80 protein-coding genes and 4 pseudogenes (1 of these 84 running past the window's edge) are annotated in these 101,857 nt (G+C 56.4%); 31 read left to right on the top strand and 53 right to left on the bottom strand.

Going from position 1 to position 101,857, the window contains the following annotated elements:
• Positions 1-229: 229 nt before the first annotated feature.
• The 8 genes and pseudogenes from DPA2511_RS22335 to DPA2511_RS03670 form a co-directional block, all read right to left on the bottom strand.
• Complete coding sequence (locus DPA2511_RS22335; protein WP_155961683.1) at positions 230-649, bottom strand: hypothetical protein; 420 nt, start codon at positions 647-649, stop codon at positions 230-232.
• A 116-nt stretch (positions 650-765) separates the two neighbouring features.
• Positions 766-2,304, bottom strand: coding sequence for a hypothetical protein (locus DPA2511_RS03700; protein ID WP_012764348.1), 1,539 nt, complete (start codon positions 2,302-2,304; stop codon positions 766-768).
• Positions 2,305-2,490: 186 nt separating this feature from the next.
• The gene (locus DPA2511_RS03695) at positions 2,491-3,522 is read right to left on the bottom strand and encodes a LacI family DNA-binding transcriptional regulator (RefSeq protein ID WP_023638148.1); all 1,032 of its coding nucleotides are present in this window, start codon (positions 3,520-3,522) and stop codon (positions 2,491-2,493) included.
• Positions 3,522-4,574: a carbohydrate ABC transporter permease gene (locus DPA2511_RS24140; RefSeq protein ID WP_012764346.1), complete on the bottom strand. Its 1,053-nt coding sequence runs from the start codon at positions 4,572-4,574 to the stop codon at positions 3,522-3,524. The genes DPA2511_RS03695 and DPA2511_RS24140 overlap by 1 nt, the downstream gene beginning before the upstream one ends.
• A gap of 168 nt (positions 4,575-4,742) precedes the next feature.
• A pseudogene (locus DPA2511_RS24135) lies at positions 4,743-5,408 on the bottom strand (carbohydrate ABC transporter permease); the annotation flags it as partial.
• Between the two features lie 200 nt (positions 5,409-5,608).
• Positions 5,609-6,700 carry an ABC transporter ATP-binding protein gene (locus tag DPA2511_RS03680; protein ID WP_012764344.1) on the bottom strand — a complete coding sequence of 364 codons (1,092 nt, stop codon included), beginning with the start codon at positions 6,698-6,700 and terminating at the stop codon, positions 5,609-5,611.
• 11 nt (positions 6,701-6,711) lie between these two features.
• Positions 6,712-7,800 (bottom strand): beta-galactosidase BglB, encoded by a 1,089-nt coding sequence (bglB, locus tag DPA2511_RS03675; protein ID WP_012764343.1) that lies wholly within the window; start codon positions 7,798-7,800, stop codon positions 6,712-6,714.
• Between the two features lies 1 nt (position 7,801).
• Entirely contained in the window at positions 7,802-10,267 is a 2,466-nt protein-coding gene (locus DPA2511_RS03670; RefSeq protein WP_012764342.1) for a hypothetical protein, read from the bottom strand.
• A 429-nt stretch (positions 10,268-10,696) separates the two neighbouring features.
• On the opposite strand from DPA2511_RS03670, the gene DPA2511_RS03665 reads away from it, so the two are divergent.
• The 3 genes from DPA2511_RS03665 to DPA2511_RS03655 are packed head-to-tail and all read left to right on the top strand — an operon-like array spanning position 10,697 to position 13,448.
• Complete coding sequence (locus tag DPA2511_RS03665) at positions 10,697-12,007, top strand: ABC transporter substrate-binding protein (protein WP_012764341.1); 1,311 nt, start codon at positions 10,697-10,699, stop codon at positions 12,005-12,007.
• A gap of 2 nt (positions 12,008-12,009) precedes the next feature.
• Positions 12,010-12,558 carry a glucosamine kinase gene (locus tag DPA2511_RS03660; RefSeq protein ID WP_012764340.1) on the top strand — a complete coding sequence of 183 codons (549 nt, stop codon included), beginning with the start codon at positions 12,010-12,012 and terminating at the stop codon, positions 12,556-12,558.
• Entirely contained in the window at positions 12,555-13,448 is an 894-nt protein-coding gene (locus DPA2511_RS03655; RefSeq protein ID WP_012764339.1) for a BadF/BadG/BcrA/BcrD ATPase family protein, read from the top strand. Before DPA2511_RS03660 ends, DPA2511_RS03655 begins: the two co-directional genes overlap by 4 nt.
• Before the next feature lie 12 nt (positions 13,449-13,460).
• Here DPA2511_RS03655 and DPA2511_RS03650 read toward each other — a convergent pair whose 3' ends face one another.
• Both DPA2511_RS03650 and DPA2511_RS03645 read right to left on the bottom strand, forming a co-directional pair.
• Positions 13,461-14,216: an ABC transporter permease subunit gene (locus DPA2511_RS03650; protein ID WP_012764338.1), complete on the bottom strand. Its 756-nt coding sequence runs from the start codon at positions 14,214-14,216 to the stop codon at positions 13,461-13,463.
• An 8-nt stretch (positions 14,217-14,224) separates the two neighbouring features.
• Positions 14,225-15,160 carry an extracellular solute-binding protein gene (locus DPA2511_RS03645; protein WP_012764337.1) on the bottom strand — a complete coding sequence of 312 codons (936 nt, stop codon included), beginning with the start codon at positions 15,158-15,160 and terminating at the stop codon, positions 14,225-14,227.
• A 393-nt stretch (positions 15,161-15,553) separates the two neighbouring features.
• On the opposite strand from DPA2511_RS03645, the gene DPA2511_RS03635 reads away from it, so the two are divergent.
• Genes DPA2511_RS03635 through DPA2511_RS03625 form a run of 3 tightly spaced genes read left to right on the top strand, consistent with a single transcriptional unit; the run spans position 15,554 to position 18,023 of the window.
• Positions 15,554-16,252, top strand: a complete 699-nt coding sequence (locus tag DPA2511_RS03635) for a metal ABC transporter ATP-binding protein (protein ID WP_012764335.1) — start codon at positions 15,554-15,556, stop codon at positions 16,250-16,252.
• Positions 16,249-17,109 (top strand): metal ABC transporter permease, encoded by an 861-nt coding sequence (locus tag DPA2511_RS03630; RefSeq protein ID WP_012764334.1) that lies wholly within the window; start codon positions 16,249-16,251, stop codon positions 17,107-17,109. Before DPA2511_RS03635 ends, DPA2511_RS03630 begins: the two co-directional genes overlap by 4 nt.
• A gap of 35 nt (positions 17,110-17,144) precedes the next feature.
• The gene (locus DPA2511_RS03625) at positions 17,145-18,023 is read left to right on the top strand and encodes a metal ABC transporter substrate-binding protein (RefSeq protein ID WP_012764333.1); all 879 of its coding nucleotides are present in this window, start codon (positions 17,145-17,147) and stop codon (positions 18,021-18,023) included.
• A gap of 40 nt (positions 18,024-18,063) precedes the next feature.
• Here the strand turns inward: DPA2511_RS03625 and DPA2511_RS03620 are convergent, their stop codons facing one another.
• On the bottom strand, positions 18,064-18,270 hold the full coding sequence (locus DPA2511_RS03620) for a hypothetical protein (RefSeq protein ID WP_023638147.1): 207 nt from the start codon (positions 18,268-18,270) through the stop codon (positions 18,064-18,066).
• Positions 18,271-18,646: 376 nt separating this feature from the next.
• Here DPA2511_RS03620 and DPA2511_RS03610 point away from each other — a divergent pair, with 376 nt between their 5' ends.
• Entirely contained in the window at positions 18,647-19,213 is a 567-nt protein-coding gene (locus DPA2511_RS03610) for an LOG family protein (protein WP_012764332.1), read from the top strand.
• A gap of 297 nt (positions 19,214-19,510) precedes the next feature.
• Here the strand turns inward: DPA2511_RS03610 and DPA2511_RS03605 are convergent, their stop codons facing one another.
• The 5 genes from DPA2511_RS03605 to DPA2511_RS03585 form a co-directional block, all read right to left on the bottom strand.
• A complete protein-coding gene (locus DPA2511_RS03605; protein ID WP_012764331.1) occupies positions 19,511-20,599 on the bottom strand; it encodes an ABC transporter ATP-binding protein in 1,089 nt (362 codons plus the stop codon).
• 78 nt (positions 20,600-20,677) lie between these two features.
• On the bottom strand, positions 20,678-21,517 hold the full coding sequence (locus DPA2511_RS03600) for a carbohydrate ABC transporter permease (protein ID WP_012764330.1): 840 nt from the start codon (positions 21,515-21,517) through the stop codon (positions 20,678-20,680).
• Between the two features lie 36 nt (positions 21,518-21,553).
• A complete protein-coding gene (locus tag DPA2511_RS03595) occupies positions 21,554-22,429 on the bottom strand; it encodes a carbohydrate ABC transporter permease (protein WP_012764329.1) in 876 nt (291 codons plus the stop codon).
• Between the two features lie 107 nt (positions 22,430-22,536).
• A complete protein-coding gene (locus tag DPA2511_RS03590) occupies positions 22,537-23,823 on the bottom strand; it encodes an ABC transporter substrate-binding protein (protein WP_012764328.1) in 1,287 nt (428 codons plus the stop codon).
• Between the two features lie 206 nt (positions 23,824-24,029).
• Entirely contained in the window at positions 24,030-27,143 is a 3,114-nt protein-coding gene (locus DPA2511_RS03585) for an alpha-mannosidase (protein WP_023638144.1), read from the bottom strand.
• 334 nt (positions 27,144-27,477) lie between these two features.
• Between DPA2511_RS03585 and DPA2511_RS03580 the strand changes: the two genes are divergently transcribed.
• The 3 genes from DPA2511_RS03580 to DPA2511_RS22330 all read left to right on the top strand — a co-directional run bounded on the left by DPA2511_RS03580 (position 27,478) and on the right by DPA2511_RS22330 (position 30,525).
• Positions 27,478-28,398 carry an ROK family protein gene (locus DPA2511_RS03580; protein ID WP_012764326.1) on the top strand — a complete coding sequence of 307 codons (921 nt, stop codon included), beginning with the start codon at positions 27,478-27,480 and terminating at the stop codon, positions 28,396-28,398.
• A gap of 67 nt (positions 28,399-28,465) precedes the next feature.
• Positions 28,466-29,458, top strand: a complete 993-nt coding sequence (locus DPA2511_RS03575) for a LacI family DNA-binding transcriptional regulator (protein ID WP_012764325.1) — start codon at positions 28,466-28,468, stop codon at positions 29,456-29,458.
• Positions 29,459-29,541: 83 nt separating this feature from the next.
• Positions 29,542-30,525 (top strand): aldose epimerase family protein, encoded by a 984-nt coding sequence (locus tag DPA2511_RS22330; protein ID WP_012764324.1) that lies wholly within the window; start codon positions 29,542-29,544, stop codon positions 30,523-30,525.
• 95 nt (positions 30,526-30,620) lie between these two features.
• Here DPA2511_RS22330 and DPA2511_RS03565 read toward each other — a convergent pair whose 3' ends face one another.
• From DPA2511_RS03565 to dtnK, 3 genes are read right to left on the bottom strand one after another with little or no spacing between them, the layout of a single operon-like run.
• The gene (locus tag DPA2511_RS03565) at positions 30,621-31,430 is read right to left on the bottom strand and encodes a DeoR/GlpR family DNA-binding transcription regulator (protein ID WP_012764323.1); all 810 of its coding nucleotides are present in this window, start codon (positions 31,428-31,430) and stop codon (positions 30,621-30,623) included.
• A 36-nt stretch (positions 31,431-31,466) separates the two neighbouring features.
• Positions 31,467-32,447, bottom strand: coding sequence for a D-threonate 4-phosphate dehydrogenase (locus DPA2511_RS03560; RefSeq protein ID WP_012764322.1), 981 nt, complete (start codon positions 32,445-32,447; stop codon positions 31,467-31,469).
• On the bottom strand, positions 32,440-33,735 hold the full coding sequence (dtnK, locus tag DPA2511_RS03555) for a D-threonate kinase (RefSeq protein ID WP_023638142.1): 1,296 nt from the start codon (positions 33,733-33,735) through the stop codon (positions 32,440-32,442). Before dtnK ends, DPA2511_RS03560 begins: the two co-directional genes overlap by 8 nt.
• 217 nt (positions 33,736-33,952) lie before the next feature.
• On the opposite strand from dtnK, the gene DPA2511_RS03550 reads away from it, so the two are divergent.
• From DPA2511_RS03550 to DPA2511_RS03520, 6 genes are all read left to right on the top strand, one after another.
• Positions 33,953-35,089: an iron-containing alcohol dehydrogenase gene (locus DPA2511_RS03550; protein ID WP_012764320.1), complete on the top strand. Its 1,137-nt coding sequence runs from the start codon at positions 33,953-33,955 to the stop codon at positions 35,087-35,089.
• Between the two features lie 37 nt (positions 35,090-35,126).
• A complete protein-coding gene (locus DPA2511_RS03545; protein WP_012764319.1) occupies positions 35,127-36,011 on the top strand; it encodes a dihydrodipicolinate synthase family protein in 885 nt (294 codons plus the stop codon).
• A 56-nt stretch (positions 36,012-36,067) separates the two neighbouring features.
• Positions 36,068-37,483: a sodium:solute symporter family protein gene (locus DPA2511_RS03540; RefSeq protein ID WP_012764318.1), complete on the top strand. Its 1,416-nt coding sequence runs from the start codon at positions 36,068-36,070 to the stop codon at positions 37,481-37,483.
• A 6-nt stretch (positions 37,484-37,489) separates the two neighbouring features.
• Entirely contained in the window at positions 37,490-38,671 is a 1,182-nt protein-coding gene (locus tag DPA2511_RS03535; protein WP_012764317.1) for a sialidase family protein, read from the top strand.
• 348 nt (positions 38,672-39,019) lie between these two features.
• Complete coding sequence (locus DPA2511_RS03525) at positions 39,020-39,505, top strand: YhcH/YjgK/YiaL family protein (protein ID WP_012764315.1); 486 nt, start codon at positions 39,020-39,022, stop codon at positions 39,503-39,505.
• The gene (locus tag DPA2511_RS03520; protein WP_012764314.1) at positions 39,502-40,185 is read left to right on the top strand and encodes an SDR family NAD(P)-dependent oxidoreductase; all 684 of its coding nucleotides are present in this window, start codon (positions 39,502-39,504) and stop codon (positions 40,183-40,185) included. Before DPA2511_RS03525 ends, DPA2511_RS03520 begins: the two co-directional genes overlap by 4 nt.
• Positions 40,186-40,275: 90 nt before the next feature.
• Here the strand turns inward: DPA2511_RS03520 and yacL are convergent, their stop codons facing one another.
• From yacL to DPA2511_RS03500, 4 genes and pseudogenes are all read right to left on the bottom strand, one after another.
• Positions 40,276-40,638 carry a protein YacL gene (gene yacL / locus DPA2511_RS03515; RefSeq protein WP_012764313.1) on the bottom strand — a complete coding sequence of 121 codons (363 nt, stop codon included), beginning with the start codon at positions 40,636-40,638 and terminating at the stop codon, positions 40,276-40,278.
• Positions 40,639-40,749: 111 nt separating this feature from the next.
• Positions 40,750-43,348: pseudogene (acnB, locus tag DPA2511_RS20960) on the bottom strand (bifunctional aconitate hydratase 2/2-methylisocitrate dehydratase).
• A 421-nt stretch (positions 43,349-43,769) separates the two neighbouring features.
• Complete coding sequence (locus DPA2511_RS03505; protein ID WP_012764311.1) at positions 43,770-44,624, bottom strand: alpha/beta hydrolase; 855 nt, start codon at positions 44,622-44,624, stop codon at positions 43,770-43,772.
• A gap of 73 nt (positions 44,625-44,697) precedes the next feature.
• Positions 44,698-47,049, bottom strand: coding sequence for a TonB-dependent siderophore receptor (locus DPA2511_RS03500; RefSeq protein WP_012764310.1), 2,352 nt, complete (start codon positions 47,047-47,049; stop codon positions 44,698-44,700).
• A gap of 168 nt (positions 47,050-47,217) precedes the next feature.
• Here DPA2511_RS03500 and DPA2511_RS03495 point away from each other — a divergent pair, with 168 nt between their 5' ends.
• Both DPA2511_RS03495 and DPA2511_RS03490 read left to right on the top strand, forming a co-directional pair.
• Positions 47,218-48,234: a helix-turn-helix transcriptional regulator gene (locus DPA2511_RS03495; RefSeq protein ID WP_404821611.1), complete on the top strand. Its 1,017-nt coding sequence runs from the start codon at positions 47,218-47,220 to the stop codon at positions 48,232-48,234.
• Between the two features lie 253 nt (positions 48,235-48,487).
• The gene (locus DPA2511_RS03490) at positions 48,488-49,822 is read left to right on the top strand and encodes an MmgE/PrpD family protein (protein WP_012764308.1); all 1,335 of its coding nucleotides are present in this window, start codon (positions 48,488-48,490) and stop codon (positions 49,820-49,822) included.
• A gap of 40 nt (positions 49,823-49,862) precedes the next feature.
• Here DPA2511_RS03490 and DPA2511_RS03485 read toward each other — a convergent pair whose 3' ends face one another.
• The 5 genes from DPA2511_RS03485 to pdhR form a co-directional block, all read right to left on the bottom strand.
• Entirely contained in the window at positions 49,863-51,044 is a 1,182-nt protein-coding gene (locus tag DPA2511_RS03485; protein ID WP_023638141.1) for a dienelactone hydrolase family protein, read from the bottom strand.
• A 159-nt stretch (positions 51,045-51,203) separates the two neighbouring features.
• A complete protein-coding gene (gene lpdA, locus DPA2511_RS03480; protein WP_012764306.1) occupies positions 51,204-52,628 on the bottom strand; it encodes a dihydrolipoyl dehydrogenase in 1,425 nt (474 codons plus the stop codon).
• A gap of 213 nt (positions 52,629-52,841) precedes the next feature.
• Positions 52,842-54,692, bottom strand: a complete 1,851-nt coding sequence (gene aceF / locus DPA2511_RS03475) for a pyruvate dehydrogenase complex dihydrolipoyllysine-residue acetyltransferase (protein ID WP_012764305.1) — start codon at positions 54,690-54,692, stop codon at positions 52,842-52,844.
• Between the two features lie 13 nt (positions 54,693-54,705).
• Positions 54,706-57,369, bottom strand: coding sequence for a pyruvate dehydrogenase (acetyl-transferring), homodimeric type (aceE, locus tag DPA2511_RS03470; protein WP_012764304.1), 2,664 nt, complete (start codon positions 57,367-57,369; stop codon positions 54,706-54,708).
• A 129-nt stretch (positions 57,370-57,498) separates the two neighbouring features.
• Positions 57,499-58,263 (bottom strand): pyruvate dehydrogenase complex transcriptional repressor PdhR, encoded by a 765-nt coding sequence (gene pdhR, locus DPA2511_RS03465; RefSeq protein ID WP_012764303.1) that lies wholly within the window; start codon positions 58,261-58,263, stop codon positions 57,499-57,501.
• A 649-nt stretch (positions 58,264-58,912) separates the two neighbouring features.
• Here pdhR and DPA2511_RS20955 point away from each other — a divergent pair.
• Positions 58,913-60,273, top strand: a pseudogene (locus DPA2511_RS20955) (amino acid permease).
• A 201-nt stretch (positions 60,274-60,474) separates the two neighbouring features.
• Here DPA2511_RS20955 and ampE read toward each other — a convergent pair.
• Together ampE and ampD are read right to left on the bottom strand one after the other, a co-directional pair.
• Positions 60,475-61,329 carry a beta-lactamase regulator AmpE gene (gene ampE / locus DPA2511_RS03450; protein WP_012764300.1) on the bottom strand — a complete coding sequence of 285 codons (855 nt, stop codon included), beginning with the start codon at positions 61,327-61,329 and terminating at the stop codon, positions 60,475-60,477.
• A 6-nt stretch (positions 61,330-61,335) separates the two neighbouring features.
• Positions 61,336-61,902: a 1,6-anhydro-N-acetylmuramyl-L-alanine amidase AmpD gene (ampD, locus tag DPA2511_RS03445; protein ID WP_012764299.1), complete on the bottom strand. Its 567-nt coding sequence runs from the start codon at positions 61,900-61,902 to the stop codon at positions 61,336-61,338.
• Positions 61,903-62,323: 421 nt separating this feature from the next.
• On the opposite strand from ampD, the gene DPA2511_RS03440 reads away from it, so the two are divergent.
• The 5 genes from DPA2511_RS03440 to hofC all read left to right on the top strand — a co-directional run bounded on the left by DPA2511_RS03440 (position 62,324) and on the right by hofC (position 67,564).
• On the top strand, positions 62,324-63,187 hold the full coding sequence (locus DPA2511_RS03440) for a nucleoside-specific channel-forming protein Tsx (protein WP_012764298.1): 864 nt from the start codon (positions 62,324-62,326) through the stop codon (positions 63,185-63,187).
• 138 nt (positions 63,188-63,325) lie between these two features.
• Positions 63,326-64,216, top strand: a complete 891-nt coding sequence (nadC, locus tag DPA2511_RS03435) for a carboxylating nicotinate-nucleotide diphosphorylase (RefSeq protein ID WP_012764297.1) — start codon at positions 63,326-63,328, stop codon at positions 64,214-64,216.
• A 263-nt stretch (positions 64,217-64,479) separates the two neighbouring features.
• A complete protein-coding gene (gene ppdD / locus DPA2511_RS03430) occupies positions 64,480-64,923 on the top strand; it encodes a prepilin peptidase-dependent pilin (protein WP_012764296.1) in 444 nt (147 codons plus the stop codon).
• Positions 64,924-64,928: 5 nt separating this feature from the next.
• Positions 64,929-66,350 (top strand): type II secretion system protein GspE, encoded by a 1,422-nt coding sequence (gspE, locus tag DPA2511_RS03425; protein WP_012764295.1) that lies wholly within the window; start codon positions 64,929-64,931, stop codon positions 66,348-66,350.
• Between the two features lie 11 nt (positions 66,351-66,361).
• Positions 66,362-67,564 (top strand): protein transport protein HofC, encoded by a 1,203-nt coding sequence (gene hofC / locus DPA2511_RS03420; RefSeq protein ID WP_012764294.1) that lies wholly within the window; start codon positions 66,362-66,364, stop codon positions 67,562-67,564.
• A gap of 27 nt (positions 67,565-67,591) precedes the next feature.
• Here hofC and DPA2511_RS03415 read toward each other — a convergent pair whose 3' ends face one another.
• Positions 67,592-68,632 (bottom strand): GMP reductase, encoded by a 1,041-nt coding sequence (locus DPA2511_RS03415; protein ID WP_012764293.1) that lies wholly within the window; start codon positions 68,630-68,632, stop codon positions 67,592-67,594.
• Positions 68,633-68,781: 149 nt separating this feature from the next.
• Here DPA2511_RS03415 and coaE point away from each other — a divergent pair, with 149 nt between their 5' ends.
• From coaE to yacG, 3 genes are read left to right on the top strand one after another with little or no spacing between them, the layout of a single operon-like run.
• Positions 68,782-69,408 (top strand): dephospho-CoA kinase, encoded by a 627-nt coding sequence (coaE, locus tag DPA2511_RS03410; RefSeq protein ID WP_012764292.1) that lies wholly within the window; start codon positions 68,782-68,784, stop codon positions 69,406-69,408.
• A complete protein-coding gene (zapD, locus tag DPA2511_RS03405) occupies positions 69,401-70,153 on the top strand; it encodes a cell division protein ZapD (protein WP_012764291.1) in 753 nt (250 codons plus the stop codon). The genes coaE and zapD overlap by 8 nt, the downstream gene beginning before the upstream one ends.
• Positions 70,154-70,192: 39 nt before the next feature.
• Positions 70,193-70,378, top strand: a complete 186-nt coding sequence (gene yacG, locus DPA2511_RS22580; protein WP_071597697.1) for a DNA gyrase inhibitor YacG — start codon at positions 70,193-70,195, stop codon at positions 70,376-70,378.
• A 9-nt stretch (positions 70,379-70,387) separates the two neighbouring features.
• On the opposite strand, the gene mutT is transcribed toward yacG, so the two are convergent.
• The 3 genes from mutT to secM all read right to left on the bottom strand — a co-directional run bounded on the left by mutT (position 70,388) and on the right by secM (position 74,270).
• On the bottom strand, positions 70,388-70,792 hold the full coding sequence (gene mutT, locus DPA2511_RS03400) for an 8-oxo-dGTP diphosphatase MutT (protein WP_012764289.1): 405 nt from the start codon (positions 70,790-70,792) through the stop codon (positions 70,388-70,390).
• A 182-nt stretch (positions 70,793-70,974) separates the two neighbouring features.
• On the bottom strand, positions 70,975-73,668 hold the full coding sequence (secA, locus tag DPA2511_RS03390; RefSeq protein ID WP_012764287.1) for a preprotein translocase subunit SecA: 2,694 nt from the start codon (positions 73,666-73,668) through the stop codon (positions 70,975-70,977).
• 98 nt (positions 73,669-73,766) lie between these two features.
• Entirely contained in the window at positions 73,767-74,270 is a 504-nt protein-coding gene (secM, locus tag DPA2511_RS03385; protein WP_023638139.1) for a secA translation cis-regulator SecM, read from the bottom strand.
• A 26-nt stretch (positions 74,271-74,296) separates the two neighbouring features.
• On the opposite strand from secM, the gene DPA2511_RS22575 reads away from it, so the two are divergent.
• Positions 74,297-74,821 carry a DUF721 domain-containing protein gene (locus tag DPA2511_RS22575; protein ID WP_012764285.1) on the top strand — a complete coding sequence of 175 codons (525 nt, stop codon included), beginning with the start codon at positions 74,297-74,299 and terminating at the stop codon, positions 74,819-74,821.
• Between the two features lie 14 nt (positions 74,822-74,835).
• On the opposite strand, the gene lpxC is transcribed toward DPA2511_RS22575, so the two are convergent.
• The 15 genes and pseudogenes from lpxC to mraZ form a co-directional block, all read right to left on the bottom strand.
• Positions 74,836-75,753, bottom strand: a complete 918-nt coding sequence (gene lpxC / locus DPA2511_RS03380) for a UDP-3-O-acyl-N-acetylglucosamine deacetylase (protein ID WP_023638138.1) — start codon at positions 75,751-75,753, stop codon at positions 74,836-74,838.
• Between the two features lie 94 nt (positions 75,754-75,847).
• Positions 75,848-76,999: a cell division protein FtsZ gene (gene ftsZ / locus DPA2511_RS03375; protein WP_012764283.1), complete on the bottom strand. Its 1,152-nt coding sequence runs from the start codon at positions 76,997-76,999 to the stop codon at positions 75,848-75,850.
• 74 nt (positions 77,000-77,073) lie between these two features.
• Positions 77,074-78,330 carry a cell division protein FtsA gene (gene ftsA, locus DPA2511_RS03370; protein WP_012764282.1) on the bottom strand — a complete coding sequence of 419 codons (1,257 nt, stop codon included), beginning with the start codon at positions 78,328-78,330 and terminating at the stop codon, positions 77,074-77,076.
• Positions 78,327-79,180, bottom strand: a pseudogene (gene ftsQ, locus DPA2511_RS20950) (cell division protein FtsQ). Before ftsQ ends, ftsA begins: the two are co-directional and overlap by 4 nt.
• Before the next feature lie 124 nt (positions 79,181-79,304).
• Positions 79,305-80,765 (bottom strand): UDP-N-acetylmuramate--L-alanine ligase, encoded by a 1,461-nt coding sequence (gene murC, locus DPA2511_RS03360; RefSeq protein WP_012764279.1) that lies wholly within the window; start codon positions 80,763-80,765, stop codon positions 79,305-79,307.
• Between the two features lie 52 nt (positions 80,766-80,817).
• The gene (gene murG / locus DPA2511_RS03355) at positions 80,818-81,909 is read right to left on the bottom strand and encodes an undecaprenyldiphospho-muramoylpentapeptide beta-N-acetylglucosaminyltransferase (RefSeq protein ID WP_012764278.1); all 1,092 of its coding nucleotides are present in this window, start codon (positions 81,907-81,909) and stop codon (positions 80,818-80,820) included.
• Positions 81,906-83,108 (bottom strand): cell division protein FtsW, encoded by a 1,203-nt coding sequence (gene ftsW / locus DPA2511_RS03350; protein WP_012764277.1) that lies wholly within the window; start codon positions 83,106-83,108, stop codon positions 81,906-81,908. Before ftsW ends, murG begins: the two co-directional genes overlap by 4 nt.
• Positions 83,108-84,421 carry a UDP-N-acetylmuramoyl-L-alanine--D-glutamate ligase gene (murD, locus tag DPA2511_RS03345; protein ID WP_012764276.1) on the bottom strand — a complete coding sequence of 438 codons (1,314 nt, stop codon included), beginning with the start codon at positions 84,419-84,421 and terminating at the stop codon, positions 83,108-83,110. The genes ftsW and murD overlap by 1 nt, the downstream gene beginning before the upstream one ends.
• A 2-nt stretch (positions 84,422-84,423) precedes the next feature.
• Complete coding sequence (mraY, locus tag DPA2511_RS03340) at positions 84,424-85,506, bottom strand: phospho-N-acetylmuramoyl-pentapeptide-transferase (protein ID WP_012764275.1); 1,083 nt, start codon at positions 85,504-85,506, stop codon at positions 84,424-84,426.
• Complete coding sequence (gene murF / locus DPA2511_RS03335; RefSeq protein WP_012764274.1) at positions 85,500-86,861, bottom strand: UDP-N-acetylmuramoyl-tripeptide--D-alanyl-D-alanine ligase; 1,362 nt, start codon at positions 86,859-86,861, stop codon at positions 85,500-85,502. The genes mraY and murF overlap by 7 nt, the downstream gene beginning before the upstream one ends.
• Complete coding sequence (gene murE, locus DPA2511_RS03330; protein ID WP_012764273.1) at positions 86,858-88,342, bottom strand: UDP-N-acetylmuramoyl-L-alanyl-D-glutamate--2,6-diaminopimelate ligase; 1,485 nt, start codon at positions 88,340-88,342, stop codon at positions 86,858-86,860. Before murE ends, murF begins: the two co-directional genes overlap by 4 nt.
• The gene (locus DPA2511_RS03325; protein ID WP_012764272.1) at positions 88,329-90,092 is read right to left on the bottom strand and encodes a peptidoglycan glycosyltransferase FtsI; all 1,764 of its coding nucleotides are present in this window, start codon (positions 90,090-90,092) and stop codon (positions 88,329-88,331) included. The genes murE and DPA2511_RS03325 overlap by 14 nt, the downstream gene beginning before the upstream one ends.
• A 21-nt stretch (positions 90,093-90,113) precedes the next feature.
• The gene (ftsL, locus tag DPA2511_RS03320) at positions 90,114-90,437 is read right to left on the bottom strand and encodes a cell division protein FtsL (protein WP_012764271.1); all 324 of its coding nucleotides are present in this window, start codon (positions 90,435-90,437) and stop codon (positions 90,114-90,116) included.
• On the bottom strand, positions 90,434-91,375 hold the full coding sequence (rsmH, locus tag DPA2511_RS03315) for a 16S rRNA (cytosine(1402)-N(4))-methyltransferase RsmH (protein ID WP_012764270.1): 942 nt from the start codon (positions 91,373-91,375) through the stop codon (positions 90,434-90,436). Before rsmH ends, ftsL begins: the two co-directional genes overlap by 4 nt.
• A 2-nt stretch (positions 91,376-91,377) precedes the next feature.
• Positions 91,378-91,836 carry a division/cell wall cluster transcriptional repressor MraZ gene (mraZ, locus tag DPA2511_RS03310; RefSeq protein WP_012764269.1) on the bottom strand — a complete coding sequence of 153 codons (459 nt, stop codon included), beginning with the start codon at positions 91,834-91,836 and terminating at the stop codon, positions 91,378-91,380.
• Positions 91,837-92,701: 865 nt separating this feature from the next.
• Here mraZ and DPA2511_RS03290 point away from each other — a divergent pair.
• A complete protein-coding gene (locus tag DPA2511_RS03290; protein ID WP_012764267.1) occupies positions 92,702-93,163 on the top strand; it encodes an L-alanine exporter AlaE in 462 nt (153 codons plus the stop codon).
• Positions 93,164-93,263: 100 nt separating this feature from the next.
• On the opposite strand, the gene cra is transcribed toward DPA2511_RS03290, so the two are convergent.
• The 4 genes from cra to DPA2511_RS03270 form a co-directional block, all read right to left on the bottom strand.
• The gene (gene cra / locus DPA2511_RS03285) at positions 93,264-94,268 is read right to left on the bottom strand and encodes a catabolite repressor/activator (protein WP_012764266.1); all 1,005 of its coding nucleotides are present in this window, start codon (positions 94,266-94,268) and stop codon (positions 93,264-93,266) included.
• A gap of 226 nt (positions 94,269-94,494) precedes the next feature.
• The gene (gene ilvN / locus DPA2511_RS03280) at positions 94,495-94,986 is read right to left on the bottom strand and encodes an acetolactate synthase small subunit (RefSeq protein WP_012764265.1); all 492 of its coding nucleotides are present in this window, start codon (positions 94,984-94,986) and stop codon (positions 94,495-94,497) included.
• 2 nt (positions 94,987-94,988) lie between these two features.
• Positions 94,989-96,710, bottom strand: a complete 1,722-nt coding sequence (gene ilvI / locus DPA2511_RS03275; RefSeq protein WP_012764264.1) for an acetolactate synthase 3 large subunit — start codon at positions 96,708-96,710, stop codon at positions 94,989-94,991.
• A 285-nt stretch (positions 96,711-96,995) separates the two neighbouring features.
• Positions 96,996-98,801, bottom strand: coding sequence for an AMP-dependent synthetase/ligase (locus DPA2511_RS03270; RefSeq protein WP_012764263.1), 1,806 nt, complete (start codon positions 98,799-98,801; stop codon positions 96,996-96,998).
• A gap of 403 nt (positions 98,802-99,204) precedes the next feature.
• Between DPA2511_RS03270 and leuA the strand changes: the two genes are divergently transcribed.
• Together leuA and leuB are read left to right on the top strand one after the other, a co-directional pair.
• A complete protein-coding gene (leuA, locus tag DPA2511_RS03265) occupies positions 99,205-100,782 on the top strand; it encodes a 2-isopropylmalate synthase (RefSeq protein ID WP_012764262.1) in 1,578 nt (525 codons plus the stop codon).
• Positions 100,782-101,857 carry the 5' portion of a 3-isopropylmalate dehydrogenase gene (gene leuB, locus DPA2511_RS03260; protein ID WP_012764261.1) on the top strand. Its footprint extends 16 nt past the window's final position, so only the first 1,076 of its 1,092 coding nucleotides appear in the window; the start codon lies at positions 100,782-100,784; its stop codon lies off the right edge, out of view. The genes leuA and leuB overlap by 1 nt, the downstream gene beginning before the upstream one ends.

Below are 101,857 nucleotides of genomic sequence, written 5' to 3'. Positions count from 1 at the left end.
TATAACGATCCATAGATTATCCCGCTATTTTACAGTCATTACCGTCGTGCCTCTCGATTCAGGCAGCAACAGAGGAAAATACCGATGGATAATTATAGGCCGAGCGGTCGACTTACCGTATCTTTATTCGGCCGATATTTCGCATTGCCGCGCGTTATAAAACAGCAGGCCGTCATAATGTAACGACCTGCCGGAACAAACTGATATGGCATAGCGGAACGACTACTTATTATCGGCGATCAAAAACGTCACCAGCTCGCATTTTTTTGCTCGACGGGTTGATATCGAAAATAACGCTATAGCTTTTTACTTCGATCTTATTAATCATCCAGCGATCGGTCTGCCCTCCTTTAATGACGCTACCGGAACGAACAAAACTCTCTAAATCGCTCGGCGTATAAATCCCCGCCGCCCCGCCGCGCGCGCTTTCTTTTATCCGCGATAGAAAATGGCCACCGTTATCCACCCAAATGGCAGGCAAATACTGACTATTCCAGTTATTGGGCGTGACATCCTTGAAGTTGACATCCGTATTTCCACCCAGCCTGAACGCCTGCTGGCATTGTTGTGGCGTTGGCCCGGCAGCCAACGTCATCGACGAGAATACAAACAGCACCATACCAATCGATATATTTTTTACTGACATCATTAACCTCTTCACATTTGTTGTTACGACTATTCTGAAGAGTATGAAACCGTAATAAATAGTCTCAGCACAGACAATGAATTATCAGAGCGACACTCTCCATACAGATATAAAAATACTTAGAGTTTTTTCAGAATACCCTGTTGACTACTCGCTCTGCATAATAGCCAAAACGACATCAACACCTGATTACTGATATAGTCAGGGTAAGATTTTTTAAATTTACCCACGACCTTAACATATTGCATCCATTCATCAGAACCGAGATAATTAGTAATAATCTGGGCAGCATTAATCATGCTAGCGCTATACTCTCCCTTTTTATCACAACACTCATAGGATAATTCCGCAATAGAACGCCCTGCAAACAGAAATGTTTTTTTGATATTGATCAGTTCATTAAGTACAACATCGCTCGAATAGGTTATTTCAGCTTGTTTAATAATTTCGACACCCACGCTTTCATTAACCAGATTGTACCATTTATTGCTGGCATCGATTTCAGTCTTAATATTGACGACTTGCTGCTCCACGGCCCCAATCGTGAAAAAGGTTTTCCCTTTACCATACAACTGGCCGATAGTATTGGCGCCTTCGGACACTGTCGGCAACGTCGTCATATCCAACAGTCGGCTGAATTCATCAGGTGTAACGCTCACATCATCCGTTTTGCGCAAAACGATCAACTGAGGCGCTTTGGCTTTAATAATCTCCGTCACCAACTCACTCATTGACACGCAATTCATCGGAATACAGTGAATCGTCCCAGGAGAGGTATCTATCGCAGGCTGTCTTCCTCTGCTGACGTAAATCACGATCTTACGCCCTGTCACGCCGATATATTTTTCATCAAACTGATTTTTGGGGTGCAGCGCGAGCAGAACGGCATGTTTTTTACTCTTTACTGCATAATCTGCAACACCAAGCGCCAATGCCGCAAAGGCCCGTGCAATCCAAAAACAGTGGGCTTCGTCCACAATGTCGCTGCCATCTTCCGAGTCATATAACGCGTGCAACCCATATATCAGCATGACATCGCATACTTGCTTATCTAATTTACCAAGCAGGGAAAGAATGGATGAACCGACCGCCGAACTACCCGTTGACGTTGATATTGTCAGATCGGGGTAATCCGCCAGTTTGGGCAGATTAAGTGAATACGTTTTGCCGGCGAACCGAATAAACCGGCACTCGCTATGCCAGGCAAAAGGCTCCAGATTGATAAAACCAAGATATTTCCCTTGCTCCAGGGAAGCACCTTTTATTTTCTCCAGAAACTTTTCGACAGTAATGGCACTATTTTCATTGCCGTCTGCTGAACAGGAGACAATAAAATCTCGATTACTGGAAAGATCGCCCAATTTTTTTATCACCTTACCCTCATCCACACCGAGCGCTTTCAATTTCACCAGTGTAGTTTTATTAACATCCAGTACAATTCCTTTCAGTTCTTCTTTGTTCTTAATCGTATTTAGCGCCAAAGACTCTGGTAATAAACCAATCAGATAACGAACCTCTACATTTGTAAAAACACTTTCCAGATAACGCCCCATTCTAAATGCAGCGGCTTCATTGCCGGTTCCGCCACCCTCGATAACCTGAATATAAATGCGTTTACCATTCAGCGAAGTATCCAGTTCCTTTTTAATATCGACCATAGCTCATCACTCCACGGTTACAATGGGCCGGCCTTCTGCCGGTTTATTTACCGATGATGGTATGGATACAGGAATAATACGCGGATGAATTAACGGGAAAATACGCGCGACGGCGTTAATGAATTGAGGGCGCATTGCCGCAGTAACACGCCCTCGTAAAAAGAAAGGAGTAACGAAAAAAATACACTACGCCATTTTCACCGATCCCCTCACCACCAGCCTGCCGGCCAGTTCAATACGCTGGGTGATACCGAGCGACTGGGTGGGCGTCATTTGTTGAGTCAACAGTTGTAACGAGGCCCGCGCCATCTCCTCAAACGGCAGGTGCACCGTAGTCAGCGACAACGGCAACATATCGAGCGGCAGAATGTCGTCCATGCCCATCACCGAGATATCCTCCGGTACGCGCAGCTTGTGGCGAGACAACGCGTCCACCACGCCCAGCGCCTGATTATCCGCCGCGCAGAAAATCGCGCTGACGCCCTGACGATCCGGATAACGCGCCAGCCATTCCAGCAGCGCATCCCGCGCGGTGCGGGGATGGAAATCCGGCAACGTCAGAATCAGCGCCTCATCGACATCAATCCCCGCCTGTTGCAGCGCATCGCGATAACCGCGCTCCCGCTCACGGATGGTCAGACGGGAACGCCAGGTTAAATGCAGAATTCGACGGTGCCCCTGCGCGATCAGGTAACGGGTCGCCAGCGCCGCCGAATAACAGTTGGCAGGCATCACGCTGTTTAAGCGCATTTCCGGATCCTCACCGTTAATCAGCACCGCAGGCACGCCGCTTTCCGCCACGACGTTCAGCAACGTGGGATGGTCGTCGTTAACGATCAGGATGCCGCTTTCCCGCCCGCCTTGCAGCGTCTGCAACAGTTGCTGCTCATTGATGGTATCGTGCTCCCCCACAAACGGGCTGAGTTGGATATTGCGTTGTTGGCACAGGGTTTTCAGGCGATTGATCAGCGTCAGCGACACCAGATTGTACTCACTCTCCAGCATCAGATTGCGTGGCGTCGCCAGAATCACATGCCGCAGCGGCTCCGGCGCCGGGCCGGATCGATCCATCTTGTGCAACGGGTAGCCCTGCTCGGTAGCGATCGCCATGATCTGCTGACGCACTCTGGCGCTAATAGGCGCACTGCCATTCAGCGCCCGCGATACCGTACTGATTGAAACCCCCGCGCGTTCAGCGATGTCCTTAAGCGTAGCCATCATTTCATTCCTGTATTAGCGATGCCGGTGGTGATGTATTTCTGCAGGAACACGAATACCGCCGTCACCGGCAACAGCGACAGCATGGTCATGGCCAGGATGTAATGCCACTGCACCGAGAACTGCCCCTGAAATGCATTCAGGCCGATCTGCAGCGTGAAATTATCCTGGCTGGAAAGCACAATCAGCGGCCACAGAAAATCATTCCAGCGCCAGATCACCGAGAAAATCGCCAGCACCGCCAACGCCGGCGCGGTGAGCGGCAGGATGATTTTCCAGTAAATGCGAAACTCGCTGGCGGCGTCGATGCGCGCGGCCTCGATCAACTCATCGGGGATAGTCAGCATGTATTGCCGCAGCAAAAATACGCCCGTGGGCGTCGCCACAGTGGGAATGATCACTCCCCACAGGTTGTCCCCCATATGCAGACCGATCACCACCAGAAACGTGGGCACCATCACCACCGACAGCGGGATCATCATGGTAGACAGAAACAGCGTCAGCACCGTACCGCGTCCGCGAAACTCATATTTAGCCAGCGCAAAGGCCGCCATCGAACTGAGCAACAGCGTCAGCAGCGTCGCCACCACCGTGACGAACACGGTGTTTTTCAGGTAGGTGGCGAAATGAAACTTCGACATCGGCGTGGTGTAGTTGTCGGTTTCCAGATGCAGCGATTTTATCGCCGACAGGTTCTTCACCGGTACGCGGATAACCTCCTGCGGCGCGTTCGGATCCACCATTTGCGCCATCAGGCCGATACGCCGCACCATCGCCAGCGTTTTATCGCTGCCGTCTTCCTGCTTCATCTGCCACAACTCCAGCGGCTTCGGGTAGTCCGGCAGCGTGACGGTACTGGCGGCCTGCGGCAGGAAACTGGGCGGAAAACGGTTGATCTCCGCAGGCGTCTTCAAAGACGACATCGCCGCCCACATCACCGGGATCAGCACCAGCAACGTTCCGACCACCAGCCACACCCAGCTCAGAATATCGGTGATATGGATCCGCCCCGGATAACGGGTGCGGGTAAGAAAAGTGATGATCTTCATCATGCGGGCTCCGGTTATTTTTTCCCTTCCAGACGGCGGGTCAGCAGGAACTGCAACGCCGTCAGCAGCATCAATACGCCGCCCATCAGCATCGACGCCGCCGAGGCCAGCCCATACAACGACGCATTGGACGAAAAACGCCGTCTGGTAGATGTACTGCACGATAAAATTGTTGGCGGTGCCCGGCCCGCCGCCGTTGGTCAACACCCAGGCCTCATCAAAAATTTGCACGCTTTGGATGGTCAGCAGAATCACCACCACCAGGATATTCGGCGCCAACAGCGGCAGCGTCAGCTGGTAAAAACAGCGCCAGCGCGAGGTGCCATCCACTGCGGCCGCTTCATAGATATCACGCGGAATGGCTTGCAACCCGGCCAGCAGGATCAGGGTATAAAAGCCGACGTGAAACCATACCGACACAAACACCACCCAGAAACGCGCCAGCGACGGCTCCAGCAAAAAAGTGATCGGCTGCCCGCCCAGCGACGACAGCGCCAGATTCAGCAAACCGTTACGGTTGAGAAACCACTGCCACACCAGCCCGACCACCACCGGCGAAAGCAACACCGGGTAGAAGAAGATGGCGCGGAAAAAACCGCGGGCGATGATCTTGCGGTTGAGGATCAGCGCCGTCACCAACGCGACGCCAAGCGTGAACGTCACATTAAAGACGCTGAACGAAACCGTGTTATAAACGCCAGTCCAAAACAGATCCTGTTCGCAACTGGCAGGAACGGCATAATTATCGCAGCGCAGCAGGGTGGCGAAGTTTTGCAGGCCGACATAGGGCCGATCCCACAGCAGAATATTGGTGCCGCCGGTAAAGGCGTAGCACATCGCCAGCAGAATCGGAATAAACACGAACACCGCAAATAGCAGCATATTCGGCGCAATAAAAAACCACGGCATCACCCGGCGGCCGCCCACTTTCTGCAGCAGGTTGACCGACTTCTCCACCGGGGTCACTAGGGTTTCCATCAACGACGAACCGGCGTTGATCAGAGGTTTTCTCGTCATGGCAGAGCTCCGTCGCAAACTCAGTGGTCAGACAGGCGCGGCAAGGCTTCACCGCTGTCGGCATCAAACAGATGACAAAACGCTGCCGGGAACCGCACAAACACCTGTTCGCCGGCGCTGAACTCACGGTGCCCCGATAAATGCACGATCAGCTCGTCGTCAATCCCGGCGCAACGGCCATAGATAAAGGTTTCATGCCCCATCATTTCACAGCGGTCGATACACATCGCCAACCCTTCGCCCTCCGCCACCAGTTCACAGTGAGAGGGACGAATCCCCAGATCCGCCTCCCGTCCCTCTTCGCCGCGAAACGGCAAGTGCAACGCATTGCCGGACGGGCAACGTACCACGACCTCTTGCGCCGACGCAGTGCTGATGCTGACGCGGAACATATTCATACGCGGCGAACCGATAAACCCGGCGACAAACCGGTTCTTCGGCCGATTGAACAATTCCAGCGGCGTACCTACCTGCTCGATGCGCCCGGCATTGAGCACCACGATACGCTGGGCCATGGTCATCGCCTCCACCTGATCGTGGGTGACGTAGATCATGGTGGTGCGCAACTTCTGGTGCAGACGGGTCAATTCACCGCGGGTCTGCACCCGTAACTTGGCGTCAAGGTTGGACAAGGGTTCGTCGAACAGAAAGATATCCGGATCGCGCACGATGGCGCGGCCGATGGCGACACGCTGCTGCTGGCCGCCGGACAACGCCCGCGGTTTACGATCCAGATAGGGCTCCAGCCCCAACATGCGCGCCGCTTCGGCGATCCGGCGTTCGATTTCGTCTTTGGGAAAATGCAGGTTCTCCAGGCCAAACGCCAGATTCTTACGTACCGACAGGTGCGGATACAGCGCGTAAGACTGGAACACCATAGCGATTTTACGCTCCGCCGGCGTCAGTTCGTTGACCCGTTGCCCATTCATCAGCATGTCGCCCGCCGAGATATCCTCCAGGCCGGCAATCATCCGCAGCAAGGTGGATTTACCGCAGCCCGAAGGGCCGACAAACACCATGAATTCCCCATCGCGGACCGCCAGATCCACGCCTTTAATAATGTTCACCGCCCCATAATTTTTATGGACGTTGTTCAGTTCCAGTGTCGCCATTACCCGCTACCTCAAACAGAATGTCGCTGCGCCAGCAGCATCAGCATCGCCAAAGCCTGGCCGTATGGCACGGCGACATTGGGAATGTCATGGTAAAACTGCAGGTCGTGCCCCATCGCCGTGCCGTCCGACACGCCTTGCACGACACCCTGCTCGTCAATCTGCGCCACCACCGCCGCCAGGCCTTTCTCCAATACGTCCTGCGGAAAATCGTTCAGCATGCCCATCTGGCGCGCGGTCAGAATACCGGCGACGAAACCCGCGCTGGCGGAGGTTTCCAGCGGAGAATCCGGGTCGTTAAGCAGCGTATGCCACAACCCGGATGCGTGCTGACAACGCGCCAGCGTGCGGGTCTGCTGTTCCAGAATCGCCTCCAGCGTGCGGCGCACCGGCGTCGATAACAGCATATCCGCCAGGCCGCACATCTCCGGCAACACCAGCGTAATCCAGGCGTTGCCGCGCCCCCAGAACGCCCCGGCATAATGATGACGGCCGATAAACGTCCAGCCGTGATACCACAGCCCGGTGGCGGCATCCGCCAGATAGCGGGCATGGGTCAGCACCTGGTACTCCGCCTCGTCCTGCAAATCGCGGCGTTTGAGTACGCCGGCGGCCACCACCAGAAACAGCCCGGCCATGAACAGCGTGTCGTCCCACAGTTGCCCGGTGTTGGGGCGCTCCTTCACCGTATGCTGAAAGCCGCCGTCCTCGGTCTTCGGCAGCGACGTCAGCAGCCAGTCCGCCCATTCCGTCACCGCCGCCAGCCAGTGTGGACGCGGGTTATCGCGACACAACAGCGCCAGCACCAACATCGGCGCGGTGGAATTGATCTGCCGCGGCGGCAGCCCTGCCTGCAGTTTCTGTTCGTACCACTGTTCCAGCGCCGCCAGCATGGCGTCGTCTTGACGCAGCCGCGCCAGTTTCCAGAAACCGTACAGTCCGACGCCGACTTCCCAATCCCACTCTTCAAACTGGATAGTCAAGCCATCGCTCTGCGATGCGTCCGTCGTGACGCTGTCGATGGCCTTCAGTCGGCAGAACGCCAGCGCGACCTTATCCAGTAAGGCGTCGGTCTGCTGCCTGCTGAGTTGTACTGTCATGTTACCTGCTCTCCTCGCTACGTCTGGGGATCACCGATATCTCATCGGGAAACACAAAAGGCTGTTGATGAATAGAGAAACCCTGCTCAGGACGCCAAGCCATCAGCCCATAATCCGGATCATCGAATTGCACCGCGCCGTCGGGCTCGGTTTCCGCCCGGCGATCATGCCAGCGCGCCATAAACGCCGGGAAACCGGCCGCGCCGTCACCGCTGTCCACCGCGATGAACCAGACATTACGCGCGCCGTCGGCGCGTAATTCGCTGTTTGGTTGCCCGCCTTGCGGCGTAACGGACTGCAATCCCGCCGGGTTATGCAACGCCGCATAACCGTTGCCGCCGCGCACAAAGCACCAGCCGCCGTCCACCACTACCTCATCCAACGCGGTGCGCGGCAGATAAAGATGTGTCCAACGACGAGGATCGTCCTGCAAATCAAAAATCATCCAGGCGCGATTGCGGTGCTGCATCACATGCGGCAGGCGGCCATTGCCGGCCCAATAGGAAGGACGGTGTACGCCGTCCGGGCGGTCTTCGCCCGGATGGTTGACCCACAGCCGGGCGGCGTAATGGCTGCCCAGCCGAATATCCAGCAGGTGCTGCTGGTGCCCCGGCTGGCCGGGGTGATGGTCGAAAACGGAGGAAAACGCGACATCCGGCTGTTTCCAGGCGATGATGCGCGCACTGCGCCCCAGCCCTTGCACCCAGCGCGCTTCCTCGCCCTGCGGCGCGCGCCAGTGGGCGATATCGGCGGTTTCCGCCGGCGGCTGATACTGGCTCAGACACAGCATCGGCAGCGCCGCGCAGTGTGGGATCAGCCAACCTTCGCCCCACATCAGCGCGCACAGGCCGGACAGCTCGGTCAACATGCCGGAGCGCAACTCCTTGTCGTAGGCGCGCCCCATGGTACCGACCGCCACGCCGCTCTGGTGTACCCAGGCGGTCATCAGGAAAATGCGATCCATCACGGTGCGGGCACGTTCGCGCAGATCGGCCTCGCTCGCCAGCTCCGCCAGCGCCGCCAGACCAATCAGATCGATCGGGTAATACGCGGCGGAATTCCACTCCACCAGGCCATGTTCCAGAATGGCGTCAAACCAGCGATCCAACCGCTGGCGGGCAATGGCTTGCTGCTCCCGACCACGGCGACCGCTGCCAACAAAGGCGTCATCCGGGAAGTTTTGCCCGGCCAGATACTGGGCCACATGGAAACACAGACAATGGTTTTCGCTCCAGAACCACATGGCGTCGTTGCCCGGTTCGTCGATCCAATAGCGAAAACCGAGGATCGCGCTGCGCACGCGCCGCCAGACAGGCGGCGACAGACGCTGCCCCTGATAGCGCTGCCACAGCCAGATCAGCGGCACCAGTTGAAAATCGGCGCAGTCTTCACGGCGGCTGATTTTGTGCAACGCCTGATTGAGGATCGGCGCAAGCGCCTCTTCTCCCTCGCCGGTAGCAAAAATCGCCAATACCCGACCGATACGTTCGAAACCGTGGCGGGCGGCATGGCGCAGCAGATAGTCGCGTCGCGCCGCCAGCGCGGGCAGCGGCGGCAAGGTTTGCCGGGGCAGACGGCCGAAGCTGATGACGCGGTTTAACGTAATGCCGTCGCACACCGCGCTGCACGCCAGATCGTAATAACCGACCAACGACGGCGGCAGATCCACCCGCCAACCTTGATTGCCCGCCGTCAGCGTAATCCGCTGCCGCCACGGCGGCACTGATTCATTGACGTTACAGATCAATCGGTGCGACATCTCGACCGCCGCCAGTAGCGGCATCGTACTTTTCAGCGTCAGCGAGGGATCCAGCGTCAAATTGTCCACCAGCGCCAGGCTGCTCATCCAGCGCTCCAGCGCCACCCAGCGTGCGTTGGCGGCCTCATCCGGCGTCAGTTGCCAGCGGAGCGGCGTCTCGCCCAGATAACGAAGGCTGAACAGAAAATCGGTGTCACGCTCGCACAGCTCTTCCGCATGCACCACCAGCGTATTGAGCCCCCGTTGCAGCGGCAGCGTCAGCTCACAGGACTGCTCCCGATTACGGCTGAACGGCGTAAAACGCGCCACCCGGCCGCCATTCAGCCAGACGGTGACACCGCCGCAGGTGGTCAGCCGGAATGGCGCCTGTTGCAAACTATCGCTATGCACGAAACAGCGGGCATAACGCTGCACATGCGTCGGACAAGGCCAAAAATCGCTGAAGCTAACGCTTTGGCTCTCATCGCCGCCGCTCCACAATGCGTCAAACTGCAATGTCTCCGGCAAGGCCACGTCGCGCGGCGCGGTTTCCCGCCAGAAACGCACCCGACAAGGCAAATCCCCCACATCAACGAACCCATTGATGAATTGATAATTGACGTTATCCGGCAAGGTATCCGGCTCGGCGGGATAATATTTTTCTTCCAGCCGGGTAATCATAAAGCGATTAATAACGTTATTTGGTTTTAACACCCAACCGATATTCATAGGTAATCCTTGTTACCACGAAGACGAATGAATTAATTCAATAAAATAAACTGATGACAGAATTAACCGACGCACTCATCGCGCTACGCTGTTATATCTGGCGCAATGCAATTTTATCGCGTCGCCGCCGAAGTCCTTGATACATTGATGCAAATTTTGCATTAAAGAAATAATTTCCACTTAACATCTATTATTTGCATCATAGAGTAAATTTTCGCATCAACAATATGAGATTCTTATCACACAAAGGCGTTGACTCCGGGATTCGCTGAAATATATTTAAAGTGCCTCACAAAAACGACGGCCATTTTTGTTCATCATCCATTGCTGAATAACCGTATCAATGCAAATTTGCATTAATGCATAATATGCCGGGCGAAATATCCAGAAATGGCACCACTCATAATGAAAATGAAATGGAAGATTCCTATGAACCGTTATAAGCACGCTCTGTTTTCTTCATTCATCATGCTGGGCGCCCTTGCCAGCAGCAGTGTCATGGCGGCAAAAACACAGATCACTTTCTTATATAGCGACGACGATCCGGAACTGGTTCATTTCATGGAACAGAAAGTGAAATCGTTCTCGCAAAATAACGATCATATCGACGTGAATTTCGTCAGCACCGGCTACAACGCGCTGCAAACCCAGTTGCCGATGCAATTAGCCGCCGGGCTGGGGCCGGATATCGCCAAAACCACTCAAATGGGGTTGCTCTCCTACACACTGGATTTACGTCCCTATTTGTCTGACCCGGCCAGCTTTGAAAAACGCTATGGCGCCAGCATTGAGAAAATCATGCGGGTGAAAGGGGTACACAAAGACAACGCGCTGCCGGGGTTCGTCGCGTCCTGGACTGCCGACCTGCCGTTTATCAATATCACACTGTTCCAGCAGGCCGGCGTACCGGTGCCGCAGGCGGGCTATACCATGGAACAGCTGATGGCGGCCTCGAAGCAAGTGGCGGAGAAAACCGGCGTCGCGATCCCGTTCACCATCGACCGCAGCGGTTTTCGTTTCTCCGGCCCGGCTTATTCCTACGGCACTCGCTATGAAAAAGACGGCAAAATCACCTTCCCGGACGCCGCCGCGCAAGCCTGGATCAAGGATCTGAAACGTTGGTCGGATGAAGGCATTTTCCCGCGTGAGATGTGGGGCGCCGCCGGCGGTGGGCAGTACAAGAGCATGGCGGACGACTTCGTCAACGGCAACATCGTCACCTACTTCTCCGGCAACTGGCAGTTGAACCAGTTCAGCAAACAGATCGGTAACGGCTTCGACTGGAAGATGCTGCCGGCGCCTTGCAAGGAAAAATGCATTTCCATGGGCGGCGCCACCTTCATCATGCCGTTCAAGACCAGCAAACACCCGAAAGAAGTGGCCGAATTCATGGAATGGCTGGGCAGCGATGCCATCCAACGTGAAATCGCCGAACACTTTAATATCATCGTCGGTGCCGACATCCCCAACCTGAACTATCAGACCAAAGATCAACACGTTATCGATGGGTTGAACACCGCTCGCACCGAAATCGCCAAGATTCCGGCCTACGTCTTCGACTGGGAGAAAATGGAAAGTCTGGGCGGCAACGAGCTGTACCCGATTATCCTGACCCGCTTTACCCAATACCTGAACAATCAAGTGTCGTTCGACGAGTACCTGCGCCTAACCGAAAACGACGTCAAACGCCTGAACGAGACGATTGCCGCCAACCGTCAGCAGCAGCAGAAAAAGTCATAACCATGAACTACCTGTTTACGCCCGTTCCAATCGACGGCGATACGCCTTGCGATCGCCGTAAGGAAAGCGACATCTGCCAGCAGTTATGGCCGGAGCAGGCGCACGCCGTCATCGTGACCGGGTGCTATACCCGGTTGCTGTGCTGGCAGCAAGGGCGACTGCAACGCCTGGGCGGCAGCCTGTTCCCGATTGGTGATCCGGCCAGCCTGTCGCGGCTTGGGTTGTGGAGCGTGCAGGAAATGTTGCAGGCGGTGGAAGGCATTAAATCGCTGACACCGCTCGGCAACGCGCTGTTCGCCCGTTTCGACGGCAGCATCGAACAGGTGGTGGACTGGTCGAAGCAGGCACAGGCGTCAGACTATGCGGCGCTAAGCGCCGATGTACTGGCGCAACCGCAGGATCCGTTGGCCATCGCCCTGCTGATGCGCTGCGCCGACGAACTGGCGGCGCTGGCGCAGGCCGTCCCCGCATCGCTGGCATCCAGAGTCGGCCTCAGCGGCGCGCTGGCGCAAGCCTGCCTGCCCTATCTGAACCGGGAGGCTCACGCATGACGGAAAAACTGTACGCCGGCGTGGACGGCGGCGGTACCGGCTGCCGGGCGCGCATCTACCGCGCCGACGGCTCGCCCATGGGCCACGGCAACGGCGGGCGCGCCAACCTGCTGCTGGGTGTCGACGGCGTGCGTCAGGCCGTTGACGACGCTATCCTGCTGGCGCTAAAACACAGCGGGCTGTCGGAACAGGACTGCGCGCGTCTGCATGTCGGGCTGGCGCTGGCCGGCGCGGAGCACCCGCGCGCCCATCACGCTTTTCTGGCGCTGCCGCACCCTTACGCTGCGCAGGTGCTGAACACGGATGCGCTCGGCGCCTGTCTGGCGGTCAATCAGGGGGACGATGCCGGGGTGGTGATCGCCGGCACCGGCTCCTGCGGGCTGGCCTGGCATCAGCGCACCATCACCGCCTACGGCGGCCACGAATTCCCCATTTCCGATCAGGGCAGCGGCGCACGGCTTGGGCTGGCGGCGCTGCAACACGCCTGGGGCGTTCATCAGGGTTGGTTGCCATCCTCTCCGCTCAGCCAATCGCTGACCTTGCCGTTCGAGAATGAAGCCGACGCACAACAACGCTGGCTGGCCAATGCCAGACCGGGAGAATATGCCCGTTTTGCGCCAATCGTGTTCGACTGCGCCCGTCAGGGCGACGCCGTCGCCCGCCAACTGCTGGAGCGCACGGCCCGCGACGTCGAATTGCTGCTGGCCGCCGTGGCGCGCCACGGGTTGCCGCGGCTGTCGCTGATGGGCAGCATCGGCCTGCATATCCGCCCCTGGCTAACGCCGGAATGGCAGCAAACGTTGTCGCCCCCGTCCGGCGACGCGCTGGATGGCGCGCGCTTGATTGCTCACCATCGCTACGCGCTTTATCCCCAGATGCAGTCGTACTGAAGCCCGTCCGTTTCAGGCATCGCCGTGGGCATTTTTCTTCGCCGCCCAGCCGAAGCACAACAACGGCAACGGCAGCGCGATCGCCAGTAACAGCCACACCAGCGCATAGACCGCATCCACGCCGTCATTTTGCAGATTGACGTACAGCTTCACCGGGATCCCCTGAGGGAAATAGGCAAAAATCATCACGATGCCGAATTCCCCCACCGCCCGCACCCAGGCGATGGCGACCGCCGCCGCCAGTCCCGGCGCGGCCAACGGCAGCGTCAAGTGGATCAGCCGTTGCCAGGCCGTGGCGCCGAGAATGCGCCCGGCCTCATCCACTGTCAGCGGGATACCGGCGAATGCGGAACGGGCGGAGGTAATAAAATAGGGCAGCGCGCCGTATACCTGCGCCACCACGAACGCCGCCGGGTTATTCACCAGCGCCACCCCGGCGCGGGATAGCAAACTGCCGAGAGGGCTGTACGGCCCGTAACTGGATACCAGTACGATCCCCATCGCCAGCGGCGGCGTCAGCAACGGGATCGTCACCAGCAATTCCACCAGCCAGCGGCGCCGCCCCTGCGCCCGCGACAACCACAGCGCGGTCGGCAACCCCAGCGCCACCACCAGCAGGATCGCCACCAGCCCGAGGCCGACGGAAACGGCAATCGCCCCGTCATCCCCCCAGGCCAGCCGGAAGTGCCGCCACGGCGTAATCCCCAACAAGGTAACGAACGGTACCGCCAGCAACAGCAGCGCCGGCAGCATCAACCAACGCGCCATACGGGGAATTATTTCCCGGCGTAGAGCGCGCTGCCTTTCGGCACGTCATAGCCGTTCTGGCTGAACAGCCCCCGGCCTTCCTGACTCAGCATGAAGTCGATGAACTTGCGCCCCTCTTTCGCATTGGGCGCGTTCTTCAGCACCGCCGCGTAGAACACCAACGGCTGGGTGTGCAACACCTGATCCTTACCGGCGCTGTCCTTGATGGTAAAACTGACGGTGTCGTACCACTGCGTCGACATGGTGGGGTTGCTGAGGTTGATTTCGTCCGGCAGCGTGACATACGGCAATTTGGCGGAGCGTACCGCGCTTTCATAGCCGGACGTGGCGTCGATCTGGCCGGATTCCAGACGGGTCAACAGGCCGCCTTCCATAAATACCTGCGCCGGGTTCTGCACCTCGCCCAACACTTTTTTCGCTGCATCCGGCTGGTGGTAGTATTTTTCCGCCAACAGCAGGGTAAAGATAATGTTCTGCCCCTGTGGGTCGTTATACGGGTCGGTACGGCCGAACTTCAGCGATTTGTCCTGCAACACCGTCAGCCAGTTACTGTCTTTTGCCGCATCGGAGGCGGCCAATTTGGCGGCGAATGGGCTTTTCGGGTTATAGGCGATCACCATGCGGGTACTGGCGACCGGCACCGCGTCATCAATCAACCCGGCATCCTTCAGGATCTGCATCGGCCCCGGCGTGATGGAAACGAACACATCCGCCACCACTTTTTTGCTGGCCAGCAGACGCGCCATCCCATACGCCCCTTGCCCTTGCCCCTGATACGTCAGATTCTCCTTGTGGGCGAAGGTCGGGCCCAGCGCCTTGTCCATCACCACCCCCATCGAGCCGGCGTAGGTCAATTGGATCTTATCCTGCGCCAGTACGGCGCTGCTCCCGACCAACGCCGCCAAAACCACGGCAGCCAGTTGATATTTAATAGTAATTTTCATTATCGATTCCATGCGTTGTATAAAAAAAGACACAGCGCAGGTTCCTCCCCGCCTCCGGAAAACTCAACCGGTAAATGCTACAAAATATGTGCATCTTTCACTGTCGGTATCTTCCCCACCCTGTTTAACATTATATAACAAATTGAAATACAAATAGAAATTCTAAAATCAGGCATCCACCTGCCCTGATCACCCATCAGCAGTCTTAACCATTCAGCAATATTTTTTTACCTCTCCCCCGGTGGCAAGAATATGTTATGTTATATTATAACAATTCAAAAAGGAGAATGACGTGCTCAGTCTTTATGCATTTTCTGCGCCGGGGCGCATGCTATTCATCGGCGCGCTGCTGGCGTTGTTATGGTTCCTGATCGTATGGGCGGCGGCGCTGGCATGATCGCGTTGCATTCGCTCTCATTCGGTTATCAGGGCCAGTCGGCGCTGGGTACGATCGACGGCTGCTTTGAGCCGGGTTCGCTGACCGCCATCATCGGCGCCAACGGCACAGGAAAATCCACCCTGCTGAAAACACTGGCCGGCCTGTTGCCGCCGCTGGCGGGACACTTCTGCATGGCGCCCGACGTTCGCCGCCAGTTGGGCTACCTGCCGCAATTGACCGAGTTCGATCGTCAGTTTCCGCTCAACGTCGGCGACCTGGTGCTGATGGGCAGCCTGCCGCATTGCGGCCTCTTCGGGCGCATCAGCGGCCAGTGGCGACAAAAGGCGCGGCAAGCGCTGGAGAACGTCGGCATGGCGGATGCCGTCCACGCCTCGATCGGCACCCTGTCCGGCGGACAATTGCAGCGCGTTCTGTTCGCGCGTCTGCTGGTGATGCAATCCCCCGTCATCCTGCTGGACGAACCCTTTACCGGCATCGACGCCCAGACCACCCGCGCGCTATTGACGCTCATCGAACAACTTCACGCTCAGGGGCGCACCATTCTGGCGGTGCTGCACGACATGACGCAGGTGGAACATCACTTCCCACGGGTACTGAAGCTCACGCCGGAAGGACATCAGTGGGGGGATTGCCATCAGATCTTGCCGCCGTCGTCATCGCCGATGCCCGTGCCGTTGAGGGTGGTGCAATGATGCTGTTTCACCTGTTGGCTGATCCGTTCAACGATTTCGGTTTTATGCGCCGGGCGCTGGTCGGTTGCCTGGCGCTGACCTTAAGCGCCGCGCCATTGGGATGTTTTCTGTTGCTGCGCCGCATGAGCCTGGTGGGGGATGCGCTATCGCACGCGGTGCTGCCTGGCGTCGCGATCGGCTACCTGATTTCCGGCATGTCGCTGGTGGCGATGGGCATCGGCGGTTTTATCGCCGGTCTGGCGGTCGCCATGCTGTCCGGCGCGGTCAGCCGCCATACCGAATTGAAGGAGGACGCCAGCTTCGCCGGCTTCTATCTGGGTTCGCTGGCGCTTGGCGTCACACTGGTTTCGCTGCGCGGCTCCAGCGTCGATCTGTTGCATGTGCTGTTCGGCTCGATACTCGCCATTGATGCGCCGTCGCTGTACGTCATCGGCGCGACGGCATCGTTCTCGGTACTGGCGCTGGCGCTGATCTACCGTGGGTTGGTGATCGAATCCTTCGACGTGACCTTTCTGAAAATTCTGTCGCGACCGACCCGCACCGTAATCCATGCGCTATTTCTGGCGCTGGTAGTGCTCAATCTGGTGGCCGGATTCCAGCTACTGGGCACGCTGATGGCGGTGGGCGTGATGATGCTGCCCGCCGCCTGCGCCCGTTTCTGGACTCGCCGCCTGCCGACGATGCTGGCCGTCGCTGTCATCACCGGCGGTACCGCCAGCCTTATCGGCCTGCTCTGGTCCTATTACGCCGACCTGCCGGCCGGCCCGGCGGTGATCCTCACCGCCACGCTGTTTTTCGGCCTGTCGGTTCTGTTCGGCGTCAACGGCGGCATGCTACGCCCGCGCCGCCAACCCTGATTCACACTGCATCGGCATACATTGAGAGGAAAATAATGAAACGTTCTGTTCTGGTTATCGCCTTGTCCAGCCTGCTGCTCAGCCCGCTGGCCATGGCAAAGGATCTGCAAGTCGTGGCGAGTTTCTCCGTAGTGGGAGACATGGTGAAACAGATCGGCGGCGACCATGTTCAGGTGACTGATCTGGTACCGCCCAACGGCGATCCGCACGAGTTCGAGCCAACGCCGAAAGACAGCAAAACGCTGGCGCAGGCGGATCTGGTGGTCGTCAACGGTCTGGGGCTGGAAGGCTGGCTAAATCGTCTGGTGAAAGCGTCCGGCTATAAAGGGAGCGTGCTTACCGCCTCCAACGGCATCAAATCGCTGAAGATGGAAGAAGACGGCAAAACCGTCACCGACCCCCACGCCTGGAACAGCATGAAAAACGGCATCGTCTACGCCCGCAATATCGTCGACGCGCTGGCGAAAGCGGATCCAGACCACGCGGCGGACTACCGTAAACAAGGCGACAGCTACATCCAACAGCTACAACAGCTGGATGACTACGCCGTCAAAGCCTTTGCCGCCATCCCCAAAGAAAAGCGCAAAGTGCTGACCAGCCACGACGCTTTCGGCTATTTCGCCGCCGCTTACGGCGTACATTTCCTGTCGCCGATTGGCTACTCCACCGAAGCGGAAGCCAGCAGCCAGACCGTCGCCAAACTGATCAAACAGATTAAGCAGGAGCACGTTAAAACCTACTTTATCGAAAACCAGACCGATCCGCGGTTGGTGAAACAGATCGCCGACGCCAGCGGCGCGCAGTCCGGCGGCGAGCTCTACCCGGAAGCATTAACCGATAGCAACGGACCGGCCGCCACCTACACCGCGGCCTTCAAACATAACGTCGACGCCATCGCCGGTAGTATGCAATAAACCAGCGGTGACGGGCGCGGGCTGCGACAGAGCGCTGTCCTCAGCGAATGCCGACGCCCGCCGACGACAGGTCATCACCCCGTCGATAAAGCGCGCCGCCGGTAACAGGCCGGCGCTCACGGCCAGACAAGCGGTTAGCGGGCTCGGATGTCAGCCAACCGCGGCCTTGCTGACGCGGTACGCCGCGCCGACACTCAGGGACATCACCGCGCCGGCCATACGCCCACATTGGACGAATGGTCGGCATCTCAGCGCCAAAGACATCCTCCTGTCACCACAATTTCACCGACACCGCCTATAATCCGCGCGTGACCGGCAGCGGTTCGCGGGCAACGCGCCGCCCGTCATTATCCGTATCGTCGGCGTGATGCCGTGCATACCGGCCGGGCCGCACGGGCAAGCGCAAAAGCGCAATGTTCGCAACCATGCCGCGCCGTCTCAGACGCTGCACCGACAGGCATGGACGCTGCGCCAAAAACCGCTGTCAATTTAACGTGCGGCGCGTATCGTGGTTCCTTGTCCTGACGCCGTTCCGAGAAATCGCTAGCCTTTCATCGACGGGCGGCCCGGCGTCATGGCGCTTCACCACAGTGGTTTTGGTTTTATTGGAGAAAAGGGAATCTATGTTGAAATTCGGTGTATTTTGCGGCTCGGCACCCGGCAACGATCCGGCGTATCAACACATGGCCAGCGAATTGATCCGTTATCTGGTGGAAAAAGACGCCGGCATCGTTTACGGCGGCGGCAAGGTCGGCCTGATGGGGCTGGTGGCCGATACCGCGCTACAACATGGCGGCGCGGTGATCGGCGTCATTCCGCAGCATCTGGCGGATAAAGAGATCGCCCACACGGGGTTGACCGAGCTGGTGATCACCGCCGATATGCACGAACGCAAAGCGAAAATGGCCGAGCTGTCGGATGCGTTTATCGCGTTGCCGGGCGGCGCCGGCACGCTGGAGGAAATCATCGAACAATGGACCTGGGCGCAGTTGGGCATTCATCCCAAACCCTGCATTCTGTTCAACGTCAACGGCTACTACGACACGTTTATCGAGTTCGTCCGGCGCGTGGTGACGGACGGTTTCATGAAAAAAGACTACCTCGATATGCTGATCGTCACCGACAGCAAAGAAGCCGTACTGGCGCAAGCGCTGGATTACGTACCGCCGCAGGCAAAATGGGGGCGCTAGACCAGGCCCACGCTTAACTCGTGAATGCGCCGCCAACCGCAGAGGTGAGGCATCCCTCCGGGCACCTCCCCCTGCGTTTTCGCCACAACGGCAGGCGTTACTGCACCGCATCACGCACCGCGTCGCCATCATGTGTGGCGGCACGCCAGTGCGATATCACCGCCAGTCCGGGACACACCACCGGGGTTGAGCCCCAATACGCCGTGATGCACCACCGCCCCCGACAAGATGCTCCTGCGCTTCAGGCCACACTCTCAAACGCCTTCCTGCATTCCATCCAACCCCGACACCGGGCCCTCAGCCATCCTGATTCAGGCGCTTGCCGCTGGCTTGATCGAAAATGTGCACCGCGCCGGCTTTCGGCCGCAGGAAGATCCGTTCGCTTGCCTGTAACGCCACGCGCTGTTTCTGGCTGACGGTGAGACGACGGCGGTCGCTCAGTTGACAAAAGATGTGCACGTCGCTGCCGGTGTTTTCGATCACGTCCACCTGCACCGCGATAGCGCCCTCCGCTTCCGTCACCAGTTCGAACTGCTCCGGCCGCACCGCGTAAACAATCTGCTGACCGGCGCTGACCTGCACGCTGTCCGGTACCGGCACGCGCGTTTGCTCGTCCAGTTGCAACATCAGACGGCCATCATGTTCCACCGCCCAGCCGGAAAGCTGGTTGATTTCCGGCGAACCGATAAACCCGGCCACAAAGCGGTTGGCCGGACGATCGTAAAGCGTCAGCGGCGTTCCCACCTGCTCGATCACGCCGTCGCGTAGTACCACGATCATCTCACCCATGGTCATGGCTTCGATCTGGTCGTGCGTGACGTATACCGAGGTGGTGTGCAGGCGCTGATGCAGCTCGCGGATCTCCGCCCGCACCTGGTTACGCAGTTTGGCGTCCAGGTTGGAGAGCGGTTCGTCGAACAGAAACACCTGCGGATTACGCACAATGGCCCGCCCCATCGCCACGCGCTGGCGCTGCCCGCCGGACAACTCCTTCGGCAGACGATCCAGCAGTTTTTCCAGCCCCAACAGCGTCGCCACGTCGTCCACCTTAACGGCGATTTGCGCCTTCGGCACCCCGGCCAGCTTCAGGGCGAACCCCATGTTTTCCCGCACCGTCATCTGCGGATACAAGGCGTAGCTCTGGAATACCATGGCGATATCCCGCAGCTTGGGCTCGTGATCCGTCACGTCCTGATCGTTGATGAACACCTGCCCGGCAGTCACCTCCTCCAGACCGGCGATCAACCGCAGCAACGTAGACTTGCCGCAGCCGCTCGGCCCTACCAGCACGCAGAACTTGCCGTCGGGAATCTCCAGCGACACGTCGCGAATAATGTTTGTACCGTCAAAAGACTTGCTGACGTTTTTCAGAATGACAGAACCCATAGCACTCCCCAGTATGCTTTAGCGCGGTCGGCCGCCGCTGCGGCGCGCGCCGACCACAATGCGGACACCGCCGCAGAATTACCCTTTCACCGCGCCGGACAACAGCCCGCGGTTAAAATACTTCTGAAGACCCAGATAGACGATGGCGCTCGGCAGCATCGCCAGCAGCGTGATGGCGATAAACACGTTCTGGGAACTGTTTTCATCCGAACTCAGCACCCGCAGCATCACCTGAATGGTGTACATGCTCTCCTGGTTCACCACGATCAACGGCAACAGGTACTGATCCCAAATCATGATGAAACCAAAAATCACCACCGTACCCAGCGCCGGGCGCACCAGCGGCAGGATCACATGGAAGAAAATCTGCCACTCGGACGCGCCGTCCACCCGGGCGGCATCCTCCAAATCGCGCGGGATGGCGGACATAAATTCGCTCAGCACGAAGATGGAAAACGCCCAGCCGACAATCGGCAGAATCATCCCCAGATAGCTGTTGGAAATAGACATGTCGATCAGCGGTAATTTCCAGTTGATGATCACGTACAGCGGAATGGCGATCACCTCCTCCGGCAGCATCATGGTGGAGAGGATAATCAGCCCGATAATGGCCGCGCCGCGAAATTTCTTACGCGCCAGCGCATACGCCGCCAGCGAACTCACCGCGACCTGAAACACCAGCCCGACGCCGGCCACCAACAGTGAGTTCAGCAGGTACTTCCAGACGCCGACTTCCAGCCACGCGCGGCGGAAATTCTCCAGCGTAAAGTGCTGAGGCCACAGCACCAATTCCCCCGGCTTGACGGTGACGCCACTGAGGGCGGTCATGATGATGCCCAGAAAGGGACCGACAAACACCATCAGCACGGCGGCGTAAATAATGCCGCAGCCGACGCGATCCCAGGTTTTCATTTTCATTGCATTCACCCTGTGTGTGCTTCTGGTTGCCATCAACTACTTCACGTAACGCTTCTTCACCATGAAATGGATCAGGGTCAGCAGCACCGTGAAAATAAACAGAACAAAAGAAACCGCCGAGGCATAGCCATAATCGAACTGAATAAACCCAGCCTTGTAGATTTGCGTCATCACCACTTCGGTGGCGTTGGACGGGCCGCCGCCGGTCGAGGCGTAGACCTCGGCGAACACGCGGAAACCACGAATAAACGACAGCATGATGATCACCGAAATCGCCGGCAACAAACCGGGCAGCGTGACATAGCGCAGCCGCTGCCAGCGGCTGGCGCCGTCGACATTCGCGGCGTCATACAACTCGCGGTTGATACCGGCCAGACCGGCGATAAAAATCACCATGTTGTACGGCACCGCTTTCCAGATTTGCAGCAACATCACGGTAAACAGTGCCTGATGCGGATCGGTAAGAAAGCCCTGCGGCGCGATATCCAGCCAAGACAGCAGATGGTTGACGACGCCGTCGGGCGTCGGGTTGAACAAAATCTTCCACATCTCGGCGACGATCGCCGCGCTGGTGATGGCGGGCAGGAAGATCGCCGTGCGGATAAAGCGCAGGTGGCGCGCCGGGCCTTCCAGCACAATCGCCAGGAAAAACGCGATGAACGCGGACACCAGCGACGTGACCACTACGTTGATCAAGGTGTTGACGGTCGCGGCATGCAAATCCGAGTCGGACAACAGACGTGTGAAATTGCCCAGGCCGACCCACTCGTCCGGCTGACCAAAATTCACCTGATAGAAACTCATCACCATCCCCTGCACCATGGGAATGAATTTGAACCAGGTAAATACCAGTAATGCCGGGGCCAAAAACAGCCAGGGCGTCAATTGTCGTTTCAGTCTGGGGTTAATCATATGCTTCTCTACTGCCCGGAATGGAAAGAATACGGAACCGCTCGGCACACACCGACGGTTTCCCCAGCCAGACGGCAGCGGGGAAACCGGGGCTTCACGGCCAGGGCTTATTTAGCCAGCACCTTTTGCTTGCTCAGTTCAGCGTTAACCTTGTCGTTGAGCTTTTCCAGTTCGGCCGGAATGTTGGAATCGCACTCCGCCAGAATGCGGTTGAACCCTTCCGCCGTCGTCTGGCGAATCGGCGTCCAGTTGGGCACGCCCGGCACATAGTGGCCGTCAGCAGCGTACTGCTCGGCGAACACCTGCCAGCGCGCATCTTTGTACACCGCGTTGGCATCCACGTTTTTATTCACCGGCAGACGCACAATCGGCTCGTTCGGCATCCCCACGGCGGTACCGATGGTCTGGCCCTGCGGCGAAATCATGAAGTCGATGAATTTGGCCGCCAGCGCTTTCTGTTTGCCGCTTTTCACCAGATAAATCGCTTCGCCTTCAGCGATACTGGCCTGGCTGACCGGGCCGCGCGGCGGTTTCACCACTTCAAACTTGTCCGGCCCCGGCTCGTCGGAGAACACCGGCAAGCTGTACGGCCCGGACAACACCATCCCGACCTGGCCGGAACGGAAGGCGTTGGAAATATCCGACGTCACCGCGTTGACGGCGCCGGGCTGGGTCAATTTCTCGCACACCATGCCGCGCATGAACGTCAGCGCGTCCACCACGCCTTTGTCGGTCATGGTGCCCTTGAAACCGCCGTTCACCGGCTGAACGAACTCGCCGCCCGCCTGCCAGATGAAGGAGGCCAGAATCCAGCTGGCGTAGCCGCGGGTAGAAGAGCCCGGCAGGCCGAAGCCGTAGGTATCCGCCTTGCCATTGCCATCCGGATCCTTGTTGGTGAAGGCTTCAGCCAGCGCTTTCAGGTCAGCCCAGGTCTTCGGCTGCGGCAGGCCCAGCTTTTCGCGCCAGTCTTTGCGGATATAGAGTGCGGACGCCTGCACCGAAGTCGGAATGCCGTAGTATTTACCGTCGGAATATTTCAGGCTGCCGAGCGCCACCGGCTGCAAATCTTTGCCGTTGCTCAGCGTCGACGGGTCGATGGCGTCCACCACGCCCAGTTGAATTAACTGCCCCATGTAGGCGGCGTCATTAACGATCAGATCCGGTAGGGTATTGCCCACCGCCGCCCGCGCCAGACGCTGTTCGAAATCGGTGCTGGCGGTGAAGTAATTCACTTTGATGCCGGTGCTTTTTTCAAACGCCGCCGCTTCCTGCTCATAGATAACGCGAGCATTGTTATTGGCGCGGATCCAAACCTCCAGCGTATCGGCGGCATGGGCGGCCAGCGCGGTGCTGGCCAGTAATGCGGTGGTCACTGCTTTGGCTAAGATGTTCATTGTTGTTTATTCCTCGTTTCCCGGCGGCCCTGGTGCCGTCGCATGAAAGGATATTGTGGGTGGTACTTAAGTTTTAAATTGATTACTAAACAACGATATTTATAGTAAACAAAATCAAGAGACAGTAAATCGGCCACCGCAGGTTCTGTGACCAGGATCGACCAAAATCACAGCGCGTCCCGGTTCAATGCCTGATCCGACGGCGTTCAGTCCGCCAGACACAGTACCAACGTCTTGATTTCATAGGGCGCAAAGTGCAGTTCCAATGTTTGCCCCGCATCCATCTGTTTAGCGGACAAATTTTCCAGCAAATCGCTCTCCGCCCACCAGCGCACCGGACGGGCGCAGCGCAGCACGACGTTCTGACGCCCGCCCGCGAACTCGTGCAGCCGAACCACCAGCCAGTTGCCGTCTTCGGCTTTTTTCAGCGCGTCGAGCTGGATGTACGGATGATCGAACGCCACCAGCGGCGCCTCCGGCAACCACTCGCCCGGCAGCGGCAACAACGGTTCGTTCAGGAAAAACGCCTGCTGCGCCGTCCCTGCCTCGCGCCAGTCTCCGGCGTGGGGCAACAACGAGTAGGTAAATTCATGCTGGCCGCGATCGGCGTGGGCATCCGGACTCACCGCCGATTTAATCAGCGTCAGTTGCATCAGGTTGTCGCGGATGGCGTGCCCGTACTTGCAATCGTTCAGTAAACTGACGCCATAACCGTATTCGGACAGATCCGCCCACTGGTGCGCCACGCTTTCGAAACGGGCATAGTCCCAACTGGTATTCCAGGTGGTGGGGCGTTTGACGTTGCCGAACTGAATGTCGTAGGTGGCTTCGGTGGCGCGGACGGCCACCGGGAAACCGACCTTAAGCAACTGGTTATAGTCCTGCCAATCCACCTGAGTGTGGAAATCGATACGGCGGCTGTCGCGGTACAACCGCATCTGCTGCACGATACGACTGTGGTGATAACGCCAGACGAATTCGATGCTGCAACACAACTCACCCTGCTCGCGCACCGTGGCCGACAGCAACTCAGTGACCGGACGCTGTTTCTGGATATAGAAAATCTCGATATCCCAGGCGTCGTACTTCAGCGGTTTATCTTCATAAACCGTCAACACGTTGCCGCAATCCGCCAATACGTCCCGCTGGTGCTGCCGGTCAAAAATACGGGTCAGTTGGCCGTGTTCGTTCCAGCTAATCTGATAGAACGGGGTTTCCACCTGCCGCTCGCCGACACTAAACGGTAAATCTCCCGCCTCTTGCTCAGCGCGGCGATACAGCGCGACGCCGGACAACGCGGGAATCTCCCGCAGCGCCACCAGCCAGCCGCCCGCCACCGCCTGCGACGCCAACGGTTGTCCGTCCGCCTGCATCCAGCCCCCCGCGCCGTCGCCGGCGATAAACGCCAGATCGCTGCGCGGCCAGGCGGCGCTGTTCAGTACGCTGACCGCATCAGCGCGGGCCGACAGCAACCGCGGCTGACACTGCGCCAGCATCTCGTCGGCCAGCTGTTCCGCCTGCCGGTACCCGTCGGCGGCATCACGGTAGACCTCGGCGATCGAGGAGCCGGGGATGATGTCGTGGAACTGATTGCGCAGCAGGATTTGCCAGCCGGCGTTCAACGTAACCTGCGGATAAGCAGGCCAGTCGGCGTGACTGACCGCCGCCTGGGCATGCAACCACTCCAGCCGGCGATAGGTCAGCTCGCCGCGGCGGTTGGCCTTTTTCACCTGCGCCTGGCTGGTGTAGGTGCCGCGATGGCTTTCGAAATAGAGTTCGCCGTCCCAAACGTGCTGCCAGGCATCGCTGTCCGCCAGCCGCTGTTCCAGACGGGTGAAGTAGTCGTCTACCCGGCCATGGCGGATATTCGGCAGCGCCGGCACTTTTTCAAAACGCCGCAGCAGCTCCAGCATCTCTTCCGTCGGGCCGCCGCCGCCGTCGCCGTAACCGTAAGCCAGCATCAGTTCCTGATTCAGCGGCTTGTCTTTGTAGTTATCCCACAGCCCCTGCACCGACATGGCGTTGACCATGCCGTTATAGGTGTAGCGCGGATGTCCCTCTTCCGGCGTGGTGATGAAGTGCGCCAACACTTCGCTGCCGTCGATGCCGCGCCAGGTGAAGGTGTCGTGCGGCATCTGGTTGAATTCGTTCCAGCTGATTTTGGTGGTCATGAAATAGCGGATGCCGCTTTTGCGCAGGATCTGCGGCAACGCCCAGGAGTAGCCGAAGACATCCGGCAGCCACAGGCAGCGCGGCGTCACGCCGAACTCTTGTTGCATGAAGCGGGTGCCGAGCAGAATCTGGCGCACGAAGGATTCGCCGGAGGGCAGATTGCAATCCGCCTCCACCCACATGGCGCCGTCCACTTCCCAGCGCCCTTCGGCAATACGCTGTTTAATTTGCCGGTAAATCGCCGGGTAGTCCTGCTTCAGGTAGTCGTAAAGCTGGGGCTGCGACTGGAAAAAGACATATTCCGGGTAACGCTCCATCAACCGCAGCACCGTGGAGAACGAACGGGCGCATTTTTCCCGCGTGTGTTTAAGCTGCCAGAGGAAGGCGACGTCGATATGCGTATGCCCGACGCAATGCACCGTGACCGGCTGCACGCCGCCGCTGCGCGGGTATTCCCGCTCCAGACTGGCGGCGGCTTGCGCCAGCGAGTGATAGCACTCCGCGCTACCGGGCTCGCGCCAGTCGATCAGGTTATAGGCGCGGTCGGCGGCGGCAAGCAGCAGCACGCGATGCGGATCGTTTTCCGGCAATACCGCCAGGGATTGCAGAATCGCCTCGGTGGTATAGAACAGGTTGGTCGCCGCCTCGTCGCGCACCGCGATGCTGACCCGCTCAAAACCGTTACCGACGTGAAACGCCTGAAAATGTTTACGCACCTTGCCTTCAAGAATGCCCGACCAGACCCGGCAACAGCATTCGATAGTCTGCCCTGCCAGCGCCGACGGGATCACCGTTTCGACATGATTCTGATCCAGCCCTTGCCAGGGTTCGCCATTCAGATAGAGCAACGCTTCAAAATCGCGGCGCTGTACGCCAAGACTGAAATCGAACCGTGCCGCGATGATTTCCGTCGCCCAGTGCGCGGGCAACGCAATACGCAGGCGCAGCCAGACATAGATATCCTTTTCCCGCCACTGAAAGCCACGTTGACACGGCTGCCAGTCGGCCGCGTCGGGCGGCGGCGGCGTGCCGTTCTCTCCCTCGCGGTCAAAACAGATGTCCGCCAGTTCAACCTCGATAGCTTCGCGCCACCGATACTGGGCGACCTCATCCAGACGCTGACTCAGTTTCTCTTCGGTAAAAAACATCGCATCTTCACTCTTCTGATCTGACAGGGAAAGGGCTGCACCGCATCACCTTCAGGCGGTGGGGTGCTCATTTAATAGCACCGCAAAAATGTTTAGTAAATAAAGTGATTTTCCCGTCTTTCATTTCCGTGAGACGCTTCACATTCGCGGTATATTTTTTCCTCCCCATCAAACCAATAAAAATTATCTATTTGATAAATATGAATTTTAATAAAAACCCTACTTTCATGGAAGAGAAATAACGCCATTGTGTTTAGTAAACATATGGCAGTACACTGCGCGGGTGTTTTATCGATGGAACCTTGTCTGCCAGTTCGGTGCAGGAGTAATCAACATGTTAAGTCTGGGTATAGATATCGGTGGTACGAAAATCGAAGCCGTTGCGCTGGATCAGCAGGGAGATATCGTCTACCGCCAGCGCTACGCTACGGAGAAAAGCAGTTACCCGATCTTTTTCCGCCAGTTGTGCGACGTCATCGCCCAGGCTCGTCAGGATATCGGCCCCGTCAGCATCGGCATCGGCTTACCCGGCACCGTGGAAGTCAGTAACGGGCTGATCAAGAACTCCAATATTCTGGCGATTAACCAGCAGCCGCTGCATGCGATGCTGGTGGAATTTGCCGCTCAACCCATCGCCATCAGCAACGATGCCAACTGTTTTACGCTGTCGGAAGCCATCGATGGCGCGGGGCAAGGGTTTGATACCGTGTTCGGCGTCATCCTCGGCACCGGCTGCGGCGGCGGGATCGCCATCCACCGGCAGGTCCTCGACGGGCGCAATCGCAGCGCCGGCGAATGGGGGCACAACGTGTTGCCGCGCTATACGCCGGAGCAGGATGGGCCATCGGTCGTTTGCTACTGCGGCAAAACCAACTGCACCGAATCCTTTATTTCCGGCACCGGCCTATCCCAACGCTACAACCAGCGCTATCACGCCAGTCTCAGCGCGATGGATATCATGGCGGCGGTGGCAGCCGGTGAACCGCATGCGGTGGAATACTTCGACCTGTTTCAGGATCAGCTGGCGCGAGCGCTGGCATCGGTAGTGAATCTGCTCGACCCGGACGTATTCGTCATCGGCGGCGGCCTGTCTAACTGCCGCCCGCTGTATCAGGGTCTGGAAGCGCGCATCGGACGCTATACCTTCAGCAATACCTTTTTCACCCCGATCGTGCCCGCCATGCACGGCGATAGCAGCGGCGTGCGGGGCGCAGCCTGGCTGGGAGCCGGAGCAACCGCGCGCGCTTTATGCTAGGCTGTCGGCACAGTTTGGAAAGGTGAATTCCGGCTTATCGCTGTGGACACAGACACAAAGGAAACGCATGACGAAACGGATAAGAATCAGAGATATCGCGACCGAAGCCGGGGTTTCCGCCGGGGCGGTATCACGCGCGTTAAAGGGTCAGCCGGGGTTGAAAGAAGAGACCCGCCAGCGAATTCTGACCATCGCCCGCCAACAGGGTTACGATTTCACCCGTCTGCGCAACGACAAGCTGCGCCGGGTGCTGTTTCTGCTCCACCGCCAGCATAATATTTCCAGCGCCCTGACCTTCTATTCGCCGTTGTTGCTCGGCGTGGAAAACGCCTGTCGCGACGCCGGCATCGCGCTCAGCTTTCTGGCGCTCGGCCCGACGGACGCAGTGGAAGAGCAGGTGCGGCTGCACGACCCCGATGCGCTGCTGTGCGCCGGTTTTTTCGAGCCCGAGCTGCTGGCTGCACTGCGCAACATGCAGTTGCCGCTGGCGCTGATCGACCTGTGGGCGCCGGGCTTGCCCAGCGTTAATCCGGATAATCTGCAAGGCGGTTATCTCGCCACCCGCCATCTGATCGCTCAGGGGCGTACCCGTATCGCGTTTCTCGCCAGCAGTCTGGCGCATTACAGTATCCGTCTGCGTGAAAAGGGATACCGGCAGGCGCTGTATGAAGCCAAACTGCTGACGCCGCCGGAATACGAAGCCATCGCCCCGCCGCTGTTGGATACCGAAAGTTCGCTGGTCAGCGCGGTGGAAGAGTTGCTGGCGCTGCCGCAACGGCCGGACGCTATTTTCGCCTACAATGATTCCGCCGCGCTGATTGCTATCCGCGTTTGCCAGCAACACGGGGTGAAAGTACCGGAGGAGATCGCCATCGTCGGTTTCGACGATATCGATACCGCCAGCGTCGCACACCCGCCGTTGAGCACCATCGCCATCGACAAAGCCTCGCTGGGCCGATCCGGGCTGCAACTATTGATTGACGGCGCGCGCGACGACGAGCAGCAACTGTTGCCCGTGCGGCTGGTCGCCCGACAAAGCGCCGGAGAAGGGCTGAATTAACGGCATGGCGGGGTCGCCCCGCCGCACTATCCCGCCCACGCGCCAGCCCGTCGATTCACCCGTTGAATACACAGGAATCGCCCATGAGCCCAAACGCCTCTTTTATGTTGCACAGTGATGATGGCTTGCTGAGCGCCGACATCGGCCTGGCGGGCGGTATGCTATCCGCGTTGACCTTCCGCCCCGGCACGCCGCAGGCGACCGCGCTGCTGTACCGCGCCCACTGGCTCGATGACGCCGATGCCTGCGCCGGGCAACCGCCGTTGATGCACCGTCTGGGCGGTGAGTGGGTCGGCGTACCGTTCGGCCATGCGCAGCAAGACGGCGACGGCTACCTGGCGGGTATCCCGCACGGGCTGCCCGCCAACCGTGACTGGACGCTCGCCGGGCGCTCATCCCGCCACGCCGCACTCGATTTCGTTTTTCCACCGGACTACCCGCTCACGGCGCTGCGCCGGGTTATCCAGCTGGCCGATAACGGCAACGTGAATTTTTCTCTGACGCTACAGGCCAGGCGGCCCTGTCGGTTGCCCGTCGGGCTGCACCCGGTGTTTCCCATCGGGGGGGATGCCGGGGAATTGGTGTTATCCGCCGACAATGCATTACACATGCGGGCCTACCCACAGCCAGCCGAACCGGGCGTCAGCCGTCTTCAGCCCGGCGCCGTCTTTGATGACTTGCGCCTGGCCCCGGCCGCCGATGGCGCGACGCTGGATCTCAGCCGACTGCCGCTGCCGTTCGCCACGGAGGAGATCCTACAGGTGATGTCGCCGGTCGCCGGCATCGAACTGACTTACCCGCAGCGGCGACTGGTGCTGTCATTACATTGGGACACGACGATACTGCCGCACTGTCTGTTGTGGATCAGTAACGGCGGCAGGCGACAAGCGCCCTGGTCAGGAAAGAATTATTGCCTGGGGGTCGAGCCCGTTTGTTCGGCATGGGATCTCGGGCCGGCGTGTCTGCGGGACAACGCCATCAGCCAGTCCGGTTATGCCACCGCGCTGGCGTTGACGCCGGAGCAGCCGCTGACGATCGATTACCGGCTTACGTGCCGTCCATATTGAGACGCCCTGCCATACACGCATGACGGGGCGGTGTTATTCGAGGGCCGAGTGATTCGGCAAGGGAAAATACAACGTATTCGGACGATTTCGTCCGGCTACACCGTCACCAGATGCAACCGGAACGGCTGCCCTTGCAATTGCCGCTGGATCTCCGGCGCCAGTTCGCCATCGGTAATCACATCAGTCAACGCCGTCAACGGCGACACGCAAAACAGCGAATACGCGCCGTACTTGCTGCTGTCCGCCAGCAGCACCCGGCGGCTGGCATTCACCCCCAAATCCTGCTTGATCCCGGCTTTCTCTTCCGTCGGCGTGGTGATGCCTTTCTCCAGACTCCACGAGTTGCAGCTGATGAACGCGATATCCGGATAGACGCTGCGCAACAGCCGACGGCCGTGCTCGCCGATGCACGACTGGCTGCTATCGTCGATACGTCCACCGATGATGGTGACTTCTATCTGCTTGAATTCGGAAAGAAACAGCGCAATCTGTAAATCAGCGGTGATGACGCGCAGCGGCAGATGGGTCAGGTTGCGCGCCAGCTCCATCATGGTGGTGCCGGCGTCCAGCACCACCGCGCTGCCCGGCTGCACCAGCGTCGCCGCCTGACGGGCGATCGCCTGCTTTTCCAGCAAATTGCGCTGCATCTTTTCGTTGGTGGTGGGCTGCGACGGGATGAAGCGATTGAGCGTCACGCCGCCGTGCGAACGGCTGATGACGCCCTGCTCATCCAGTTTGATCAAATCACGGCGAATCGTCGCCGGGGAAGCATCAATGACGGCCACAAGTTCATCCACCGTCACCAGATTATGGCCTTTGAGGTAATCCATAATCTGGTCGAGACGGCTTTGTCCCTTTATTTTTTCTCCGCTTATGCGTAATGCGTCACTCAATGTTTCCCCCACAATGATATCCGTATGTTTTACCCTCAGCCGATTCTATCAGGCCAGCTGGGTCGCCAGTTTGATCGAAACCGCCATACTTTCGGCCTTCGCCTTGCCCGTCCAGGCGATGTCGAACGCCGTACCGTGATCCGCTGATGTCCGGATGAACGGCAAACCCGCAGTAATATTAACACCATCGTAGAAACCAAGCAGTTTCAGCGGAATGTGGCCCTGATCGTGATACATCGCCACCACCATATCGTACTGGCCTTCATACGCCTGCAGATATACGGTATCCGGCGGGCAGGGGCCATACACATCCAGACCTTTGGCCTTCATCGCCTCGATGGACGGCGACACGATATTGATCTCCTCGTCGCCGAACAGGCCGTTTTCCCCGGCATGCGGGTTGACCCCGGCGACAGCGATACGCGGTTTGTCATAGCCCACACGTTTGAGGAAGGTATCCGCCATACCGATGACGGTTTCCACGCGCTCGCGATTCAGCGTATCCAGGAATTTGCGCAATGCGATGTGTGTCGTCACATGGATCACCTTCAGCCGATCGGTATACAGCACCATGGCATAATCGCGGCTGTTGGTCAGCTTCGCCAGCAATTCAGTATGACCGGGATAGAGATGCCCGGCGGAATGCAGCGCTTCCTTGTTCAGCGGCGCAGTGGCAATCGCGTGTACTTCACCCGCCATCGCCAGTTCGGTGGCGCGTTTCACGCAGCGGTAAGCTAAATCGCCCGCCTGGGCCTGTACTCTTCCCGGCTCAAGCCCGGCCGGATCCGCCAGAGGTTCATCAATGACATTGACGACGCCGGGGGCGAAGCGCGCCTGCGCCGGGTTGGCAATTTCGTTCAGCTCCACCTGCGGCACGACGCCGAGCGCCAGAATGCGGCGCAGCGTCTGCACGCATCCCACCACCACCACCGGCGCGCCGGAAAGTTCGCCTTCCGCCAGCGATTTGATGATAATTTCCGGGCCGATACCTGCCGGGTCTCCCATTGTTACCGCAATTATCTTACTCACTCACCTTCTCCTCAATAAAACGTAAAACGTCCAGCAGGGTAGCCTCGTCACCAAAACCGCCTGCTTTGGTCATTACGGGGATATCACCGACAACACTGTCCAGAAACCGCCCCCAGGGTACGCAGGAAGCGATTTGCCCTTTGATATGAAAACCGTTGGCCTGCAAAGCATTGGCGACGGCAATCGCGATATCGCCGCCGGATAAATAGAGACCGCCCGGTTGCTGGCGACCAACAATCTGGCGAGTCAGTTCCCCCAGCCGCTGGCTGATGGTATCGCCCAGTTGCTGACGCGCCATACCATGACGCTGGCACAAACCGTCGATCTCGAAACGCTGGCTATCGTCCAGGCAGGTACGAATCAGGCAATGGTGCCCGGACGCCAGCGTGGCCGCCGCTTGTTCGCACCAGCGCGCCAGCGCAGCCGGGTACGACACCGCCAGCAGCGCGTCGATATCGATATCCACCAGCGCCACATCCGGCCGCCGACAGGCCATTTGAATTTGTTTTTGAGCGATTTCGCTCATAGAACCAATCACCGCCAGCAACGCACGCGAGGCGTTACCTACGCGCCGATACAGATGACGGGCCAGCGCATCGCTCAACCCGGCGGATCCCACCAACAACGGCTTTGCAGCCAGCTGCCCGGCGGCCTGCACGATCAGGTCGAGATCTTGCTGATTTTCCGCATCCAGCACCACCAGCCGCACGCCCTGATCGCTCAACCGTTGTAGACGTGCCGCCAGTCCATTTTGACGAAGCTCGCTCAATGAAACCCGCGCCTGCCGCAATGCGGTCTGTTCCGCCAACCGTTCACCGACGGAAGAAGAGCGCACCGGCGTTTTCGGATCGCTGGCGAACTCCGTATCCGTCAACAGACGGTCGTGCACCCACACATTACCGCCGCGGGTCACGCGGCCTAGTGACGGCGCGGCCGGCGCCACCAGCGCCAGCGACACACCGGCGGCATGCAGCGCCGCTTCGGTCTCCGCGCCGGGATTGCCGCGTAACGTGGAATCCACCTTTTTGACCATCCAGCCTTCGACGCCATGCTCCCGCCAGCCCCGCACCGATTGCGCGGTGCGCTCTCCCGCGACTGCGGCGTCAAGCGCACGGCTGTCGGTATTGATGACGATGGCGTCGCCCGATGAAACGGCACCGATCCTCGCGGCGTCAAACAGCACATTGACCTGAGCGCCGTAAAGCGCCAGCCCTACGCCGGCGTCGTTTGCACCGGTAAAGTCGTCAGCCACAACCAGCACACGGATATCTTCCTGCCTGTTCGGCATACCACTGCCCCGTTTTGATTGATTACCTGACAATGATTATATTGAATCACAATTGATTATATGTGAGCAATATCAAATTATTCAAAACCAATTTCTTCTATAAATTAGCAGCAGAATGTAGGCCTTCCGATTTTTTTCGGTCACAGAAAAGAATCATGATTGAAAAAAATCAATCAAATCAGGCGGGAATCACAGCGGATCAGAACAAGGTATGAGTATGAATATCAACAGCACCATTATCAGTGGTTATCAGGCACTCCAGGACATCACCTATCTGCTGCGCGGCAAACAGCATGTCTTACTGGTCACAGATCGGAATATTGTCGGGCTGCCCGGCGTTCAGGCGCTGAAGGAACAGCTGGCGGCCGGCGTTGCACAGCTGTCGGTGATTGATAATGTGCCCGCTGAACCCAGCCAGCATGATGTTGCGGCGGTGCTGCAAAATCTGCCGTCCTCAGTGCCGGACTTCGTGGTCGGCATCGGCGGCGGCAGCGTACTGGACGTCGCCAAACTGCTGTCGCTGTTGTGCGCCGGCGATGACGCCATCACATTGGAAAGCCTGCTGGCGGGCACCAAACCGACGCGCCGCACCGCGTCGCTGATGATCCCCACCACAGCCGGTACCGGCTCTGAAGCCACACCGAACGCCATTCTTGCCATTCCGGAAAAAGAAACCAAAGTCGGGATCATTACGCCGGTGATGCTGCCGGACTATGTGGCGCTGATCCCCGAACTGACCACCAGCATGCCCGCTCACATCGCGGCCTCTACCGGTATCGATGCGTTGTGCCACCTGATCGAATGTTTCACCGCCACCATTTCCAACCCGGTCGGCGACAACTACGCGCTGATCGGCCTGAAGAAACTGTTCGCCAATATCGACGCTGCGGTCAACGAACCCGGCAATCTGGAAGCGCGTCTCAATATGCTGTGGGCGTCCTACTACGGCGGCGCCGCCATCGCCCACTCCGGCACGCACCTGGTGCACGCCATGTCCTACCCGCTGGGCGGCAAGTACCACATCCCCCACGGCGTGGCCAACGCCATCCTGCTGACGCCCTGCATGCGTTTCGTTCAGCACGCGGCGCAGGAAAAATTCGCCCAGGCCTACGACCTGTTGCCGAACGCCGATACCAGCCTCGAGCCGGCGCAGAAAGCCGAGGCGCTGGTGGATTACTTCGGTGCGCTGGTCAAACGTCTGAATCTGCCTTCATCGCTGCAACAGCTGGGGATCAGCCCGGATCACCTGCCGTATCTGGTGGAATCAGCCCTGCAGGTGCAGCGCCTGATGAAAAACGTACCGACGACCGTTCGTGCCGAAGATGTGCACGCCATCTATTCAACTTTGTTTTGAACACATCACTCTGGTTGATGAATAACGAGGAATAACAATGAGTAAGCCAATTAAAGGCGTTCTGACGGCTATCGTCACGCCCTTTGACCATCAGGGGGAATTCCATCCCGCCGCCATGCGCCAGCAGGTACAACGCCAGATGCGCTACGGCAATGGTATTTTCTGCAACGGCACCAACGGTGAGTTTTTCGTGCTCAATGCCGACGAAAAAGTCGCCGTCACGGAAACCTGCGTGGATGAAGCGGCCGGCCGCGTACCGGTCGTCGCGCACGTCGGCGAAATCTCCACCCGTGAAACCATCAAGCTGGGCAAACGCATTGCCGCACTCGGCGTCGATGCGGTTTCCGTGATCACCCCCTACTTCGTGCCGCTGAAACAGAGCGAGCTGATCGCCCATTACCGTGAAGTGGCGGATGCGCTGCCGGTGCCGGTGTTCATGTACAACATTCCGGCGCGTACCGGTAATACCCTGCAACCGGAAACGGTGCGCATCCTGGCGGATCACCCCAACATCATCGGCATCAAGGACAGCGCAGGCAGTTATGAAAGCCTGAGCGGTTTCCTGCAGGCGGCCAAAGGTATCCCGAATTTTGACGTGTTGAACGGCCCCGACTCGCTGATCCATCAAGGCTTCGTCGATGGCTGCTCCGCCTGTATCTCCGGCCTGGCCAACGTGGCGCCGCAAGCCATCAGCCAGATCTGGCACCGTTTCCATGCCGGCGACGTCGAAGGCTCGCGCCAGGCGCAGGAGCAGGTCAGCGAGCTGCGCAAAACGCTGTACGCGATCGCGTTTTCTCCTGCGGTCGTGAAAAAGGCACTGGTACTGATGGGGCAGGATGTCGGCGTCAGCCGCTACCCGATTCAGTTCTCAGCGCAGGACGAAGAGGCCATTCGTTCGCTAACGCAACCCTTTACTGACTGACGACACGCGCTCGTCACATAAAACACCATTACCTTTACCCTACAGGATCGAAACCCATGAACCATTTTGATCTGACAGACACACTTATCATCGTTGGGATAATTGTGCTCTATATTGCCTTTACCTCCTTGCTGACGCTGCGGCTACGCAGCCGCTCCAACTCGGAATTTATGGAAGGCTCCCGTTCGCTGCCGGCGTTTATCGTCGGTATCCTGCTGATGACCGAATTCATCGGCGCCAAATCCACCGTCGGCACCTCGCAGGCAGCGTTTGAAAGCGGTATCGCGGCATCCTGGTCGGTCATCGGCGCCGCCATCGGCTTCCTGCTGTTCGGCATCGTGCTGGTGAAAAAGATCTACAACACCGGGAAGATCACCATCTCCGGCGCGATCGCCGAACGTTACGGCAACACCACCAAAAACATTATCTCGATCATCATGATCTACGCACTGCTGCTGGTAAACGTGGGTAACTACGTCAGCGGCGCGGCGGCGATCTCCACCGTACTGAAAGTGAACCTGCCGGTGGCGGCGCTGATCACCGCCATCGTCAGTACCTTCTATTTCTACTTTGGCGGCATCAAAGGCGTCGCCTACGTCACGCTGATCCACAGCGGCCTGAAATATGTCGGCGTGATGATCATTCTGTATGTTGCGCTGAAAATGACCGGCGGCATCACGCCGATGGTCGAGAAGATGCCGGAATTCTACTGGACCTGGGATGGCAACATCGGCGCCAGCACCATCGGCGCATGGCTGATCGGCACCATCGGCTCCATCTTCTGTACCCAGTTCGTCATCCAGGCCATTGCGTCTACCAAGGATGAAAAATCCGCTAAACGCGCCACCTGGATCGCCTTCTTGTTCTGTATGCCGATCGCGCTGGCGATTGCGATCATCGGTGTGGCCGCCAAATTCGTCCACCCGGAAATCAAGAGCCTGTATGCGTTGCCCATCTTCCTGCAGGATATGAACCCGTGGCTGGCCGGCGTAGTGACCACCTCGCTGGTAGCGTCTATTTTCATCAGCGTCAGTACCGTGGCATTGGCGATCGCCTCGCTGATCGTGAAAGACTTCTATGTCCCTTATTTCAAACCGACGCAGGAAAAAGAGTTCAAGATGACCCGCGTGTTCTCGCTGATCATCGGTTTCCTGCCGCTGGTATTCGTACTGCTGGTGCCGGAAGTGTTGAAGCTCTCCTTCTTCACCCGCGCCATCCGTCTGTCGATTTCCGTCGTGGCGATGGTCGCCTTCTATCTGCCGTTCTTCAGCAGCTCCCGCGGGGTTAACGCCGGTCTGATTCTGTCCTGCGTCGCAACCTCCGTCTGGTATGTGATGGGCAACCCGTTCGGCATCGACAACATGTACGTTGCCTTGCTGACCCCGGCAATCGTGATGGTGCTGGATCGTCTGATCCCCAACAAAAAAGCGAAAGAACAGGCCAAGCAGCCCGTTGAAAACTCAGGAGTATAAACAGAGATGACAACTGAAACCGTTACCGTTGAACGCAGCGGTATTGTGCACCAGGCAGAAGGCGACAATCAGCGGATCGAGGCCTATATTCCTTCGGAATGCCCGCAGAACCATGCCGCCAACCTGCTCCATCTGCCGAACGGCGACTTGCTGTGCGTTTGGTTCGGCGGCACCCAGGAAGGGGTGGCGGATATTTCCATCTATATGTCACGGCTGCCGCAAGGCAGCCAGCAATGGACGCCGGCGGAAAAACTCTCCGAGGATCCGACCCGTTCCGAGCAAAACCCGGTGCTGTTCCTCGCGCCGGACGGCGTGCTGTGGCTGCTGTATACCGCCCAGAAATCAGGGAACCAGGATACCGCCATCGTGCGCTATCGCCAGTCCACCGATCTGGGCCACACCTGGGGCGACATCGGCGTGCTGCTGGAACAGCCTGGAACCTTTATCCGCCAGCCGATCACCGTGTTGCCCAACGGCAACTGGTTACTGCCGGTGTTTTACTGCCGTACTCGCCCGGGCGAAAAATGGGTCGGCAACGATGATATCAGTGCGGTGAAAATCTCCAGCGATCAGGGCAAAACCTGGCGGGAATCCGTTGTGCCGAACAGCACCGGCTGCGTGCACATGAACATCACGCTGTTGCAGGACGGCACTCTGCTGGCGCTCTACCGCAGCCGTTGGGCCGACGCCATCTACCTGAGCCGCTCCACCGACGGCGGGGAAAGCTGGTCCGATCCGGTCGCGACCGATCTGCCTAACAATAACTCGTCGATTCAGGTCACGACGCTGCGCAATGGCCATCTGGCGCTGGTGTTCAACCACATGAATGCTGACGGCGCCACCGAACGTCGGGTTTCGCTGTATGACGAAATCGAAGATGAAGAGGATGAGGGCCAGAATGCAGTCATGCCGGAAATCACCAGCGAGCGTAGCGCCTTCTGGGGCGCGCCGCGTGCGCCGATGACCGTCGCCATTTCTGAAGACGGCGGCCGTAGCTGGCCGTGGCAGCGTAACGTCGAAATTGGCGATGGCTACTGCATGACCAATAACTCGACAGAGAAGCTGAACCGCGAGTTCTCCTACCCCAGCATCAAGCAGGGGCCGGATGACAAACTGCACATGGCCTTCACCTACTTCCGCCAGGCAATCAAATACGTTTGCGTCAGCGAAGCGTGGGTAAAAGGTTAACGCGCCTTGCAGAGCAGGAGGGTGGTGATTGATCAACCTGCATGATGTGCATTGCAAACAGGTGTTAGCCAGTGAGTCCGTCATCAGCAATGTCGACTTGCTGGCTCGCCGGCACGAACCTCAAGGATGAGGTTCACCCATCCCGCCCCACCTGCCGCGAACCGGCACATGGATAAAAATGAGTCATCGCGTGATGGCGCCTGCAGCCGGGGACATAAAAGCGCATATCAACGTGCAAACCCGCGTCTCAGGGGAAGCATGGGAGAATCTACCTTATCGTCAGCACCCCAACGCTCTCAGGTAGAACACATTCAATACAGAACCACTTTCCAACAACAGGAACACACCATGATCGCAGGCAATCTGAATCATCTGTCGCTGGCGACATTGCCAGCTTCGCTGTGGAACATCCTCTCCGGAATGACGCTGGAAACGCTAAACGCGCTGCCGGAAGGGAAATACCAGCCGGAAGGCGCCGACTGGTTTTACTCCATCGGTACCGTATCCACCGCGCCGCGCAAAGAACGGCACACCGAATTCCATCGCCGTTATCTGGACATCCAGCTGATTCTGGCCGGCGAAGAAATCATGGGCTATGACCTGCAGGATGCGGGCGATCGCCCCGCCACCGAGCGCAAACCGGATCTGTTCATTCTCGATCAACCGGACGTCCCCCATGCCATCCGGCTCTCCGCCGGAGATTTCGTGACCTTCTACCCCGGTGAACCGCATCAAGCATTGTGTGCCATCGACGATGTGCCTGCGCCGGTCAAGAAAGCGGTGTTCAAGGTGCCGGTAGCCCTGCTGGAACAGGAAAGGAACCCGGCGTCATGAGCCATCAGAAACGTGTGCTGATCACCGGCAGCAGTTCCGGTATCGGCGCGGCCATCGCCGATACCCTGTTGCAGGCAGGCTGGCAGGTCGTCGGGCTGTCCCGCCAGCGTGGGCCGCACACCCATGCCGCGTTCGAGCACCATGCGCTGGACGTGACCGATATTCCGGCGTTGACCACCTTGCTGGATAGCCTGCCCGCCGTCGATGCAGTCATCCATGCAGCGGGTATCATGAAGGCGGCGCCGTTGGGAAAGCTGAGTTACGGCGACAGCGAACAACTGTGGCGCCTGCATATTCAGGTGGCGGAAGTGCTGGCGGATCGCCTGGTGGATAAATTACCGCAGGGCGGACGCATCATTTTATTAGGCAGCCGGACATCCAGCGGCGCCGCCGGACGCAGCCAATACGTCGCGACGAAATCCGCCATGATCGGTATGGTGCGCAGCTGGGCGGCCGAACTGGCGCCGCGCGGCATCACCGTGAATCTCGTGGCGCCCGGCGCGACGGAAACGCCAATGCTGAATCAGCCGGGACGTCAAAGTTCGCCGCCGAAAATGCCGCCGATCGGACGCTTTATTCAACCGCAGGAAGTGGCGGATCTGGTGGCTTATCTGCTGTCGCCATCCGCCGCGGCCATTACCGGCCAGCAATTGGTGATTTGCGGCGGTGCTTCGCTGTAAACCACCCGACCATCGGGATACAAAAGCGAGACTCAGCGCAGGGAGGCGCTGATATCACGCGACCACACAACGCAGGAGCGCCGAGTTAAATCAGGGTTTCTGCACAAATTCCCGGTACTTGACCAACAGATCGAGAAAATCGTCCAGACCGCACAGCGATAGGCTTTCCTCGTCGTAGTAGCTCATACCTTCTTCCATTTCATCCATGGAAAAATCCAGTTGATTGGCGCGCACCATGACTTCCTCGCTGTCCAGCAATAGCGTGTATTCATGCCCGTGGCGCTCCCACTGACGTTCGCTGCCCGCGAGATCACGCACCGCGGCCTCGATCTCGTCCAGCACAGCTTCCTGCCCCTTCACTTCTTCATTCAACCAGTGACCTACAGCTTCATGTCCCATCGACATTCGTACTATGACCTGTCCGGTCACATCGCGCAAAAATTCATAGTCCATGGCGTGACTCCTGTTGCTGCATCCACGCTGAATGCCGGCACTGTTTGCCGGCCGTAAAAAAGGGAGGCTCAACGGCCTCCCTTCCTGTTTATTGCGGCAAACTATAACGGCTTAGACAGCGGTCTGGAAGATCACCTTATCCGCTTTCTCGGTATACGGTTGCCAGGTGGTCAAAGTTCAGATAGCGGTAAGTATCTTCCGCCGTCTTATCCACCTGCGCCATAAAGCGCTGGTACTCTTCCGGCGTCGGCAGCTTGCCCAGCAGCGAGGCGACCGCCGCCAGCTCCGCCGATGCCAGATACACGTTTGCCCCCGTTCCCAGCCGGTTCGGGAAATTACGTGTCGACGTCGATACCACCGTCGCGCCGTCCGCGACCCGCGCCTGATTACCCATGCACAACGAGCAACCTGGGATTTCTATCCGCGCGCCGCTCTTGCCGAACACGCTGTAGTAGCCTTCTTCCGTCAACTGTGCCGCGTCCATCTTGGTCGGCGGCGCCACCCACAGACGGGTTGGCAACTGGCCTTTATGCTGATCCAGCAGCTTGCCCGCCGCACGGAAGTGGCCGATGTTGGTCATACATGAGCCGATAAACACTTCGTCTATCTTCGCCCCCTGCACATCCGACAACAGCCGCGCATCGTCCGGATCGTTCGGTGCACACAGAATAGGTTCTTTAATCTCGTTCAGATCGATATCGATCACGGCGGCGTATTCTGCATCCGCATCCGCTTCCAGCAATTGCGGATCCGCCAGCCATTTTTCCATCCCCTGAACCCGGCGCTCCAGCGTGCGACGGTCGCCGTAGCCTTCGGCAATCATCCACTTCAGCAGCACGATGTTCGAATTCAGATATTCAATGATCGGCGCCTTATCCAGCTTGATGGTACAACCTGCTGCAGAGCGCTCCGCCGAAGCGTCGGTCAGCTCAAACGCCTGTTCCACCTTCAGATTCGGCAGCCCTTCGATTTCCAGAATACGACCGGAGAAGATGTTCTTTTTACCCTTCTTCTCCACAGTCAGCAGCCCTTGCCTGATGGCATACAGCGGAATGGCGTGCACCAAGTCACGCAGGGTGATCCCCGGCTGCATTTGGCCTTTAAAGCGCACCAACACCGACTCCGGCATGTCCAGCGGCATCACCCCGGTGGCGGCGGCGAAGGCCACCAGACCGGAACCGGCCGGGAAGGAAATCCCGATAGGGAAACGGGTATGGGAATCACCGCCGGTGCCCACGGTATCCGGCAGTAGCATGCGGTTCAGCCACGAGTGGATCACGCCGTCGCCCGGGCGCAGCGACACACCGCCACGGTTCATGATGAAATCCGGCAGCGTGTGGTGGGTGTTAACATCCACCGGCTTCGGATAGGCTGCGGTGTGGCAGAATGACTGCATCACCAAATCGGCGGAAAAACCCAGACAAGCCAGGTCTTTCAGTTCGTCGCGAGTCATCGGCCCGGTGGTGTCCTGGGAGCCGACCGACGTCATCTTCGGTTCGCAGTAAGCGCCGGGGCGAATGCCCGCAACGCCGCAAGCACGGCCGACCATCTTCTGTGCCAGCGAGAAACCGCGGCCGCTTTCCGCCACATCTTTCGCCTGACGGAAGACCTCGCTCGGCGGCAGCCCCAGCGATTCACGCGCTTTGGACGTCAGGCCGCGGCCGATAATCAGCGGGATACGGCCGCCGGCACGCACTTCGTCCAGCAGTACGTCGGTTTTCAGTTCGAAGCTGGCCAACAATTCGTTGGTATCGTGATGACGCACTTCACCTTGATACGGGTAAACATCAATCACATCGCCCATGTTCAGTTTGGTGACGTCCACCTCGACCGGCAGCGCACCGGCGTCTTCCATGGTATTGAAGAAAATCGGCGCGATTTTGCCGCCCAACACCACGCTGCCTGCGCGTTTGTTCGGCACGTTCGGGATATCTTCGCCCATAAACCACAGCACCGAGTTGGTGGCGGATTTACGTGAAGAACCGGTGCCGACGACATCGCCGACATAGGCCAGCGGGAACCCTTTCTGATTCAGCGCTTCAATCTGTTTGATCGGGCCGACCGCGCCGGGTTGATCCGGCTCGATGCCTTCACGGGCATTTTTCAGCATCGCCAGCGCATGCAGCGGAATATCGGGACGCGACCAAGCGTCTGGGGCCGGCGACAGATCGTCGGTATTGGTTTCGCCGGTGACTTTGAACACGGTGACAGTAATTTTTTCCGCCAGCTTCGGACGGGACAGGAACCAACCGGCATCGGCCCAGGACTGAATAACCTGCTGAGCATGAACATTGCCGGCTTTGGCTTTTTCTTCCACGTCGTAGAAGTTATCGAACATCAGCAGGGTATGGGACAGGGCCTTGGCGGCGATAGGCGCCAGCGCGGGGTTGTCCAGCGCATCAATCAGGGGATGGATGTTGTACCCCCCTTGCATGGTGCCGAGCAGTTCGACGGCTCGTTCCGACGAAACCAGGGGGGAAACGGCGTCGCCTTTTGCGACGGCGGCCAGGAAACCAGCCTTGACGTAAGCGGCCTCATCAACACCCGGCGGCACGCGATTGACTAACAGATCCACCAAAAACGCTTCTTCGCCTGCGGGCGGATTTTTCAGTAACTCCACCAGCGCCGCCATTTGTGCAGCATCCAACGGCTTGGGGACGATCCCTTGTGCAGCCCGCTCGGCTACGTGCTTGCGATATTCTTCTAGCACGACATTCTCCTCGCTCTCATTGTCTAATTATGCCCGGCGCTCATATTACCGGCTCATGATGTCCATGCCTGATCCCAGCCAGTGGATGTAAGGTTCAGAGTGCCCGGTCCAGCGTGACGAGCATATCAGGATTTGAACCGACTGTTAATTTGTTTACATTAAAGCAACATTTATAAGTGGGCGCCGGCACAGGTATTCCTGCGTTCAGAAGCATAAATCCGGGCGTCTCGACTCATGCCGGATCCGGTTGCGAAACAGGCGCCAATGGCACGAAAAGCAACAAGATACCGTTTAGGCCAGCATAGCAGTTAGCCGCCACATCGACCACTGCGCCACCCACATAAACGGTAAGGTCTATGAAAGAAAAACCGATGTGAATCGTCTGATGACGGCGGCATCGTTTCCCGACACCAGACAGGTGTTATCGCTGCTGAAAGTGATGACGCAAGGCATGTAACAACGCGGGAAACGACGCCGACATGTGCGATTGTTCGGCGTAGATACGCTGAGCCACCGTAAGCTGCGGAATCTTCAGGTGCAGTTGTGCCGCCAATTCCCTAATGCCGTCCACCATGCGCCGCTGAGCACGGTGCTGACGCAGCCAATGTTGCCGTTCCTCAGGAAGTCGTTGTAACTCCCATGCTTCCAGCGATTGCTCATATTCACCGACGGATAACATCAGGCTGACTGACCGCGCCAACGGCTGTTCCTCCATATGTGCAATAAACCACTCGGCTTGCCGGGCCAGATAACCGCCGTGCCACCATACCGACGGGCTGGACGCATAAAAATGCTGAAAGCGACTTGGCTGTTCAAACAGCGTATCCACAGTGAATAGTCCACCGTAAGAGTGGCCGAATAAGGCCTGGCGTCGGCTGTCGATGCGATAGCGTTGGTGGATGACAGGCACGAGTTCTTCCAGCAAAAAATGACGAAAACCGGCGGCATTCCCCTCTGCGCCGGGAGCACGAAGCCCACCCGAAGGATCACGTTCCAGGATCAGGTGCGCCACCGACGGGCGGTAATCCCGATCGCGCCGGGTCTGGCCAGGGTAATCCACCGCCACAATCACGCCCGGCGTCATGCCGCAACGCGGTTCACGCATCGCCGCCAACAGCGATACCGCCGTCGCAAAGTAGCGCGCACCGTCCAGCAGGTACATCACCGGCCAGCCCTGTTCAGGCTCCGGGCCGTCCGGCCAGGCAGTCAGCAAACGGTAGTGGCCACAGGTTGCTGACGTAAAAGTCTCATCCTGGGTGTTGGCGAATAAGGACATATCGACATGCTCACTGATAGCTCATGAATGGCATCGGCCGGCATCGATAGGCCGGCCGTTTCATGGTTGATGGTTAGAAGTGGGTGTTAATACTCATATAAAAGGTTCGGCCCGGTTCATTGTAAGTCGCAGCCCCGGCACCGGCGATGGTAATGGCGCTGCAACTGCCGTTGGATGCGACAGTACAACCGGCCGATGCGTTACCACGGCGGAACTGGCGTTTATCGAACAGATTGCTCACCCCGCCGGTTACGCTGACGTTCTTGTTGATGGTATAGGTGGCGCGGGTTCCCACTACTGCATACGGGCTGAGTTCATTCAGCTCGTCGCCCGAAGCGGCCATACCGCGATAGTTATATTTTTTCGGCTTCTGGCGACCATACCAGGTCAAGGTCGATTGCAACGACAGATCGTCCGTCGCCTGCCAGCTCAGCGTGGAATTCAGCGTGAACGCCGGCGTGACGGACAGAATATCGCCGGTACTCTTATTCTTCGAACGCAGCATGTAGGTAATGTTGTTGTGCCATGTCACACTCTCCGATACCGGTACGTTCAGAGTCCCTTCCAGCCCTTCGACCACCGCGCGGGGAATATTCTCCCAACGGTAAACGTAGGTTTTGCCGTCGGTGGTAGTCCCCACCGGCGTCAACCCGGATTCGATCTTGTTGCGGTAATCGTTACGGAAGTAAGTCACCCCAGCCTGATAACCATAGCGTTTGAACTCCAGACCGATCTCCTTGTTGACGCTGGTTTCTGCCTTAAGATCCTCATTACCGATCAGGTAGCAGTTATTGCTGGCGCCATTGACCAGATAGCAACCCTGTCCCCGGCTGTAGAGCAGGTAGTTGGGGTTAACCTGGTACAGATTGGGCGCTTTGTAAGCCTGGGCAATCCCCATTTTCAGAGTGACATCATCCCCTAACCCTTGCGACAGGTTCAGCCCAGGGCTGACCTTGCTGCCTGCCAGCGAATGGTAGTCAAAGCGCAGCGCCGGCGTCAGCATGGTGCTTTGCGTCAGCTCGACATTGTCTTCAGCGAACACCGAGAAGGTATGGGCATTGATATCGCCGCTGCGGTTTTTGCTGCTATACCCCGCAATGGCGCCCGTGGACGAGATGTCATAAGAGGAAGAACTCGGATCTGTCATGCGCTGACCCGACGCCTCCACGCCCAGTGTGACGGTTTGGTTGAAATAGGCGTCAAACGGGATATTCACTTCGCTGTGGGCGGTCAGGGCATCCAGCTTGATGGTGGTGTAGTCGTCGGCGGAGGAGAAGATCCCCTCGGTGCCGCCCGCCAGCCCTTCGCTGATACGGGTGTTCTGAGTACGCTCGTATTGCAGATAAGACGTGGAGCTGACGCCGCTGTCCCAGAAACCACGGTGGGTCACGGCGTAGTTCTGCCGGTACATGCGGTTGGTTTCTTTCCCGTAGTTGCTGCTCACATAGCTGTTGCTGTTGGTATTCTGGGTGTCGCCGGCATAGATATTGCCCTGGCGACTGCTCCCCATTTCAAACTCCAGCGACTGTTGCCTGGTGATATCCCAGCGCAGCACGCCGTTGATATCTTTATTGCGCACCCCTTCGCGCCCGGCCGGTACCGAACTGGCATAACTGCCGGTACGCGCCGATTTATACGGCTCGTTGATATCGGCGGCATCCGCCTGCGTCTTGTTGAGGTTGCCGTACAGCCGCAGGCTCAGGCTATCGCTCAAGCCGCCGGACAAGCTGAAATCGGTACGCTTGGTAGCGCCCTCCGCTTTGTGAACCGGAACATTGAAGTAAGTATTCCAACTACCGTGCCACGCCTGGGTCGGCTGTTTGGTAATGATATTAATCACCCCGCCCATGGCGCCGGAGCCGTAGCGCGCCGCCGCCGGGCCGCGCAGCACTTCAATGCGTTCCACCATGTCGCTCGGCACCCAGTTGGTGTCGCCGCGGGTATCGCGTTCGCCCCGCCAGCCGTAGCGCACGGCGTTGCGGCTGGATATCGGCTTACCGTCTACCAAAATCAGGGTATTCTCCGGCCCCATGCCGCGAATGTCGATTTGGCGGTTATTGCCGCGCTGCCCGCTGGTGGAATTGCCGGTCAGGTTCACCCCCGGCTGGGTACGGATGATCTCGGACAGATCGTTGGTGGGTGCGCGTTTGGCAATATCCTCAGCGGTCATCACCGAGACGCCCGGCGCCTGGCGCGTCTGTTCCGCCGCCGTCACCACCATCGTATCGCCCTGCGTCTGGCCGGCATCGTTGGTCGATGCCGGATTGGAAGAAGTGGTGCTGGTTAAGGGGGTGCCGGCCGCAGTGTTATTGGTCACTGTTGTCGCGGTGGCGTCTGTCGCTGCCGCCCAATTCAGGCTCGGGAAAGCCGCACAACTTAGCCCGATCAGCGTCGCCAGATAGTGGCGTGGTCGTCGTGTCATCATCAAAGTCGCCCTGTATCAATGAAAGCCAGCAGCCAAAGGTGCTACTGAGAAGTATTTGCATTACCATTAAAGCGCAATCATTGTTACATTTGTTTGCCGGGGCGGGGTTTGTATAAACCGCAAATTGCTTTGCGAAAGCGGCAAAATCGCCCGAAATCACCAGAGAGCATGAGGGGGAAAGCCGTGCGTAATCCTGTTTCGACGTCAGCATCCATTTACAAGCATCAGATTATGCGGATGTCCAGCCTGATCGCTAATCACTACCGCGTTCTCAGCCCTCAGGTGATTGACGATACGCCGTTATTGTTCGGCCATTTCGATGTCACGCCGCTGCACCGCGATTTGATCCTGCACACCGCCGATGTCATCAACCTGCACAACATGCAAACCCAGACCACATTGAACGGTGCGCTAAAACTGGCGGTGGTCGTCAACGGCAATGCGCATATCAGCTATGGCGAACAGCGTCTGCATCTGGGCAAACGCTACCCGGCCTTGCTGACGTCGCTGACCGAACCTACGTTATTTCGCCGCTATGGCAAACGCGACGACTACGAGCGTACCGTTTCGCTGACGTTTAGCCGTGAATGGTTGTACGGCAATCTGATGGATAGCGTCGACGACTGGCGGGCCATCTACCACTTCACCCAAACCCACCTCGCCGTTCACCGCTGGATGCCGTCGCGTCAGGCGCTGGCCGCCGCCTGGCAGCTCCTCAACGCCGGCCCTTGTCAAACGCCGTTGCAACGTCTGTATCTGGAAACTCAGTGCATGACATTGATTATTGAAGCGCTCGGTTCACTCGCCGAACAAGCCTCCATCGATAAGACAGCATCTGGCGTACCGCTGCACCACCGTCAACGGATGCAACAAGTGAAGGACATGCTGGAAAGCGGCGCCGCCGATCATCTTTCCATCGCCGATATCGCCAGCAGCGCCAACATGAGTGAAAGCTCACTACAGCGCCACTTCCGCCACACCTTTGACATGACGGTATTTGAGTATCTGCGCAACTGCCGCCTGCAACGCGCCGTGCTGGCGCTACAGCGGGAAGGCGTGGGGATCGCCCAGGCCGCCAGCCTCGCCGGTTACACCAGCCCGGCCAATTTCGCCACCGCCCTGCGGCGCGTTTATGGGCTGACGCCGACGCAGCTGAAAAACGGCGTTTATACCTCCCATAATTAGAGCGGCGGCGCAAACGCTATCACGCGAAACAATGCACTACGCTGTTCCCTCAGGAAGTAGGATCATCGCGCCCCTGCTGACGCAGCAACCCTGCACGTACCTCGGGAGCTTATAGCAGGGCGGGCAACACGCCGGCGACGTGAACGATGACGGATACGAGTAGGCGCAATGAAAAATCGCTAGGTTTTGCGCGTCATTCACGGCATTGTCTGTTATCACGTCCACCGTTGAACAACACCATACCGATATCGCCATGTCCGACTATTCCAGCATGACCACCCGATTGGCGCGTCTGATCGTCGCCGCCCAGCCTGATACCATCGCTATTGACCTTGCCCGCAACGGGGTAACGGATTTTATTGCCTGTGCCTTGCCGGTCTGGCATGGCGTGGTGGCGGACAGCGGGCTGGCACCGCTGAAAGCGGTCTATTCAGACAACGACAGCCAGGCCCGCTGCCTGCTACTGGGTTATGCTGGTCACGCTCTGGACTTTGACGATTTCCATTCAGGATTCCGGGGGCACCCCAGCACGGTGATTCTGCCGGCGCTGTTGGCGCTGGCCGATGAGCACCCGGACATCACCGAAGACGCCTTTCTCAGCGCCTACATTATCGGCGTCGAAACCGCCGGCCGGCTTGGGCTAGCCGCCGGGCCGCGCCATTACAGCCTTGGCTACCACAATACCGCCACGCTGGGGGCCATCGCCGCCGCTGCCGCAACCTGCCGCCTGATCGGCGCAACGGAGGAACAGACCGCCAACGCGCTGGGGTTGGCCGCCACTCAGGCTGCGGGTTTGCGGGCGCAATTCGGCTCCGCCATGAAACCGTTGCACGCCGGGCTCGCCGCCCGTGCTGGACTCGCCGCCACACAGTTGGCGCTGGCGGGATTTCATGGTAGTCACGATCGGGTGATAGACGCTTTTCTGGCAGCGCATGGTGAAGGGCAACAACGCCCCGACGCCCTGACGGCGCAATGGGGCGCGCCCTGGCGTATCTGCTCCCCCGGACTCATCTTCAAGCGCTACCCCACTTGCGGCGGCACGCATAGCGCGGCGGAAGCGGCATTGATACTGCGAGAGCAGTGGCTGCAATCTTCCGGTAAACCGATAGACGACCTGACTGCGGCAGCGGATAGCATCACCGTGACATTCCCGCCGGGCGGCGACGCCGCGCCCTTTATCCGGCGGGCTACGACCGGTGTTGAGGCGCGTTTCAGCCTCGAATACGTGATCGCCGCCGCGTTGCTGGAAGGTGAATTGCGGCTGGATCGTTTTGCTGAAGTGCCGGTTGAACCCTGGATTGCCGCACTGGCGGACAAAGTCTCACGCCAGGAAGACCCGAGCGCCCCCCCGGATGAACTGAACCCGGATGCTCGTTTTCACGAGGTCACGCTATGGTTGAAGGATGACACATCGCTCACCGCCCGAGTCACCTGGCAGCAAACCTCGGCGACCGTCACCGATGTCGCGCACAAGCTGCGTCAGACTGTCAGCCTATTGCCCGAGATTAACGCCGACGGTCTGCTCGGCTGGTGTCAATTACGGGCCGCAGGCGACTTAGCAGCATTGACCCGGCTCTGGCGATCCTGAACGAGCGCCAGAGCCGGTCGGAGTATTATAAAACAAAGGGTTAACGTGCTGGATGGGCCGGTGTCGCCAACCAGCGATCCAACCAGGCGAATACCGCATCCTGCTGTTCCTGATAAAACACATGCCCCAGTTCCGGCCAGATTTTCGTGACCAGCCGGTCATCTGCCTGCTGGGACAACCAGATACGGTGCATACGCGAGTAGGCGGCCTGCACTGCGCGGGCCGGGAACAACGAATCCTTGCCGCCGTTGAAGAACAACATGGGTTTAGGCGCGGCGATACTCGCTACGTCGGGGAAATCCAGGCGCGCTGATAACCCCGGATGGAGCATGTAAAACGCCGATTGACCACGCAGCACGTTGTTGCCCGGCACCATCAGGCCATCGTAGGTTCCCATCCAGGCAATAGCGGCCGTCACCGCCGCTTTATCAGACAGGGCCGCCAGTTGCCAGGCGCGATAGGCGCCCATCGAAAAACCGACGATGCCGATTCTTTTAGGATCCACCTGCGGCAGCGAAGCCAGAAAATCCAGCGACCGCATGTCTTCATAGGCCATCAATCCTGCCAGCGAGCGACCGAGATTATAGAAATTGCTCGCCAGCGCCTGCTGCTGCTCATATTTCAACGGCCCGCGATCGCCCCATCCCAGCGCGTCCACCGCCAGCACCACGTAGCCCCGTTTCGCCAGTTCATCGCCGACAAAACGACCGGTGAAAAACTTATCGGCCCAGGCTTTAGCAGAAGCCAGACGGGCGTCATCGCCCCATGGCTGAATCATTTTCTCTTTGCCAATATCGAACTTCGCACCATGGTCATGCAGCAGAATAACCGCCGGATGCGGCCCCGGTGAATTTGGCGTCAACAGCAACCCGGCCACCCGGCTTTCGTCCGTCAGATTAAACGCCACTTTCTCGGCCCGATACCCATCACGTTCCTGTTTATCCACCACCTGCGGCTCAAACGCCCGGTGGGTATCCGGTGTCAGCAGACGTTCCCGCACTAACAGACGCGCCTGTCGACGCCATTGCTCAAAGGATTGTTGGTGCCCGGATAGCCAGGAATCGGGATAGGTCAGTTGCTGTTTTAATTCGGTATAGAAGACGGGCAAAGCCTCTTCGGTTATCGCTGCGGTTTGATAAGAAGCGTCGTTCGCCATGGATGCACCACTGCTCAGCCAAAACACTAACAGACCAAGCGTATGCCAGAGTCGGTTCCGTTTCATCATTGTCATTCCCAGAGTAAAACACGGTTTCATTATGGTGACGATGATTGTAAGTCAGGCGGTTCAGGGTGACGAAAAAGGATGTGAATTCTGCGAGGAAGATAAAAAAATCCGGCAACCTGTGCCGGATTCAGTATCAACGAGGAAAGCGATATCTGATTATTTCTTCTTCGCTTTCGGGTTCGGCAAGTCGGTAATGCTGCCTTCGAATACTTCGGCAGCCAGCCCGACGGACTCATGCAACGTCGGATGAGCGTGGATAGTCAATGCGATATCTTCCGCATCGCACCCCATCTCGATCGCCAGGCCGATTTCTCCCAACAGCTCGCCGCCGTTGGTGCCGACAATCGCGCCGCCGATCACCCGGTGGGTCTCTTTGTCGAAAATCAGCTTGGTCATACCGTCAGAGCAATCAGAAGCAATCGCACGGCCGGACGCCGCCCACGGGAATACCGCGGTTTCATAGCTGATGCCTTTTTCCTTCGCTTCTTTCTCGGTCAGGCCGACCCAAGCCACTTCCGGCTCGGTGTAAGCGATGGACGGGATCACCTTCGGATCGAAGTAGTGTTTCTTACCGGCGATGACTTCGGCAGCCACATGGCCTTCGTGCACACCTTTATGCGCCAGCATCGGCTGCCCGACGATATCGCCGATAGCATAGATGTGCGGCACGTTGGTGCGCATCTGCTTGTCAACACGGATGAAGCCGCGTTCGTCAACTTCCACACCAGCCTGACCGGCATCCAGCAGTTTGCCATTCGGTACGCGACCGATAGCCACCAGCACCGCGTCGTAACGCTGCGGTTCAGCCGGCGCCTTCTTGCCTTCCATCGACACGTAGATGCCGTCTTCTTTGGCTTCTACCGCGGTCACTTTGGTTTCCAGCATCAGGTTGAATTTCTTGCTGATGCGTTTGGTGAAGACTTTAACGATGTCTTTATCGGCAGCCGGGATCACCTGGTCGAACATTTCAACCACGTCGATCTGAGAGCCCAGCGCATGATACACGGTGCCCATTTCCAGACCGATGATACCGCCGCCCATTACCAGCAGACGTCCGGGAACGCTCTTTAACTCCAGCGCATCGGTGGAATCCCATACGCGCGCGTCGTCATGCGGAATGAACGGCAACTGAATCGGACGAGAACCGGCCGCGATGATGGCATTGTCGAAATTCACCGTGGTGCTGCCGTTTTCACCTTCGACGACCAACGTGTTCGGGCCGGTGAATTTGCCAAAACCGTTGACCACTTTGACTTTACGGCCTTTGGCCATACCAGCCAGACCACCGGTTAGTTGGGTAATGACTTTTTCTTTCCAGGTACGAATCTTATCGATATCGGTCTGCGGTTCGCCAAACACGATGCCGTGTTCAGCCAGCGCTTTGGCTTCTTCAATGACTTTCGCAACGTGCAGCAGCGCTTTGGAAGGGATACAGCCTACATTCAGACATACGCCGCCCAGCGTGGAATAGCGTTCAACCAGCACGGTGTCCAGACCCAAGTCTGCACAACGGAACGCTGCGGAATAACCTGCAGGGCCCGCGCCAAGTACCACCACCTGAGCTTTAATTTCAGTACTCATCATGACCTCTTAATTAATTTCCGGCGGGTCTGTGACGTCATTATTGTGAGTCTTAACGCCCTCTTCCACCGGGACGTGTCTTTGCCGCGGTAGTTTACAAAATCGTTAACAATTTTGAAACAACAAGCGACTAACGATTTGTCCTTACTCACTGATAGCTGTAACAAATAACAGCTTATCAGAAAAAAGCCGGCCGTCAGGCCGGCTTTTCGATTACATCACCAGACGGCGAATGTCGGATAAGGTGTTGTTGATGATGGTAATGAAGCGAGCACCATCAGCACCGTCAATGACACGGTGGTCGAAGGACAGAGAGATCGGCATCATCAGACGCGGAACAAACTCTTTACCATTCCAGACCGGCTCCATAGCTGACTTGGACACACCCAGAATAGCCACTTCCGGCGCGTTGACGATCGGCGCGAAGTGAGTGGTGCCCAGGCCGCCGATGCTGGAGATGGTGAAACACCCGCCCTGCATTTCGCCAGCGGTCAGCTTACCGTCACGGGCTTTCTTGGAGATCACCGTCAGTTCACGAGACAGCTCGACGATGCCTTTCTTGTTCACGTCTTTGAACACCGGAACGACCAGGCCATTCGGCGTATCCACCGCCACACCGATGTTGATGTATTTCTTCAGCGTCAGACGCTGAGCATCTTCAGACAACGAACTGTTGAAACGCGGCATCTGCTCAAGCGCAGCGGCAACGGCTTTCATGATGAACACCACCGGAGTGAACTTCACATCCAGTTTGCGCTTCTCAGCTTCTGCGTTCTGCTGTTTGCGGAACGCTTCCAGATCGGTGATATCGGTTTTGTCGAAGTGCGTAACGTGCGGGATCATCACCCAGTTACGGCTCAGGTTGGCACCAGAAATCTTCTGGATACGGCCCAGTTCCACTTCTTCCACTTCACCAAACTTGCTGAAGTCGACTTTCGGCCACGGCAGCAGCCCCGGCAGAGAACCACCGGTAGCGCCAGCCGCCGGAGCGGATTCAGCACGTTTCACCGCGTCTTTCACGTAAGCCTGAACGTCTTCACGCAGGATACGGCCTTTACGACCAGTGCCTTTGACCTTCGCCAGGTTGACGCCGAATTCACGCGCCAGACGGCGAATCACCGGGGTAGCGTGAACATAAGCATCGTTCTCGGCGAACTCGCCTTTGCCGTCAGCTTTCGCCGGAGCCGAAGCCGCGGCTGGCGCGCTAGCGGCCGGGGCAGCCGCGACCGGGGCCGGAGCGGCGGCGGCCGCAGGCGCAGCGCCTGCCACTTCAAACACCATGATCAACGAACCGGTTTTCACTTTGCTGCCGGTGCTGATTTTGATTTCCTTGACGGTGCCGGCAAACGGCGCCGGGACTTCCATGGAGGCCTTGTCGCCTTCCACGGTAATCAGCGACTGTTCGGCCGCCACGGTGTCACCGACTTTCACCAGCACTTCCGTCACTTCGACTTCATCGCCGCCGATATCCGGCACGTTGACGTCTTTAGCGCCGCCGCTGACTGCCGGAGCAGCAGCGAGAGCACTAACCGCCGCAGCAGGAGCAGCAACGGCAGGCGCGGCGCCGGCGACTTCAAACACCATGATCAGCGTGCCGGTTTTCACCTTGCTGCCGGTGCTGACTTTGATTTCCTTAACGGTGCCGGCAAACGGCGCCGGAACTTCCATGGAAGCCTTATCGCCTTCCACAGTGATCAGCGACTGCTCGGCCGCCACGGTGTCGCCGACTTTCACCAGCACTTCAGTCACTTCGACTTCATCACCGCCGATGTCAGGCACTTCAACGTCTTTCACGGCGCTGGCGGCAGGCGCGGCAGCCGGGGCAGGCGCACCGGCTGCTTCAAAGACCATAATCAGTTTGCCGGTCGCGACCTTGTCGCCCACCGCAATCTTGATCTCTTTCACCACACCGGCCTGGGGAGACGGAACTTCCATCGACGCTTTGTCGCCTTCAACCGTAATCAGCGATTGTTCGGCTTCAACCTTATCACCCACTTTCACCAGCACTTCGGTGACTTCAACTTCATCTGCACCGATATCCGGTACGTTGATTTCGATAGCCATTACTCTTTCCCTCTTATGCTACGCGCGGGTTAACTTTTTCAGGGTTGATGTCGAATTTCTTGATGGCTTCAGCCACCACAGATTTTTCAACTTCACCGCGTTTAGCCAGTTCGCCCAGTGCGGCAACCACCACGTAGGATGCGTCCACTTCAAAGTGGTGACGCAGGTTTTCACGGCTGTCGGAACGACCGAAGCCATCGGTACCCAGTACGCGATAATCGCTGGCCGGAACGTAAGTACGTACTTGTTCGGCAAACAGTTTCATATAGTCGGTAGACGCAACGGCCGGCGCGTCGCTCATCACCTGAGCGATGTACGGTACGCGCGGTGCTTCAGTCGGGTGCAGCATGTTCCAGCGTTCGCAATCCTGACCGTCGCGGGCCAGTTCCGTGAAGGAGGTGACGCTGTACACGTCAGAGCCGATGCCGTAATCGTTGGCCAGAATCTGCGCGGCTTCACGCACATGACGCAGAATAGAGCCGGAACCCAGCAACTGAACCTTGCCTTTGCTGCCCGCCACGGTTTCCAGTTTGTAGATACCCTTACGGATACCCTCTTCCGCACCCTGCGGCATCGCCGGCATGTGGTAGTTTTCGTTCAGCGTAGTGATGTAGTAATAAACGTTTTCCTGCGCTTCACCGTACATACGCTCCAGACCGTTCTGCATGATAACGGCGACTTCATATGCAAATGCCGGATCGTAGGAGATACAGTTCGGGATAGTCAGAGACTGGATGTGGCTGTGGCCATCTTCATGCTGCAGACCTTCGCCGTTCAGCGTAGTACGACCGGAAGTCCCGCCGATCAGGAAGCCGCGCGCCTGTTGGTCGCCCGCCGCCCAGCACAGATCGCCGATACGCTGGAACCCGAACATGGAGTAGTAGATATAGAACGGGATCATCGGCAGATTGTTGGTGCTGTAAGACGTTGCCGCTGCCAGCCAGGACGAGCCTGCGCCCAATTCGTTGATGCCTTCCTGCAAAATCTGACCCTGCAGATCTTCTTTGTAGTAAGCAACCTGCTCACGATCCTGCGGGGTGTATTGCTGGCCGTTCGGGCTGTAGATACCAATCTGACGGAACAGACCTTCCATACCGAAAGTACGGGCCTCGTCCGCGATGATCGGCACCAAACGTTCTTTGATCGACGGGTTCTTCAACATCACGTTCAGTGCACGCACGAAAGCGATAGTGGTGGAGATTTCTTTATTCTGCTCTTCCAGCAGAGAACTGAAGTCTTCCAGCGTCGGCAGATCCAGCTTCTCGTCAAATCTCGGCTGACGGGACGGCAGATAGCCTTCCAGCGCCTGACGACGTTCATGCAGGTATTTGTACTCTTCGGAATCTTTATCGAAGGTAATGAACGGCAGTTTTTCAACGTCGGCATCCGCCACCGGCACATTGAAACGATCGCGGAAGTAACGCACACCGTCCATGTTGATTTTCTTGACCTGGTGGGCAATGTTCTTGCCTTCCGCCGCATCGCCCATCCCATAGCCTTTGATGGTATGAGCCAGAATGACCACCGGCTTGCCTTTGGTCTCCTGCGCTTTTTTCAGTGCAGCGAAAACTTTCTTCGGATCATGACCGCCACGGTTGAGCGACCAAATCTGGTCGTCGGTCCAGTCTTTAACCAGCGCTGCGGTTTCCGGATATTTACCGAAGAAGTGCTCACGCACATAAGCGCCGTTTTTGGACTTGAAGGTCTGATAATCGCCGTCAACGGTTTCGTTCATCAGTTGCATCAGTTTGCCGCTGGTATCGTTACGCAGCAGCTCGTCCCAACGACCGCCCCAGATAACCTTGATCACTTCCCAGCCAGCGCCGCCGAAGATGCCTTCCAGCTCATTGATGATCTTGCCGTTACCCGTCACCGGGCCATCCAGACGCTGCAGGTTACAGTTGATGACGAACACCAGGTTGTCCAACTTCTCGCGAGTCGCGATAGTGATGGCGCCTTTGGATTCCGGCTCATCCATTTCACCGTCGCCCAGGAAGGCGTAAACGGTTTGTTTAGTCGTGTCTTTCAGACCACGATTATTAAGATACTTCAGGAACTTAGCCTGATAAATCGCATTGATTGGGCCCAGGCCCATGGACACGGTCGGGAACTGCCAGAACTCCGGCATCAGCTTCGGATGCGGGTAAGAAGAAAGGCCGTTGCCATGAACTTCCTGGCGGAAGTTGTTCATCTGGTCTTCGGTCAAACGACCTTCCAGGAACGCTCGGGCATAAACCCCAGGAGAAATATGCCCCTGGAAGAACACCAGATCACCGCCATCCTGCGCATTTCGCGCACGGAAGAAGTGGTTGAAACACACTTCATAGAAGGTCGCGGAAGACTGGAAGGACGCCATATGACCACCCAGCTCCAGATCTTTCTTGGACGCACGCAATACCGTCATTACTGCGTTCCAACGAATCGCGGAACGAATGCGGCTTTCCAGTTCAAGGTTGCCCGGATAGGCGGGTTCGTCTTCTACCGCAATAGTGTTGATGTAGCGGCTGCCGACACTGCCCGCCGCAACTTTTACGCCACCTTTGCGTGCTTCGCTCAACACCTGATCGATCAGGTACTGTGCACGTTCAACACCCTCTTCACGGATAACCGATTCGATCGCCTGAAGCCAGTCGCGAGTTTCGATCGGATCCACGTCATTATTCAAACGTTCTGACATGGTTTGGTCCTTATCTGTTTCTAATCAGTTAATTGTCTGGAGCCTGTCTTGCTGCGCTCTGTGTCTTGGCTGAAAACGCAGGAAGACAGGCTCTTCGTTAGTTACCGCATACAGGTCCCAACAGGGCCCTTAATCCTTGCGTTGCTGGAGTCGACGCAAAGAGCGTTCCCGCCGACTATGTTCCCGGTTAAGTTCCAGCAATACTTCTTCAATAAACGCCAGGTGGCGATGAGACGCCTCACGCGCCTTCTCAGGCTCACGGGCAACAATCGCCTCAAAAATCCTGGCTCTGTGGCTGCTTACCTGAGCCAACACTTCACGGCTCAGATACAGCAATTCAAAATTCTGTCGAACATTCTGTTCGAGCAACGGCCCCATGCAACGCAACAAATGCAGCAGCACCACGTTGTGCGTAGCCTCTGTAACCGCCACCAGATACTGCATTACCGCTTCGGATTCCGCTTCCAAATCCCCGGCTTCTCTCGCCTTGTCGATGACCGCATGGCAATCACGGATACGCTGCAGATCGGATTCCGTACCACGCAATGCCGCATAGTAGGCGGCGATGCCTTCAAGCGCGTGACGGGTTTCAAGGAGGTCAAACTGGGATTCTGGGTGATTGCTGAGTAATTCTGATAACGGATCGCTGACGCTCTGCCAGAGATTATTCTGGACAAAAGTACCGCCGCCCTGACGACGCAGGAGCAGCCCCTTGGCTTCCAGACGCTGAATAGCCTCTCTCAGCGATGGGCGGGAAACATCAAACTGTTTTGCCAGTTCACGTTCCGGAGGCAGTTTCTCTCCGGGCCGCAGCGTCCCCTCAAGGATCAGAAACTCCAGTTGCTGTTCGATGACATCTGACAGCTTGGGCTGACGGATCTTGCTATATGCCATGGTGAATGGGTCCCGGCGGAAAAGCATAGAGTCAATTGGTAATACCAATTATAAAAACGTGACGCTCAAAGTAACAAAGTATTCACCTTCTGTCCATACAGACGTTGCGGGAAAACATCAATCACCTTACTTTTTAACAAATGCCCTGATAATTGTTGCAAAAGCACGATAAGGTCAGTGGTATTACCATTACGCGCCAAGTGGACGTTTTAACTTTTATGAAACCCGAATCAGGCAAAGCTGAACCGTTCAACCTCATAAAAAATGAATTTAAATTCAAAAATAAAGAATATAAATTCAAATTAAGCAGGGTTGTGTAGTTTCTGAACTGTGCAATCACATCAGATTTATGAACGTTTCGACCAACGGCTGCGTCGGTATCGGTTTTTCTCCAGAACACCATGTCGTTATAAAAAAACAGCCCCCGTCAGCAAACGAATCGGCATCGCATTTTCTACCGGCGACGGTAAGAAATCAGTGCATTTAGCGCCGCTTACCACTATTCTCTGTCCACCGATAGCTCTGGCGGCAATTTCTTCCGTCAGACATCGTAAAAATAAAATTACATCAACGTAAAAAGAGCAAAACGCCGACAGTCGCATCGGCACGTCTCCATTTGTCTTTCTCATATCGGCAGAGGGTAAAAATAATGGAAAATCAACAAGACGGAACGCTACAGCGCGGTCTGAAGAACCGTCATATTCAGTTGATTGCCTTGGGTGGCGCTGTGGGTACCGGCCTGTTCCTCGGGATCGCGCAGACTATCAAAATGGCGGGGCCATCGGTTCTGCTGGGGTACGCGATTGGCGGTATCATCGCTTTTTTCATCATGCGTCAATTGGGTGAAATGGTCGTCGAAGAACCGGTTGCTGGCTCCTTTAGCCATTTCGCCTACAAATACTGGGGAGAGTTCGCCGGTTTCGCCTCGGGATGGAACTACTGGGTATTGTACGTGTTGGTTGCCATGGCTGAGCTAAGCGCGGTCGGCATCTATGTACAATACTGGTGGCCCGACATTCCGACCTGGGTTTCCGCCGCGGTATTCTTTGTACTGATCAATGCCGTCAACCTGTCCAATGTGAAGATGTACGGCGAGTTGGAGTTCTGGTTCGCCATCATCAAAGTCGTGGCCATCATCGGTATGATCGTTTTCGGCGCCTGGCTGTTGTTCAGCGGACAGGGCGGCCCCGAAGCCACCATCACCAATCTCTGGGCGCAAGGCGGTTTCTTCCCGCACGGCATCAGCGGCATGGTAATGGCGATGGCGGTCATCATGTTTTCGTTCGGCGGGCTAGAACTGGTGGGCATCACGGCGGCCGAAGCCGACCATCCGGAAAAAGCATTCCGCAGGCCACCAATCAGGTCATCTACCGCATTCTGATTTTCTACATCGGTTCGCTGACCATTCTGCTGTCGCTCTACCCGTGGGAGAAAGTCGTGGAAGGCGGCAGCCCATTCGTCATGATCTTCCATGCACTGAACAGCAATCTGGTGGCGAACGTCCTCAACATCGTGGTGCTGACTGCGGCGCTGTCGGTTTATAACAGTTGCGTCTACTGCAACAGCCGTATGCTTTATGGTCTGGCCAAGCAGGGCAACGGCCCGAAATCGCTGCTGACGGTGGATCGCCGCGGTGTGCCGGTCATCGCCATCGGCGTGTCCGCGCTGGCTACCGCGCTGTGCGTGCTGATCAACTACGTGCTGCCCGGCAAAGCATTCGAACTGCTGATGTCTCTGGTGGTTTCCGCGCTGGTCATCAACTGGGCGATGATAAGCCTGGCCCATCTGAAATTCCGCGCCAGTAAAGAACGGGAAGGCGTGGAAACCCGCTTCAAGGCACTGCTTTATCCGCTCGGCAACTACCTGTGTCTGGCCTTCATGGCGGGGATTCTCGTCATCATGGCGCTGACGCCGGGGATCACGATCTCCGTTGTCCTGATCCCGGTTTGGTTGTTGGTACTGGCTGTGGGTTACTGGCTCAAAAAACGCGCGTCCACCGCAATCGCCTAAACCACCATCTGGATCAAAAAACCACCTCAGCGAACCGCCAGCTGACGACCAGCCGGCGGAGAGCAAAAGGGGAGGCCCCGTAAAGCGGCCTCCCCGTTATGCTTGATTAACCAGCCCTTTTATACCAGCACTTCGGCGCCCGGCAGGATGTGCTTTACATGATCCCCCGGCTTCGGCGCCTAGAGGATCAAGCGCAAGACGTCACACCAACGCACCATAAATCGTCAGCAACGCCACCACCACCACCACGGCTAATGACACCTTTTTCGCCAGCGAAACCGCCGCCCTGGGCGTTGACAGAGGATCGCCGTGCGGCTCTCTCGCCAGAGAAAACTGCGCCAATTGCGTCAACACCCAATATTGGCTGCTGTGCCTGTCAAGCAAGGTGGCGAACCAGGCGGGCAAAGCCTTTTCGCCATGCCCCAATAACGCATAGGCAGCGCCGACGAAACGTACCGGCAACCAATCCAACCAGTGCAACAGCGTATCGATGCCGGAATGCGCTCGTTCCAACGGCGTATGGTGGCGAGCCAGACAGCTTTGACGAGCGCGCAGAATCGAATAACCGACCAACGCCACCGGGCCGTAGGGCCCGGCGACAACAAACCAGAACAACGGGGCCAGATAACAGCGAAAGTTAATCCACAACAGCGCGTTCTGTAGCTCTTTCAGACGTTCGCGCTCGCCGGCATCCTGCGGTAAACCGTGAATCAACGCCAGCTCTTCTTCCATCTCGCGGCAAGCGTCGGCCTCACCGCGTTGTACTGACGCCAGATAACGCCGATAGTGTTGCCTGACTTCGCCGGCGCCGATGCACAACAGCCCGATGGCAATCCACAACAGCAATAATGGCAAGCCGAACAACCAACCGCTCGCCAGCCACAGCAGGATCACGACCACCCCCATACCGCCAAACGCCAGCAACAACGTTTGAAGAAAGGAAGGCGCGGGAAGATAACGAAAAATCACTTCAAGATGGTGATCCAGCTGCCAGTGTTTCCCCAACTTAAATAAGCGTTCCCACCCCAACACCAACAATAGGGTAAACAGCGTCATCAGTAATTACTCCTCTTCTCCATTCGAGTTTTCCCCTTGCCATTGATGTTGATAGCGCGGCCAGTCAAACGCAGAACCGGGGTCGGTTTTACGGCCGGGCGCGATATCGCTATGGCCGGTAATGCGCGCCGACGTAATGGGGTATTCACCATGCAATACGCGAGTGACCTCGGCTAGCGCCGTGTACTGCGCATCGGTAAACGGCGTGCTATCTGTTCCTTCCAGTTCAATGCCGATAGAAAAATCATTGCACCGTTCACGTCCTTCAAAACAGGAAACGCCTGCATGCCAGGCGCGTCGTTCGAAAGACACGTACTGAACGATTTCGCCATCTCGCCGAATCAGGCAATGCGCCGACACCCGTAACTGGCTGATGGTTGCAAAATACGGATGCGCATCGCCATTCAGCGTACCGGTAAACAGCTGATCGATATAAGGCCCGCCAAACTCCCCCGGCGGCAGGCTGATATTATGAATAACCAGCAATGACGGCTTTTCGTCATCCGGCCGCGCATCCTGATGCGGCGACAGTACGCGCCGGACGCCCGTCAGCCAGCCCTGCTCCATCCTCATTCCGTCTTCTCCTCTACATCAGGCCGCCAATCGCCGGCTATCAGCCTTGATAACGCCCGCCCTACCCGTTCAGGGTTCAACTCAATCAAGGGGTAAACCTGAACCCCGTCGCCATTGCGCATGCGTTCCCCGCCATCCCGCAATAGTACCGCATATCCCGTATCCGGGATGCGTCAAAACACCGATGCCCGTCATTGGCGCCAACCGAGGAAATTAACCGCCTGCCGGCATGCCGAATCAAAGGACTTCTGGTATGCTGCATCCCCCTCACGGCCGGAGGCCGCCGCATCCCGTCGTTCCTGCCTCTGGCAGTCGTAGCGGCGCGCTTCCCACGTTTTGAGGCAACCACCTGCCGGATCGCATTAGTTTGTTCCGGCGCTATTTATTCCGTTATTTATGCCGTAAACCCGGCCAGCTCATTATGAAAAATATCCTTGCGCTATGCGCAGTAACGACCTTGTCGTACAGCACGCCAACTCTTGCCGATGAAAATACCCCTCAATACCTCTCTGACTGGTGGCATCAGAGCGTCAATGTCGTCGGCAGTTATCACACCCGTTTCGGCCCCCAATTGAATAACGACGTCTACCTCGAATACGAAGCGTTTGCACATAAGGACTGGTTCGATTTCTACGGTTACGTCGATGTGCCGAAAGTCTTCGGCGCAGGCAATACCCCCGATCGCGGCATCTGGGATAAAGGCTCACCGCTGTTTATGGAAATTGAACCCCGCTTCTCCATCGACAAACTGACCAATACCCCGTTGGGTTTCGGCCCGTTTAAAGAGTGGTATGTCGCCAACAACATCATTTACGATCAGGGCAGAAATAACGACTCCCGTCAGAGCACCTGGTATGTCGGGCTGGGCACCGATATCGATACCGGAACCGACCTCTCTCTGTCCGCCAACGTCTATGCCAAATATCAAGGGCAAAACTATGCCGCGCCGAATGAAGATCGGTGGGACGGCTACCGTTTCAAAATCAAATACGTTTATCCGATCGCGGACGCACTGGGCGGCAAACTGACCTATATCGGCTTCACCAATTTCGATTTCGGTTCCGACCTGCGCAATGCAGCGGGCGCTTCCCGCACCAGCAATGCCATCGCTTCCAGCCATATTCTGGCGCTGAACTATGCACACTGGCATTACTCGGTGGTTGCCCGCTATTTCCATAATGGCGGTCAGTGGGCGGAGGGTACCGAGCTTGATTTCGGACGCGGCCCGTTCAATGTTCGCTCAACCGGATGGGGCTACTATCTGGTCGCCGGTTACAACTTCTAATCCACCCGCCACATTGGCGCTCTGATGCAAGCAGAGCGCCAAATCATAAGCAACACACTGAATAATAAAGATAAATAAATTGGATGCTCCGCAACAAACAGGGTAGCATAGGTGCCCGGCTAACCCTGGAGTAAGAAGATGACCACACGCCGTTATAGTCAGGAACAGCGCCGTACTGAGCTGCTCAATCGTATCGCAAATGATATTCCCGTCAGCGTACAACAGGCGCTAAGCGAAGATCTGGGAGGAGAAGTCAGTCTGGATCAGGATATTACCGCTCAGTTGCTGCCTGACGATAAACCGGCCGCCGCCGTGATCATTACCCGTGAAGCCGGCATTTTCTGCGGCCAGCGCTGGCTGGAAGAAGTGTTCTTCCAGTTGGGAGGCGGCGTCGACGTGAAATGGCTGGTGCAGGACGGCGACACGCTGAAAGAAAACCAGCCGCTGTGCCGCCTGCAAGGCTCCTCCCGTCAACTACTGACCGGCGAACGCACCGCACTGAATTTCCTGCAAACGCTTTCCGGCGTCGCTACCGAAGTCAATCGTTACGTACAACGCCTGACCGGTACTCATACCCAGTTGCTGGATACGCGCAAAACGTTGCCGGGTCTTCGCACTGCGCTGAAATACGCCGTACTGTGCGGTGGCGGCAGTAACCATCGTCTTGGCCTGGCCGACGCCTTTCTGATCAAGGAAAACCATATTATCGCCGCCGGTTCCATCCGCAAGGCGGTGGAGCAGGCGTTCCGACTGCGTCAGGATGTGCCGATCGAAGTTGAAGTAGAAACATTGGACGAATTGCAGCAAGCGCTGGATGCCGGCGCCGACATCATCATGCTGGATAATTTTACGTTGGACGCTATCCGTACCGCCGTGCAACAAGCCCATGGGCGGGCACAACTTGAGGTCTCCGGCAACGTCACACTGGATACGCTGCGCGATTACGCCGAAACCGGCGTGGACTACATTTCCGTCGGCGCACTGACCAAGCACGTCAGGGCGCTGGATCTCTCCATGCGCTTTGACTAACGCGCGATGCCAGGCTCTCCGCCCCACCGGGGAGCCGGCCACACCGACGAAAAACCAACGCCAGTAATCACACGCGATGCCATCTTTACCGCCTCATCCCCCTCCCTGCCTGATGCTGAGTAGCCGCTCGCAAAAAATTGCCAACACGACACACCGCCGCTAATTTTCGGTGCGAAGCCGTTTCCCGATCCTGTTTTCCACCGTCGTCAGTCACTCTACCGTCAACTATGCTGCCGACATCCGCCACACCAGGGAAAAGGGCTATGAGACACCAGGGATTCACATTGATAGAACTGATGGTGGTGATTGTAATCATCGCCATCCTGAGCACGCTGGGCATCCCGGCGTATCAGGGCTACCTGCAGAAAGCCGCGATGACGGACATGCTGCAAACCATGGTTTCCTATAAGACTGCTATCGATATCTGCGGGCTCAGCAACGCGGGCTTCGGCAGCTGTTCCGCAGGAAATCAGGGGATCCCGGTGGCCGCCAGCTCCCGCTATGTCAGCGCTATTGCCGTCAACCAGGGCGTGATCACGCTGACGGGGCAATCAACGTTACAGGGATTGAGCGTCGTCATGACACCGGAATGGAACAGCCAGACCGGAGCGACCCGCTGGACACGCAACTGTCAGAGCAGCGGTAACGCAGAAAGCCTGCGTCAGGCTTGCGAGGATGTCTTCCGCTTTGATTCCAGCGCAGGGTAAACATCATGACAAACAATACGTTGCATCATGAATTAAGTGTAATTTGTCAGCGTTATCAGGCATTGCTGTTGGCGGTAGACGAGCAGGTTATGACCGTCGCCGTATCAGGAAATGTGCCGGAAGAAATGGTCGTCGCACTGAGGTTCACCGGCAATCGTCGGGTACTGATCGAACACTGGCCGGCAGCAAAACTGGAGCAGCGGCTATCCCCCACCAGAGCGGCAGAGACGGGGGAACATTATCAGGCAGCCCCCGATGTCCGGGATGAGCCGGAAGACACACCGGCCCTGCGGTTTATCAACCAGATATTGAAACTGGCGGTGCAACGCCGTGCGTCCGATATCCATTTTGAACCTACGCCGACCCGCTATCGGATAAGATTGCGTATTGACGGGGTTTTACAGGACAGTCTATCCGCACCGGAGGAATTGGTCCCCCGGATAACCACTCGTCTGAAAATTCTGGGCAAACTGAATATTGCGGAACGTCGGCTGCCTCAAGACGGGCAATTCGGTCTGCATCTGGAACAGCAGCGCTATTCGCTACGTATCGCCACCTTGCCGGTGCATCATGGTGAAAAAATCGTCCTTCGCATCCTGCATACTCAGCAACAGACGCTGGCGCTGGAAGCGTTGGGTATGACGCCATCCGAGCTGCAATTGATCAAACAATCGCTGCAACTGCCGCAGGGCATGATTCTGGTTACTGGCCCGACCGGCAGCGGCAAAACATTTACCCTTTACAGCGCTATACGCTGGCTCAACGACAGCAGTCGCAATATCTGCAGTGTGGAAGACCCGGTAGAGATCCCGCTCGACGGAATCAATCAAACCGCCATCGCGCCCAAAGCCCATCTGGATTTCAGCCGCGTATTGCGCGCCCTACTCAGGCAGGATCCCGACATCATTATGGTGGGAGAAATTCGAGACGCGGAAACGGCGGAGATAGCGGTTAAAGCCGCACAGACCGGCCATCTGGTGCTTTCTACGCTGCATACCAATTCAGCGCTGGACACCCTAAGCAGACTTAAGCATCTCGGTATTCCTGGCTACCTACTGGCATCGGCACTGAAGCTTATTGTCGCCCAGCGATTGGTGCGCCGCCTTTGCCCTCATTGCCGACAACGGCAGGAGGACAGCACAGGATTTCCAACCACGGTCTGGCAAGGGCCGTTGCGGCGGTGGGCCGCTAAAGGATGCAACCACTGTTTCTCCGGCTACTACGGCCGAACAGCTATTTATGAAATGTTACCGATCACCCAGGACATTCAGCACCTTTTGGCCCAGGAGCCGCAGCGCCTTTCCCTGCCGTCATTACTGGCATCGTCAGGCCACGTCACGTTGCTGTCGGCTGGTCTGGCGCTGGTTGACAAAGGTACAACGTCTCTGGAGGAAGTCTATCGGGTGACAGGCGACGGGCCGTGTTGAGAGAGATAACGATGGCACTACAGAAGCTTTACCGCTGGCAGGCACTCCATAGTAATGGCGAATTTTGTACCGGCGAACATATCGGGTACAACCGACGGCAAATCTATCAGCATTTACTGGAGCAGGGCTATCAGCCGTTAAAACTGACAACGAGCGCCTATATCACGCCTCGTTATTGGAAAGGTACCCATCTGGCCGTCATTCTGCGGCAAATCGCCTCACTATTACAGGCCGGTTTACCGCTTCCCGACGCGCTCGCACTGATTGGCGAACACCATGAAAAAGCCGGCTGGCGTTGCCTGTTGAGCGACATCCGACATCAGATTCTTCAGGGGAGAGCGTTCTCAGACGCCATAGGGGATTACCCGGATATCTTTCCGGCTATTTGCGGCTCGCTGCTCGCCGTCGGCGAACTAACCGGAAAACTGGATGAATGCTGCGCTCGTTTGGCCGTGTACCAGGAAACACAACAACAGCTGGCGAGCAACGTCATGAAGGCCATACGTTATCCGGTATTCGTCATCGTCGCCGGCATGTTGGTCGGTCTGCTGATGACAGCACTGGTTCTGCCGGAGTTTGCCGGTTTGTATGCCACATTTAATGCACCGCTGCCCTGGTTTACCCGCCTGATGTTATCGTTCTCGGATAACCTGCGCCAATACGGGCTGCCCGCATTGCTGTTACTTCTGTGTCTGACGTTGATGTTGTCGGTGTTACGCAAACGCAGCATCGCATGGCGAACACTGGAACACCGTCTGGCACTGAAATTACCGTTGATCTCTGCACTGATCCGCGGCCACTGCCTGAGCCAGTTATTCCATTCTCTGTCGATGACACAATATGCAGGTATCCCTTTGCCGGCCGGTCTAAGCGCAGCAAGCGCGATCAACCATCCGCTCTACCGACACGCATTGCGACAAGCAAAAATCGGCGTCGAACAAGGGCTGTCGTTCGCCCAGGCGATCGGCGACCCTTGGCTATTCCCTGCCCCATGCCCCCAGTTGATTCGGGTTGGGGAGGAAACCGGCGCGCTGGATCAGTTATTCAACCAGTTGGCGCGTTGGTATGAAAAACACACCCAAGAGCTTACTGATACGCTGACCCAAGCCATCGAACCCTTATTGATCGCCATTGTTGGGGGAATAGTGGGAATGCTGGTCATTGCGATGTACCTACCCATTTTCCAGCTGGGCAATGTGCTGGCCGGCGCCTGACGGCCAGCGGTCGCTGATTACCGGAGATCAGGCACTGAACACCTGATTTTCCTGTTCGGAAACGCGGATAAACGTGGTTCTTTTAGTGAGTTCCTTCAACCGTGCCGCGCCGACATACGTACAGGCGGAGCGCAGCCCGCCCAAAATATCGCGCACGGTATTATCCACCGGGCCACGAAATGGCAAACGCACCGTTTTCCCTTCAGCAGCCCGATACTCCGCCACACCGCCAACGTGCCGTTCCATCGCGGAAGCGGAACTCATCCCATAAAACAACATCAGCTTGCGGCCATCTTCATCAATCACTTCACCACCGCACTCTTCATGGGCGGCGAACATCCCCCCCAACATCACGAAATCGGCACCCCCCCCGAAAGCTTTGGCAACATCGCCGGGAACGGCACACCCGCCGTCACTGACAATCTGACCACCCAAACCATGTGCGGCGTCAGCGCATTCGATAACCGCTGACAATTGGGGATAACCTACCCCGGTTTTCAACCGAGTGGTGCATACCGAACCTGGGCCAATCCCCACTTTTACAATATCGGCGCCAGAGAGCAGCAACTCCTCCACCATTTCGCCCGTGACAACATTACCGGCGCAGATGATCCGATCCGGGCAGGCTTCACGCGCCTTTTGCACAAACCGGACAAAATGCTCGGAATATCCATTTGCCACATCAATACAGATGAATTTCAGCTCCGGCGACAGCGCCAGTATCTGTTTCAGCTTGTCGAAGTCGTTGTCTGACGTCCCGGTAGACACCATGACATGACGTAAAACAGACTCAGGTTCCTGGCCGACAAACTGTTGCCAATCTGCCACGGAATAGTGTTTATGGATCGCAGTCAGCAACCCATGCGTCGCCAGTACGCGGGCCATTGAGAATGTGCCGACTGTATCCATATTCGCGGCGATAATCGGCACGCCCTCCCAATGACAACCGGCGTGCAGAAATGAAAAATCGCGCGCTAACTCTACATCCGAACGGCTTTTCAGAGTTGAACGTTTGGGCCGAATCAGAACATCTTTAAAACCCAGTTTGATATCTTCTTCAATACGCATGTTAAGCCTCAGAGAAATGATCAACGCTGAAAACACCCATGACACACCGGATTGATGATACGCCTGAATAATAAGGCGACAAGACTGCGATTCTTCCTTTATTTAGGCTAGAATCCGATAAATTTACCTGTTGTTTTCAGCACACAAATATGACATTCATCGTAGCGCTTACCGGCGGCATCGGAAGCGGAAAAAGCACTATTGCAGAGCAGTTTTCCGCGCTGGGCATCACTGTTGTCGATGCGGATATCATCGCACGTCAGGTGGTTGAACCCGGCCAGCCGGCGCTGAAAGCTATTGTGCAACATTTCGGCAGGGATATCCTGAACGAAGACGGTAAATTAAATCGGGCCGCATTACGTACACGCATCTTTTCCGTTCCGGAAGATAAAAACTGGCTAAATGCATTGCTCCATCCGCTGATTAATGCGGAAACACAGCGTCAAATCAGACAATCGGCAAGCCCCTACGCACTTTGGGTCGTACCGCTACTAATAGAAAATAGTCTGCAATCTCAGGCAGATCGCATTCTGGTGGTAGATGTAGAACCGGAGGTACAACTTGCCAGAACCATGGCCCGGGACGGGGTAAGTCGCCAGCAGGCGGAACGTATTCTGGCCTCCCAGGCAACCCGGGAGCAGCGGCTGGCCTGCGCTGATGACATTATTGACAATAACAACAATCCAAACACACTTGCTTCGCGGATTAACGGGTTACATCAGCACTATCTTACGCTGGCCGAATCCGTAACCGACAGGATTACCCATAATGAGTGACGTTTCCCCAACAGTGCTATTTGAATATCCGCTCAATGAAAAAATGCGGACCTGGTTGCGTCTGGAATTTTTACTGCAACAGATGTACGACAATCGTGGTCTGAAAGACATCGGCGTTGCGCTGACGTTCTTTCGCGCTGTAGCTGAATTACTGGATATCCTCGAGCGGGGGGATGTTCGCCCTGACTTATTGAAAGAATTGGCGCGTCAACAGCAGAAACTGGCGCAGTGGAGTGAGTTGCCGGAAGCGGATATTGAGCGCATTCATACCTTACGCCAGAAACTGCGTAACCTGTCGTCGGAGTTGACGGCGGCGCCCCGCATGGGACAAGGGCTGCGGGAAGATAAACTGATCGGTATGGTGCGGCAACGGCTCAGCTTGCCCGGTGGATGCTGCAGCTTCGACTTGCCTACACTGCATATCTGGCTGCATCAGCTCCCGGAACAAAAATGCCAACAAGCCAATATCTGGCTGAATAGCATCGCTGTGTTGAAACATTCTCTCGACAGCGTACTGGAGTTGATCCGTCACGCCGGGACATTCCGGGATCTCACTAGCCTTAACGGTTTTTATCAGGATAATGCGACCGATGCCGACCTGTTACGATTGCAGGTTGCTCTCGAACACCAGGTCTATCCGCAAATATCCGGCCACAAAACCCGGTTCGCTATTCGTTTCCTGCCGCTGGATAGTGAGCATGGGCATATACCGGAACGGCTGGTATTTGAACTGGCCTGCTGCTAAGCGGCATCCGTTTTCAGGAAATGTATCGTGAATGATGAGATGACTTTTGTAAAATGTCCCACATGCGCCCGAGCGGTTGAGTGGAGCGAGAACAGTATTTACCGGCCATTTTGTAGTAAACGTTGCCAGTTGATCGACCTGGGTGAATGGGCCGACGAAGAAAAACGCATACCTAGCAACGAAGATGTTTCCGATAGTGACGACTGGAGTGAACCCCAGCGCTGAAGTCAGGGATTATTCGGCGGCATTGCTCTTCAGCCAGCGAATCATTTCCGCATTCGCTGGCGGGAACTCATCGGCATCCAGTTGTTCAACCGTCAGCCAGCGTGAACGTTGCCCCTCTCTGCCATAGGGTTCTCCCCGCCATTCCTCAACCAAAAAGAAGTGCAGGGTGATCAAGCGTTCGCCGGCAGGGAAAGTTTTATTCTCCAGATGCTGTGGATTGACGACGTCAATCCCGGTCTCTTCCCGCAGTTCACGCACCAGCGCCTGCTCCGGCGTTTCTCCCGCCTCTACCTTACCACCAGGGAATTCCCATTTACCCGCCATGTGAACCCCTTCAGGACGGCAGGCGATAAAAAACTCGTGTTCCAGGTTACGAATAATACCCACTGCAACTGACAGAGGTTTTAGTGCCATGTTCCTCTTTCCTTTCTGAAAAATTGCATAACATCAGCTCCGCTCTCGTCGTTCAGCGCCCACTCGTAACAACGGTGCAAGGCATCCACCAGAACACCTTGCACCATTGTTGACTCCTGGCGCCGATCGGATCACGTCAAACCGACGGCAGCGTCCGACTTCACGACAATAACCCGGTGTGATTAATGAATACGACCGTGGCACTGCTTGTATTTCTTGCCGGAACCACAAGGGCAAGGGTCATTACGACCGACTTTACGATCGGCATAAGGAGCCCCCTGCGGAGCCGTTTCTTCCTGATGACTCAGTTGCTGCTGACGAGCGAGACGTTCAGCTTCCTCGCGACGTTGCTGTTCCAACGCCTCGATCTCCTCCGGCATTCGGATTTGAACTTTGCTCAGCGTGCTGATCACTTCATATTTCAGTGATTCCAGCATGGCAGCGAACATAGAGAACGACTCGCGCTTGTACTCTTGCTTCGGATCTTTCTGCGCATAACCACGCAGGTGGATCCCCTGACGCAAGTAGTCCATGGCAGCCAGATGTTCTTTCCACAATGAATCCAGCGTCTGCAGCATCACGCCTTTTTCAAAGTTCCGCATCACTTCACTGCCAACAACCTCTTCCTTGCTGCGGTACACGTCCACAGCTTTAGCGTAAATCCTTTCACGCAGTGTTTCCTCATGCAGTTCAGGCTCTTTATCCAGCCATTCAGTAATCGGCAACGCTAGATCGAAATCATTCTTCAGACGCTGTTCCAAACCTGGGATATCCCACATTTCTTCCAGTGACTGCGGAGGAATATGTGCATCCAACGTCGCTTTGAATACGTCTTCGCGGATGCTGTCGATGGTTTCACTGATATCCGATGCATCCAGTAATTCATTACGCTGGGAGTAGATGGCTCGACGCTGATCGTTAGCGACATCATCATATTCCAGCAGCTGTTTACGGATATCAAAGTTACGGTTTTCCACCTTACGCTGAGCATTGGCAATCGCCTTGGTGACCCACGGGTGCTCTATAGCCTCCCCTTCTTTCATACCCAGCTTGCGCATCATGTTGGACACACGTTCAGACGCAAAAATACGCATCAGTGCATCTTCCATAGACAGATAAAAACGGGAAGACCCCGCATCACCCTGACGACCGGAACGACCGCGCAACTGGTTATCGATACGGCGCGATTCATGACGCTCGGTGCCGATAATATGCAAACCACCCGCTTCCAGTACCGCATCGTGACGTTCCTGCCATGCGGCTTTGATGGCGGCGATCTGGGCGTCGTCCGGGCTTTCCAACTGAGCGACCTCAGCCTGCCAGCTACCTCCCAGCACAATATCCGTACCACGACCCGCCATATTGGTAGCAATCGTCACGGCTCCGGTACGCCCGGCTTGAGCAACAATATCCGCTTCCATGGCGTGGAATTTGGCATTCAGAACATTGTGATTGATACCCGCCTTAGTTAACGCATGGGACACCACTTCCGACTTCTCGATGGAAATGGTACCCACCAAAACCGGTTGCCCTTTTTGTGTCCGTTCTTTGATGTCTTCAATGATAGCGTTGATTTTTTCCTGTTCCGTCATATAGACCAGGTCAGGTAAATCCTTACGGATCATCGGGCGGTTGGTAGGAACAACCACCGTATCCAGTTTATAAATGGAACTGAACTCAAAGGCCTCCGTATCCGCCGTCCCGGTCATCCCTGCCAGTTTTTCATACAGACGGAAATAATTCTGGAAGGTAATCGAAGCCAGAGTCTGGTTCTCATTATTGATCTTGACGTTCTCTTTCGCTTCGACCGCCTGATGCAGCCCATCAGACCAACGACGCCCCTGCATGGTGCGACCGGTATGTTCGTCGACGATGATGACTTCATCATCTTTGACGATGTAATCCACATCTCGGGTGAACAACGCATGGGCGCGCAAAGCGGCAGTCACATGATGCATCAACATGATGTTAGACGGTGAATAAAGTGACTCGCCCTCCTCCATGATGCCTGCATTCATCAATAGTTCTTCGATCTTAATCAGGCCGCGCTCCGTCAGGTTAACCTGACGCGCTTTTTCGTCCACGGAGAAATGCCCTTCCCCCTGGAACGTTTCCGAGTCTTCTTTTTCCTGACGAATAAGATGCGGAATGATTTTATTCACCCGCATGTATAGTTCCGAACTGTCTTCCGCCGGGCCGGAAATAATGAGTGGAGTACGCGCCTCATCGATCAGGATGGAGTCGACTTCGTCCACCAGCGCGTAATACAGCTCGCGCTGTACACGCTCCTGCGGACTAAATGCCATGTTGTCACGCAGATAATCGAAACCATATTCATTGTTGGTGCCGTAGGTAATATCCGCCGCATAAGCTTCACGCTTTGCAGGCGCCGGCATGCCTGGCAGGTTGATCCCAACCGACATGCCCAGGAATTCAAACAGCGGACGGTTGTTTTCAGCATCACGCTGCGCCAGATAGTCATTGACTGTCACTACATGCACACCGCGTCCGGTTAATGCATTCAAATAGGCGGGCAATGTTGCCGTCAGTGTTTTACCTTCACCGGTACGCATTTCAGCAATGCAGCGTTCGTTCAACACCATGCCGCCAATCATCTGCACATCAAAATGACGCATACCGAAAACCCGTTTACTGGCTTCGCGAACGACGGCAAAAGCTTCCGGCAATATGGATTCCAGAGACTCGCCTTTTTTCAAGCGTTCGCGGAATTCCTGCGTTTTCGCTTTCAGTTCATCATCCGAAAGCTTTTCCAGCTCCGGTTCAAAACGATTAATCACCTCAACCGCTTTACGCATCCGGCGCAACGTGCGGTCATTACGACTACCAAAAACTTTGGTCAATAATTTCATCAACATAATGATTTATATCTCAACACAGCCGTCATATTAATGACGACACTAAATCAGAAAGGGAATCTGCGCCTATCCAGGTCGCAGCGCTTAGGTTCGCAGCATCAAACCAACGGACCAGCGCGGATCCCCATAGACTGGGCCAGCCAGATCCCTGACTGGTAAGGCATGGAAAAAATCGAGGGAACTACCGACAACAATGGTGATACCGGCGGCTTTGCGTCACGCATCAGCAAAGCATTCAGCGTATCGAGCAACACCTGATGATGCAAAGAGGCTCCAACCTCTTGCCGGACGACAGTTTCATGCGGTGTGAAAGCAAATGAGAGATGACGAATGACTGTTCGGATCGCATGCTGATGCCAGTAATCGGTCGTGAGCGGAGAACGACGTCTGGTATCCTTGAGAGCTTCCAAATCGGTGAGGCTAAAATAAGAAACATTATGGCGGCTGATGGCTGATGTAGAATTTGCCTGGGAAGAGGCCTCTCTCGATTCGGTAAAATTGTTGGCAGGCAGCCCAAGCGTCGCCGCCACCATCCCCAGAAGAAGATGTGGCCAGAAATAACGTCTGCCAAATTGTCGCCAACGATTTAAAATACCAATCACAAATCTTCTTTCCGTCGGAGCCTGTTATGCGAGATAGTCGGCCACAATCACTGGAGTCATTCTTTGACTGTGCATCCCAAAGCGGGATAGATCCGTTGCGTGACATTCAGAAACGCGCAACCGCATTACTAAAGCTCACCCAAACCGTTCGCGCCTTATTACCATCAACACTGCAACCCTGGTGCCGGGTTGCCAATTACCGTCAAGGGCTATTGATACTGGAAACAGCCAATGCAAACTGGTTAATGCGGTTACGCTATGAACAACCTGCATTGCTGTCAGCCCTGCGCGAACAAATACTACCATCATTAGTAACGATCGACATCAGGATTAATCCAGCGCTGGCCGCAAATATACATGAAAGCGAAGTCAGACAATCATCCCAGGAGCTATCAGCAACATCCCGACAACCGCCAAGAATACTCAGCCCGCAAAGTGCAGAAATATTGAAAGGATTGGCGACTCAAAGCCCGGAAAGGTTGCAGAAAATATTAGAAAGACTGGCTTCGCTAGCCGGAGAGAGTACCAGCGAAAACCAGTCGTCTGAATAAAATAACTAGAAGGGTCAGGCCAACACGGTCGAGGGAGCCCGGAAAGCGACTGGCATTTCGGCCTCATCTTCAAAGGTTACATATTCCCATGCTTCCTGTCTGGCCAGTACCGCCTGCAATAACTTGTTATTCAGCGCGTGACCAGATTTGAATGCCGTAAATGCACCAATGATGTTATGACCACACATGAACAGATCGCCGATTGCATCCAGCAGTTTATGACGGACAAATTCATCGTCAAAACGCAAGCCATCCTCGTTCAGCACACGGTAATCATCCACGACGATAGCACTATCGAGACTGCCGCCAAGGCATAAACCACGGGACTGCAAATACTCGATATCACGCATAAAGCCGAAGGTACGGGCACGGCTAATCTGGCGCACAAAAGCATCAGCAGAGAAATCCAGTTTGAAGCGCTGAGAACCTGAATCGATGACGGGATGTTTGAAATCAATCGTGAAATCAAGACTAAAGCCATTAAAAGGCTTTAACTCTGCCCATTTATCACCATCGTCGACACGCACTGCCTGTTTGATCCGAAGAAACTTTTTGGCACAGTTCAATTCTTCGATACCGGCATCAAGCAATAAGTAGACAAACGGACTTGCACTACCATCCATGATAGGGATTTCCGGGGCATCAACTTCAACGACAATGTTGTCGATTCCCAGCCCAGCCAAAGCAGCATTCAGATGTTCCACCGTAGAGATACGGATGTCATGCTCATTAACCAGGCAAGTACAAAGCATGGTATCACGCACGGATTTTGCATCCGCAGGGAAATCAACCGGTGGATTCAAGTCAGTACGGCGATAGATGACCCCGGTGTTCGCCGGTGCTGGGCGCATAGTTAAAGTAACCTTTTTGCCAGTATGTAAACCGACGCCGGTCGCTTGCACAATGCGCTTTAATGTACGTTGTTTGATCATCATATTATCTCGCATTCATCTGAACCTACGGCCTCAGGGTACACTAAGGCCGGCGGTACAGTTTAGCACAAAGAGCGAAGATTCCAACCGACGCTTAATCGGCCTGCTTGCGCAGAAACGCTGGAATATCCAGATAATCAGGCTCTTTACTGGTTTGCGAACTCGGGTCATTCACCACTTTGGCCGCCGGTTTCTCCTGAGGTAACGGAGCCATACCATGCTGCTGGTAACGGTGATCCATTACCGGCTGGCTGCTCTGCTTATTTGTCACCAAGGTAATTTCAGGACGTTTATCCATACCGATACCTGTGGCAACCACCGTGACACGCAGTTCATCATTCATGTCCGGATCCAGAGATGTACCAATTACTACTGTTGCGTTATCAGAAGCAAAGGCACGGATGGTGTTACCCACGGTTTCGAACTCATCCAGACGTAGATCAAAACCGGCGGTGATATTTACCAGCACACCACGAGCTCCCGACAAATCAATATCTTCCAACAGCGGACTGGAGATAGCCATTTCAGCGGCTTCTTCCGCACGATCTTCACCGCGCGCCACGCCTGAGCCCATCATGGCGTACCCCATTTCAGACATGACAGTACGCACGTCGGCGAAGTCGACGTTCATCAAGCCAGGACGTGTAATCAGTTCGGCGATCCCCTGCACCGCACCTTTCAGCACGTCGTTCGCCGCACCAAAAGCATCCAGCAGTGAAATACCACGGCCAAGCACTTTCAACAGCTTGTCATTTGGAATCGTGATCAGAGAATCGACATGTTTGGACAGCTCAGCGATCCCCTGTTCGGCAAACGCCATACGCTTTTTGCCTTCGAAGTTGAAAGGTTTGGTGACAACGGCTACCGTCAGAATACCCAGATCTTTGGCCACCTCGGCGACAACGGGCGCAGCACCTGTACCGGTACCGCCCCCCATACCCGCCGCGATAAACACCATATCTGCGCCTTCAAGAGCGGAACGCAGCGCTTCGCGATCCTCTTCGGCGGAATTGCGCCCTACTTCAGGATTCGCGCCCGCCCCCAGACCTTTGGTGATCCCGCTGCCAATCTGGATCGTCTGCCCAACAGCACTCTTGCGCAGCGCTTGGGCATCGGTGTTAACCGCATAGAATTCAACGCCTTCAATGCGTTCGCGCACCATGTGTTCGACGGCGTTACCGCCACCGCCACCGACGCCGATGACTTTAATCACCGCGTCGTTGGTTAATTCCATTGGTTCAAACATAATTTCTCTCCGTCTTTGTGCCCGTGTTACTTCGAGATCAAAAGAATTGTGCTAGGGATCTCTTTAGATAACCACTAAAATTCTTTTCTCAGCCAGCTATTTAGGCGTTTAAACCAGTTGCTCACTGAGGCGCGTTTTTCAACTTCGTGCTCACCGTTCAGATGAGACTCTTTGCCATAGTGCAGTAACCCTACAGCTGTCGAGTAGTACGGCTCCTGCGCATAATCCGTTAATCCTGTTATATTCAGCGGCTGCCCAATGCGCACCTGGGTGTGAAATACACGTTGCGCACAAGCTGCCAGGCCGTCAATCTGAGCGGCTCCCCCGGTCAATACTATCCCTGCCGCCAGGTGGTGTTTCACGCCCTGTTGACGCAACTGCTCCTGCAACTGCAAAAGTTCGTCGTTCACCAGATTAAGCAATTCGGTGTAACGCGGTTCAATCACTTCAGCCAGCGTCTGACGCTGCAAACTGCGGGGGGGACGCCCTCCTACGCTTGGAACCTCCACCGTTTCATCTTTGCTGACGATGGAACCCAGCGCACAGCCATATCTAACCTTGATGGCTTCCGCATCCGTCGGCGGCGTACCAAACGCATAAGCTATATCGCTGGTTACTACGTTACCAGCATAGGGAATCACTTTTGTGTGACGCAACGCGCCGCCGGTATAGACCGCCATATCCATGGTGCCGCCGCCGATATCGACCACACAGACACCCAATTCACGTTCATCTTCCGTCAACACTGCATAGCTGGATGCCAGGCCGGAGAAAATCAGCTGATCCACTTTAAGGCCGCAGCGCTCAACCGCTTTGACAATATTTTTCGCCATGTCATTGTGACAGGTAATCAAATGCACCTTGGCCTGCATACGCACGCCTGATAATCCCACCGGGTTTTTTATCCCTTCCTGATAATCAATGGCGTACTCCTGTGGAATAACATGCAAAATGCGGTGCTCATCGCGTACACGAACTGATTTTGCGGTGTGTACTACGCTTTCCACGTCATCCTGCGTCACTTCTTCTTCTGAAATCGGCACCATGCCGATTTCGTTCTGGCAACTGATATGCTTGCCGGACAAAGCCAGATAAACGGAAGATATCTGGCAATCCGCCATCAATTCCGCCTGATCGATAGCCCGCTGCACACACTTGACCACCGACTCAAGATCATTAACCCCGCCTTTATCCATACCGCGAGACGGGCAACTGCCCACACCGATGATATTGATCATGCCATCTGGCAGAACTTCCCCTACCAGCGCAGCAACTTTTGCTGTACCGATTTCCAGCCCAACTACCAGTTTTCTATCCGTCGACTTGATCATTGCTGTTTAGCCTGTGCCTGATTTTGTTGCTGATTACCGTTCTTCTGCTGATCAATGTCTTTTTGCTGATCAATAAATGCCTGATTCCAACCCACTGCCGCACCGGTGTCATACCGGAGATCCACATAGCCGATGCGTTTGTTTTCGCTCTGAGCCTGCCGCTGTAACAGCGGGTACAGCTCCAGAAAACGCGCCAAACGCCGTGCGCGATCGTCACGCCCCAGGTTCAGTCGAATATCGTCTTCCAGACCAACCTGCCATGAATGACGCGCCGTCATGGCCACCATCTTCACATTGAACTTATCGGCAGCCAGTGTCTGACTTATGCTCCGATACCCTTCCAGCACATCCTCTTCACTACCCTCCGGGCCATACAACATCGGCATTTTTTTATTGCCGATGCGCTCGGGGGGAACGCTGAAAGAATTTCCTTCACTATCAACCATTAGCTGGTCATTCCAGCGCGCATAAGGTTCATATTCAACCAGATGAATCTTTAATTCATCCGGCCATTGCTTCCGCACACTCGCCTGTTTTATCCAGGGCAACCGCTCTATCTGTTGCTGAAGGACATTCACATCCTGGGTCATAAATGTCCCCGGCGCGCCTAACGACAAAATGGCCTGTCGGATATCATCATTGGTGGTATAGCGCCGTTCTCCAGTCACCACCAGTTTTGACAACGGCAGCCGGCTGGCATCCTTCATCCATCCCAGTACCATCCAGCTACCCCACAGAATGGTACCCATCACCAGCAGCAGGAAAAAATACCCGCCAGTTGACTGCCATTGCTACGACGCACGCCACTTTCCGGCTCACGTCCGCGCGCGTTCAGCGCCGCCTGTGACATAATCGTCAACCAGCGCCTACACGGGCCATCGCGTGAACGCCACAACACCCGTCACGCTTCACCGCCACAACCCATCCGGTTAAAACACAGGCCACCGGTACTCCCATCTTGCCCGACATCAGCCTTAATTCCTGATCTGCGGCTGCAGCCGGGTTTCAGCCAGACGACGAGCCAGCTTGCCGACGCTGCCCGCACCTTGAGCCAGTACCAAGTCGCCGTTTTGCAGCGCTTGCGCCAGTAATTCCGGCAAATTCTCCACATCCGGCACCATAATCGGGTCGATCTTGCCGCGCCCGCGAATGGTACGACACAACGAACGACTATCGGCACCGGGGATCGGCGCTTCGCCCGCCGGGTAAACATCCAGCATCAGCAGCACATCAACCTGAGACAGCACATGCGCAAAGTCATCATACAAATCCCGGGTACGGGTATAGCGATGCGGCTGGAAAATCATCACCAGACGTTTGTCCGGCCAACCGGCGCGCGCCGCTTTGATGGTCGCGTCCACCTCAGTCGGATGATGACCGTAGTCATCCACCAACATCACCGCGCCACTCTTGCCATTCACCGGCTCCAGCGGGAACTCACCCAGAAAATCGAACCGACGGCCGGTTCCCTGAAAACGTTCCAGCGCACGCAGAATGGCGTCATCCTCAATGCCCTCTTCCGTTGCCACCGCCACCGCCGCCGCCGCATTCAGCGCATTGTGGCGGCCCGGCGCATTTAACGTCACGTTCAACAACGGCTTACCTTGTCGAGCCAGGGTAAATAGCCCCTGTGCGCCCACCTGACGATAATCGGCGACACGGACATCGGCATCATCGCTAAACCCATACGTCGTAATATGGCGCCCCACCCGAGGCAGCAACTCACGAATCACAGGATCGTCCAGGCACATCACCGCATGACCATAAAACGGCAGATTGTGCAGGAAGTTGATAAATGTCTGCTTAAGATTCTCAAAATCCCCCTGATACGTATCCATGTGATCCGCCTCGATATTAGTGACAATTGCCACCATCGGCTGCAGATGCAGGAATGAGGCGTCGCTTTCGTCGGCCTCCGCAATCAGATAACGGCTCGATCCCAAACGAGCATGCGTCCCGGCAGCTTTTACCAACCCACCATTCACAAACGTCGGATCCAGCCCGGCCTCGGCATAAATACTGGTCACTATGGCCGTCGTCGTCGTCTTGCCATGCGTACCCGCAATGGCGATGCCGTGACGAAAACGCATTAATTCCGCCAACATCTCAGCGCGACGAATCACAGGAATGCGGGCGTCATGCGCCGCAAGTATCTCGGGGTTGTCCAACGAAATGGCGCTTGACACCACCACCACGCTGGCATCATTTACATTTTCCGGACGATGATTGAAATAAATCCGCGCCCCCAGTTCCGTCAGTTGCTGAGTCACCGCATTCGGCGCCAGATCGGAACCACTGATTTCATACCCTTCGTTAGCCAGCACCTCGGCGATACCGCCCATGCCGGCGCCACCGATGCCGACAAAATGGATGTGCCGGACGCGATGCATCTCGGGCACGATAGAACGCAGTTTCGCCAATTCTTGTGTATTCACTTTCTTCTATTGCAACCTAATCAACGCCGAACGCACGCCGGCGATTTTGTTATTAACGTTGGGCCGCCGGAGCAACCCGACTATCGGCCGCGGCAACCACCTCGGCGGCAACCCGCGCCGTCGCATCAGGGATCGCCACAGCTCGGGCTTTCTGCGCCATATCGCGCAATGTCCCGCGATCCCAGCCGGAAAGAATGTCGCTGACGGTTTCCACGCTCAGTTGCGGTTGCTCGACAATCCTGGCCGCCCCCGCTTTTTCCAGCGGCAGCGCATTCCAGTATTGCTGCCGATCTTTATGCTGAAACGGCACAAACAATGCGGGCAACCCCGCCGCCGCAATCTCGCTGACCGTCAGCGCGCCGGAACGACATACCACCACGTCCGCCCAGGCATACGCCGCCGCCATATCATCAATAAATTCAGTGATGCGATGCTCAGGCCGACCAGCGCGGCCATAAGCCGCTTCAACTTCACCTTGCGCGCCTTTGCCGGTCTGGTGCCAAATCGTCACCGCGTCACCCAAACGCGCCGCCACATCTGGCATCGTCTGATTCAGTATGCGGGCGCCCTGACTGCCGCCGACCACCAGAATCCGCACCGGCCCCTGACGATCCGCCAACCGTTCCTGCGGCGACGGCAAGGCCAACACATCGGTTCTAACCGGGTTGCCCACCACATCCGCATGCGGAAACGCGCCTGGAAATGCCTGTAAAACCTTTTTGGCGATACGCGACAACCCGCGATTGGTCAGCCCCGCAACGCCATTCTGCTCATGCAGCACCACCGGAATACCGCACAACCAGGCGGCCAGCCCGCCGGGGCCGGAAACATACCCGCCCATGCCCAGCACCACATCCGGCCGATAATGCCGCATAATGGCTCTGGCCTGACATACCGCCCGAAAAATCCGCACCGGCGCCAGCAACAGTGCTTTCAGCCCTTTACCCCGCAGGCCGGAGATACGGATGAAATCAATGTCGATGCCGTGTTTCGGCACCAGATCCGCTTCCATACGATCCGCCGTCCCCAGCCAGCGCACCTGCCAGCCTTGCGCCATCAGGTGATGCGCTACCGCCAGTCCGGGGAAAACATGCCCACCGGTACCGCCCGCCATCACCATTAAACGCTTGCCTTCGCCACTCATCGGGCACTCCTCGTAAACGCCTGCGCTCTGGTCAGGCGCGTCTCATAATCAATGCGCAACAACAGTACGATCGCCGTCGACATAATCAGCAAGCTGGATCCCCCGTAACTGATGAGGGGTAACGTCAACCCTTTGGTCGGCAACATACCCGCCGCCGCGCCGACATTGACCAGTGTCTGGAAACTGAACCAGATACCGATGGCGCAGGCCAGAAAGCCGGAAAAACGCTGGTCTATCTCCAACGCGCGGCGCCCAATCGACATCGCCCGAAAAGCGACGAAGAATATCATTAACAGCGCCAAAACCACACCGAGATAGCCAAGCTCCTCGCCTAAAATCGAGAAAATGAAATCGGTATGCGCTTCCGGCAAATACTCCAGTTTCTGGATCGAATTACCCAGCCCCTGCCCCCACACTTCGCCACGGCCAAACGCCATCAGCGACTGGGTAAGCTGGTAGCCGCTGCCGAACGGGTCATCCCACGGATTCCAGAACGACGTCACACGGCGAACACGGTAAGGTTCGGCGACAATCAGCAACCCCACCGCAAACGCGCCGCACCCAATAATCGCCAAAAACTGCCACAGCTTCGCGCCGGCCAGAAACAGCATGGCCAGCGTGGTGATAAACAGCACGACCACCGTGCCCAGATCCGGCTGCGCCAACAGCAACACCGCCAGCACGACCATGACGCCCATCGGTTTGCAGAACCCCCAGAAGTTGCTCCGCACTTCATCCACTTTTCGCACCATGTAACTGGCCAGATAGCAGAACAGCGACAGCTTCGATAATTCCGCCGGCTGAATACGCAAAGGCCCCAGCGAAATCCAGCGTGACGCACCGTTAACCGAACTGCCCACCACCAGCACGACCAGCAGCATCGCTATCGACACCAGCAACAGCACCACGCTGTAACGCTGCCAGACTTCCATCGGAATACGCATCGTGACCAGCGACAACCCCAAAGCCAGCCCAAGGTAAATCGCGTCACGCTTGGCGAACAGAAACGGATCGCTCGCCAAACGCTGCCCTACCGGCATCGAGGCGGACGTCACCATCACAAAACCGATAACCGCCAAGCCCAGGGTCAGCCACAGCAACGTCCTGTCATACAGCACCGTGCTGAGATCGTCGCTTTCGCGCGTCCCCATCACCCAGCTTTTCAGACGTTCAACCGCAGAGGCCCCGAAGAAGCGCATTATCCCAACTCCCTCGCCAGACGGGCGAATTCATCGCCCCGATGTTCGAAACTACGAAACTGATCCAGGCTGGCGCAGGCCGGCGATAACAGCACCATATCGCCGGAGCGAACCCGCCCGGCAATCAACCGCATCGCCTGTTCCATGGTTTCCGTTTGATCGGCGATCTCCGGCCGCAGTGCCGCCAGTTGCGCGCCGTCACGGCCAAAACAGTACAGACGGATCCGGTCGCCCTGCAGGTAGTGCTGCAACGGCGAGAAATCCGCCGATTTGCCATCGCCCCCCAGCAGCAGGTGCAATGTGCCATCCAGATGCAGGCCGTTAAGCGCCGCTTCCGTACTGCCCACATTGGTGGCCTTGGAATCATTCACCCAACGAACGCCCTTGCCGTCCATCACCAGCTGGAAGCGGTGCGGCAGGCCGGTGAAGGTTGTCAGCGCCGTCAGCGCCGAAGCGCGGGGAATGCCGACCGCATCCGCCAGCGCCAGTGCCGCCAGCGCGTTGGTGTAGTTATGCTGCCCCGTCAGTTTGATTTCGCGGGTATTCAACACCCGTTCGCCTTTCACGCGCAGCCAGACTTCACCCTGCTGACGGTTGAGATGATAATCCCCCACGTCGACGCCAAAGCTCAGGCAGCGGGGATCCGCGCCGCGAATCGGCATAGTCAACGCATCATCGGCATTGACGATGCAAACGTTGGCATGCTCGTAAATACGCAACTTGGCGGCGCGATATTGCTGCAATCCCAGCGGATAACGGTTGGTATGATCTTCGGTCACATTAAGAATGGTCGCCGCCGCTGCATGGAGGCTGCGGGTGGTTTCCAGTTGGAAGCTGGAAAGCTCCAGCACATACAGCTGGCTTTCCTGCTTCAACAGCGCCAGCGCCGGTAAGCCGATATTGCCGCCGACGCCGACCGCCCATCCGGCGGCGCGAGCCATCTCGCCCACCAGCGTCGTCACCGTGCTTTTACCGTTCGAACCGGTAATCGCCACGATCGGCGCCTGCGCTTCACGGCAGAACAACTCGATGTCGCCCACAATTTCCACGCCGGCCTCAGCGGCATCGCACAAGACCGGGGTCGACAACGCAATACCTGGGCTTGCTACAATCAGGTCGGCTTCCATCAGCCATGTTTCATTCAGGCCGCCGAGATAACGCTCAATATGGCCGGGCAGTTTGTCCAACCCCGGCGGACTGACACGGGTATCCATCACGCGAGGCACTACGCCGCGTGAAAGGAAGAAATCAACACAGGAGAGCCCTGTCAGCCCTAACCCGATAATGACAACCTGTTTACCCTGATAGTCCATTTTTACCGCACCTTGAGCGTAACCAGTCCAATAAGCACCAGCATCAGCGAAATAATCCAGAAGCGCACGATCACCCGCGGCTCCGGCCACCCTTTAAGCTCGTAATGGTGATGAATCGGCGCCATGCGGAAAATCCGCTGGCCCCGCAGCTTAAAGGATCCCACCTGCAAAATGACGGACAGCGTTTCCACCACAAATACGCCGCCCATGATGACCAACAGAAACTCCTGGCGAAGCAGCACGGCGATGGTGCCCAGCGCGCCGCCCAGCGCCAGCGAACCCACATCCCCCATAAAAACCTGCGCCGGGTAGGTGTTAAACCATAAGAATCCCAGACCGGCGCCGACGATGGCGGTACAGACCACCACCAGTTCGCTGGCGTGGCGGATGTACGGAATATGCAGATAGCTGGCGAAATTCATGTTGCCGGTAGCCCAGGCCACCAATGCGAACCCTCCCGCAACGAATACCGTCGGCATAATCGCCAGGCCATCAAGACCATCGGTCAGATTCACCGCATTACTGGTGCCGACAATCACAAAATAGGCCAGCACGATATAAAACAAGCCCAACTGCGGCATCACATCTTTGAAGAACGGCACCACCAATTGCGTAGCGGGCGTGCCCTTGCCAATCGCATACATGGAAAACGCCACCACCAGCGCCAGCAACGACTGCCAGAAATACTTCCAGCGAGCGATAAGCCCCCGGGTGTCCTTGCGCACGACCTTGCGGTAGTCATCCACAAAACCGACGATGCCGTAGCCCAGCAGCACCAGCAGCACGCACCAGACATACGGGTTGGAGAGATTCACCCACAGCAATACCGAAATCACGATGGACGCCAGAATCATCACCCCGCCCATGGTCGGCGTACCGCGCTTGCTAAAGTGAGACTCAGGCCCTTCGCTGCGAACGACTTGACCTATCTGCAACCGCTGCAGCCATGCGATCAGATGCGGCCCCATCCACAGGGAAATAATCAGTGCGGTCAGCAGGCTGACAATGGCCCGGAACGTCAAATAGGAAAAGACGTTAAAGCCGGAATAAATTTTGACCAGATGCTCGGCCAGCCAAACTAACATGTTGCATGCTCCTGTAATGCACGTACTACCTGTTCCATCGCCGCGCTGCGTGAACCTTTAATCAAAACGGTGATGGTGTTGTGTTCCGCCACCAACGCCCGCAAACGGGCCGTCAGGGCAGTCTTGTTATCAAAATGCTCGCCGACGCCGCTGGCCTCGCCAATCAGCGCACTCAACGTCCCCACGCTCAGCACTTTATCGATGCCGGCCAGTTTCGCCGCCGCACCCACCTGACGATGGCAGGCTTCAGCCTCCTGCCCCAATTCGGCCATATCGCCGACGACCATCACCTGGTATCCCGGCATTTCAGCCAATACCTGAGCAGCGGCCGTCATCGAACCGACATTGGCGTTATAGCTGTCGTCCAGCAGACGCTTCCCGGGCGCCAGCAGAATCGGGAACAAGCGCCCCGGTACGGCCTGCAACCGGGATAGCCCGAGTTTAACCGCCTCGAGAGACGCACCGACGGAAATCGCCAGCGCGGTGGCTGCCAGCGCATTGGCGATATTGTGGCGCCCCGGCAACGGCAGAGTGACGTCTACCTGACCGACCGGCGTATGCAGTGTAAATGCCGTACCGAGATCCGCGGCACGCACATCACTGGCCAGGAAATCGGCCGATGATGCCGGCTGCGAAGAAAAACGCCACAGCGTCTTGCCGGCCAGAGACGGCTGCCAGCGGGCGATATCGTTACTGTCCGCATTGATGATGCCGACGCCGTTTTCCGGCAACCCATCGAAGATCTCGCCTTTGGCTTGCGCCACCCCGGCCAGAGAACCGAATCCTTCCAGATGCGCCGCCGCGATGTTGTTCACCAACGCGGTTTCCGGCTTCACCAGCTCGGTGGTATAGGCGATTTCGCCAATATGATTGGCGCCAAGCTCTATCACGGCGAAATCATGTTCGGGCGCCAGACGCAATAACGTCAACGGCACGCCGATGTCGTTATTAAAATTACCCGCGGTATACAGCACGTTGCCGCACTGACGCAAAATCGACGCCGTCATTTCCTTGACCGATGTCTTACCGGAAGAACCGGTGAGCGCAACAACGCGCGCGTGAGACTGGCTGCGCACCCAGGCCGCCAGCGCGCCCAGCGCCAGCCGGGTATCCGCCACCACCAGTTGAGGAACCTCAATAGGTAAGCGCTTGCAGACCACCAACGCCCCGGCGCCGCCGGCAACAGCGTCAGCAGCGTAGTCATGCGCATCAAAATTTTCCCCGCGCAGCGCGACGAACAGACAACCTGCCGTCAATTTGCGGGTATCCGTGGAAACCTCGCCGATGGTGAGATTTTCACCCACCAACCGGGCGCCAAGCACTTCGGCCAACTGTTGCAACGGGACGCGGATCATACGATAACCCCCAGTAGCCGTGCGACAGTGATGCGATCTGAATAATCCAACCGCTCATTGCCTACTAACTGATAATCTTCATGCCCTTTGCCTGCGACCAGGACTACATCGTCGGCGGCAGCCTGCATGATTGCGCTGGTCACTGCCTCCGCCCGTCCTGCGATCGCCTGCACTCTCCCGGCATCCAGCAACCCGCTCAGAATATCGCTTACGATCGCCTGAGGATCCTCGCTGCGCGGGTTATCGTCCGTGACGATAACCCGGTCGGCCAGTTGTTCCGCAATCGCCCCCATAAGTGGGCGCTTACCTTTATCGCGATCGCCGCCGCAACCGAATACGCACCACAGCTTGCCGTGACAATGTAAACGGGCCGCCTCCAGCGCTTTTTCCAATGCATCAGGCGTATGGGCGTAATCCACCACGACGGTCGGCCGGCCATCGGCAACAAAAACCTCCATTCTACCGCATACCGGCTGTAGCGTAGAACCGGTGATAACCAGTTGTTCCAGCGGATACCCCAGCGACAGCAACGTCGCCAGCGACAACAACAGGTTACTGACATTGAACGCGCCCATCAGGCTGCTGTCGATGACACCTTGCCCCCATGAGGAATCGAAGTGCACCGTAAAACCGCTGTTGTGATAGTCAACCCGCGTAGCCTTCAGCCACTGCCGACGCGCAGCGCCGATATCGCCGCGAACGGACACGGCGACGGCATCAGGCAAACGTTCGAGCCAGCGGCGCCCTACCTCGTCATCGGCGTTAATCACAGCCTGACCAACGCGATGTTCGGAAAACAGGCGCCACTTGGCGGCTTCATAGCCCGCCATATCGCCGTGATAATCCAGATGATCACGGCTCAGGTTGGTGAAAGCAGCAGCGGCGAACGACACATCCTCGACACGATGCTGCACCAGCCCGTGAGACGAAACCTCCATCGCCGCCACCTGAGCACCCTGAGCGACAAACTGGCTCAATACCTGCTGCACATCCACTGCAGACCCGGTGGTGTTCTCGGCCGGCGTCACATGCCCTAACAACCCGTTGCCCACGGTTCCCATCACCGCGCTGGTCTTTCCCAACGCCTGCGTCCACTGCGCCAGCAACTGCGCCGTGGTGGTTTTGCCATTCGTTCCCGTTACACCGATGAGCTGCAGTGTGTCAGACGGATGCTGATAAAAACGCCCGGCCAGAGCAGACAAGCGCTGGTTCAAATCGTCGAGATAGACCACGGGGACGCCATGCAGCTCACAGCAGGTTCCGTTTGGCGACGCGGCATCGGCCTGCGCTACAATAGCCGCGACGCCCTGCGCGATCGCCTGCGGAATATAGTGCCGCCCATCCGTTTTGTGGCCGACGACCGCGACAAACAGATCCCCGGCAGCCGCTACACGGCTGTCTAATGTCATTTCCCGCAGCGCACGCTCCGGTGCATTTGCCACCCACGGAGCCAGCAAGTCGCGCAAGTTACGATCTGCCACCTGAACCCTCTTTTCTGTTAATCACGTATTCGCTTTTGTCACCGGTCGCCAACGCATCGGGCTCGATATTCATGGTGCGCAGCACGCCCCCCATGATGGCTCCGAACACCGGCGCCGATACCGCACCGCCGTAATATTTGCCCGCCTGGGGATCGTTGATGACCACAACCAGCGCGAAACGAGGATTGCTGGCGGGCGCCACCCCGGCGGTATAGGCGATATATTTGTTAATGTATTTGCCGTCCGGGCCGACTTTTTTCGCCGTACCGGTTTTGATAGCAATACGATACCCTTTAACAGCGGCTTTGGTTCCGCCGCCGCCAGGCAGCGCCACGCTCTCCATCATGTGCACCACGGTGCGGACAATCTGCTCGGAAAATATGCGCTCCCCCGGCACCGGAGGATCGACTTTAGTAATGGAAAGCGGACGGTAAATACCGAAGCTACCGATGGTGGCGTACATCCGCGCCAGTTGCAGCGGCGTCACCATCAGGCCATATCCGAATGAAAAGGTAGCGCGTTCAATATCCGACCAACGTTGACGGTTGGGAAACAACCCCAGACTTTCACCAACCAACCCTAGATTGGTCGCTTTACCGAGGCCGAAACGAGAGTAAGTATCCACTACCGCGGCAGCAGGCATCGCCAGAGCCAGATGCGACACCCCGACGTTACTGGATTTCTGCAGCACGCCCGTCAGCGTCAGTTCGCTGTTGCGCGCAACGTCCTTGATCTCATGCCCATTGATGTAATACGGCAACGTATTGAGTACCGCATTTTCCTTCACGACGTTACGCTGCAGCGCCGTCATCACCACCATCGGCTTCACGGTCGAACCGGGTTCGAAAATATCAGTAATGGCGCGGTTACGGATCACGTCGGTCGGCGTGCCCGTCAGGTTGTTCGGGTTGTAGGACGGGCTGTTGGCCATCGCCAGCACTTCGCCGGTATTCACATCCACCAGCACGGCGGTGCCGGATTCGGCCTTGTTGAAGGCTACGGCGTTGTTCAGTTCGCGATAGACCAGCGCCTGTAACCGCTCGTCGATACTGAGCACCAGATTATGCGCGGCCTGGCTGTCCACCGATGAAATATCCTCGATCACCCGCCCGAATCGATCCTTACGTACCGTGCGCTCCCCCGGCCTGCCGGTCAGCCAGCGATCGAAGCTTTTTTCAATGCCTTCAATGCCCTGCCCGTCAATATTAGTAAAACCGATAAGATGGGAAGTCACCTGCCCAGAGGGATAATAACGACGAGATTCCTGACGCAGGTTGATGCCGGGCAGCTTCAATTTATGGATATACTCGCCGATCGCCGGATTAACCTGACGCGCGAGATAAACAAAGCGTCCGTCTGGATTGGCGTTAATCTTCGCCGCGATCTGATCCAACGGGATACCCAGCGCATCAGCCAGCGCCTTCCAGCGCGTATCCAGCGAGATGCCGCCATGATCGTTCAGATCTTTCGGATCGGCCCAGACGGCATTGACCGGTACGCTGACCGCCAACGGACGACCGGCACGGTCGCTGATCATGCCCCGCGCAGTCGGAATTTCCTGCACGCGCAGCGAACGCATATCGCCTTCGCGCACCAGCTTATCGGGCGCGATCACCTGCAGATAGGCGGTACGCATCATCAATCCAACCAGGCATAGCAAAATACCGCCGCAAAGCAACGCAAAACGCCAGCTGACAAAGCTGGCATGCTCTTCCTGACGCTTCAATTTTCCTGGGCGCGCGGCTTTCATCGTTTAGCGATACCTATTCAATCATTGTTGCTTAACCACAATATTTTCCTGTGAAGGATCGACATGCACCATATGAAGCTTTTCTGTAGCAATTTGTTCCACGCGGCTGTGATCGCCCAGCGCGTTCTCCTCAAGAATGAGGTTGCGCCATTCAATATCCAGCGCATCACGTTCCAGCAACAGCCTTTCGCGCTCCGCCGTCAACAAACGTGTCCGGTGCGCAGTCGTCACCACCAGGATCGCGGAGACCAGCACGGCAATCAGCAACAGCATCGGCAACTTGCCATAACGCAGCAAATCGCCGCCAATCACCACCCCGAGAGAGTGGCGCTCATTGCCGATCACGCAGGTAATCTCTCGGCAAAACGCAAGACGGAACTACGCGCCCTCGGGTTTTCCCCGACTTCGCTTTCCGAAGGCATCATTTTCCCGACCGCCTTCAGCGTGCGTCCCCCCTGGCTCTTCAACTGAGCCTCCGTCAGCGGCAACCCGGCAGGCACCTGGGGCCCGCGACTATGCTGGCGGATAAAACGTTTCACAATGCGATCTTCCAGCGAATGAAAGCTGATAACCGATAAGCGGCCATGTGGAGCCAACACTTGCAGAGCGCCTTCCAAAGCTCGCTCAATCTCGTCCAATTCGCTGTTGATATAAATCCGGATGGCCTGAAAGGAACGTGTCGCCGGGTGTTTGTGTTTTTCGCGGATCGGGCAAGCAGCAGCGATCAACTCCGCCAACGCTTTAGTACGAGTCAACGGTTCAACGCGATTACGCTCCACAATTGCGCGTGCGATACGTTTGGCAAAACGCTCCTCGCCAAAGGTTTTCAGCACCCACGCGATGTCGTCGGCCTCTGCGTTCATCAACCATTCAGCCGCAGAAACGCCGCGAGAGGGATCCATGCGCATATCCAGCGGCCCATCGCGCATGAATGAGAATCCGCGTTCAGGATCATCAAGCTGAGGAGAAGAAACACCCAAATCTAACAAGATACCGTCGATCCGACCGACAAGACCACGTTCGGCGACATAATCGGCCAATGACGAAAACGGGCCGTGAATAATTGAAAAACGCGCATCATGAATCGCGCTTGCCGCGGACACGGCCTGAGGATCGCGATCGATCGCCAACAGCTGACCGTCCGTTCCAAGATGGGACAGAATAAGACGGGAGTGGCCGCCGCGGCCAAACGTACCGTCGATATAGATACCGTTACTGCGGATATTCAGACCGTTGACAGCCTCATCCAGCAGTACGGTGGTATGTTTAAACGTTTCTGCCATGGCTATAGTGATAAATCCTGCAATCGCTCAGACAACGGTTCCTGAGATGATTGCGTAGCGTCCATGTCCTCCTTGACTTGCCGATACCAGGTCTGTTCATCCCACAGTTCAAACTTGTTGAACTGACCGACCAGCATCACTTCTTTTGTCAATCCTGCGTGTTGCCTAAGGGTCGGAGCAATCAGCAATCGCCCGGCCCCATCCATCTGGCACTCGCTCGCGTGCCCTAACAACAACCGCTGAACACGGCGTTCCGCAGGATGCATACTCGACAGGCGGGAAAGTTTCTGCTCGATAAGTTCCCACTCAGGCAGAAGATAAAGCAGCAGACAGGGCTGATGGAGGTCAATGGTACATACCATTTGCCCTTGAGCTTCCTCGTTCAGTAATTCCCGATAACGGGTAGGTACGGCAAGCCGTCCTTTACTGTCGAGGTTTACCAGCGTAGCCCCACGAAACATGACAGTATTTAGCCCTTCATGATCTTCTTTACCACTTTATCCCACAAAATCCCACGTCTCAAAGTTTACGGAGGGGATGAAAAGCTTGTCAAGCCAGTACAAACGGGCCGGGGAATTATTCTTGCTTTAATTGGAAGGAAAAAAGCCGACACAAAAAACACCCACGAAAAAATAATGACGAGTAATAACGTGATTATTTAAGTAAAATTAATGACTTTTAAGAAAGCGCTCTAAGATATAGGTTTTTTAATTACGCGCAATATTATTTTTCCTGACACAAATCGATACGTATTTCACAAATATCAGCGAATTCTTAGAAAGATTTTTTTGTTTGATTTTTAAACGTTTTTTTAAATTCATATCCTGATTATCAGTATAAATACCGGTCATATTCTTTTTATTGATATCTGCTTCTCATTTTTTTACTGCAATCACATCAATGAATTACTTCAATTTACGTTATATATCCATAATCGAAACATAATCGACAAATTTGCTAACAATGCCGCCTAAATACTGTTTGAATTCACAGTATATTGCGGTGAAAAATATTTCTCGAAAAATCCTGTTTTCGCCTCCACTTCTGCTCATTCTCTCGCCTCATTGCTTCCCCTTTATCCGTATAAAAACACAACGCATTGTTTTTAAAAAACTTTAATCCATAAGAAATGATAATTGCACGTAAAAAGTATTCTATGCCCATAAAGTCACGATAATGAACAAAAAACACACAAAAATAAAAATTTTAAGCTACTTATTAAACATCATTCAGACATGTAAACTATATAAAAGCTAAAAACACAAAACTAAAAACCAAATAATCGCATCATTAATAAACGTATCATCTAGTAAAGTGGAGAAAAATATGCCCCCCTTGCTTTATCGCTTGCGCAGTGTCCTGGCGGATACTGTTGCAATGGTGATTTATTGCTTCATTACCGGTATGGCGGTAGAAATGCTGCTTTCTGAAATGACGTTTCAGCAATCGCTGTCCTCCCGATTACTCTCCATTCCTGTCAATATCGTTATTGCCTGGCCTTATGGGCTTTACCGGGATCGCATTGTGGCGTTGTTATTAAAATGGGGAAAAAACAAGCATGGGATAAGAAATCTGGCCGACCTGTTTGCCTACGTGAGTTTTCAGTCCCCCGTGTATGCCGCAATACTGTGGGCAATTGGCGCCGACTTGTCTCAAATCGTAAGAGCTGTGGGTAGTAATGCTATTATTTCAATGTTAATGGGCGTGGTGTACGGTTATTTCCTGGAATATTGTCGTCATCTTTTCCGCGTACCGGTTCTAAACCGTCAACGAATTGGCAGTAATTAAGGGAAAGAATTAGCAGATGGGTATATATAATATACGGGAAAAAATAGGAATGCTCTTATCACGTTGGAAATCTCCACGATTTCCAACGTGCCGCAGAAATCTACCGACGATTCAAAAATCCGCGACGATATAAATTACGCCGAATCCGATATAGCCCCGGCTTAGGTTTACGGGGTTCGTCCAGGCTCGCCAGCACCAACTCCAATACCCGTTCTGCGACTTCGCGATGACGCTGTGCGACGGCCAGCACCTGGCATTCCAGGAAATCCAGCAGTTCGTTATCACCAAACGTGGCGATAGCCAGATTGTTGGGCAGGCGTCCGCTTTGCTTCAACGTCACATCCATCACCCCTTGCAACAACGGGAAAGAGGTCGTGAACAACGCCTCCGGCATAGGGTGATCTTTCAGGTAATCCGCGAATCTCGCCGCCGCTGCGCTGCGCTCATAACTATTGGCATAGACGAACGACACCTTACGCGGATCGTCGGCCCAGGCGCTGCGAAACCCCTGCTCACGCAGGAAACTTACGGACAACTCAGGCAGCGCACCCAGATAGAGCACAGATTCGGCGGGGACTTTACGCAGTTCTTGCGCCAGCATCTCGGCATCTTCCATATCCGCGCCAACCACGCTGGCAAAGTGCTCGCGATCCAGCGCGCGATCCAGCGCAATCACCGGTAAGGGGTCATTCGCCCAACGCTGATAAAACGGATGTTCCGGCGGTAGTGCCGTCGACACAATGATTGCATCCACCTGCCGTTGCAGCAGATGCTCGATACAACGCATTTCATTATCAGGCTGATCTTCGGAGCAGGCGATAAGTAGCTGATAGCCTCGCTGGCGGGCCTGACGCTCCAGATAATTGGCAATACGGGTATAACTGGTGTTCTCCAGATCGGGGATCACCAACCCGATGGATCGGGTGCGCCCGGCACGCAAACCTGCAGCCACAGCATTCGGATGATAATTATGCTCTCTGACCACAGCCATAACCTTCTCAACGGTTTTATCGCTGACGCGATACTGTTTTGCCTTTCCGTTGATAACGTAACTGGCGGTGGTACGCGAAACGCCCGCAAGACGCGCGATTTCATCCAGTTTCACTGGTAACCCCTTAATAAGCCGGATAAAAGAATGAAGTGATAACCATGTATTAGCCATGGATATAATACCGATCTAACCGCAGAAAACACTGACGGGCAACCGCTTTTATGACTTAATTAATTCATAAAGAGACCGGAGATCCGCATAATTATCGAACCTCCGGCGCTTATCAGTAAACCGCTAACGACGTTCGAGACAAAAGGGGCTGATCCAGATAACGTACCGTTCAGCGCATCACGCGATCACCGCGGGAAACACCGACAATCCCTGAACGAACGACTTCAACAATTTCAGCAACTTCACGCACAGTATTAAGAAATGCGTCCAGCTTATCGCTGGCTCCCGCGAGCTGAACGGTATACAGCGAGGGCGTCACATCAATGATTTGGCCGCGGAAAATCTCAGTGGTACGTTTGACCTCCTCCCGGCCATAACCGGTCGCCTGAATCTTCACCAGCATCAGTTCGCGCTCGACATAAGCCCCTTGCCCCAGCTCACTGACGCGCAGAACGTCCACCAACTTGTGCAATTGCTTTTCGATCTGCTCCAGAACCTTCTCATCCCCAACCGTCTGGATCGTCATACGCGACAGCGTAGGATCGTCCGTCGGCGCGACCGTGAGGCTTTCAATATTATAACCACGCTGAGAAAACAAGCCGACCACGCGCGACAGAGCACCTGATTCGTTTTCCAGCAATACCGATAAAATCCGACGCATGATCAGGTCCTCTCCGTCTTGCTTAACCACATTTCATCCATTCCGCCGCCACGGATCTGCATAGGGTAGACATGCTCGCTGCTGTCCACCCGAACATCCACAAACACCAACCGGTTTTTCTGCGCCAGCGCTGCTTGCAGCTTCGGCTCCAGCTCTTCCGGCTTATCGATGGCGATCCCCACATGACCGTAGGCTTCCGCCAGACGAACAAAATCAGGCAGAGATTCCATATAAGAACTGGAGTGGCGACCGGAATAGATCATGTCCTGCCACTGCTTCACCATTCCCAGGAAACGGTTGTTAAGATTCACAACCACAATAGGCAGGTCATACTGCAATGCGGTGGACAACTCCTGAATATTCATCTGGATACTACCGTCACCGGTCACACAAACCACCGTTTCTTCCGGCAATGCCAGTTTGATGCCCAATGCCGCAGGCAGACCGAACCCCATCGTGCCCAACCCACCGGAATTGACCCAGCGTCGCGGCAGATCGAACGGATAATACAGTGCGGCAAACATCTGGTGCTGACCGACATCAGAGGCAACATAAGCCTTACCCTGCGTCAGGCGGTGCAACGTCTCGATGACAGCCTGAGGTTTAATGGTGTCCCCTTCGGGGTTGTATTTCAGGCATTGGCGGGCGCGCCATTGCTCGATACGCTGCCACCAATCGCGCAATGTATCAAAATTCTGTTGCGCTTCCCCGCCCTGAGCCAACAGTTCCAGCATCAACCCGAGTACCTGGCGAGCATCGCCGACGATGGGAATATCCGCCGCCACCGTTTTGGAAATGGAAGTAGGATCGATGTCGATATGCAACACCGTGGCATTCGGGCAGTATTTCGCCAGATTATTGGTGGTGCGATCGTCAAAACGCACGCCGACGGCGAAAATCACATCCGCATTGTGCATCGCCATATTGGCTTCGTAAGTACCGTGCATACCCAGCATCCCCAGACTCTGGCGATGCGTGCCAGGGAAACCGCCCAGCCCCATCAATGACTCGGCGACCGGCAAATTCAATTTTTCCACCAGCTCACGCAATTCCTGATGGCAGCCTGCATTAATAACGCCGCCCCCGGCATAAACCACAGGGCGCTCCGCCGCCAGCAACGTCTGCAATGCACGTTTCACCTGCCCTTTATGCCCCTGAACAGTCGGGTTGTAGGAACGCATGGCAACGTGATCGGGATAAGCGTAAGGCAGTTTTTTCGCCGGATTGAGAATATCTTTCGGCAGATCCACCACGACAGGGCCGGGACGCCCGCTGGCTGCCAGATAGAAGGCCTTTTTGAGTACGGTGGGAATGTCTTCCGTCTGCTTGACCAGATAGCTGTGTTTCACCACCGGCCGGGAAATCCCGACCATGTCACACTCCTGAAACGCATCATAACCAATCAACGAGGTAGCGACCTGGCCGGAAATCACCACCAACGGGATGGAGTCCATGTAAGCCGTGGCGATACCGGTAATGGCGTTGGTCGCCCCCGGCCCCGAAGTCACCAACACGACGCCCACCTCGCCCGTGGCACGGGCATACCCGTCCGCCATATGTACCGCGCCTTGTTCATGACGCACCAGAATATGCTCTATGCCGCCAACCGTATGCAGGGCATCGTAAATATCCAGCACCGCGCCGCCTGGATAGCCGAACACGTGCTTAACGCCCTGATCGATCAACGATCGGATCACCATTTCGGCGCCTGACAACATCTCCATGGGTTTGCCTCTTCTGTTCAGATGCGAATTGCTTCCGTTTAACGCGGGATACCCCGCCTAACGTTATATTTCGATATAACTTATTAACATAACGCCAGATTATAGTGCAGGCAAACGCTTGCCCACAGGTCTAGGCGCTTCATTTCGGTAAACGAACTGTTAAAGGGGAAACGACTGAGATAAAACGCTAAAGAGTGCGCGCCGGGTTGGGAATTATGCCGCGGCGCCCATTGATTAAAGTGTGAAATATCGACGACGAATTTCTATGGTTCGACGGCGGAGCGATCACTCCGCGTACATTGCGTCGATTTCAGGCTGATAACGCTGATGGATGACTTTACGACGCAGTTTTAATGTCGGCGTCAGTTCGCCGTCTTCCATGCTAAACGGCGCGGGCAGAAGGGTAAATTTCTTCACTTGTTCGAAACGTGCGAACTCCTTCTGCATCTCCTGCAAACGTTGTTCAAACAATTCCAAAATATGATTGTGGCGCAAGAGATCCAACCGATCCTGATAGCGAAGATTGATGGAGCGGGCGTACTCCTCTAAAGCCTCGAAACACGGCACAATCAGGGCCGAGACATATTTGCGCGCATCCGCAATCACCGCCACCTGCTCGATATAGCGATCTTGCCCCAAGGTGCCTTCCAGACATTGAGGGGCAATATATTTTCCGCCGGAGGTCTTCATCAGATCCTTGATGCGTTCGGTAATAAACAGATTTCCCCGTTCGTCCAGTTCGCCTGCATCACCCGTTTTAAACCAGCCATCTGGCGTAAAGGCTGCGGCGGTCTCTTCCGGACGATGAAAATAGCCGCGCATCACCGTAGCGCCCCGCACCTGAATTTCACTCTCCTCGCCGATACGAACCTCGATACCGGGCAACGGCGTCCCCACCGACATCAGAGAGATCGCCTCATGCTCCCAGCAGGATACCGTCGCGCAGGTTTCCGTCAGGCCATATCCGTAAACGATGCGGACGCCTATCGACTGAAAAAAGGCGATGATATTACCGTCAAGACGAGCGCCCGCCGCTGGCAGGAAGCGAACCCGACCACCGAGCAATTGCCGCAGGCGCTGCAATACCAGCCGGTCGGCGATTCTATGCGCGGCGCGGCCCCAGAAGCCGACACGTCTACCGGCTTGCCGGCGGGCATGCAGATGACGCCCTCGTTCCAGCGCCCAGCGGAACAGCAGGCGACGATGCCACGGCGCCTGCGCCACTTTCTCGTGAATACCGCAGTACACCTTTTCGTAAAAGCGCGGCACCGCACACATCAACGTCGGCGACACCGCTTCCATGGTGGCCCGAACCTGATTGGTATCGCTCAGGTACACATTCAGCGCACCACAGTGCATGATGAAAAAACTCCATGCCCGTTCAAATACGTGGGACAACGGCAAAAAGCACAGGGAAACATCCTGGTCAGAGACGTCAAGCCGTTCATCATGCAGCTTAAGTTGAGTCGCCATGTTGGCGTAATCCAGCATCACGCCTTTAGGCTCGCCGGTCGTTCCTGAGGTATAAATCAGTGTAAACAGATCATTCAAATCGCGTTCGTCAATACGCCGTTGCAGCTCAGGCAGCCAAACCGCCTCATCCGCCGATGCTTCAAACTCCCGCAAATACACCGCAATATCGCATCCACGACGCCGAATATTGTCATCCAGCAGAATGATATGGCGAAGTTGAGGACAGGCCTCGCGTAGCGACATCAAGGTATCGAACTGCGCCTGCCCGCCGACAAAAACCGTGCGAATATCCGCATCGTTGAGAATGAATGCCGCCTGCCCCACCGAACTGGTGGCATACAGCGGCACCGTAATTGCCCGCAAATGTAACAAGGCCAGATCCGCCAGCGACCAGTTGATCCCGTTATCCGAGAAAATAGCCACCCGTTCCTGCACTTCGATCCCCAATGCCAGCAATCCGCAGGCGATACGGTTGACTCGCTCTCCGACCTGCCGCCAGACCAAATGCAGTTCACGTTCGGGATCCCATTCCCGAAACGCCGGCGCATCAGATCGAACAGCGACCTGATGCTGAATACGTTGAACCAGATGATAGTGTGATAATGGATGTTTACTCATGAAGTGCGGGCCAGAAAATTTCAGCGAACAGGTGTACGTTTCTGGGCAGGAGTCTACCGTGAGCGCATTCTGGTGGAAAGCGCTTTCCCCGGTTTCCACTTGCGAAATGTGACGGCTGAAGCGTCTTTGACCCGGTTCTTCTCGCCAATCCGTGGTTGACATCCCTCCGTGAATCAAGTACCAATAACGCCAGCACAAAATTTTAATCACTCTGGATGACAGAACAACATGTTCAACTTCGCTCAGCTACTAGGCCTACTACTAAACGCATCTTATGTGCGCGGTATGCCGGTGAGCGAAAATCAGAGCTGATTTCACATCACACGTATAAAAACCCGCGCCACTGCGCGGGTTTTTTTTACTCGCCGGGCGCCCAGACAAACAGGATAAAAGGAAGAGACCAATGAGCCAGCAAGTCATTATTTTCGATACCACATTGCGCGACGGTGAACAGGCATTGCAGGCCAGCTTGAGCGTCAAAGAAAAAATTCAGATCGCGATGGCGCTGGAGCGCATGGGTGTTGACGTTATGGAAGTAGGTTTTCCGGTATCCTCTCCGGGCGACTTCGAATCCGTACAGAGCATTGCTCGCCAGATCAAGAATAGCCGTGTCTGCGCGCTCGCCCGTTGCGTCGAAAAGGATATAGATGTTGCCGCTGAAGCGCTGCGTGTAGCGGAAGCATTCCGCATTCATACCTTCATCGCCACCTCGCCGATGCATATCGCCACTAAACTGCGCAGCACGCTGGACGACGTGATCGAACGCGCCATCTACATGATCAAACGCGCGCGCAACTACACCGACGACGTTGAATTCTCCTGCGAGGATGCCGGACGCACCCCGATTGAAGATCTGTCCCGGGTAGTGGAAGCTGCGATCAACGCCGGGGCGCGCACCATCAACATCCCGGATACCGTCGGCTACACCCTGCCCCACGAATTCGGCAACATCATCGCCTCTCTGTACCAGCGCGTTCCCAACATCGACAAAGCCATTATTTCCGTCCATACCCATGACGATCTGGGGCTGGCGGTCGGCAACGCCATGGCGGCAGTGCATGCCGGCGCGCGTCAGGTCGAAGGCACGCTGAACGGCATCGGCGAACGCGCAGGCAACTGTGCGCTGGAAGAAGTGATTATGGCGCTCAAGGTACGTAGTCAACTGATGGGCCTGCACACCGGCATCAACCATCAGGAAATTTACCGCACCAGCCAGATCGTCAGCAAAATCTGCAATATGCCGATTCCGGCGAACAAAGCGGTGGTGGGCGCCAATGCCTTTGCGCACTCTTCCGGTATCCATCAGGACGGCGTACTGAAAAACCGCGAAAACTACGAAATCATGACGCCGGAATCCATCGGCCTGAAAGAAGTACAGTTGAATCTGACTTCCCGTTCCGGCCGCGCCGCGGTGAAACACCGCATGGAAGAAATGGGTTACAAAGAACACGACTACAATATGGACGACCTCTACGCCGCCTTCCTGAAACTGGCGGATAAAAAAGGCCAGGTGTTCGACTACGATCTGGAAGCGCTGGCGTTTATCAACAACCAGCAGGAAACCTCCGAGTTTTATCGTCTGGATTACTTCAGCGTACAGTCCGGTTCCAGTGTGATGGCGACCGCTTCCGTCAAACTGTTCTGCGGCGAAGAAAATATCGCCGAAGCCGCGACCGGTAACGGCCCGGTCGATGCCGTCTATCAGGCTATCAACCGTATCACCGGCTACCCGATTACGCTGGTCAAATACCAGCTGTCCGCCAAAGGGCAGGGTAAAGAAGCGCTGGGGCAAGTGGATATCGTCGCCGAATACCAGGGGCGTCGCTTCCATGGCGTTGGTCTGGCCACCGATATTGTGGAATCCTCCGCCAATGCGCTGGTTAACGTATTGAATAACATCAAACGGGCGCAACTGGTTGAGAAGGAAGTACAACGTTTGCAGCAACACAACAATAAACAAAACAGTCAGGAAACAGTGTGATGACCAAGAGTTACCATATCGCCGTACTGCCGGGTGATGGCATCGGCCCGGAAGTGATGGCGCAAGCCCACAAGGTTCTGGATGCAGTTCGTCAGCGTTTCGATCTGCGTATCACCACCAGCGAATACGACGTCGGCGGTATCGCCATCGATCGTCAGGGTACCCCGCTGCCGCAGGGTACCATTGCCGGCTGCGAGCAGGCCGACGCCATTCTGTTCGGTTCGGTCGGCGGCCCGAAATGGGAACACCTGCCACCGGCAGAACAGCCTGAGCGTGGCGCGCTGTTGCCGTTGCGCAAGCACTTTCGCCTGTTCAGCAACCTGCGCCCGGCGAAACTGTATCAGGGTCTGGAAGCGTTCTGCCCGCTGCGCAGCGATATCGCGGCCAAAGGCTTCGATATCCTGTGCGTGCGTGAACTGACGGGCGGTATCTATTTTGGTCAGCCGAAGGGGCGCGAAGGCAGCGGCATGCACGAACGCGCATTCGATACCGAGGTCTATCACCGTTTTGAAATTGAACGTATTGCGCGCATCGCGTTTGAATCCGCCCGTAAACGCCGCCGCGTCGTGACCTCCATCGACAAAGCCAACGTGCTGCAAAGCTCAATTCTGTGGCGTGAAATCGTCAATGAAATTGCGCGTGACTACCCGGACGTACACCTGAACCATCTGTACATCGACAACGCCACCATGCAGTTGATCAAAGACCCGGCTCAGTTCGACGTCCTGCTGTGTTCCAACCTGTTCGGCGACATCCTGTCCGACGAATGCGCCATGATCACCGGTTCGATGGGGATGCTGCCGTCAGCCAGCCTGAACGAACAGGGTTTTGGCTTGTACGAACCCGCGGGCGGTTCGGCGCCGGATATCGCTGGCAAAAACATCGCCAACCCCATTGCCCAGATTCTGTCCGCCGCCCTGCTGCTGCGCTACAGCCTGAACGCCGGCGAAGCGGCAGACGCCATTGAACTGGCGGTGAACAAAGCGCTGGCGGCCGGTTATCGTACCGGCGATCTGACCAGCGACGGCCATGCAGTCAGCACCGATGAAATGGGCGACGCAATTGCCCGGTTTGT

Source organism: Musicola paradisiaca NCPPB 2511 (assembly GCF_000400505.1).
GTDB lineage: Bacteria > Pseudomonadota > Gammaproteobacteria > Enterobacterales > Enterobacteriaceae > Musicola > Musicola paradisiaca.
Note: the sequence above shows the minus strand (reverse complement) of the source record. Positions and strands in the feature narration are given on the sequence as shown.

Coding starts and splice junctions, on each gene's coding strand:
- DPA2511_RS22335 (WP_155961683.1), bottom strand. CDS start 649: ATGATGTCAGTAAAAAATATATCGATTGGTATGGTGCTGTTTGTATTC.
- DPA2511_RS03700 (WP_012764348.1), bottom strand. CDS start 2,304: ATGGTCGATATTAAAAAGGAACTGGATACTTCGCTGAATGGTAAACGC.
- DPA2511_RS03695 (WP_023638148.1), bottom strand. CDS start 3,522: ATGGCTACGCTTAAGGACATCGCTGAACGCGCGGGGGTTTCAATCAGT.
- DPA2511_RS24140 (WP_012764346.1), bottom strand. CDS start 4,574: ATGATGAAGATCATCACTTTTCTTACCCGCACCCGTTATCCGGGGCGG.
- DPA2511_RS03680 (WP_012764344.1), bottom strand. CDS start 6,700: ATGGCGACACTGGAACTGAACAACGTCCATAAAAATTATGGGGCGGTG.
- bglB (WP_012764343.1), bottom strand. CDS start 7,800: ATGACAGTACAACTCAGCAGGCAGCAGACCGACGCCTTACTGGATAAG.
- DPA2511_RS03670 (WP_012764342.1), bottom strand. CDS start 10,267: ATGAATATCGGTTGGGTGTTAAAACCAAATAACGTTATTAATCGCTTT.
- DPA2511_RS03665 (WP_012764341.1), top strand. CDS start 10,697: ATGAACCGTTATAAGCACGCTCTGTTTTCTTCATTCATCATGCTGGGC.
- DPA2511_RS03660 (WP_012764340.1), top strand. CDS start 12,010: ATGAACTACCTGTTTACGCCCGTTCCAATCGACGGCGATACGCCTTGC.
- DPA2511_RS03655 (WP_012764339.1), top strand. CDS start 12,555: ATGACGGAAAAACTGTACGCCGGCGTGGACGGCGGCGGTACCGGCTGC.
- DPA2511_RS03650 (WP_012764338.1), bottom strand. CDS start 14,216: ATGGCGCGTTGGTTGATGCTGCCGGCGCTGCTGTTGCTGGCGGTACCG.
- DPA2511_RS03645 (WP_012764337.1), bottom strand. CDS start 15,160: ATGAAAATTACTATTAAATATCAACTGGCTGCCGTGGTTTTGGCGGCG.
- DPA2511_RS03635 (WP_012764335.1), top strand. CDS start 15,554: ATGATCGCGTTGCATTCGCTCTCATTCGGTTATCAGGGCCAGTCGGCG.
- DPA2511_RS03630 (WP_012764334.1), top strand. CDS start 16,249: ATGATGCTGTTTCACCTGTTGGCTGATCCGTTCAACGATTTCGGTTTT.
- DPA2511_RS03625 (WP_012764333.1), top strand. CDS start 17,145: ATGAAACGTTCTGTTCTGGTTATCGCCTTGTCCAGCCTGCTGCTCAGC.
- DPA2511_RS03620 (WP_023638147.1), bottom strand. CDS start 18,270: ATGCCGACCATTCGTCCAATGTGGGCGTATGGCCGGCGCGGTGATGTC.
- DPA2511_RS03610 (WP_012764332.1), top strand. CDS start 18,647: ATGTTGAAATTCGGTGTATTTTGCGGCTCGGCACCCGGCAACGATCCG.
- DPA2511_RS03605 (WP_012764331.1), bottom strand. CDS start 20,599: ATGGGTTCTGTCATTCTGAAAAACGTCAGCAAGTCTTTTGACGGTACA.
- DPA2511_RS03600 (WP_012764330.1), bottom strand. CDS start 21,517: ATGAAAATGAAAACCTGGGATCGCGTCGGCTGCGGCATTATTTACGCC.
- DPA2511_RS03595 (WP_012764329.1), bottom strand. CDS start 22,429: ATGATTAACCCCAGACTGAAACGACAATTGACGCCCTGGCTGTTTTTG.
- DPA2511_RS03590 (WP_012764328.1), bottom strand. CDS start 23,823: ATGAACATCTTAGCCAAAGCAGTGACCACCGCATTACTGGCCAGCACC.
- DPA2511_RS03585 (WP_023638144.1), bottom strand. CDS start 27,143: ATGTTTTTTACCGAAGAGAAACTGAGTCAGCGTCTGGATGAGGTCGCC.
- DPA2511_RS03580 (WP_012764326.1), top strand. CDS start 27,478: ATGTTAAGTCTGGGTATAGATATCGGTGGTACGAAAATCGAAGCCGTT.
- DPA2511_RS03575 (WP_012764325.1), top strand. CDS start 28,466: ATGACGAAACGGATAAGAATCAGAGATATCGCGACCGAAGCCGGGGTT.
- DPA2511_RS22330 (WP_012764324.1), top strand. CDS start 29,542: ATGAGCCCAAACGCCTCTTTTATGTTGCACAGTGATGATGGCTTGCTG.
- dtnK (WP_023638142.1), bottom strand. CDS start 33,735: ATGCCGAACAGGCAGGAAGATATCCGTGTGCTGGTTGTGGCTGACGAC.
- DPA2511_RS03550 (WP_012764320.1), top strand. CDS start 33,953: ATGAATATCAACAGCACCATTATCAGTGGTTATCAGGCACTCCAGGAC.
- DPA2511_RS03545 (WP_012764319.1), top strand. CDS start 35,127: ATGAGTAAGCCAATTAAAGGCGTTCTGACGGCTATCGTCACGCCCTTT.
- DPA2511_RS03540 (WP_012764318.1), top strand. CDS start 36,068: ATGAACCATTTTGATCTGACAGACACACTTATCATCGTTGGGATAATT.
- DPA2511_RS03535 (WP_012764317.1), top strand. CDS start 37,490: ATGACAACTGAAACCGTTACCGTTGAACGCAGCGGTATTGTGCACCAG.
- DPA2511_RS03525 (WP_012764315.1), top strand. CDS start 39,020: ATGATCGCAGGCAATCTGAATCATCTGTCGCTGGCGACATTGCCAGCT.
- DPA2511_RS03520 (WP_012764314.1), top strand. CDS start 39,502: ATGAGCCATCAGAAACGTGTGCTGATCACCGGCAGCAGTTCCGGTATC.
- yacL (WP_012764313.1), bottom strand. CDS start 40,638: ATGGACTATGAATTTTTGCGCGATGTGACCGGACAGGTCATAGTACGA.
- DPA2511_RS03505 (WP_012764311.1), bottom strand. CDS start 44,624: ATGTCCTTATTCGCCAACACCCAGGATGAGACTTTTACGTCAGCAACC.
- DPA2511_RS03500 (WP_012764310.1), bottom strand. CDS start 47,049: ATGATGACACGACGACCACGCCACTATCTGGCGACGCTGATCGGGCTA.
- DPA2511_RS03495 (WP_404821611.1), top strand. CDS start 47,218: ATGAGGGGGAAAGCCGTGCGTAATCCTGTTTCGACGTCAGCATCCATT.
- DPA2511_RS03490 (WP_012764308.1), top strand. CDS start 48,488: ATGTCCGACTATTCCAGCATGACCACCCGATTGGCGCGTCTGATCGTC.
- DPA2511_RS03485 (WP_023638141.1), bottom strand. CDS start 51,044: ATGAAACGGAACCGACTCTGGCATACGCTTGGTCTGTTAGTGTTTTGG.
- lpdA (WP_012764306.1), bottom strand. CDS start 52,628: ATGAGTACTGAAATTAAAGCTCAGGTGGTGGTACTTGGCGCGGGCCCT.
- aceF (WP_012764305.1), bottom strand. CDS start 54,692: ATGGCTATCGAAATCAACGTACCGGATATCGGTGCAGATGAAGTTGAA.
- aceE (WP_012764304.1), bottom strand. CDS start 57,369: ATGTCAGAACGTTTGAATAATGACGTGGATCCGATCGAAACTCGCGAC.
- pdhR (WP_012764303.1), bottom strand. CDS start 58,263: ATGGCATATAGCAAGATCCGTCAGCCCAAGCTGTCAGATGTCATCGAA.
- ampE (WP_012764300.1), bottom strand. CDS start 61,329: ATGACGCTGTTTACCCTATTGTTGGTGTTGGGGTGGGAACGCTTATTT.
- ampD (WP_012764299.1), bottom strand. CDS start 61,902: ATGAGGATGGAGCAGGGCTGGCTGACGGGCGTCCGGCGCGTACTGTCG.
- DPA2511_RS03440 (WP_012764298.1), top strand. CDS start 62,324: ATGAAAAATATCCTTGCGCTATGCGCAGTAACGACCTTGTCGTACAGC.
- nadC (WP_012764297.1), top strand. CDS start 63,326: ATGACCACACGCCGTTATAGTCAGGAACAGCGCCGTACTGAGCTGCTC.
- ppdD (WP_012764296.1), top strand. CDS start 64,480: ATGAGACACCAGGGATTCACATTGATAGAACTGATGGTGGTGATTGTA.
- gspE (WP_012764295.1), top strand. CDS start 64,929: ATGACAAACAATACGTTGCATCATGAATTAAGTGTAATTTGTCAGCGT.
- hofC (WP_012764294.1), top strand. CDS start 66,362: ATGGCACTACAGAAGCTTTACCGCTGGCAGGCACTCCATAGTAATGGC.
- DPA2511_RS03415 (WP_012764293.1), bottom strand. CDS start 68,632: ATGCGTATTGAAGAAGATATCAAACTGGGTTTTAAAGATGTTCTGATT.
- coaE (WP_012764292.1), top strand. CDS start 68,782: ATGACATTCATCGTAGCGCTTACCGGCGGCATCGGAAGCGGAAAAAGC.
- zapD (WP_012764291.1), top strand. CDS start 69,401: ATGAGTGACGTTTCCCCAACAGTGCTATTTGAATATCCGCTCAATGAA.
- yacG (WP_071597697.1), top strand. CDS start 70,193: ATGACTTTTGTAAAATGTCCCACATGCGCCCGAGCGGTTGAGTGGAGC.
- mutT (WP_012764289.1), bottom strand. CDS start 70,792: ATGGCACTAAAACCTCTGTCAGTTGCAGTGGGTATTATTCGTAACCTG.
- secA (WP_012764287.1), bottom strand. CDS start 73,668: ATGTTGATGAAATTATTGACCAAAGTTTTTGGTAGTCGTAATGACCGC.
- DPA2511_RS22575 (WP_012764285.1), top strand. CDS start 74,297: ATGCGAGATAGTCGGCCACAATCACTGGAGTCATTCTTTGACTGTGCA.
- lpxC (WP_023638138.1), bottom strand. CDS start 75,753: ATGATCAAACAACGTACATTAAAGCGCATTGTGCAAGCGACCGGCGTC.
- ftsZ (WP_012764283.1), bottom strand. CDS start 76,999: ATGTTTGAACCAATGGAATTAACCAACGACGCGGTGATTAAAGTCATC.
- ftsA (WP_012764282.1), bottom strand. CDS start 78,330: ATGATCAAGTCGACGGATAGAAAACTGGTAGTTGGGCTGGAAATCGGT.
- murG (WP_012764278.1), bottom strand. CDS start 81,909: ATGAGTGGCGAAGGCAAGCGTTTAATGGTGATGGCGGGCGGTACCGGT.
- ftsW (WP_012764277.1), bottom strand. CDS start 83,108: ATGCGCTTCTTCGGGGCCTCTGCGGTTGAACGTCTGAAAAGCTGGGTG.
- murD (WP_012764276.1), bottom strand. CDS start 84,421: ATGGACTATCAGGGTAAACAGGTTGTCATTATCGGGTTAGGGCTGACA.
- mraY (WP_012764275.1), bottom strand. CDS start 85,506: ATGTTAGTTTGGCTGGCCGAGCATCTGGTCAAAATTTATTCCGGCTTT.
- murF (WP_012764274.1), bottom strand. CDS start 86,861: ATGATCCGCGTCCCGTTGCAACAGTTGGCCGAAGTGCTTGGCGCCCGG.
- DPA2511_RS03325 (WP_012764272.1), bottom strand. CDS start 90,092: ATGAAAGCCGCGCGCCCAGGAAAATTGAAGCGTCAGGAAGAGCATGCC.
- rsmH (WP_012764270.1), bottom strand. CDS start 91,375: ATGGCAGAAACGTTTAAACATACCACCGTACTGCTGGATGAGGCTGTC.
- mraZ (WP_012764269.1), bottom strand. CDS start 91,836: ATGTTTCGTGGGGCTACGCTGGTAAACCTCGACAGTAAAGGACGGCTT.
- DPA2511_RS03290 (WP_012764267.1), top strand. CDS start 92,702: ATGCCCCCCTTGCTTTATCGCTTGCGCAGTGTCCTGGCGGATACTGTT.
- ilvN (WP_012764265.1), bottom strand. CDS start 94,986: ATGCGTCGGATTTTATCGGTATTGCTGGAAAACGAATCAGGTGCTCTG.
- ilvI (WP_012764264.1), bottom strand. CDS start 96,710: ATGGAGATGTTGTCAGGCGCCGAAATGGTGATCCGATCGTTGATCGAT.
- DPA2511_RS03270 (WP_012764263.1), bottom strand. CDS start 98,801: ATGAGTAAACATCCATTATCACACTATCATCTGGTTCAACGTATTCAG.
- leuA (WP_012764262.1), top strand. CDS start 99,205: ATGAGCCAGCAAGTCATTATTTTCGATACCACATTGCGCGACGGTGAA.